This is a genomic window from Metapseudomonas cellulosilytica (assembly GCF_049334135.1).
In the GTDB taxonomy this organism is placed as follows: domain Bacteria; phylum Pseudomonadota; class Gammaproteobacteria; order Pseudomonadales; family Pseudomonadaceae; genus Metapseudomonas.
In genome coordinates this window covers 1-112,609 of sequence record NZ_JBHZGN010000020.1, presented here as the reverse complement: position 1 = coordinate 112,609, position 112,609 = coordinate 1, and the positions used below count along the sequence as shown (strand labels likewise).

Annotated in this window: 100 protein-coding genes (1 of these 100 cut by a window edge); 68 read left to right on the top strand and 32 right to left on the bottom strand. The window is 65.2% G+C overall.

Annotated features, from left to right (window positions below):
• Positions 1–348, bottom strand: partial view of a nicotinamide riboside transporter PnuC gene (gene pnuC / locus ACFW0H_RS22475; RefSeq protein WP_422916061.1) — the 5' portion only. It extends 219 nt beyond the left edge of the window; 348 of the gene's 567 nt are visible here — the first part of the coding sequence; the start codon lies at positions 346–348; the stop codon falls past the left edge of the window.
• A 272-nt stretch (positions 349–620) separates the two neighbouring features.
• Here pnuC and ACFW0H_RS22470 point away from each other — a divergent pair, with 272 nt between their 5' ends.
• Complete coding sequence (locus tag ACFW0H_RS22470) at positions 621–1,451, top strand: undecaprenyl-diphosphate phosphatase (protein ID WP_422916060.1); 831 nt, start codon at positions 621–623, stop codon at positions 1,449–1,451.
• Between the two features lie 49 nt (positions 1,452–1,500).
• Here the strand turns inward: ACFW0H_RS22470 and ACFW0H_RS22465 are convergent, their stop codons facing one another.
• Positions 1,501–2,850 carry a heavy metal sensor histidine kinase gene (locus ACFW0H_RS22465; protein WP_422916059.1) on the bottom strand — a complete coding sequence of 450 codons (1,350 nt, stop codon included), beginning with the start codon at positions 2,848–2,850 and terminating at the stop codon, positions 1,501–1,503.
• The gene (locus tag ACFW0H_RS22460; RefSeq protein WP_422916058.1) at positions 2,850–3,530 is read right to left on the bottom strand and encodes a heavy metal response regulator transcription factor; all 681 of its coding nucleotides are present in this window, start codon (positions 3,528–3,530) and stop codon (positions 2,850–2,852) included. The genes ACFW0H_RS22465 and ACFW0H_RS22460 overlap by 1 nt, the downstream gene beginning before the upstream one ends.
• Positions 3,531–3,694: 164 nt before the next feature.
• Here ACFW0H_RS22460 and queF point away from each other — a divergent pair, with 164 nt between their 5' ends.
• Positions 3,695–4,525 (top strand): NADPH-dependent 7-cyano-7-deazaguanine reductase QueF, encoded by an 831-nt coding sequence (gene queF, locus ACFW0H_RS22455; protein ID WP_422916057.1) that lies wholly within the window; start codon positions 3,695–3,697, stop codon positions 4,523–4,525.
• Positions 4,526–4,566: 41 nt separating this feature from the next.
• On the opposite strand, the gene ACFW0H_RS22450 is transcribed toward queF, so the two are convergent.
• The 3 genes from ACFW0H_RS22450 to ACFW0H_RS22440 form a co-directional block, all read right to left on the bottom strand.
• A complete protein-coding gene (locus ACFW0H_RS22450; protein ID WP_422916056.1) occupies positions 4,567–4,830 on the bottom strand; it encodes a DUF4404 family protein in 264 nt (87 codons plus the stop codon).
• 132 nt (positions 4,831–4,962) lie between these two features.
• Positions 4,963–5,703: an HAD family phosphatase gene (locus ACFW0H_RS22445; RefSeq protein ID WP_422916055.1), complete on the bottom strand. Its 741-nt coding sequence runs from the start codon at positions 5,701–5,703 to the stop codon at positions 4,963–4,965.
• A gap of 55 nt (positions 5,704–5,758) precedes the next feature.
• A complete protein-coding gene (locus tag ACFW0H_RS22440; RefSeq protein ID WP_422916054.1) occupies positions 5,759–6,178 on the bottom strand; it encodes an acyl-CoA thioesterase in 420 nt (139 codons plus the stop codon).
• Positions 6,179–6,280: 102 nt separating this feature from the next.
• Here ACFW0H_RS22440 and ACFW0H_RS22435 point away from each other — a divergent pair, with 102 nt between their 5' ends.
• The 3 genes from ACFW0H_RS22435 (at position 6,281) to rssC (ending at position 9,008) form a co-directional block, all read left to right on the top strand.
• Positions 6,281–6,982 carry an MlaA family lipoprotein gene (locus ACFW0H_RS22435; protein ID WP_422916053.1) on the top strand — a complete coding sequence of 234 codons (702 nt, stop codon included), beginning with the start codon at positions 6,281–6,283 and terminating at the stop codon, positions 6,980–6,982.
• Between the two features lie 362 nt (positions 6,983–7,344).
• The gene (rssB, locus tag ACFW0H_RS22430; RefSeq protein ID WP_422916052.1) at positions 7,345–8,529 is read left to right on the top strand and encodes a two-component system response regulator RssB; all 1,185 of its coding nucleotides are present in this window, start codon (positions 7,345–7,347) and stop codon (positions 8,527–8,529) included.
• A complete protein-coding gene (gene rssC, locus ACFW0H_RS22425) occupies positions 8,526–9,008 on the top strand; it encodes an anti-sigma factor antagonist RssC (RefSeq protein ID WP_377695673.1) in 483 nt (160 codons plus the stop codon). Before rssB ends, rssC begins: the two co-directional genes overlap by 4 nt.
• Positions 9,009–9,070: 62 nt before the next feature.
• On the opposite strand, the gene tal is transcribed toward rssC, so the two are convergent.
• Positions 9,071–9,997: a transaldolase gene (gene tal / locus ACFW0H_RS22420; RefSeq protein ID WP_422916051.1), complete on the bottom strand. Its 927-nt coding sequence runs from the start codon at positions 9,995–9,997 to the stop codon at positions 9,071–9,073.
• 286 nt (positions 9,998–10,283) lie between these two features.
• Here tal and ACFW0H_RS22415 point away from each other — a divergent pair, with 286 nt between their 5' ends.
• On the top strand, positions 10,284–10,670 hold the full coding sequence (locus tag ACFW0H_RS22415; protein WP_422916050.1) for a hypothetical protein: 387 nt from the start codon (positions 10,284–10,286) through the stop codon (positions 10,668–10,670).
• Here ACFW0H_RS22415 and dusA read toward each other — a convergent pair.
• Positions 10,640–11,650 carry a tRNA dihydrouridine(20/20a) synthase DusA gene (dusA, locus tag ACFW0H_RS22410; RefSeq protein WP_422916049.1) on the bottom strand — a complete coding sequence of 337 codons (1,011 nt, stop codon included), beginning with the start codon at positions 11,648–11,650 and terminating at the stop codon, positions 10,640–10,642. The two genes, ACFW0H_RS22415 and dusA, sit on opposite strands and share 31 nt — an antisense overlap.
• 132 nt (positions 11,651–11,782) lie before the next feature.
• Here dusA and ACFW0H_RS22405 point away from each other — a divergent pair, with 132 nt between their 5' ends.
• Positions 11,783–12,391, top strand: coding sequence for a flavin reductase family protein (locus ACFW0H_RS22405; protein WP_422916048.1), 609 nt, complete (start codon positions 11,783–11,785; stop codon positions 12,389–12,391).
• Between the two features lie 19 nt (positions 12,392–12,410).
• On the opposite strand, the gene ACFW0H_RS22400 is transcribed toward ACFW0H_RS22405, so the two are convergent.
• Complete coding sequence (locus tag ACFW0H_RS22400; RefSeq protein ID WP_422916047.1) at positions 12,411–15,089, bottom strand: cation-transporting P-type ATPase; 2,679 nt, start codon at positions 15,087–15,089, stop codon at positions 12,411–12,413.
• A 259-nt stretch (positions 15,090–15,348) separates the two neighbouring features.
• On the opposite strand from ACFW0H_RS22400, the gene ACFW0H_RS30180 reads away from it, so the two are divergent.
• The 6 genes from ACFW0H_RS30180 (at position 15,349) to ACFW0H_RS22365 (ending at position 24,021) form a co-directional block, all read left to right on the top strand.
• On the top strand, positions 15,349–17,313 hold the full coding sequence (locus tag ACFW0H_RS30180) for a methyl-accepting chemotaxis protein (RefSeq protein ID WP_459077328.1): 1,965 nt from the start codon (positions 15,349–15,351) through the stop codon (positions 17,311–17,313).
• A gap of 80 nt (positions 17,314–17,393) precedes the next feature.
• Entirely contained in the window at positions 17,394–18,014 is a 621-nt protein-coding gene (locus tag ACFW0H_RS22385; RefSeq protein ID WP_422916046.1) for a glutathione S-transferase family protein, read from the top strand.
• Between the two features lie 114 nt (positions 18,015–18,128).
• Complete coding sequence (locus tag ACFW0H_RS22380) at positions 18,129–19,061, top strand: ABC transporter ATP-binding protein (protein WP_422916045.1); 933 nt, start codon at positions 18,129–18,131, stop codon at positions 19,059–19,061.
• Positions 19,058–19,837 (top strand): ABC transporter permease, encoded by a 780-nt coding sequence (locus ACFW0H_RS22375; protein WP_422916044.1) that lies wholly within the window; start codon positions 19,058–19,060, stop codon positions 19,835–19,837. Before ACFW0H_RS22380 ends, ACFW0H_RS22375 begins: the two co-directional genes overlap by 4 nt.
• 111 nt (positions 19,838–19,948) lie before the next feature.
• Positions 19,949–20,965, top strand: coding sequence for an efflux RND transporter periplasmic adaptor subunit (locus ACFW0H_RS22370; RefSeq protein WP_422916043.1), 1,017 nt, complete (start codon positions 19,949–19,951; stop codon positions 20,963–20,965).
• On the top strand, positions 20,962–24,021 hold the full coding sequence (locus ACFW0H_RS22365; protein WP_422916042.1) for an efflux RND transporter permease subunit: 3,060 nt from the start codon (positions 20,962–20,964) through the stop codon (positions 24,019–24,021). Before ACFW0H_RS22370 ends, ACFW0H_RS22365 begins: the two co-directional genes overlap by 4 nt.
• Positions 24,022–24,055: 34 nt before the next feature.
• On the opposite strand, the gene ACFW0H_RS22360 is transcribed toward ACFW0H_RS22365, so the two are convergent.
• Genes ACFW0H_RS22360 through mfd form a run of 3 tightly spaced genes read right to left on the bottom strand, consistent with a single transcriptional unit; the run spans position 24,056 to position 30,698 of the window.
• The gene (locus ACFW0H_RS22360) at positions 24,056–26,689 is read right to left on the bottom strand and encodes a DEAD/DEAH box helicase (RefSeq protein ID WP_422916041.1); all 2,634 of its coding nucleotides are present in this window, start codon (positions 26,687–26,689) and stop codon (positions 24,056–24,058) included.
• Between the two features lie 6 nt (positions 26,690–26,695).
• A complete protein-coding gene (locus ACFW0H_RS22355) occupies positions 26,696–27,217 on the bottom strand; it encodes a CsiV family protein (protein ID WP_422916040.1) in 522 nt (173 codons plus the stop codon).
• A gap of 34 nt (positions 27,218–27,251) precedes the next feature.
• Positions 27,252–30,698 carry a transcription-repair coupling factor gene (gene mfd / locus ACFW0H_RS22350; RefSeq protein WP_422916039.1) on the bottom strand — a complete coding sequence of 1,149 codons (3,447 nt, stop codon included), beginning with the start codon at positions 30,696–30,698 and terminating at the stop codon, positions 27,252–27,254.
• Positions 30,699–30,832: 134 nt separating this feature from the next.
• On the opposite strand from mfd, the gene ACFW0H_RS22345 reads away from it, so the two are divergent.
• The 4 genes from ACFW0H_RS22345 (at position 30,833) to sthA (ending at position 36,692) form a co-directional block, all read left to right on the top strand.
• Positions 30,833–32,299, top strand: a complete 1,467-nt coding sequence (locus ACFW0H_RS22345; RefSeq protein WP_422916038.1) for a glyceraldehyde-3-phosphate dehydrogenase — start codon at positions 30,833–30,835, stop codon at positions 32,297–32,299.
• A 237-nt stretch (positions 32,300–32,536) separates the two neighbouring features.
• Entirely contained in the window at positions 32,537–33,934 is a 1,398-nt protein-coding gene (locus ACFW0H_RS22340; protein ID WP_422916037.1) for an amino acid permease, read from the top strand.
• A 109-nt stretch (positions 33,935–34,043) separates the two neighbouring features.
• Positions 34,044–35,042: an FAD:protein FMN transferase gene (locus ACFW0H_RS22335; protein ID WP_422916036.1), complete on the top strand. Its 999-nt coding sequence runs from the start codon at positions 34,044–34,046 to the stop codon at positions 35,040–35,042.
• Positions 35,043–35,297: 255 nt separating this feature from the next.
• Positions 35,298–36,692, top strand: coding sequence for a Si-specific NAD(P)(+) transhydrogenase (sthA, locus tag ACFW0H_RS22330; protein WP_422916035.1), 1,395 nt, complete (start codon positions 35,298–35,300; stop codon positions 36,690–36,692).
• A 245-nt stretch (positions 36,693–36,937) separates the two neighbouring features.
• Here sthA and ACFW0H_RS22325 read toward each other — a convergent pair whose 3' ends face one another.
• The 3 genes from ACFW0H_RS22325 to ACFW0H_RS22315 are packed head-to-tail and all read right to left on the bottom strand — an operon-like array spanning position 36,938 to position 38,545.
• The gene (locus ACFW0H_RS22325) at positions 36,938–37,657 is read right to left on the bottom strand and encodes a glycerophosphodiester phosphodiesterase (RefSeq protein WP_422916034.1); all 720 of its coding nucleotides are present in this window, start codon (positions 37,655–37,657) and stop codon (positions 36,938–36,940) included.
• On the bottom strand, positions 37,654–37,950 hold the full coding sequence (locus ACFW0H_RS22320; protein ID WP_422916033.1) for a phosphodiesterase: 297 nt from the start codon (positions 37,948–37,950) through the stop codon (positions 37,654–37,656). The genes ACFW0H_RS22325 and ACFW0H_RS22320 overlap by 4 nt, the downstream gene beginning before the upstream one ends.
• A gap of 10 nt (positions 37,951–37,960) precedes the next feature.
• On the bottom strand, positions 37,961–38,545 hold the full coding sequence (locus ACFW0H_RS22315; RefSeq protein ID WP_422916032.1) for a PilZ domain-containing protein: 585 nt from the start codon (positions 38,543–38,545) through the stop codon (positions 37,961–37,963).
• 169 nt (positions 38,546–38,714) lie between these two features.
• Here ACFW0H_RS22315 and ACFW0H_RS22310 point away from each other — a divergent pair, with 169 nt between their 5' ends.
• From ACFW0H_RS22310 to ACFW0H_RS22300, 3 genes are read left to right on the top strand one after another with little or no spacing between them, the layout of a single operon-like run.
• Positions 38,715–39,965, top strand: coding sequence for a lipoprotein-releasing ABC transporter permease subunit (locus tag ACFW0H_RS22310; protein ID WP_422916031.1), 1,251 nt, complete (start codon positions 38,715–38,717; stop codon positions 39,963–39,965).
• Positions 39,958–40,641 (top strand): lipoprotein-releasing ABC transporter ATP-binding protein LolD, encoded by a 684-nt coding sequence (lolD, locus tag ACFW0H_RS22305; protein ID WP_422916030.1) that lies wholly within the window; start codon positions 39,958–39,960, stop codon positions 40,639–40,641. Before ACFW0H_RS22310 ends, lolD begins: the two co-directional genes overlap by 8 nt.
• 1 nt (position 40,642) lies before the next feature.
• Positions 40,643–41,887 (top strand): lipoprotein-releasing ABC transporter permease subunit, encoded by a 1,245-nt coding sequence (locus tag ACFW0H_RS22300; protein WP_422916029.1) that lies wholly within the window; start codon positions 40,643–40,645, stop codon positions 41,885–41,887.
• Positions 41,888–42,177: 290 nt separating this feature from the next.
• On the opposite strand, the gene ACFW0H_RS22295 is transcribed toward ACFW0H_RS22300, so the two are convergent.
• Positions 42,178–42,705, bottom strand: a complete 528-nt coding sequence (locus ACFW0H_RS22295; protein WP_422916028.1) for a DUF2062 domain-containing protein — start codon at positions 42,703–42,705, stop codon at positions 42,178–42,180.
• A gap of 159 nt (positions 42,706–42,864) precedes the next feature.
• Between ACFW0H_RS22295 and ACFW0H_RS22290 the strand changes: the two genes are divergently transcribed.
• From ACFW0H_RS22290 to murB, 8 genes are all read left to right on the top strand, one after another.
• Entirely contained in the window at positions 42,865–45,090 is a 2,226-nt protein-coding gene (locus ACFW0H_RS22290) for a DNA internalization-related competence protein ComEC/Rec2 (RefSeq protein WP_422916076.1), read from the top strand.
• Positions 45,091–45,162: 72 nt separating this feature from the next.
• Positions 45,163–45,798 carry a MotA/TolQ/ExbB proton channel family protein gene (locus ACFW0H_RS22285; RefSeq protein WP_422916027.1) on the top strand — a complete coding sequence of 212 codons (636 nt, stop codon included), beginning with the start codon at positions 45,163–45,165 and terminating at the stop codon, positions 45,796–45,798.
• The gene (locus ACFW0H_RS22280; protein WP_422916026.1) at positions 45,795–46,241 is read left to right on the top strand and encodes an ExbD/TolR family protein; all 447 of its coding nucleotides are present in this window, start codon (positions 45,795–45,797) and stop codon (positions 46,239–46,241) included. The genes ACFW0H_RS22285 and ACFW0H_RS22280 overlap by 4 nt, the downstream gene beginning before the upstream one ends.
• Positions 46,241–47,245 carry a tetraacyldisaccharide 4'-kinase gene (gene lpxK, locus ACFW0H_RS22275; RefSeq protein WP_422916025.1) on the top strand — a complete coding sequence of 335 codons (1,005 nt, stop codon included), beginning with the start codon at positions 46,241–46,243 and terminating at the stop codon, positions 47,243–47,245. Before ACFW0H_RS22280 ends, lpxK begins: the two co-directional genes overlap by 1 nt.
• Before the next feature lie 39 nt (positions 47,246–47,284).
• Positions 47,285–47,470, top strand: a complete 186-nt coding sequence (locus ACFW0H_RS22270; RefSeq protein WP_377695700.1) for a Trm112 family protein — start codon at positions 47,285–47,287, stop codon at positions 47,468–47,470.
• The gene (gene kdsB, locus ACFW0H_RS22265; RefSeq protein ID WP_422916024.1) at positions 47,467–48,231 is read left to right on the top strand and encodes a 3-deoxy-manno-octulosonate cytidylyltransferase; all 765 of its coding nucleotides are present in this window, start codon (positions 47,467–47,469) and stop codon (positions 48,229–48,231) included. The genes ACFW0H_RS22270 and kdsB overlap by 4 nt, the downstream gene beginning before the upstream one ends.
• Positions 48,231–48,695: a low molecular weight protein-tyrosine-phosphatase gene (locus tag ACFW0H_RS22260; RefSeq protein ID WP_422916023.1), complete on the top strand. Its 465-nt coding sequence runs from the start codon at positions 48,231–48,233 to the stop codon at positions 48,693–48,695. Before kdsB ends, ACFW0H_RS22260 begins: the two co-directional genes overlap by 1 nt.
• Complete coding sequence (gene murB / locus ACFW0H_RS22255) at positions 48,692–49,711, top strand: UDP-N-acetylmuramate dehydrogenase (protein WP_422916022.1); 1,020 nt, start codon at positions 48,692–48,694, stop codon at positions 49,709–49,711. Before ACFW0H_RS22260 ends, murB begins: the two co-directional genes overlap by 4 nt.
• Before the next feature lie 570 nt (positions 49,712–50,281).
• Here the strand turns inward: murB and ppnP are convergent.
• Positions 50,282–50,563, bottom strand: a complete 282-nt coding sequence (gene ppnP / locus ACFW0H_RS22250) for a pyrimidine/purine nucleoside phosphorylase (protein WP_422916021.1) — start codon at positions 50,561–50,563, stop codon at positions 50,282–50,284.
• 371 nt (positions 50,564–50,934) lie between these two features.
• On the opposite strand from ppnP, the gene ACFW0H_RS22245 reads away from it, so the two are divergent.
• The 3 genes from ACFW0H_RS22245 to ACFW0H_RS22235 all read left to right on the top strand — a co-directional run bounded on the left by ACFW0H_RS22245 (position 50,935) and on the right by ACFW0H_RS22235 (position 53,559).
• On the top strand, positions 50,935–51,729 hold the full coding sequence (locus ACFW0H_RS22245) for a transporter substrate-binding domain-containing protein (protein WP_422916020.1): 795 nt from the start codon (positions 50,935–50,937) through the stop codon (positions 51,727–51,729).
• A gap of 200 nt (positions 51,730–51,929) precedes the next feature.
• Positions 51,930–52,832 (top strand): amino acid ABC transporter permease, encoded by a 903-nt coding sequence (locus ACFW0H_RS22240; protein WP_422916075.1) that lies wholly within the window; start codon positions 51,930–51,932, stop codon positions 52,830–52,832.
• Entirely contained in the window at positions 52,825–53,559 is a 735-nt protein-coding gene (locus ACFW0H_RS22235) for an amino acid ABC transporter ATP-binding protein (protein WP_422916019.1), read from the top strand. Before ACFW0H_RS22240 ends, ACFW0H_RS22235 begins: the two co-directional genes overlap by 8 nt.
• 159 nt (positions 53,560–53,718) lie before the next feature.
• Here the strand turns inward: ACFW0H_RS22235 and ACFW0H_RS22230 are convergent, their stop codons facing one another.
• The gene (locus ACFW0H_RS22230) at positions 53,719–54,258 is read right to left on the bottom strand and encodes a 3'-5' exonuclease (protein WP_422916018.1); all 540 of its coding nucleotides are present in this window, start codon (positions 54,256–54,258) and stop codon (positions 53,719–53,721) included.
• 118 nt (positions 54,259–54,376) lie between these two features.
• On the opposite strand from ACFW0H_RS22230, the gene ACFW0H_RS22225 reads away from it, so the two are divergent.
• On the top strand, positions 54,377–55,249 hold the full coding sequence (locus tag ACFW0H_RS22225) for an NAD(P)-dependent oxidoreductase (protein ID WP_422916017.1): 873 nt from the start codon (positions 54,377–54,379) through the stop codon (positions 55,247–55,249).
• 125 nt (positions 55,250–55,374) lie between these two features.
• Here the strand turns inward: ACFW0H_RS22225 and ACFW0H_RS22220 are convergent, their stop codons facing one another.
• Positions 55,375–55,716, bottom strand: a complete 342-nt coding sequence (locus ACFW0H_RS22220; protein WP_422916016.1) for a DMT family protein — start codon at positions 55,714–55,716, stop codon at positions 55,375–55,377.
• A gap of 73 nt (positions 55,717–55,789) precedes the next feature.
• Here ACFW0H_RS22220 and ACFW0H_RS22215 point away from each other — a divergent pair, with 73 nt between their 5' ends.
• Genes ACFW0H_RS22215 through ACFW0H_RS22205 form a run of 3 tightly spaced genes read left to right on the top strand, consistent with a single transcriptional unit; the run spans position 55,790 to position 57,598 of the window.
• A complete protein-coding gene (locus tag ACFW0H_RS22215) occupies positions 55,790–56,647 on the top strand; it encodes a hypothetical protein (protein WP_422916015.1) in 858 nt (285 codons plus the stop codon).
• A gap of 45 nt (positions 56,648–56,692) precedes the next feature.
• Complete coding sequence (locus ACFW0H_RS22210) at positions 56,693–56,950, top strand: YkgJ family cysteine cluster protein (protein WP_422916014.1); 258 nt, start codon at positions 56,693–56,695, stop codon at positions 56,948–56,950.
• Between the two features lie 45 nt (positions 56,951–56,995).
• A complete protein-coding gene (locus ACFW0H_RS22205) occupies positions 56,996–57,598 on the top strand; it encodes an START domain-containing protein (protein WP_422916013.1) in 603 nt (200 codons plus the stop codon).
• Positions 57,599–57,664: 66 nt separating this feature from the next.
• Here ACFW0H_RS22205 and gltA read toward each other — a convergent pair whose 3' ends face one another.
• Positions 57,665–58,951: a citrate synthase gene (gene gltA / locus ACFW0H_RS22200; RefSeq protein ID WP_422916012.1), complete on the bottom strand. Its 1,287-nt coding sequence runs from the start codon at positions 58,949–58,951 to the stop codon at positions 57,665–57,667.
• A 362-nt stretch (positions 58,952–59,313) separates the two neighbouring features.
• Between gltA and sdhC the strand changes: the two genes are divergently transcribed.
• The 12 genes from sdhC to ACFW0H_RS22140 all read left to right on the top strand — a co-directional run bounded on the left by sdhC (position 59,314) and on the right by ACFW0H_RS22140 (position 73,689).
• Positions 59,314–59,688 carry a succinate dehydrogenase, cytochrome b556 subunit gene (gene sdhC, locus ACFW0H_RS22195; RefSeq protein ID WP_377695712.1) on the top strand — a complete coding sequence of 125 codons (375 nt, stop codon included), beginning with the start codon at positions 59,314–59,316 and terminating at the stop codon, positions 59,686–59,688.
• Complete coding sequence (sdhD, locus tag ACFW0H_RS22190; RefSeq protein ID WP_422916011.1) at positions 59,682–60,050, top strand: succinate dehydrogenase, hydrophobic membrane anchor protein; 369 nt, start codon at positions 59,682–59,684, stop codon at positions 60,048–60,050. Before sdhC ends, sdhD begins: the two co-directional genes overlap by 7 nt.
• A 3-nt stretch (positions 60,051–60,053) precedes the next feature.
• The gene (gene sdhA / locus ACFW0H_RS22185) at positions 60,054–61,826 is read left to right on the top strand and encodes a succinate dehydrogenase flavoprotein subunit (RefSeq protein ID WP_422916010.1); all 1,773 of its coding nucleotides are present in this window, start codon (positions 60,054–60,056) and stop codon (positions 61,824–61,826) included.
• A gap of 11 nt (positions 61,827–61,837) precedes the next feature.
• The gene (locus tag ACFW0H_RS22180; RefSeq protein ID WP_422916009.1) at positions 61,838–62,554 is read left to right on the top strand and encodes a succinate dehydrogenase iron-sulfur subunit; all 717 of its coding nucleotides are present in this window, start codon (positions 61,838–61,840) and stop codon (positions 62,552–62,554) included.
• Between the two features lie 245 nt (positions 62,555–62,799).
• On the top strand, positions 62,800–65,631 hold the full coding sequence (locus ACFW0H_RS22175; protein ID WP_422916008.1) for a 2-oxoglutarate dehydrogenase E1 component: 2,832 nt from the start codon (positions 62,800–62,802) through the stop codon (positions 65,629–65,631).
• Between the two features lie 43 nt (positions 65,632–65,674).
• On the top strand, positions 65,675–66,907 hold the full coding sequence (gene odhB, locus ACFW0H_RS22170) for a 2-oxoglutarate dehydrogenase complex dihydrolipoyllysine-residue succinyltransferase (protein ID WP_422916007.1): 1,233 nt from the start codon (positions 65,675–65,677) through the stop codon (positions 66,905–66,907).
• Positions 66,908–66,976: 69 nt separating this feature from the next.
• On the top strand, positions 66,977–68,413 hold the full coding sequence (gene lpdA / locus ACFW0H_RS22165; RefSeq protein ID WP_422916006.1) for a dihydrolipoyl dehydrogenase: 1,437 nt from the start codon (positions 66,977–66,979) through the stop codon (positions 68,411–68,413).
• A gap of 199 nt (positions 68,414–68,612) precedes the next feature.
• Complete coding sequence (gene sucC, locus ACFW0H_RS22160; protein WP_422916005.1) at positions 68,613–69,779, top strand: ADP-forming succinate--CoA ligase subunit beta; 1,167 nt, start codon at positions 68,613–68,615, stop codon at positions 69,777–69,779.
• Complete coding sequence (gene sucD / locus ACFW0H_RS22155; protein ID WP_028629428.1) at positions 69,779–70,666, top strand: succinate--CoA ligase subunit alpha; 888 nt, start codon at positions 69,779–69,781, stop codon at positions 70,664–70,666. The genes sucC and sucD overlap by 1 nt, the downstream gene beginning before the upstream one ends.
• 309 nt (positions 70,667–70,975) lie before the next feature.
• On the top strand, positions 70,976–72,289 hold the full coding sequence (gene brnQ / locus ACFW0H_RS22150) for a branched-chain amino acid transport system II carrier protein (RefSeq protein ID WP_422916004.1): 1,314 nt from the start codon (positions 70,976–70,978) through the stop codon (positions 72,287–72,289).
• A gap of 279 nt (positions 72,290–72,568) precedes the next feature.
• A complete protein-coding gene (locus ACFW0H_RS22145; RefSeq protein ID WP_422916003.1) occupies positions 72,569–73,303 on the top strand; it encodes a DUF599 domain-containing protein in 735 nt (244 codons plus the stop codon).
• Positions 73,300–73,689, top strand: a complete 390-nt coding sequence (locus ACFW0H_RS22140) for an MAPEG family protein (RefSeq protein WP_422916002.1) — start codon at positions 73,300–73,302, stop codon at positions 73,687–73,689. The genes ACFW0H_RS22145 and ACFW0H_RS22140 overlap by 4 nt, the downstream gene beginning before the upstream one ends.
• A gap of 62 nt (positions 73,690–73,751) precedes the next feature.
• On the opposite strand, the gene ACFW0H_RS22135 is transcribed toward ACFW0H_RS22140, so the two are convergent.
• Positions 73,752–73,967 carry a hypothetical protein gene (locus ACFW0H_RS22135; protein ID WP_422916074.1) on the bottom strand — a complete coding sequence of 72 codons (216 nt, stop codon included), beginning with the start codon at positions 73,965–73,967 and terminating at the stop codon, positions 73,752–73,754.
• Positions 73,968–74,160: 193 nt separating this feature from the next.
• On the opposite strand from ACFW0H_RS22135, the gene ACFW0H_RS22130 reads away from it, so the two are divergent.
• The 5 genes from ACFW0H_RS22130 (at position 74,161) to ACFW0H_RS22110 (ending at position 79,330) form a co-directional block, all read left to right on the top strand.
• Positions 74,161–74,616: a PaaI family thioesterase gene (locus ACFW0H_RS22130; RefSeq protein ID WP_422916001.1), complete on the top strand. Its 456-nt coding sequence runs from the start codon at positions 74,161–74,163 to the stop codon at positions 74,614–74,616.
• Positions 74,613–75,056, top strand: a complete 444-nt coding sequence (locus ACFW0H_RS22125) for a PaaI family thioesterase (RefSeq protein WP_422916000.1) — start codon at positions 74,613–74,615, stop codon at positions 75,054–75,056. Before ACFW0H_RS22130 ends, ACFW0H_RS22125 begins: the two co-directional genes overlap by 4 nt.
• Positions 75,057–75,099: 43 nt before the next feature.
• Positions 75,100–76,353, top strand: coding sequence for an MFS transporter (locus ACFW0H_RS22120; RefSeq protein WP_422915999.1), 1,254 nt, complete (start codon positions 75,100–75,102; stop codon positions 76,351–76,353).
• A gap of 123 nt (positions 76,354–76,476) precedes the next feature.
• On the top strand, positions 76,477–78,375 hold the full coding sequence (gene htpG / locus ACFW0H_RS22115; RefSeq protein ID WP_422915998.1) for a molecular chaperone HtpG: 1,899 nt from the start codon (positions 76,477–76,479) through the stop codon (positions 78,373–78,375).
• Between the two features lie 166 nt (positions 78,376–78,541).
• Positions 78,542–79,330, top strand: a complete 789-nt coding sequence (locus ACFW0H_RS22110; protein ID WP_422915997.1) for a dienelactone hydrolase family protein — start codon at positions 78,542–78,544, stop codon at positions 79,328–79,330.
• A 256-nt stretch (positions 79,331–79,586) separates the two neighbouring features.
• On the opposite strand, the gene ACFW0H_RS22105 is transcribed toward ACFW0H_RS22110, so the two are convergent.
• Positions 79,587–80,447 carry a pirin family protein gene (locus tag ACFW0H_RS22105; RefSeq protein WP_422915996.1) on the bottom strand — a complete coding sequence of 287 codons (861 nt, stop codon included), beginning with the start codon at positions 80,445–80,447 and terminating at the stop codon, positions 79,587–79,589.
• Between the two features lie 20 nt (positions 80,448–80,467).
• Positions 80,468–80,887, bottom strand: a complete 420-nt coding sequence (locus ACFW0H_RS22100; RefSeq protein WP_422915995.1) for an OsmC family protein — start codon at positions 80,885–80,887, stop codon at positions 80,468–80,470.
• 311 nt (positions 80,888–81,198) lie between these two features.
• Here ACFW0H_RS22100 and ACFW0H_RS22095 point away from each other — a divergent pair, with 311 nt between their 5' ends.
• The 4 genes from ACFW0H_RS22095 (at position 81,199) to mddA (ending at position 86,361) form a co-directional block, all read left to right on the top strand.
• The gene (locus tag ACFW0H_RS22095; RefSeq protein ID WP_422915994.1) at positions 81,199–81,663 is read left to right on the top strand and encodes a DUF3859 domain-containing protein; all 465 of its coding nucleotides are present in this window, start codon (positions 81,199–81,201) and stop codon (positions 81,661–81,663) included.
• A gap of 65 nt (positions 81,664–81,728) precedes the next feature.
• Complete coding sequence (locus tag ACFW0H_RS22090; protein ID WP_422915993.1) at positions 81,729–82,448, top strand: response regulator; 720 nt, start codon at positions 81,729–81,731, stop codon at positions 82,446–82,448.
• A gap of 224 nt (positions 82,449–82,672) precedes the next feature.
• On the top strand, positions 82,673–85,495 hold the full coding sequence (locus ACFW0H_RS22085) for a PAS domain-containing hybrid sensor histidine kinase/response regulator (RefSeq protein WP_422915992.1): 2,823 nt from the start codon (positions 82,673–82,675) through the stop codon (positions 85,493–85,495).
• Between the two features lie 95 nt (positions 85,496–85,590).
• Entirely contained in the window at positions 85,591–86,361 is a 771-nt protein-coding gene (gene mddA, locus ACFW0H_RS22080) for a methanethiol S-methyltransferase (RefSeq protein WP_422915991.1), read from the top strand.
• 170 nt (positions 86,362–86,531) lie between these two features.
• On the opposite strand, the gene ACFW0H_RS22075 is transcribed toward mddA, so the two are convergent.
• The 4 genes from ACFW0H_RS22075 to ACFW0H_RS22060 all read right to left on the bottom strand — a co-directional run bounded on the left by ACFW0H_RS22075 (position 86,532) and on the right by ACFW0H_RS22060 (position 92,252).
• Positions 86,532–88,157, bottom strand: a complete 1,626-nt coding sequence (locus tag ACFW0H_RS22075) for a methyl-accepting chemotaxis protein (protein WP_422915990.1) — start codon at positions 88,155–88,157, stop codon at positions 86,532–86,534.
• Between the two features lie 186 nt (positions 88,158–88,343).
• Complete coding sequence (fabB, locus tag ACFW0H_RS22070; protein ID WP_422915989.1) at positions 88,344–89,561, bottom strand: beta-ketoacyl-ACP synthase I; 1,218 nt, start codon at positions 89,559–89,561, stop codon at positions 88,344–88,346.
• An 11-nt stretch (positions 89,562–89,572) separates the two neighbouring features.
• Positions 89,573–90,088: a 3-hydroxyacyl-[acyl-carrier-protein] dehydratase FabA gene (fabA, locus tag ACFW0H_RS22065; RefSeq protein WP_044875231.1), complete on the bottom strand. Its 516-nt coding sequence runs from the start codon at positions 90,086–90,088 to the stop codon at positions 89,573–89,575.
• 256 nt (positions 90,089–90,344) lie between these two features.
• A complete protein-coding gene (locus ACFW0H_RS22060) occupies positions 90,345–92,252 on the bottom strand; it encodes an ATP-binding protein (protein ID WP_422915988.1) in 1,908 nt (635 codons plus the stop codon).
• Between the two features lie 370 nt (positions 92,253–92,622).
• Here ACFW0H_RS22060 and ACFW0H_RS22055 point away from each other — a divergent pair, with 370 nt between their 5' ends.
• The 5 genes from ACFW0H_RS22055 (at position 92,623) to ACFW0H_RS22035 (ending at position 96,746) form a co-directional block, all read left to right on the top strand.
• Positions 92,623–93,645 (top strand): NAD(P)H-dependent glycerol-3-phosphate dehydrogenase, encoded by a 1,023-nt coding sequence (locus tag ACFW0H_RS22055; protein WP_422915987.1) that lies wholly within the window; start codon positions 92,623–92,625, stop codon positions 93,643–93,645.
• Between the two features lie 27 nt (positions 93,646–93,672).
• Positions 93,673–94,020, top strand: a complete 348-nt coding sequence (locus tag ACFW0H_RS22050) for a DUF4389 domain-containing protein (RefSeq protein WP_422915986.1) — start codon at positions 93,673–93,675, stop codon at positions 94,018–94,020.
• Positions 94,017–94,481 (top strand): phosphohistidine phosphatase SixA, encoded by a 465-nt coding sequence (gene sixA / locus ACFW0H_RS22045; RefSeq protein ID WP_422915985.1) that lies wholly within the window; start codon positions 94,017–94,019, stop codon positions 94,479–94,481. The genes ACFW0H_RS22050 and sixA overlap by 4 nt, the downstream gene beginning before the upstream one ends.
• 104 nt (positions 94,482–94,585) lie before the next feature.
• On the top strand, positions 94,586–96,253 hold the full coding sequence (locus ACFW0H_RS22040; RefSeq protein WP_422915984.1) for an AMP-binding protein: 1,668 nt from the start codon (positions 94,586–94,588) through the stop codon (positions 96,251–96,253).
• A 49-nt stretch (positions 96,254–96,302) separates the two neighbouring features.
• Complete coding sequence (locus ACFW0H_RS22035; protein WP_422915983.1) at positions 96,303–96,746, top strand: hotdog fold thioesterase; 444 nt, start codon at positions 96,303–96,305, stop codon at positions 96,744–96,746.
• 107 nt (positions 96,747–96,853) lie between these two features.
• On the opposite strand, the gene ACFW0H_RS22030 is transcribed toward ACFW0H_RS22035, so the two are convergent.
• The 5 genes from ACFW0H_RS22030 to ACFW0H_RS22010 form a co-directional block, all read right to left on the bottom strand.
• Positions 96,854–97,780: a GGDEF domain-containing protein gene (locus ACFW0H_RS22030; protein ID WP_422915982.1), complete on the bottom strand. Its 927-nt coding sequence runs from the start codon at positions 97,778–97,780 to the stop codon at positions 96,854–96,856.
• A gap of 240 nt (positions 97,781–98,020) precedes the next feature.
• On the bottom strand, positions 98,021–98,761 hold the full coding sequence (locus tag ACFW0H_RS22025; RefSeq protein ID WP_422915981.1) for a YciK family oxidoreductase: 741 nt from the start codon (positions 98,759–98,761) through the stop codon (positions 98,021–98,023).
• A 96-nt stretch (positions 98,762–98,857) separates the two neighbouring features.
• Positions 98,858–99,529 (bottom strand): N-acetylmuramic acid 6-phosphate phosphatase MupP, encoded by a 672-nt coding sequence (mupP, locus tag ACFW0H_RS22020; protein WP_459077327.1) that lies wholly within the window; start codon positions 99,527–99,529, stop codon positions 98,858–98,860.
• Positions 99,530–99,534: 5 nt separating this feature from the next.
• Positions 99,535–100,233, bottom strand: a complete 699-nt coding sequence (gene ubiG, locus ACFW0H_RS22015; RefSeq protein WP_422915979.1) for a bifunctional 2-polyprenyl-6-hydroxyphenol methylase/3-demethylubiquinol 3-O-methyltransferase UbiG — start codon at positions 100,231–100,233, stop codon at positions 99,535–99,537.
• Between the two features lie 21 nt (positions 100,234–100,254).
• Positions 100,255–101,580 (bottom strand): TRZ/ATZ family hydrolase, encoded by a 1,326-nt coding sequence (locus tag ACFW0H_RS22010; protein ID WP_422915978.1) that lies wholly within the window; start codon positions 101,578–101,580, stop codon positions 100,255–100,257.
• 112 nt (positions 101,581–101,692) lie between these two features.
• Between ACFW0H_RS22010 and mtnA the strand changes: the two genes are divergently transcribed.
• The 7 genes from mtnA to cmk all read left to right on the top strand — a co-directional run bounded on the left by mtnA (position 101,693) and on the right by cmk (position 112,321).
• A complete protein-coding gene (mtnA, locus tag ACFW0H_RS22005) occupies positions 101,693–102,769 on the top strand; it encodes an S-methyl-5-thioribose-1-phosphate isomerase (RefSeq protein WP_422915977.1) in 1,077 nt (358 codons plus the stop codon).
• 383 nt (positions 102,770–103,152) lie between these two features.
• Positions 103,153–105,927: a DNA gyrase subunit A gene (gene gyrA, locus ACFW0H_RS22000; RefSeq protein WP_422915976.1), complete on the top strand. Its 2,775-nt coding sequence runs from the start codon at positions 103,153–103,155 to the stop codon at positions 105,925–105,927.
• A gap of 97 nt (positions 105,928–106,024) precedes the next feature.
• Positions 106,025–107,110 carry a 3-phosphoserine/phosphohydroxythreonine transaminase gene (gene serC, locus ACFW0H_RS21995; protein ID WP_422915975.1) on the top strand — a complete coding sequence of 362 codons (1,086 nt, stop codon included), beginning with the start codon at positions 106,025–106,027 and terminating at the stop codon, positions 107,108–107,110.
• Entirely contained in the window at positions 107,110–108,204 is a 1,095-nt protein-coding gene (pheA, locus tag ACFW0H_RS21990) for a prephenate dehydratase (RefSeq protein WP_422915974.1), read from the top strand. Before serC ends, pheA begins: the two co-directional genes overlap by 1 nt.
• Before the next feature lie 85 nt (positions 108,205–108,289).
• Positions 108,290–109,402, top strand: a complete 1,113-nt coding sequence (gene hisC / locus ACFW0H_RS21985; RefSeq protein WP_422915973.1) for a histidinol-phosphate transaminase — start codon at positions 108,290–108,292, stop codon at positions 109,400–109,402.
• Positions 109,403–109,406: 4 nt separating this feature from the next.
• Entirely contained in the window at positions 109,407–111,638 is a 2,232-nt protein-coding gene (locus tag ACFW0H_RS21980; RefSeq protein ID WP_422916073.1) for a bifunctional prephenate dehydrogenase/3-phosphoshikimate 1-carboxyvinyltransferase, read from the top strand.
• Positions 111,635–112,321, top strand: a complete 687-nt coding sequence (cmk, locus tag ACFW0H_RS21975; protein WP_422915972.1) for a (d)CMP kinase — start codon at positions 111,635–111,637, stop codon at positions 112,319–112,321. The genes ACFW0H_RS21980 and cmk overlap by 4 nt, the downstream gene beginning before the upstream one ends.
• The last annotated feature ends 288 nt before the right edge of the window (positions 112,322–112,609 follow it).

Below are 112,609 nucleotides of genomic sequence, written 5' to 3'. Positions count from 1 at the left end.
CCACCAGGGTGCTGCGGCATCCGTCCAGGTCGCCATGCCATAGCCCAGGGCCAGGCTGCCGGCGGCGCCGGCCAGCAGGCCCTGGCCCAGTGCTCCCACGCCCAGGCGGCTGACCTGGCGCCCGTCATGCAAAAGTCCGCCCCGGGTCCATTGCCACCAGCCGTACAGTTGCAGGACGGCGTAGACCAATTGCAGGAGCATGTCGGAGTACAGCTTCACCTCGAAGAAGATCCAGCTGTACATCAGCACCATCACCAGCCCGATCGGCCAGCACCAGGGGTTCTGCCTGACGGTGAGCCATACGGCCAGTACACCGAGGGCTGCGGCGGCGAGTTCGAGAAGAGACACCTTGCCAATCTCATGGAAGAAAACCGCCGATTGTAACGGCTCGTCCGGGTTTCGGCTGGGGGCTGTCATGGCCGTCGCCTATTGGCCGCGATTTCGGGTCGGCTCTCTGTTAGCATTCCGGCGCTCCGGGGCGGCGCTGAAGGCGCGTTCGTCCCCGGAACCTGCTCGCTGGCATCCGGTCTCATCGCCGTTCGGCACCCGGGTGGGGGCCAGCTACCTGCACATTCGTACACAAAGGCAGCCTGAAGGGCGTGCCTCGGGGGAGAGTTTCGATGGATTTGTGGACGGCCATGCAGGCCATCATTCTGGGGGTTGTCGAAGGCTTGACGGAGTTCCTGCCGATCTCCAGCACCGGTCACCAGATCGTGGTCGCGGACCTGCTGGGTTTCACCGGCGAACGGGCGATCGCCTTCAACGTCATCATTCAGCTGGCCGCCATTCTGGCGGTGGTATGGGAGTACCGGCGGAAGATCTTCGACGTCGTGGTCGGCCTGCCCACTCAGCGCAGCGCCCAGCGTTTCACCATGAACCTGCTGGTGGCCTTCTTTCCGGCGGTGATCCTCGGCGTGGCCTTCGCTGATGTGATCCACCATTACTTGTTCAATCCCATCACGGTGGCCAGCGCCCTGGTGGTGGGCGGTGTAGTGATGCTCTGGGCCGAGCAGCGCCAGCACAAGGTACAGGCCGAGAGCGTCGATGAGATGACCTGGAAGCACGCCCTCAAGGTCGGCTGCGCCCAGTGCCTGGCACTGGTGCCGGGCACCTCGCGCTCGGGCGCCACCATCATCGGTGGTCTGCTGTTCGGCTTGTCGCGCAAGGCGGCTACCGAGTTCTCCTTCTTCCTCGCCATGCCCACCATGGTCGGCGCGGCGGTCTACTCGGGCTACAAGTACCGCGACCTGTTCCAGCCCGGCGACCTGCCGGTGTTCGCCGTTGGCTTCGTGGTGTCCTTCATCTTCGCGATGATCGCCGTGCGCAGCCTGCTGAAGTTCATCGGCAGCCACAGCTACGCGGCCTTCGCCTGGTACCGCATCGGCTTCGGCCTGCTGATCCTGGCGACCTGGCAGTTCGGCATGATCGACTGGTCGACCGCCCAGAGCTGATCGGCCCCGATCGACGGGAAGGCGCGCCACTCGGCGCGCCTTCTGCGTTTCAGGGGGCGGGAAATTCGAGGATGAAGCGCGTCCAGCCGCTGGCGGACTCGCAGCGAATCTCGCCGCCATGGGCGCGGACGATGGAGCGGGTGATGGCCAGCCCCAGGCCGACGTGCTCGCGGCCTTCGCGGCGCGCCGGGTCGGCGCGGAAAAAGCGATCGAACAGCCGCGGTAGGAACTCCGCCGGAATTTCCGGCCCGTTGTTGGCCACGGTAAGGCGCAGGCCGCGGGCATCGCTGGCCAGGTCCAGTTCGATGCGGCCGCCTTCGGGGGTGAAGCGCAGGGCATTGTCCAGCAGGTTGGAGAGGGCACGGCGGAGCATGCCGCGATCGGCGCTTAAGCTGGCCTCGCCACTGCGGTGCAGGGTGATCTGCCGGTCTTCGGCCAGGGGGCTGAAGTAGTCCAGCAGGGCGTCCAGTTCGCCGGCGAGGTCGAGGGCCTCGCGGCGGGTGGCCAACAGGCCGTGTTCGGCTTTGGCCAGAAACAGCATGTCGCCAACCATTTGCGCCAGGCGCTGGAGTTCTTCCAGGTTGGAGTGCAAGGCCTCGCGGTAGTCGTCCACGGCGCGTTCCTGGCTGAGGATCACCTGGGTCTGGGTCAGCAGGTTGGTCAGCGGCGTGCGCAGCTCATGGGCAATGTCGGTGGAGAAGGCCGAAAGCCGCTGGAAGGCGTCATCCAGCCGCCCCAGCATGGCGTTGAAGGTGCGCACCAGCTCTACCAGTTCCTGGGGTACCTGGTCGTCCGCCAGGCGAGTGGTGAGGGAGCTGGCGGATACCCCGGCGGCCACTTCGGCCATCCGGTGCAGCGGGCGCAGGCCGCTGCGTGCGGCCCAGGCGCCGAGCAGGGCCGTGGCCAGCGCCGAAAGCCCCACGGTGAGCCAGATCAGCCGCTGCATGCGCTCGAGGAAATGCTGGTGATGGGTAATGTCCAGCGCCAGGGAGATGCGCGGAGATTCCGGGTCCCGGGGCCTGAGTGGCGCGCCATAGACCCGGTAATCGGTGCCGTCCTGCTGCCAGTCGTGCAAACCGTCGCGCCCGGGGGCTCGCAGCCCGTCGGCGCTGTTGAACCAGTAGCGGCCGTCGTGGCCTTCCAGGCGCATGGAGAGGTCCGGGTGCAGCCGCAATTCGGCCTGCAGGGCATCCAGCCGGGGCGCCAGGGCGGCGGGGCTGTCCACTTCCGCTACCAGGCTGCGGAAGGCCTCGAACCGGAGTTCCAGCAATTGCTGGTCGAGTTCGACGAAGTGGGCCTCGGCGGCGCGGTTGAAGAGCAGCCCGGCGATCAGCGAGACGCTGGCCGTGCAGGCGGCGAACAGCAGGCCGAGGCGGGTGGTGAGGGAGAGTCCGCGCATCAGCCTTCCCGCGCCTCCAGCACATAGCCCATGCCGCGCACGGTGTGGATCAGCTTGGTGGGGAAGTCGTCGTCCAGCTTGGCCCGCAGGCGGCGGACGGCGACTTCGATGACGTTGGTCTCGCTGTCGAAGTGCATGTCCCAGACCTGCGCGGCGATCAGGGTCTTGGGCAGTACCTCGCCCTGGCGACGCAGGAAGAACTCCAGCAGGGCGAACTCCTTGGTGGTGAGGTCGATGCGTCGGCCGCTGCGCTCCACCCGGCGGCTGAGGAGGTCCAGGTGCAGGTCGGCCAGTTCCAGGCTGGTTTCCTGGGGTGGGGCGGCGCCACGGCGCAGCAGGGTGCGTACCCGGGCGAGGAGCTCGGCAAAGGCGAAAGGCTTGACCAGATAGTCGTCGGCACCCAGTTCCAGGCCGTGGACGCGCTCCTCCACGGCGTCCCGCGCGGTGAGGAACAGCACCGGCACCTGCAGGCCCGCTTGGCGCAGGCTGCGCAGGACCTGCCAACCGTCGAGCCCGGGGAGCATCACATCGAGGATGATCAGGTCATAGGCGCCGGACAGGGCCAGTTCACGGCCGCGCAGCCCATCGGTGGCGAGGTCCGTGGCCAGGCCGGCCTCGGCCATGCCCTGGCGCAGGTACTGGCCGGTCTTGGGTTCGTCTTCGACTATGAGCAGCTTCATGGCGGGTCCATCGTTGCGGGGCCTGCTTTATACCCTGCCGGCAGGGGTGGCAGGGCAAGCTGACAAAGTTGTAATGGGCGGCGCCGTTGGTAGCGCCGATTTTTCAGCCGCGGCGCAACTGTATACAATTGCGCCATTTCCGTATTTTCAGGTTCGTTCCCTCCATGCAACATCCCGCCGAACATTCGCCGTTGGGCAAGTCCAGCGAGTACGTCAGCACTTACAGCCCGGAGCTGCTGTTCCCCATTTCCCGCGTGACCAAGTGGCAGGAGCTGGGCCTGACGGCCGCGACCCTGCCGTACCAGGGCGTCGACTACTGGAACTGCTTCGAGCTGTCCTGGCTGACCCCGTCCGGAAAGCCGGTGGTGGCCATCGGTGAGTTCGCCATCCCCGCCGATTCGCCGAACATCATCGAGTCCAAGTCCTTCAAGCTGTACCTGAACTCCCTGAACCAGTCCGTCTATACCGCTGCCGCCGAGCTGGAGCAGGTGCTGGCGCGTGACCTCGGCGCCGCGGCGGGGGCCCCGGTCAAGGTGCGGGTGCGCAGCCTGGCTGAGGTCGAGGCGGAGGGCGTGGCGAGCCTGCCCGGCATCTGCATCGACGAACTGGATGTCGCCATCGACAACTACGCGCACCCGCGACCCGAGCTTCTGCGTGCCGATGCCACCCAGCAGGTCGACGAGGTCCTGCACAGCCACCTGCTGAAGTCCAACTGCCCGGTGACCGGCCAGCCGGACTGGGGCAGCGTGGTGGTGGAATACCGGGGGGCGAAGCTGGACCACGCCAGCTTCCTGGCCTATCTGGTGAGCTTTCGCCAGCATGCGGACTTCCATGAGCAGTGCGTGGAACGCATCTTCCTCGACCTCAAGCGCCTGCTCGAGCCCAAGCGCCTGACCGTCTACGCGCGCTACGTGCGCCGCGGCGGGCTGGACATCAACCCCTACCGCAGCACCCACGCTGTCCAGGCGGACAACCGCCGCCTGGCGCGGCAGTAACGAAAACCCCGACGCGCTGTCGGGGTTTGCCTTCCGGCGGGCTAGATGCCCATGTTCGCCAGGCTCTGCATGATGTTGCGCAGGGTGCCGGCGAGGGTGGGGTGGCGGGTTTCGAAGCGTTCGACGGCGAGATTGACCCCGTCCACCAGTGACGCGTCCGGCTCCATGGCGGCGTCGCGGGCCAGGCGCAGTTCGATTTCCTGCATCAACTCGATCAGCGATGCGCGTTCCTCCGCATCCAGTGGCGGTTCCTCGGCCAACTGGTCGCGCAGTTGTTGCAGTTGCTGCTGCAGGCGTTCAGGCATGTCTTTCTCCCTTTGCAAATGTCTCAGGAGTGGACCCTGCCGGCAAGGCAAAGGTCCCTCATGCCTTAGAGATTAATCCAGGCGGCCAAGGCCTGCCTGATCAGGATCAAGCCTGTAACAAAAGCTCGGGGTTCAGGGCTTTTCGCCCTTGTCGCGGCGGTAGGCGAGGTCGGCCAGGCATGGCGCGAGCTCGCCCAGGTGATCGATCACCGAGTGGGCGCCCAGGCGGTACAGCTTCAGCGTGGCAGCGGCGCGCAGGCGATCGCGCTCGACGCTGCCGAGGGCCTCCCAGTCCGCCGGCGCCAGGCCGCAGAGCGGGCCGCTGGCGGCCAGCCCGATGGTCCAGAGCCCGGCATTCAGACCGGCTTGCAACAGGCGCGGGCTGGCGCAGATCAGGACGCAGCCTTGCAGCTGCGAGACACCCAGCCCGGCCAAGGCCTGCCAGCAGCTGTCCGGGGCCGGCCAGGGGCGTGCGCCATTGTTCTCGCTGGCACGCAGCCAGGTGGGCAGGGAAGTGGCCAGACGCCAGCTGGCGGCGGCGGGCAATTCGTCGAGCCAGGCGCAGGGCACCCGGGCGCCATCCACCAGGCTGGCCAGGCGGTCGAGGTCGGCCACGGCTTCGGCATGCTCGCCGGCGGCGTCCAGCAGTTGTTGCTGGAAGGCCTGCAGCTGTTCATCGCTGGCCGGGATGCCCAGGGCGTGGTCGAGGGCATCGCGCGGGGAGAGGGTGGCGGCTTCGGCCATGCGCGATACCGGGCAATCCGGCAGCAGGCGGCCCAGGGCCAGGGGTAGGGTGCGGGCGCCGAAGTCCACCAGGCAGCCGGATAGGCCGAAGAGGATGGCGGTGAAGGCGGGAGGTTGGCTCTGGGGCATCTGCGTCGTCCTGACGAGGTCTGGCGCAGGCTAACCGCCCCTTGTGACAGCGAGGTTACTGCGGCTTGCCGGCGCCCATGGCCCGGCGCAGGTCGTCAGGCACCGGTACCGACCTGTCGGTGCCGTGATCGATCCAGACCAGCTTGCAGTGGCCTTCGCCGTAGAGGGTTGCGGGGTCTTCCAGGGTGCTCAGGCGGTGCTCGACCACCAGGCTGCTGTTGCCCACGGCGCCGGCGTAGAGCTCGATGACCACCGTTGCCGGGTGCACCACGGGCTTGAGGTAGGTGTGCAGGGTCTGCAGCACCACCGGGCCCAGTGGCACGTTGTTCATGGCGATGCCGAGCTTCTCGAACCAGGCCACTCGCGCCTCTTCGAGATACTGGATGTAGAGGGTGTTGTTGACGTGTCCGTAGCTGTCCATGTCCCCCCAGCGCACGGGGATGTGGGCAATATGCAGCAAGGTTTTTTCTGGCATTCGGGCTATCCGCTATGCTGCCCAAGTAGGGCGAAGGCCTTATACTGCGCGCCTTTGTCGGGCGGCGGCCCGCCACGTTACTTTTCTCAAGGAGAGTCTGCAATGCAATTGATCGGTGCTCAGTGGCTCGATCGCCTGGGTCGTGTCCTGGTCTGCGCCAGCCTGGCGGTGCTTCCGATTGCCGCCAACGCTGCGGAAGAGGACCCATGGGAGGGGTTCAACCGGGCGATGTTCCGCTTCAACGACACCCTCGATACCTATGCGCTGAAACCGGTCGCCAAGGGCTACCAGGCCGTGACCCCGCAGTTTCTCGAGGATGGCGTGCATAACGTCTTCAGCAACATCGGTGACGTGCGCAACCTGGCCAACGATCTGTTCCAGGCCAAGTTCCATAACGCGGGGGTCGATACGGGACGCCTGATTTTCAATACCAGCTTCGGCCTGCTGGGCTTCTTCGACGTCGCCACCCCGATGGGGCTGCAGCGTAACGATGAGGACTTCGGCCAGACCCTGGGCTATTGGGGCCTGGGCAGCGGCCCGTACCTGGTATTGCCATTCCTCGGCCCGAGCACCGTACGTGATGCCGGCGGCAAGATCCCGGACAGCTTCGCCGGCCCTTATCCCTACATCGACCATGTGCCGACCCGCAACGTGACGCGCGCCGTGGATGTGGTGGATACCCGTGCCAGCCTGTTGTCGGCGGAAAAGCTGATCACTGGCGACAAGTACATCTTCATCCGCAACGCCTACCTGCAGAACCGCGAGTTCAAGGTGAAGGACGGCGAGGTCGAAGACGACTTCTGAGCCCTGGCGGCATGAAAGAAGGCGACCTTGGGGTCGCCTTTTTCGTTTCCAGCTGTTGCTCCGGTCGTTGCCGAGAATGGCCTTGCCCGGTACTGGCGGGTGGCGGAAAACGTGCGTCTCGCCAGAGCGGCGACCATCCGGCGGCGAGTCTTGGTCCTGGGTTCTGGTGCTGGCCCGGTCAGCCTCTTATAACTTCCAGCGATTAAAGGCGCCAAGGCAGAGTTCGGCGCGCGGCGCAAGCTTGAATCGCCCTGCGGATGGGAGTACCGTCTGCGCCGTAACGCGAACCCCCGTACTCGTGCTCGGGCCTTAGGTCGGGTGCTACAACAACCCATCCCTGGCGCCGTTTGCCTGGATACTCCATGCACAATCCCAGTGCCAAGCTGCTGATAATTGATGACGACGAGGTAGTGCGCGCGAGCCTCGCGGCCTATCTGGAAGACAGTGGATTCAGCGTTCGACAGGCCAGCAACGGCCTGCAGGGGCTGCAGGTTTTCGAGCAGGAACACCCGGATCTGGTGATCTGTGACCTGCGCATGCCCCAGGTCGACGGCCTGGAGCTGATCCGCCGCATTTCCGAACTGGAAGCAGAAACCCCCGTGATCGTGGTCTCCGGCGCCGGCGTGATGAGCGACGCGGTGGAAGCCTTGCGCCTGGGCGCGGCGGACTACCTGATCAAGCCCCTGGAGGACCTGGCCGTTCTCGAGCACTCGGTGCGGCGCGCCCTCGACCGCGCAGCCCTGCGCCTGGAGAACCGCCGCTATCGGGAAAAGCTGGAGGCGGCCAACCGCGAGTTGCAGGCCAGCCTGCACCTGCTGCAGGAAGACCAGAATGCCGGGCGCCAGGTGCAGATGAACATGCTGCCGGTGACGCCCTGGGAAGTGGATGGCCTGCATTTCGCCCACCAGATCATCCCGTCGCTGTATCTCTCGGGGGATTTTGTCGACTACTTCCGCGTCGACGAGCGCCGAGTGGCCTTCTACCTGGCGGATGTTTCGGGTCACGGCGCCTCTTCGGCCTTCGTAACGGTGCTGCTCAAGTTCATGACCACGCGCCTGCTCTACGAGTCCCGGCGCAATGGCATGTTGCCCGAGTTCAAGCCCTCCGAGGTGCTCGGGCACATCAACCGCGGCCTGATCAACACGAAGCTGGGCAAGCACGTGACCATGCTGGGTGGCGTGATCGACGAGGAAAGCGGCAAGCTGACCTACAGCATTGGCGGGCATCTGCCCTTGCCGGTGCTCTACAGCGAGGGCAAGGCATCCTACCTGGCCGGCAAGGGCCTGCCGGTGGGGCTGTTCGAAGAGGCGAGCTATGATGATCGGGTGATCGATCTGCCGCCGTCCTTCAGCCTGACCTTGCTCTCCGACGGGATCCTGGACCTTTTGCCCGGAGATACCCTCAAAGATAAGGAAGCCTCGCTGCCAGAGATGGTGTGTGAGGCAGGTGGCAGTCTGGATGGCTTGCGACAAGTATTTGGACTGGCCAGTCTGGGCGAGATGCCGGATGATATCGCCTTGCTGGTGTTGAGCAGGAACCTTGCATGAGTACCGGTAAAATCCAGTTTGCCGAGCAGGAAGGGACATTCGTCCTGAAGTTCGTCGGAGAAATCCGCCTCACTCTGTGTTCGGCCCTGGATGCGACCATCGAAAAGATCTTCTCGGCGCTGAATTTTTCGGCGATCGTCATCGATCTTACGGAAACCCAGAGTATCGACAGCACCACCCTCGGCCTGCTGGCCAAGCTTTCGATCCTCTCGCGGCAGAAAGTGGGCCTGTTGCCCACGGTAGTGACCACCCACCCCGATATCACCCGGCTGCTGCAGTCGATGGGATTCGACCAGGTGTTCAATATCGTCGGCACGCCGATCCCGTGCCCGGAATGCCTGGAAGACCTGCCGCCGCAGGACCAGACGGAAGAGGTGGTCCGCACCAAGGTGCTTGAGGCCCACCGCATCCTCATGGGCCTCAACGAGTCGAACCGAGAAGCCTTCCACGATCTGGTCAGCGCCCTCGAGCGCAGCTGACCTTTCGTTCTTCTCCCAACAAAAAACGCGCGCGGCCCTCTCGGGCGGCGCGCGTTTGCATTTCAGCGGCGGGAGGCGAGCAGGGCTTCCAGCTTCTCCTGGTCGCGGGCGAACAGGCGGATGCCTTCTGCCAGCTTCTCGGTGCCCATGGCGTCTTCGTTCAGCTGCCAGCGGAAAGCCACTTCGTCCAGCACCACGCGGGCTTCAGCCTCGCTGCCCGGGGCCAGGTTGCGTTCCAGGGAGCCCTGGTCGTCCGCCAGCTTCTGCAGCAGTTCGGGGCTGATGGTCAGGCGGTCACAGCCGGCGAGCGCTTCGATCTGTCCCAGGTTGCGGAAGCTCGCGCCCATCACCACGGTCCGGTAGCCATTCGCCTTGTAGTAGCGGTAGATGCGCGCGACGGATTGTACGCCCGGGTCCTCGCTGCCCTGGTAGTCGCGGCCTTCGGCCTTTTTGTACCAGTCGTAGATGCGGCCGACGAAGGGGGAAATCAGGAACACACCGGCATCGGCGCAGGCCGCTGCCTGGGCAAAGTTGAACAGCAGGGTCAGGTTGGTCTGGACGCCCGCGCGTTCCAGCTGCTCGGCGGCACGGATGCCTTCCCAGGTCGAGGCGATCTTGATCAGCACGCGGTCGCGGCCGATGCCGGCCTCCTCGTAGAGGCCGATCAGGCGTTCGGCGCGGCGCAGGGTGGCATCGGTATCGAAGGATAGGCGCGCATCCACCTCGGTGGAGATGCGCCCCGGAATCACTTTGAGGATTTCCTGCCCCACGGCCACCCCGAAGCGATCGCAGGCCAGGCCCAGGTCAGTGCCTGCGCCGGCCACGGCACTGTCCAGCAACTCGGCATAGCGCGGCATGGCGGCGGCTTTCAGCAGCAGGGAGGGGTTGGTGGTGGCGTCGACCGGCTTCAGTCGGGCGATCGCGTCGAGGTCGCCGGTGTCGGCGACCACGGTGGTGTATTGCTTGAGTTGGTCCAGCTTGGAGGTCATGGCGAAACCTTTTCGTGGCGGATGAACTGACCTTACCCGAGCCGCCGTGGCTGCTCAACGGGGGCGTAAGGGGTTTTTTACAGGCCATCGGCCTGCCCAAGTAAACAGACCCGGCAATGGGGTATCCCGGTTCCGCGGCAAAAAGAATTTCACGGAGTCATTGCGGTTTTTCCGCCCTCGTTCGTCTACTCCTATGAGAGCCCGGAAAAATTCGGGAAACAGGCCGGCAGGAGATCCGGCCGGAGGCCATGCTTCACATAGGCCATTGATCAACAAGGAGACCTCGATGCGCACACATGCCGTGACCCGGTCCAAGCGGGTCGTCCCGCAGCCCATCAGCCTCAAGGTCAAGCCGAGCGCCGCGCAACTGGACCAGCGCCAGTTGCGGCAGATGCTGCAGCAGGCCGGCCTCAAGACCAGCCTGCCGCGCCTGAAGGTGCTGGAAATCCTCTGTCTGGCGTCGCTGGAAGGCGATGACATCGCCAGCCGCGTCCTCCACGAACGCCTGGTGGAAGCCGGCGAGCCGCTGTCGCTGGCCAGCGTGCGCCAGGTGCTGGGGCGGATGGTGGAAAGCGGGCTGGTGGTCGCCCAGGGCGGCAGCCGCTATTGCCTGGCGCCGGTGTGGGAGGCGTCTCTCGTCGCTCAGCGGCCGCGCAGCAACTCGACGGCCTGATCCAGCAGCGCCAGCGGGTCGGTGGTCTTGTGCACATCGACCGACAGCAGTTGGCGGAAGCGCCGGGCGCCGGGGAAACCCTGGGCCAGGCCGAGGACGTGGCGAGTGATGTGGTGCATCACGCCGCCTTCCTGGATGTGGCGTTCGATGTAGGGGCGCATGGCCTGCAGGGCGGCGGCGCGACTGATCTGCGTGCTGGCGCCGTCGAACAGGGCGGCGTCCACTTCGGCCAGCAGGTAGGGATTGTGGTAGGCCTCACGGCCCAGCATCACACCGTCGAAGGTCTGCAGGTGCTCGCGGCATTCTTCGAGGGTCTTGATACCGCCGTTGAGGATGATTTCCAGGTCCGGGAAATCCTGCTTCAGCTGTGCCGCCACCTCGTAGCGCAGGGGCGGGATCTCACGGTTCTCCTTGGGCGACAGGCCTTCCAGGATGGCGATGCGCGCGTGCACGGTGAAACTGCGGCAGCCGGCGTCACGCACCTGGCCAACGAAGTCGCAGAGCTCCGCATAGCTGTCCCGGCCATTGATGCCGATGCGGTGCTTCACCGTCACCGGAATGGCCACCGTATCCAGCATCGCCTTGACGCAATCGGCCACCAGGGCCGGATGGCCCATCAGGCAGGCGCCGATCATGTTGTTCTGCACCCGGTCGCTGGGGCAGCCGACGTTCAGGTTGACCTCGTCGTAACCCGCTTCCTGCGCCATCCGCGCGCAGGCCGCCAGGTCCGCCGGAACGCTGCCGCCCAGTTGCAGCGCCAGTGGGTGCTCCGCCTCGTCATGGCGCAGGAAGCGCTCACTGTCGCCATGCAGCAACGCGCCGGTGGTCACCATCTCGGTGTAGAGCAGGGCATGCCTGGACAGTTGACGGAGGAAGTAGCGGCAGTGCCTGTCGGTCCAGTCCATCATCGGCGCCACGGAGAAGCGGCGGGATAGGGCAGGCAGGGTGGCGGGCGTGAGCGGGGCGAGCGGCTGGTTCATCTGCAGTGACGGCTTTGTTGCGGCGCCAGGGGCGTTGGAGGGCGCGTAGTTTATCAGGAAGCGGGATTCCCCGCCCCGTCTGCCCCTCGCCGAGGCATAATCGGCGCTTTCTTCCCGCTGGAGCCTCCCCTGATGCAGCTCGATTTCACCCAGCTGGCCCCGCTGGATGCCTACCGCTGGCTGGCCTCCACCGTTACGCCGCGCCCCATCGCCTGGGTCTCCACCCTGTCGAAGGACGGGGTCAGCAACCTGGCGCCCTTCAGCTTTTTCCAGGTGATCAGCGACGATCCGGCGACCCTGATGGTGAACATCACCACCCGTGGCGACGGCCAGCTCAAGGACACGCTGCGCAACGTGCAGGACACCGGTGAACTGGTGATCCACCTGGTCTCCTTCGGCCAGGCCGAGGCGATGAACGCCAGCGCGGCCTGGCTGCCCCATGGCGTGAGCGAGTTCGAGAAGTGCGGCATCGCCGCCGAGCCGTCGCTGCGGGTGCGGCCGCCGCGGGTGCAGGGCGCGCCGGTGGCCTTCGAATGCCGGCTGGCGGAGGTGCAGCCCTATCCACGCACCACCCCCAACTGCCACCTGGTGTTCGCCGAAGTGTTGCTGGCCCATGTCGACGACGCGGTGCTCACCGAGGCGGGCCGGGTCGATCCCCAGCGCCTGGACCTGGTAGGGCGTCTGGGCGGCAGTGCCTACGCCCGTACTCGCGAAACCTTCAGCATGGCGCGGCCGACCTGAGCCGAACCCGCGCGCCGGGTCACCGGCGCGCTTTGCCAGCGAGGCGAGTGCGCACTTTCTTGTCGACCTCCACGGCCGCGCAGGTCAGCAGCGCCGTGCCCAGGCACCAGCTCCAGCCTGCCGCGCCCAATCCGCTGGTGCCGAACAGCGATTGCATGGGCGGCGCGTAGGTGAACCCCAGCTGCAGCAGCACTATCAGCAGCACCATGCCCCAGACCATGGGGTTGTCCATGAGGCCGAAGCGTGCCGGGCCGTTCAGGCGCCGGCTGCTGAACAGGTAGCCGATTTCACCGAATACCAGGGCGTTCACCGCCAGGGTGCGGCTGGTCTCCATGCTCCAGCCCAGTTGCTGGGAGTGGATGAACAGCCCCAGGCTGGCCAGGGTCAGCAGCACCGACACCAGCAGGATCAGCCAGAGCAGCTCGGCGGATAGCAGCGGCGCCCTGGGATCCCGTGGCGGTCGTTCCATGAGGTCGTCCTCGGCCGGCTCGAAGGCCAGCGCCAGGGCCAGGGTGACCGCGGTGATCATGTTCACCCAGAGGATCTGCAGCGGCGTGATGGGCAGGGTGAGCCCCAGCAGGATGGCGGTCAGCAGGACGAAAGCCTGGGCGCCGTTGGTGGGCAGGATGAAGAGGATGGACTTCTTCAGGTTGTCATAGACGGTGCGGCCTTCTTCCACTGCGTGGGCGATGGTGGCGAAGTTGTCGTCGGCCAGCACCATTTGCGCCGCTTCCTTGGCTGCTTCGGTGCCCTTGATGCCCATGGCGATGCCGATGTCGGCGCGCTTGAGGGCCGGGGAGTCGTTGACCCCGTCGCCGGTCATGGCCACGCGTTCGCCGATAGCCTGCAGGCGCTCCACCAGGCGCAGCTTGTGGCTCGGGCTGGTGCGGGCGAAGACGCTGGTTTCCTTGAGCAGGGCGTCCAGTTCGGCGTCGGTCAGGTCGTCCAGGTCGGCGCCGGTCAGCGGGTTGCCGGCCGGCAGGCCCAGACGCTCGGCGATGGCGGCGGCGGTGGCCGCGTGGTCGCCGGTGATCATCTTCACGTGGATGCCGGCACTGTGGCATTCCTCGATGGCGCGGATGGCTTCCTCTCGCGGCGGGTCAAGCATGCCCACCAGGCCGAGGAGCACGAAGCCGCCGTCCAGGTCGGCGTGGTCCAGTTCGTGCTGGCCGCTGCCGGCCGCGCGGCGAGCCAGGCCGATCATGCGCAGGCCGGCGGCTGCACCCTCATCCAGGACTTCGTCCCAGATGCGCGGGTCCAGCGGTTCGTCGGCACCGTCGCGGCACTGCTGGTCGCAGACTTCCAGCAATCGTTCCGGCGCGCCGACTAGGTAGATCACGCCGCTGCCGTCGGCGTCGCGATGCAGGCTGGCGAGGTAGCGGCGCTCGGAGCTGAAGGGAATGGCATCTACCCGGGGCAAGCGCGCGGCTTCTTCCTCCGAATCCAGCTGCAGCTTGCCCGCCAGGGTGAGCAGGGCGGCCTCGGTGGGGTCGCCGGTGATGCTCCACTGGCTGTCGACTTCGCAGAGGCTGGCGCTGTTGGCCAGCAGGCCGGCGCGGGCCAGCTCGAAGAGGTCGTGAGCCAGGTCGCCGGTGGGCCGTATTGCGCCCTGCGGCGCGTAACCCACGCCGTCCACCTCGAAATGGCGGGCAGCGGTATAGACGCGTTGCACGGTCATTTCATTGCGGGTCAGGGTGCCGGTCTTGTCGGAGCAGACCACGGTTACCGCTCCCAGGCTTTCCACCGCCGGCAAACGGCGGATGATCGACTGGCGGTGGGCCATGCGCTGCACGCCGAGGGCCAGGATGATGGTCAGCACGGCCGGCAGGCCTTCGGGGATGGCGGCCACCGCAAGGCCCACCGCGGCCATCAGCATGTCGCTGGCGCTGTAACCGCGCAGCAGGATGCCGAAGGCGAAGGTGGCAACCGCCAGCACCAGGATGATCAGGGTGAGCTGGCGGGCGAAACGGGCCATGTCCGCCAGCAGTGGGGTCTGCAGCTGTTCCACCGAGCCCAGCAGGTGACTGATGCGCCCCAGCTCGGTTTCGCCCGCGGTGGCGACCACCAGGCCGAGACCGCTGCCGGCGCTCACCAGGGTACCCGAGTAGGCCATGCTGTGGCGGTCGCCCAGGCTGGCGTCGCGGGTTACGGGCTGGCTGGTCTTGTCGGAGGGGACGGATTCGCCGGTCAGCGCCGCTTCCTCGATGCGCAGGTCACGGGTTTCCAGCAGGCGCAGGTCCGCCGGCACACGGTCGCCGGCATCCAGCAGCACCAGGTCGCCGGGTACCAGGTCCTCGGCCGGTACCTGGCGCACCTCGCCACCCCGTTTGACCCGGCTGTCCAGGGTGAGCAGCTTCTGGATGGCGCGCATGGCCTGCTCGGCCTTGCCTTCCTGGATGAAGCCCACCACGGCGTTGATCAGCACGACGCCGAATATCACGGCACTGTCCAGCCATTCCCCCAGGGCCAGGGTGACCAGGGTGGAGGCCAGCAGCACGTAGATCAGCAGGTTGTGGAACTGCAGCAAGAAGCGCTTCAGCGGCCCGGGCCCCGCCCGTTCCGGCAGACGGTTGGGGCCATGGCTGGCCAGGCGTCGTTCGGCCTCGTCCAGGTCAAGCCCGGCCGGCCCGCTGTCCAGCTGCTGCAAGCTGGCTTCGGCGCTCTGGGCGTGCCATTGGATGGGGGATGGGGCGTTCATGGCGTCCTCCGTGGCGATTCGTAGATCAAGCCTAGTTCCTTCAGACCAATCTCTTATTGGCTTGGATCAGTTCCAATTTTCTTGTGGGTAGAAAGAAAACGATCCAAAAGCGACCTCCGGTTAGCCAAAAACAGCATGACCTTTGACCGGGTGGGAATGTGGCTTGTCGCCAGTATTGCGCTGCTCCTATGTTCGGCCTTCGGGGAAGCGGATGGCTGATCGCGTCCATGCGGTAGTTGCCTTGTGGGGAGGTAGGAGCATGTGGACTGTCTTGCAACTCAGGCTGGCCAGCCTGAATACCGCCACCAAACTGGTGCTGGGTTTCGGCATCGTGCTGGCGCTGACCCTGGCGGTGGCCGCCACCGGTTTCACCGCCTTGCGCGCGGTGGGCGAACGGGCCCAGCGGATGGAGGAGATGCGCGCCATCAGCAGCGAAGTGCTGGCGATCCGGCAAACGGAAAAGGACTATGCCCTCAGCGCCGACGCCAAGCTGGCCGACCAGCTGCGCCAGCAGGCCGGGGCCATAGTCGAGCGCAGCGGCGCGCTGGCCGCGCAGTTGTCTGGCCCGGGGCGCGACGCCCTGGGCGAAGTCACCCAGGCGATGGCCGAGTACCGTGGCGCATTCGACCGCTATGTGGAGCTCACCGACAACCAGCGCCTGGCCCTGGAAGCGGCCAACTGGCTGGTGGTCAGCGCCTCCAACAGCCTCGACGTGCTGCAGAGCGGCCTGAACGAGGATGGCCTCGACCTGCTGAAGGGCTCCCAGGGTGCCCAGGGCGCTGAACTGGTGGCGCAGGGCGGGCAGATCGGCCGCGTCTACCAGTTGCTCCTGCAGGCATTGAACCAGGCACGCCAGCGCCTGGAGCAGAGCCGCGGCAGCGCCGAAACCAGCGTGCCGAAGATCCAGGAGGCCCTGGACGCCCAGAAGCTCGCCGCCGAACTGCGTGATGCGATGCAGGATCCCGGCTACGCTGCCGTGCTCACCGAAGTGATCGGCAATGTCGACTCCTTCAACGAACGCCTCAAGGAATACACCGTCCTCCTGGAGCAGCAGCGCCAGGAGTACACCCACCTGGCCGCCCAGGCCGACCGTGTGGTGCAGGCCGTGGAGCGCGCCTGCGAGTTGCAGAAGGCCGACATGCGCGCCCAGCAGGATTCCAGCTCGCTGCTGATCCTGCTGGCGGCGGCCCTGGCGCTGCTGATCGGCCTCGCCGCCACGGTGCTGATCAGCCTGCTGATCGTCCGGCCGCTGCATCGGGTCATCGGCCTGGCGCGGCAGATCGCCGAAGGGGACCTCAGCGCCAGCATCGAGGTGCGGCGTCGCGACGAGATCGGCCAGTTGATGGAGGCGATGCAGGGCATGTCCGGCAATCTGCGGGACATGGTCGGTCGACTGCAGGGCGGGGTGGCGCAGATTTCCGCGTCGGCCCAGGCGCTGTCCAGCGTCACCGAGCAGACCCGCGTTGGCGTCAATGGCCAGAAAGAGGAAACCGACCAGGTGGCCACCGCCATGAGCCAGATGGCCGCCACCGTCCAGGAGGTGGCACGCAATGCCGAGGCCGCCGCCAGCTCCACCGAGGCCGCCGACAACCGCGTCAGCACTGGCAGCCAGGTGGTGCGCCAGACCCTGGAGCGGGTCAACCAGCTGGCCCGCGCCATGGACGAGACCACCACCAGCATCCAGCGCCTCAGCCAGGACACCCAGAGCATCGGCACCGTGCTCGACGTGATCAAGAATGTCGCCGAGCAGACCAATCTGCTGGCGCTCAATGCCGCCATCGAGGCGGCGCGAGCCGGCGAGCAGGGGCGGGGCTTCGCGGTGGTGGCCGATGAGGTGCGGGCGCTGGCGCGGCGTACCCAACAGTCCACCGCCGAAATCGAACGGCTGATCGCCACCCTGCGCGATGGCGTGCGCGATTCCGTGACGCACATGCAGCAGAGCGGCAGCCTGGTGGACCTGACGGTGCAGGACGCCAACCTGACCGAGGAGGCCCTGGCCGGTATCGCCGAGGCCGTGACCCTGATCCACCAGATGAACCAGCAGATCGCCGCGGCGGCCGAACAGCAGAGCGCGGTGGCCGAGGAGATCAACCGCAGCGTCACCAGCATCCGCGATATCGCCGATCAATCGGCCCTGGCCATGGATGAGACCGCGTCTTCGAGCGTGCAGCTGGCGCGTCTGGGGCAGGAGCTGCAGGGAATGGCGGGGAGCTTCCGCCTCTGAAATCTGGAGGATTCGGCATTCCGTCCCCTGTAACGGGGCCCTAGAATGGTGCCCCTGTCCAATCGGCCTGGAGTGTCGCGATGCTGAAGATCTGGGGGCGAATCAATTCCACCAACGTGCGCAAGGTGCTCTGGGCGGCCGAGGAAGCCGGCGTCGCCTACGAGCGGCTGGATGCCGGCGGCGCCTACGGCCTGGTCAATGAGGCGGCCTATCGCGCGCTCAACCCCAACGGCCTGATTCCCATGATCGAGGACGACGGCCTGGTGCTCTGGGAATCCAACGCCATCGTCCGCTACCTGGCCGCGCGCTATGCCGCCGGCAGCCTCTATCCCGAGTCCCCGGTGGCGCGCGCCGAGGGCGACAAATGGATGGACTGGGCCACCTCCAGCCTGGCCACGCCTTTCCGCGACCTGTTCTGGGGCACGCTGCGCACGCCGCCGGCCGAGCGCAACCAGGCGCTGATCGACGCGGCGCTGACCCGCTGCGGCGAACTGCTGGCCATTCCCGATCGCGCCCTGGCAGAGCGGCCCTACCTCTCCGGCGAAGCCCTCGCCATGGGCGACATTCCCCTGGGCTGCTTCGCCTACGCCTGGTTCGAGATGCCGATCCTGCGCCCGGAGCTGCCCCATCTCGAAGCCTGGTATGAGCGCCTCACGGCGCGGCCGGCTTATCGCAAGGCGGTAATGACGGCGCTGACCTGATCCGGCTCGCCGATCCGCCCCCTGGAACCTAGGCTGATGAGCAGCGATCCGCGGTTGAATTTGCTGGCATTAAGCCTTATCTAGCCCCTTTCCCTTGAAGCAGACGAATCGATCATGAGTTCCGCCCTGTCCATCCGGCAGTTGACCAAGACCTACGGCAATGGCTTCCAGGCCCTCAAGGGCATCGATCTGGAAGTGGCAGAAGGTGATTTCTTCGCCTTGCTCGGCCCCAACGGCGCGGGCAAGTCCACCACCATCGGCATCCTGTCGACTCTGGTGAACAAGACCAGTGGCAGCGTCAATGTCTTCGGCAACGACCTGGACACCTCGCCCTATGCGTTGAAACGCTGCCTCGGCGTGGTGCCCCAGGAGTTCAATTTCAACCAGTTCGAGAAGGTCTTCGACATCGTCGTGACCCAGGCGGGCTACTACGGCATCCCGGCGAAGATCGCCCGCGAGCGCGCCGAGCAGTACCTGACCCAGCTGGGGTTGTGGGAGAAACGAAATTCGGCCTCCCGCGAGCTTTCCGGCGGCATGAAGCGCCGTCTGATGATCGCCCGCGCGCTGATCCACCAGCCGCGCCTGTTGATCCTCGACGAACCCACGGCGGGCGTGGACATCGAGCTGCGCCGCTCCATGTGGAGCTTTCTCACCGAGCTCAACGAGCAGGGCATCACCATCATCCTGACGACGCACTATCTCGAGGAGGCCGAGCAGCTCTGCCGCAACATCGGCATCATCGACCACGGCCGCATCGTCGAGAACACCAGCATGAAGGAGCTCCTGAAGAAGCTGCACAAGGAAACCTTCCTGCTGGACCTCAAGGAGCCCCTGGAAGTGCTGCCGCAGCTCAACGGCTACCCCGCCGAGCTGGTGGATGCCCACACCCTTGAAGTGCAGGTGGAGAAGTCCCAGGGCCTGACCGAGCTGTTCCGCCAGCTGGCTGCCCTGAACATCGACGTGCTGAGCATGCGCAACAAGTCCAATCGCCTCGAGGAGCTGTTCGTGTCCCTGGTGGAGAAAAACCTGGCGAAGGTGGCCGTATGAGTTCGGAACTGCGCGCCAACCTGGTCGCTCTGGAAACCATCGTCACCCGCGAAGTGCGCCGCTTCATGCGCATCTGGCCGCAGACGCTGCTGCCCCCGGCCATCACCATGGCCCTGTACTTCGTCATCTTCGGTAACCTGATCGGCCGGCAGATCGGCGACATGGGCGGCTTCAGCTACATGGACTACATAGTCCCCGGCCTGATCATGATGTCGGTCATCACCAACTCCTACAGCAACGTGGTGTCGAGCTTCTTCGGCAGCAAGTTCCAGCGTTCGGTGGAAGAGCTGCTGGTATCACCCGTGTCGGCCCACATCATCCTCCTCGGCTATGTCGCAGGCGGCGTGCTGCGCGGCCTGGCGGTGGGGGTGATCGTCACCTTCCTCTCGCTGTTCTTCACCAAGCTGCAGGTGCATCACGTCGGAGTGACGGCGCTGGTGGTGCTGCTGACCGCCACCATCTTCTCCCTGGGCGGCTTCATCAACGCCGTCTATGCGCGCAACTTCGACGACATCTCGATCATCCCGACCTTCGTGCTGACCCCGCTGACCTACCTGGGCGGCGTGTTCTACTCGATCAATCTGCTGCCGCCGTTCTGGCAGGCGGTGTCCCTCGGCAACCCGATCCTGCACATGGTCAACGCCTTCCGTTACGGCATCCTCGGGGTTTCCGACATCAACATCGGTATCGCCATCGCCCTGATGCTGCTGACCATGGCGATCCTGTACGTCGCCTGCATCCGGCTGCTGGTGAGCGGGCGCGGCATGCGTCAATAAGGCGAAACATAGCGACATAGAGTGGCATTATCTGCTGGATGCCACTGATCGAAGCCTGCCGATACAGTCGGCAGGCTTCTTTTCCCTTCCGCATCGTCGTAGAGGCTTCAGATGAAGGTCCGTCGCAGTGTCTGGCTGTTGTTCGGGGCGCTTGCCTCGTTGTCCGCCGTGGCCCAGGAGGCGCCGCTGGTGGAAGTGGCCGAACCGCAACGGGCGCTGGTGCGCGACGAGCTGGTGACCTTCGGCTCGCTGCGTTCGGACGAGTCGGTGATGATCCGCCCGGAAGTGGAGGGCCGGGTGGCCGCACTGCATTTCCAGGAGGGCCAACTGGTCAAGGGGGGCGAGCTGCTGGTCAGCCTGGATGACGACATTGCCCGCGCCGAGCTGGCCCAGGCCCGCGCCAATCTGGACCTCGCGGAAAAAAGCTACCAGCGCGCGAAGATGCTGTTCGCCCGTGGCGCCAGCAACGCCCAGGCCCAGGATGAATCCCTGTCTCAGGAACAGGCCGCCCGCGCCAGCCTGGCCCTGGCCCAGGCTCGACTCGACAAGACCCAGATCCGCGCGCCCTACGACGGCACCCTCGGCCTGCGCCAGGTGAGCGTCGGCGACTACCTGGACGCCGGCCAGGACGTGGTCAACCTGGAAGTGCTGGACCCGCTCAAGGTCGATTTCCGCATTCCGCAGAAGGCGGTCAGCCAGGTAGGCATCGGCCAGCCGATCGAGATCAGCCTGGACGCCTATCCCGGCGAGCGCTTCCGCGGCGCGATCATCGCCCTCAACCCGCGCCTGGATGAGGTCGGCCGCAGCCAGGCCATCCGCGCCCAGGTGCCCAACCAGGATCACCGTCTCAAGCCCGGCCAGTTCGTCAAGGTGTCGGTGATCCTCGCCGAGCGCCCGGAAGCCCTGCTGATCCCCGAGGAGGCGGTGATGCCCATCGGGCAGCAGTTGTTCGTCAACCTGGTGGTGGACGGCAAGGTGGAGCGGCGGCAGATCAAGATCGGCCAGCGCCTGCGCGGCAAGGCCGAGGTACGCGAAGGCCTGCAGGGCAATGAGCAGGTCATCACCGCGGGCTGGCAGAAGGTCAGCCCGGAAATGGAGGTTCGCACCGTAGCGCGAGGTGGGGCATGACGCTCTCGGATGTGTGCATCCGCAGGCCGGTGTTCGCCACCGTCCTGTCGCTGATCCTGGTCCTGCTCGGGCTCATGGCCTACCAGCGGCTGGCGGTGCGGGAATACCCCAACATCGACGTGCCGATCGTCACGGTCAACGTCATCTACCCCGGCGCCAGCCCGGAGATCATGGAGTCCCAGGTGGCCCAGCCCATCGAGGACGTGCTCTCCGGCATCGAGGGCCTGGATTTCGTCTCGTCCATCAGCCGCTCGGAGAACACCCAGATCACCGCGCAATTCCGTCTCGGCACCAACGCCGATGAGGCGGCCAACGACGTGCGCGACCGCCTGGGCCGGGTGCGCGGCCTGCTGCCGGACGAAATCAACGAGCCGATCGTGCAGAAGGTCGAGGCTGACGCCCAGCCGGTGATCTGGCTCGCCTTTTACAGCGATCGGCACTCGGCCATGGAAATCACCGACGTCCTGGAACGGATGGTGCGCGACCGCCTGCAGACCATCCCCGGGGTGTCGGAGGTGCAGGTTCGTGGCGCCCGGCGTTTCGCCATGCGCATCTGGCTGGACCCGGAAAAGCTCGCCGCCCACGACCTCACGGTGCAGGACGTGGAAGACGCCCTGCGCCGGCAGAACGTGGAGATTCCCGCCGGGCGCATCGAGTCGGTGCAGCGCGAGTTCAGCGTGCTGTCGGAAACCGACCTGCGTACCCCCGAGGAATTCAACGACCTCATCCTCAACGACCAGCGCGGCTACCTGCTGCGCCTGGCCGATGTCGGCCACGCCGAAATCGGCGCCGCCGACGTGCGCAGCCTGGTGCGCTTCAATGGCCGCTCGGCGGTGGCCCTGGGCCTGGTGCGCCAGGCCACGGCCAACCCGCTGGAGATCTCCGATGGGCTGAACGCCGCGCTTCCGGAGGTTCGCGCGCTGTTGCCGGACGGCATGAAGATGGACATCGCCAACGACAACTCGCTGTTCATCCGCGAGTCCATCGACAACGTCTACACCACCATCTGGGAGGCGGTGGGGCTGGTGATCCTGATCATCTTCATTTTCCTGCGCTCCCTGCGCGCCACCCTGATTCCCCTGGTGACCATCCCGGTATCGCTGATCGGCGCCTTCAGCCTGATGGTGCTGCTGGGGTTCTCCATCAACACCCTGACCCTGCTGGCCATGGTCCTCGCAATCGGGCTGGTGGTGGACGATGCCATCGTCGTGCTGGAGAACATCCACCGGCACATCGAGGAAGGAATGTCACCGCTGCAGGCCGCCTACAAGGGCAGCCGCGAGATCGCCTTCGCGGTGATCGCCATGACGCTGACGCTTGCCGCTGTCTACGCGCCCATCGGCTTCATGCAGGGCACCTCGGGCAAGCTCTTCACCGAATTTTCCTGGACGCTCGCCGGCGCCGTGCTGGTCTCCGGCTTCGTCGCCCTGACCCTGTCGCCCATGATGTGCGGGCAGCTGCTCAAACCCTACGCGGCGCAGCGGCACGGCAAGCTGTACAACCTGGTGGAGTCCTTCCTTCATGGCCTCACTTACAGCTACCGCCACCTGCTGGAGCGGGTGCTGAGGGCCTGGCTGCTGATCGTCACTGTGCTGGTGGCCATCCTCGCGCTCTGCCTGGTGCTGTTCTCCGGGCTGCGCAGCGAGCTGGCGCCCACCGAGGACACCGGCACCATTGTCGGCTCCATCAACGGGCCGGACGGCGCCACCATCGAGTACACCAGCCGCTACGCGAAGATGCTGGAAGAGGCCTACCAGTCGATCCCCGAGGCCAATCGCTACATGGTGGTGGTCGGCTTCCCCACGGTGGCCCAGGGCCTGTCCTTCCTCAAGCTGGAGGACTGGGACGCCCGCAAGCGCACCCAGTTCGAGATCCGTGACGAGCTGCTGCCCAAGCTGCGGGACATCCCGGGCGTGCGCGCCTTCCCCATCAACCGGCCGCCCCTGGGGCAGAGCGCGCGCAACCAGCCGGTGAACTTCGTGATCCGCTCCTCCCTCGAGTACAGCGAGTTGCAGAAGTACGTCGACCAGCTGATGGAGCGGGTGCGCGACTACCCCGGGCTGGAAAGCCTGGACAGCGACCTCAAGCTCAACGCGCCGCAGCTCAAGGTCACGGTCAACCGCGAGCAGGCGGTGGCAGTGGGCACCGATGCGGCCGCCATTGGCCGCAGCCTGGAGAGCCTGTTCGGCAGCCGCCAGGTCACCCGCTTCAAGCAGAGCGGCGAGCAATACGACGTGCTGGTGCAGTTGGCCAACGTCGACCGCAGCAACCCGGACGACCTCAACCGCGTCTACGTGCGCGGGCGCAACGACAGCATGGTGCAACTGGCCAACCTGATCGACGTCCGCGAGACCGTGGCGCCCCGCGAACTCAACCACTTCAACCAGCTGCGGGCGGTGACGGTGACCGCCAACGTCGGTTCCGGCTTCACCCTGGGCGAGGCCCTGGACCATCTGGAGGAGGCGGCCCGCGCGGTGTTTCCGCCCGATACGCAGTTCGACTACACCGGCACCTCGCGGGACTTCAAGGATTCCAGCGCCGGCGTGGCGCTGATCTTCGCCCTGGCCCTGGTGTTCATCTACCTGGTGCTGGCGGCGCAGTTCGAGAGCTTCGTCGACCCGCTGATCATCCTCTTCAGCGTGCCCCTGTCCATGGCTGGTGCGCTGCTGGCGCTGACCTTCTTCGGCGGCACCCTGAACATCTACTCCCAGGTGGGCATGGTCACCCTCATCGGCCTGATCACCAAGCACGGCATCCTCATCGTCGAATTTGCCAACCAGTTGCTGCGCCAGGGCTGGGATTTGCACGAGGCGGTGCTGGAAGCCTCGGTGAAGCGCCTGCGGCCGATCCTCATGACCACCGGCGCCATGGTGCTGGGCTCGGTGCCCCTGGCGATCGCCAGCGGCGCCGGCGGCGAAAGCCGGCAGCAGATCGGCATGGTGATTGTCGGCGGGCTGCTGGTGGGCACCTTCTTCACCCTCTTCGTGGTGCCGACCCTCTACCAGCAGCTACGCCGCTGGAAGCCGATCCACAAGCTGGAACCGGCGCCGGTGTGATCGACGCCGGCCGAGGGGGCTGGCGTACCCCGCTTCAGACGAAGCGGGGCAGGGGGGCGAAAAGGGCGTCGATGTCTTCTTCCTGCAATCGCCAGCCTTCCTTCTCGCGGCCGTCGAGGACACCCCGCGCCAGGGCGGCCTTCTGCGCCTGCAGTTGCTGGATCTTCTCTTCCACCGTCCCCCGGGAAATCATCCGGTAGACGAACACCGGCTTGTCCTGGCCGATGCGGTAGGCGCGGTCGGTGGCCTGCCGCTCCACGGCCGGGTTCCACCAGGGGTCGTAGTGGATCACGGTGTCGGCGGCGGTGAGGTTCAGGCCCGTGCCCCCGGCCTTGAGGCTGATGAGGAAGAGCGGCACCTCGCCGGCCTGGAAGCGCTGCACCGGGGTGCGCCGGTCGCGGGTATCGCCGGTGATCTGCACGTAGTCGATGGCGCGCTTGCGCAACTCGTCCTCGATCAGCGCGAGCATGCTGGTGAACTGGGAGAACAGCAGCACCTTGCGGCCTTCGGCGATCAGCTCCTCGAGCATCTCCATCAGGCTGTCCAGCTTGCCCGAGCTGCTGCCGCGGGGCGGGCGGACGCCGGTTTCCTCGATCAGCCGCGTATCACAGCAGACCTGGCGCAGTTTCAGCAGGGCCTCGAGGATCACGATCTGGCTGCGCGCCAGGCCCTTGCGGTCGATCTCGTCGCGTACCTTGTTGTCCATGGCCAGGCGCACCGTCTCGTAGAGATCGCGCTGGCGGTCGCTGAGCTCGACCCACTGGGTGATCTCGCTCTTGGCCGGCAGTTCGGTGGCCACCGCTTCCTTGCTGCGGCGCAGCAGGAACGGCTTGAGGCGGGCGTTGAGGTGGGCCAGGCGGGTGGCGTCGCCGTGCTTCTCGATGGGATTGCGGTAGTTGCGCAGGAAGCTCTGGCTGTCGCCCAGCCAGCCGGGCATCAGGAAATGGAACAGCGACCAGAGCTCGCCCAGGTGGTTCTCCAGCGGCGTGCCGGTCAGGCACAGGCGCTGCCGGGCCTCAAGCCCGCGTACCGCATGGGCGGCCTTGCTGGCGGGATTCTTGATGTACTGCGCCTCGTCGAGGATCAGCAGGTGCAGCGGCAGTGCTTCGAAGTGCGCCTGGTCGCGGGGGAGCAGAGCGTAGGTGGTCAGCAGCAGGTCATGCCCGGCCATTTGCTCGAAGGCCTTCTTCCGTCCCGGGCCGTGCAGGGCGAGGACGCGCAGGTCCGGCGCGAAGCGCGCCGCTTCGTCGAGCCAGTTGGGGATCAGGCTGGTCGGCATCACCACCAGTGCGGGACGGTCCAGGCGGCCGGCTTCCCTCTCCAGGAGCAGGTGGGCCAGGGTCTGCAGGGTCTTGCCCAGGCCCATGTCGTCACCGAGTATGCCGCCGGCGCCCACCTCCCGCAGGGTCTGCAGCCAGGCCAGGCCTTCCAGCTGGTAGTGACGCAGTTCCGCATTGAGTCCTTTTGGCGGGCGGATGGCGGACTGGCCGCTGTCGCGCAGCTTGCGCGCCAGTTCCCGCAGTTCGTCGCCGCCCTGCCAGTGCAGGTCCAGGCCCTCCAGCTGGCTCAGGCGTGCGGCGTCGGGGCGAGCCAGGCGCAGGCTCTGCGTCGGGTCCTGGTCACGCTGGTAGAGCTCGCCCAGGGTGGCCAGCACCGGTCTGAGGCGGGAGAAAGGCAGCATCACGTGCAGCGGGCGGCCATCGACGGCGCGGGTGGCGTCCAGTTGCAGCCGCAACTGCTCGTCATCCTTGCGCCGTTGCAGGTTCTGCGGGTCGAGCAATTCGGGATTGCGCTGGATCAGGCGCAGCAGCACCGGCAGCAGGCTGATGCGACGGCCTTCGACCACGATGCCCAGTTCCAGGTCGAACCATTCGCGACCGGGCGCCTCGTCCACCTCGGCATACCAGCCCTCGACCTGGCTGAGGTCGAACTGGAAGCCCGGACGGATATCGATCTGCCAGCCCTGTTCGCGCAGCGCCGGCAGCTGTTGCCGCATGAACTGCAGCCACTGCTCGTCGCCGGGCAGTTCGAACATCTCGGCACTGTTGGCGGGCAGCGCCAGGCTCTGCCGCAAGGCCTCCTTGAAGCCCAGCTGGCGCAGGGTGTCGCGCCAGGCCTGTTCGGCCTTGGGCTGGCGCGCGATGGACAGGCGTTCGCCGTTGGCCCGGTGGTGCAGGCGTTCGGGGCGCACCGGCTTGCCATGGGTATGCGCGCCGCCATAGTCGAACAGCAGGCCGGCGCGGTGCTGCTGGCTGCCCACCATGCGACCGCTGCGCAGGTCGTACTGGCTCTGGGCATGGCTACCGAGGATCAGGTGCGGCACCGGCTGCAGGTCATCCACCAGGCGCTCGTTGGGCGGTGGTGGCGGCACCCAGCCGCTGGCGGGCTGCGCCAGCAGAAAGAAAATGGCCGCGACGCAGTGCTTGCAGTTGAAGGAGACCGGGCAGCTGCAACGGCCCACCACGCCCAGGCCTTTGGGGGCCAGGCGGATGCGCTGTGTATAGACGTGGCCGGGGGAGCCTTCGCAGCTGGTTTCGATGGCCTTGTCGTCAAGGCTGAGCAGGCGAATGCGGTCTTCTCGGGCATATGCCTCGCCGCGGGCCAGCGCGCCCGGATCGAAGTCCAGGCGCCAGTCCAGTTGCCTCAGCTGGTCGAGCAGGACACTCATGGCGCCTTAGAGCGGGCTGACGCGGATCAGGATGCCCAGATTGCCGTGGTCGAGGAAGGTGAGTTCACCGTTCTTCAGGCGGGCGCCCTGACGCAGGCGCTCGCTGCTGCTGATCAGGCCGCTGCCATCGAACCGGTTGATCCAGAAGTCGGCCTGGGCGTCGATGCTGCGGTCCAGGGCCAGCGCCAGGGTGCCTTCCACCGGGAAGTGGCCAAGCTGCTGCTCGCCGGAGCTCAGCGAAACCTTGTTCGGGGTGGCGGAGAGATTCTGCGACCAGGCCTTGTGCAGCAGCACTTCGTAGCCGGCGTTGGGGTTGAGCTTGGCCGCTTCGCCATCCAGGGCGGTGCCGCGTTCGCTGCCGGCGATGGACTGGCTGCCGGCCGCCCAGTCGTCCGGAGCCGGCTGGCTGGCGGGGATCGGCTCGCCGCTCTGGCGGAAGATGATCATTTCCACCGAATACAGGCCGTCGGCGAAGGCCGCAGGGGCCAACAGGGCGAGCAGGAGGGCGAAGTTACGGATGGCACGCATGGGTTGTTCCTTATAGGGGCAATCAGACCGCAGACTACTGCGGGGTCAGGCGTTCGAACAGCGCTTCAAGGGTGTTGAAGCGTTCTTCCGGGCGTTCCATGGGCACCTGGAACTTGAACTGGGTGGCGCCTTCGAACTTATAGCGCTTGGGCTGGCCCTGGATCAGCTTGATCAGCACCAGCGGGTCGACGCAGGTGTCGGCGGCGAATTCGATGCGGCCACCTTGCGGGCCCGCGTCGACTTTCTTGATGCCGAGCTTCTCCGCCTGCAGCTTGAGCAGGGTCAGGCGCACCAGATGCTTGCTGGGCTCGGGCAGCAGGCCGAAGCGGTCGATCATCTCCACCTGCAGTTCCTTCAGGCCGTCCTCGTCGGCGGCCGAGGCGATGCGCTTGTAGAGAATCAGGCGCGCGTGCACATCCGGCAGGTAGTCCTCGGGAATCAGCGCGGGCACGCGCAGGTTGATCTCCGGCCCGCCGCCCAGCGGCTGTTCCAGGTTCGGCTGCTCGCCCTTGCGGATGGCCTTCACCGCCCGTTCGAGCATTTCCATATAGAGGGTGAAGCCGACGGCCTGGATCTGGCCGCTCTGGCCTTCGCCCAGCAGTTCGCCGGCGCCGCGGATTTCCAGGTCGTGGGTGGCCAGCACGAAGCCGGCGCCCAGGTCCTGGGCATTGGCAATGGCCTCCAGGCGCTTCTGCGCGTCGTCGGTCATCTGCTTGCGTGGCGGCGTCAGCAGGTAGGCGTAGGCCTGGTGGTGACTGCGTCCGACCCGGCCGCGCAGCTGGTGCAGCTGGGCCAGGCCGAACTTGTCGGCGCGCTCGATGACGATGGTGTTGGCGCTGGGCACGTCGATGCCGGTCTCGATGATGGTGGACGCCACCAGCACGTTGAAGCGCTTGTGGTAGAAGTCGCTCATCACCTGTTCGAGTTCGCGCTCGCGCATCTGTCCGTGGCCGACGGCGATGCGCGCCTCCGGCACCAGTTCGGCCAGCTCGGCGGCGCATTTCTCGATGGTCGCCACCTCGTTGTGCAGGTAGTAGACCTGGCCGCCGCGTAGCAGCTCGCGGAGCAGGGCTTCCTTGATCGCGGTCTTCTGCCGCTCTATGACGAAGGTCCGCACCGACAGGCGGCGTGCCGGCGGCGTGGCGATGATGGACAGGTCGCGCATGCCCGCCACGGCCATGTTCAGGGTGCGCGGGATCGGCGTGGCGGTGAGGGTGAGGATGTCCACCTCGCTGCGCAGGGACTTCAGTTGTTCCTTCTGGCGCACGCCGAAGCGGTGTTCTTCATCGATGATGGCCAGGCCCAGGTTCTTGAAGCGCACATCGTCCTGCAGCAGCTTGTGGGTGCCGATGATGATGTCGATCTTGCCTTCAGCCAGCTGCTGCGCCGCGCCTTCCACTTCCTTGGCCGACTTGAAGCGGCTCATCACTTCCACGCTCACCGGCCAGTCGGCGAAGCGGTCGCGGAAGCTGTTGTAGTGCTGCTGGGCGAGCAGGGTGGTGGGGACCAGCACGGCGACCTGCTTGCCGCTGTGCACCGCGACGAAGGCGGCGCGCATGGCGACTTCGGTCTTGCCGAAGCCGACGTCGCCGCAGACCAGGCGGTCCATGGGCTTGGGGGTCAGCATGTCGGCCACCACGGCTTCGATGGCGGCCTGCTGGTCGGGGGTCTCCTCGAAGGGGAAGCCGGCGGAGAAGGTGGCGTAATCGGCCTTGGGGTCCTTGAACGCATAGCCTTCGCGGGCGGCGCGGCGGGCATAGACGTCCAACAGTTCGGCGGCAACGTCGCGCACCTGCTCGGCGGCCTTGCGCTTGGCCTTCTGCCAGGTTTCCGAGCCCAGGCGGTGCAGCGGCGCCAGGGCGTCGTCGCTGCCGGTGTAGCGGGCGATCAGGTGCAGGCTGGCCACCGGCACGTAGAGCTTGGCTTCCTCGGCGTATTGCAGGGCGAGGAATTCGGCGGCCTGGCCGTCGATTTCCAGGGTGATCAGGCCCAGGTAGCGACCGACACCGTGGTCGATGTGCACCACGGGCGCGCCCTCGCGCAGCTCGGCGAGGTTCTTGATCACGTTGTCGCCGGCATCGCCACGGCGTTCGCGGCGGCGGCGCTGCATCACGCGTTGGCCGAACAAGGGGCTCTCGGCGATCAGCGCCAGCCCCGGGTCATCCAGCAGCAGGCCTTCGTCCAGGGGGGCGATGGTAATGGCCAGGCGCTCGGAGCTGGTGATGAACGCCGGCCAGCCCTCGACTTCCTGCGGGCGCAGCTTGAGGCGGGCGAGCATTTCCAGCAGCACCTCGCGGCGCCCGGCGGATTCGGCGCTGAACAGCACGCGGCCGGGGAACTCCTCGATGAAGCGGCGCAGGGCGGCCAGGGGTTCGGTGGCCTTGGCCTGGATCGCAAGGTCAGGCAGGGCGCGGGCGGAGAAACGTTCACGGCCGACGCCGGGCTCGATGTCTTCCTGGCTCAGCACCAGGCGCGGCGAGCCCTTGAGGCGGGCGAAGCAATCCTCCACCGGCAGGAACACCTCGACGGGCGGTACCAGGGGGCGTTCGGGATCGACGCGGCGCTCCTCATAGCGGTTGCGCACATCGGTCCAGAACTGCTCGGCGGCCTGCTCGATACCTGGCAGGGAAAACACCTGGGTGTCCGCCGGCAGGTAATCGAAGAGGGTGGCGCTCTGTTCGAAGAACAGCGGCAGGTAGTACTCGATGCCGGCCGGGGTGATGCCGCTGGCCAGGTCCTGATAGATGGGGCAGCGGCGGAAATCGACGTCGAAGCGTTCGCGGAAGCGGCCGCGGAAGTCGGTGACGGCCTTCTTGTCCAGGGGGAACTCGCGGGCCGGCAATAGGCGGATCGATTCCACCTTGTCCACCGAGCGCTGGGTTTCCGGGTCGAAGGTGCGCAGGGTTTCGATCTCGTCATCGAACAGGTCGATGCGGTAGGGCAGGTCGCTGCCCATCGGGAAGAGGTCGATCAATGCGCCGCGTACGGCGAACTCGCCGTGTTCGTAGACGGTATCCACGCAGCGGTAGCCCGCCGCCTCCAGGCGCAGGCGCATCTGCTCCACGTCCAGTTTCTGGCCGACATCCAGCACCAGGCTCGAACCCAGCAGGAAGCGGGTCGGCGCCAGGCGGTGCAAGGCGGTGGTGATGGGCACCACCAGCACGCCGCGCTTGACCCCGGGCAACCGGTAAAGGGTGTCGACGCGCTGGGAAATGATGTCCTGGTGCGGCGAGAACAGGTCGTAGGGCAGGGTTTCCCAGTCGGGAAAGTGCAGGACATCCAGGTCCGGGGCGAAGAAGCCCAGTTCCTGTTCCAGGCGCTCGGCGGTCTGGCTGTCGGCGGTGAGCAGCAGGGTGAAGCGCTTGCCGGCGCTGGCCGCTTCGGCAATCGCCAGGCTCAGGGCGGCACCGGGGAGGTTGCCCCATTGCTGCTTGCCAGCGGCGGAGGGCAGGGGCGGGAGGCGCAATACGGACGCGGGCAAGGGGGGCTCCGGTCAGAAAAATGATCGGCGGATTGTAACTATCCCGACTAGCGGATGTCAGTCTTCAGGCTGCTACTGATTGCCGACGCCTACGCGCGCCGTCATAATGTAGCCCCTTTTTTCATCCCCTACATATGTGGAAGGTACTGCCCGTGACTCAGAAGCCCGACCAGTGTCTCGGTGAATGGATCGATCGTGAAGCCCTCGCGGAAGCCATGATTCCGATGATCGGCCAGCTCTATCGCAACAACAACGTTGTGACTTCGATCTATGGCCGTGGCCTGATCAACCGCTCCGTGATTGCCATCCTCAAGGCCCACCGCTTCGCGCGCCACCGCCTTGCCGACGAGGCCGAGCTGTCGGTCCACGAGACCTTCCCCATCCTCAAGGTCATGAGCGAGCTCAAGCTGGGCGCCGCCTCCGTGGACCTGGGCAAGATGGTCGCCAAGTTCAAGGCCGAAGGTAATGGCCGCAGCATCGAGCAGTTCACCAAGGACGAACTGGCCGACGTGGTCGGCAAGCAGAACGGCGCCCCCCGTGAAGGCACCGACGTCGTCCTCTACGGCTTCGGCCGTATCGGTCGCCTGCTGGCGCGCATCCTGATCGAGAAGACCGGTGGTGGCGACGGCCTGCGCCTGCGCGCCATTGTCGTGCGCAAGGGCGCCGAGAACGACCTGGTCAAGCGTGCCAGCCTGCTGCGCCGCGACTCCGTACACGGCCCGTTCGACGGCACCATCGTCATCGACGAAGAACACAACACCCTGACCGCCAACGGCAACCTGATCCAGGTGATCTACTCCAACGATCCGGCCTCGATCGACTACACCGCCTACGGCATCAAGAACGCCCTGCTGGTGGACAACACCGGCAAGTGGCGCGACGCCGATGGCCTGGGCCAGCACCTGAAGTGCCCGGGTATCGATCGCGTGGTCCTGACCGCTCCGGGCAAGGGCGCGCTGAAGAACATCGTCCACGGCATCAACCATGGCGACATCACCGCTGACGACAAGATCGTCTCCGCGGCTTCCTGCACCACCAACGCCATCGTGCCGGTGCTGAAAGCGGTCAACGACCAGTTCGGCATCATCAACGGCCACGTCGAAACCGTTCACTCGTACACCAACGACCAGAACCTGATCGACAACTTCCACAAGGGCAGCCGCCGCGGCCGCAGCGCTCCGCTGAACATGGTGATCACCGAGACCGGTGCCGCCACCGCCGCCGCCAAGGCCCTGCCGGTGCTGAAAGGCAAGCTGACCGGCAACGCCATCCGCGTACCGACGCCGAACGTCTCCATGGCCATCCTCAACCTGAACCTGGAGAAGGCCACCACCCGCGAAGAGATCAACGAGTACCTGCGCAACGCTGCCATGCACTCGGACCTGCACAAGCAGATCGACTACGTCTCCTCCCAGGAAGTGGTGTCCTCGGACTTCGTCGGTTCCCGCCACGCTGGCGTGGTGGATGCCGAAGCCACCATCTGCAACGACAACCGCGTTGTCCTGTACGTCTGGTACGACAACGAGTTCGGTTACAGCTGCCAGGTGGTTCGTGTGATGGAAGATATGGCAGGGGTGAACCCGCCGGCTTTCCCGCACTAAGAGCCAGTTCACGCTCTGCTGCGCGTCGGAATAACTGCGTTGAAAATGGCTTCGGACTGCTCATTTACAGCTCGTAAACTCCGCGTCCTCAGCCATTTTCGCCTTGTTCTTCTCTAGCTCGCGAGATCGTGAACAGGCTCTACGCTGGTCAACCATGAAAAACGGGAGCTCTCGGGCTCCCGTTTTTCATTTTTGCGTCTGTAATCGGATAACAAGAATCGCTTGGGGATTTCCCAGATGGAAGGACATCACCTTCACCAAGGGCCGCTCAAAAGGGGCCTGAAAAACCGCCACATCCAGCTTATCGCGCTGGGCGGCGCCATTGGTACCGGCCTGTTCCTGGGCTCGGCCGGGGTGCTCAAGTCGGCGGGGCCATCGATGATTCTCGGCTACGCCATTGCCGGTTTCTTCGCTTTCCTGATCATGCGCCAGCTCGGCGAAATGATCGTCGAGGAGCCGGTTGCAGGTTCCTTCAGCCACTTCGCCCACAAGTACTGGGGCGGCTATGCCGGTTTCCTTTCCGGCTGGAACTACTGGGTGCTCTACGTGCTGGTGGGCATGGCCGAGCTGACGGCAGTGGGCAAGTACGTCCAGTTCTGGTGGCCCGAAGTACCCACCTGGGCTTCGGCCGCGGTCTTCTTTGTGCTGATCAACCTGATCAACCTGACCAACGTGAAGGCCTTTGGCGAAGCGGAGTTCTGGTTCGCGCTGATCAAGGTGGTGGCCATCATCGGCATGATCGTCCTCGGTCTCTACCTGCTGATCAGCGGCGAGGGCGGCCCGCAGGCGGCGGTCGACAACCTCTGGAGCCATGGTGGCTTCTTCCCCAATGGCCTTGAAGGCCTGGTGATGGTGCTGGCCATCATCATGTTCTCGTTCGGCGGCCTGGAGCTGGTGGGCATCACCGCCGCCGAGGCCAGCGAGCCGAAGAAGGTGATCCCCAAGGCGATCAATCAGGTGATCTACCGCATCCTGATCTTCTATATCGGCGCACTCAGTGTGCTGCTGATGCTCTACCCCTGGGACAAGCTGCTGGAAACCCTGGGCGCCGCGGGCGACCCCTACAGCGGCAGCCCCTTCGTGCAGATTTTCTCGCTGATCGGCAGCGACGTGGCGGCGCACATTCTCAACTTCGTGGTGCTGACAGCGGCCCTGTCGGTCTACAACAGCGGCGTTTATGCCAACAGCCGGATGCTATACGGCCTGGCGGAGCAGGGCGATGCGCCCAAGGCGCTGATGAAGGTCGACGATCGCGGCGTGCCGGTGCTCGCCATTGGTCTCTCCGCGCTGGTCACCATGCTCTGCGTGGTGGTCAACTACCTGGCGCCGCAGAAGGCCCTGGAGTTGCTGATGGCCCTGGTCGTGGCGGCCCTGGTGATCAACTGGGCGATGATCAGCCTGTCCCACCTGAAGTTCCGCAAGACTCTGCAAGCCCAGGGCATCCAGCCGTTCTTCAAGGCACTCTGGTATCCCCTCGGCAACTACCTCTGCCTGGCGTTCGTTGCGCTGATCCTGGGGGTGATGCTGATGATCCCGGGCATCAACGTGTCGGTCTACGCCATTCCGTTCTGGCTGGGGCTGATCGCCGTCTGCTACTTCTTCAAGCGCTCCGCCCAGCGGGCGACCGCACAGTAACGAGCAGGGGACAGAAAACGGGAGCCAGGTGCTCCCGTTTCCTTTTGTGGCAATGGCCTTCATCGCTTGCGAGGATTCCATGGGCAGTCTGTCGATTTCGAGTCCCGCCATGACCCGGCGGTGGGTGCTCGCGCTTCCGGCCTGCCTGCTGCTGGCCGGCTGCGACGACCGCCTGGAGCAGTTCGGCGGCCCCACCATGGGCAGCAGTTACTCGGTGAAGTACGTGCGCGGCGCCTCCGGTCCCGCGGTGGAACAGGCACGCGGCGAAGTGGAGGGCATCCTCGCCGAGGTCGACCTGCAGATGTCCACCTACCGCGCCGATTCCGTGGTGGAGCGCTTCAACGCGCTGCCGGCCGGCAGCTGCATGGCGTTGCCGGCGCAGATGCTGGAGTTGGTGCGCTTTGCTGGCGAGCTGTCCAGGGAAAGCGGCGGCGCATTCGATATCACCCTTGAACCGCTGCTGAATCTCTGGGGCTTCGGGCCGCAGTCCCGCGGCGACCAGGTGCCTGGCGGCGAAGCCATCGCCGCGGTGATGGCGGATGTGGGGCAGGGACACTTGCGTATGCGCGGACAGGAACTGTGCAAGGATGCGGCGGTGCAACTGGATTTCAACAGCATCGCCGCCGGCTATGCGGTGGATCGCGTCACGGCGCGCCTGGGCGAACTGGGTGTCACCAGCGCCCTGGTGGAGATCACCGGAGAGTTGAAAGCCTTCGGCCGCAAGCCCGATGGCACGCCTTGGCGCATCGCCATCGAAGCCCCGCGGGACGATCGCCAGGTGGCGCAGAAGATCATCCCGTTGGACGGACTGGGTGTCTCCACATCCGGCGACTATCGCAATTACTTTGAAAAGGGTGGCAAGCGATACTCCCACACCCTGGATCCGAAGACGGGGGCGCCCACTAGTCACGCACTCGCGGAGGTCACCGTGGTGGACGAATCGGCGCTGCGGGCGGACGGTCTGTCGACTCTGCTGCTGGTGCTGGGACCGGACAGGGGATTGGCTTACGCGGAAAGCCACGGCATCTCCGCCTTCTTCGTGACCCGTGCGGGAGACGGCTTCGTTACCCGGGAAAGCCGCCGTTTCCGCGAGTTGTTCGAGCGCTGAAGGTGTCGCCGGCAAGCCCTTGTTCTCATTGTTGCGAGCTGGGAAACAGAGCAGGGCTACCATGTAGTGGAATCAACACTCGCCTACGACGCGACCAAGCGCTAATGTGCAGCGCCAAGCGGCTTGGCTAAGCTGCACGCCAGTTCAAGATCCCGCGCGGGATCGCCGAGACAGGTTCCGAATTCCGCGGTGTCGTTAACCGCGGACCTAGCCGGGGGCGCCAGAGGGCGCCCCGGCCCGTTATAAGGAGTAAGCATGGCTGTCTACAACTACGACGTAGTGGTGCTGGGTTCCGGCCCGGCGGGTGAAGGTGCGGCGATGAACGCCGCCAAGGCCGGGCGCAAGGTGGCGGTGGTGGACAACCGTCCTCTGGTCGGCGGCAACTGCACCCACCTGGGCACCATCCCGTCCAAGGCCCTGCGCCACTCGGTACGGCAGATCATGCAGTACAACACCAACCCGCTGTTCCGCCAGATCGGCGAGCCGCGCTGGTTCTCCTTCCCCGATGTGTTGAAGAGCGCCGAGCGGGTGATCTCCAAGCAGGTCGCCTCGCGCACCGGCTTCTACGCGCGCAACCGCGTCGACGTGTTCTTCGGTACCGCCAGCTTCTCCGACGAGCAGACGGTGGAAGTGGTCTGCACCAGCGGTGTGGTGGAAAAACTGGTGGCCAAGCAGATCATCGTCGCCACCGGCTCGCGCCCCTATCGCCCGGCGGACGTCGACTTCCACCATCCGCGCATCTACGACAGCGACACCATCCTCAGCCTGACCCACACGCCGCGCCGCATCATCATCTACGGAGCCGGCGTCATTGGTTCCGAGTACGCCTCGATCTTCAGTGGCCTGGGCGTGCTGGTGGACCTGATCGACAACCGTGATCAGCTGCTCAGCTTCCTCGACGACGAAATCTCCGACGCCCTCAGCTACCACCTGCGCAACAACAACGTGCTGATTCGCCACAACGAGGAGTACGAGCGCATCGAGGGTCTGGAGAATGGGGTGATCCTGCACCTCAAGTCCGGCAAGAAGATCAAGGCCGACTGCCTGCTGTGGTGTAACGGCCGTACCGGCAACACCGACAAGCTGGGCCTGGAAAATATCGGCATCACGGTCAACAGCCGCGGCCAGATCAACGTCGACCAGTACTACCGCACCGAAGTCAGCAACATTTTCGCCGCCGGCGATGTGATCGGCTGGCCGAGCCTGGCCAGTGCGGCTGCTGACCAGGGCCGCTCCGCCGCTGGCAGTGCAGTGGAGAATGACAGCTGGCGCTTCGTCGATGACGTGCCGACCGGCATCTACACCATTCCGGAGATCAGCTCCATCGGTAAGACCGAGAAGGAACTGACCCAGGCGAAGATCCCCTACGAGGTGGGTAAGGCCTTCTTCAAGGGCATGGCCCGTGCGCAGATCTCCCACGAGCCGGTGGGCATGCTGAAGATCCTCTTCCACCGCGAAACCCTGGAAATCCTTGGCGTGCACTGCTTCGGCTACCAGGCCTCGGAGATCGTGCACATCGGCCAGGCAATCATGAACCAGAAGGGCGAGGCGAATACCATCAAGTACTTCGTCAACACCACCTTCAACTACCCGACCATGGCGGAAGCCTACCGGGTCGCCGCGTTCGATGGCCTCAACCGGCTTTTTTGAGCGGCACCGGCCGGGCGCCTGAACCGGCCGGGGAGGACCCTCTCGGTGATCCGCGCCTGTGGCGCTGGCCGAACCGGGAGAGCTTCTGATCAGGCAACGCGATGAAAAAACCGGCCCTTGCGGCCGGTTTTTCTTTGCCCTGCCGAGGACGATGGTGGAAAGAAAAGCGCTATCCACCCTACAAGGTGCTCGGAACTTCGTAGGGTGGAAATCCACAAAGTGGATTTCCACCTTCAGCGCCATGGTCAGCGCTGCAGGGTATTCGCCGCCAGGCCTGGGAAGTCGGTGATGATGCTGTCCACGCCGAAGTCGGCGAGCCGGCGCATCAGGGCCGGCTCGTTCACCGTCCACACCGACACGTGCAGTCCTTCCTTCTGTGCCCGCAGCAGGCGTTCCGGCGTGCACAGCGTCCAGTTCAGTGCCAGCAGGTTGCAGCCGTGGTGCTTGGCGACCTTCAGCGGATCGAGCCAGGCGTACTCCGCCACCAGGCCACGAGACAGCTTCGGCGTCAGCCGGTTCAGCGCACGCAGTACCTCCCGCGAGCTGGAGGTGACGGTGACCTTGTCCATCAGGCCATGGCGTTCGACCAGTTCCTGGATCGCCAGGACGGTACGTGCGGCGCGCACCCGCGATGCGCTCTTCACTTCCAGCTGCCAGTGCTCGAAATCGCAGTGTTCGAACAGGGTCGACAGGCGGGGAATGGGGCAGGGCTGGTGCCAGCCCGGGCCGCCCAGGCGTGCGTCATAGGTCACCAGTTCCTCGGCATCGTGCTCCACGACCTTGCCGCGCCGGCCGGTGGTGCGCTTCAGGCTGGGGTCGTGGATGACCATCAGCTCGCCGTCGCGGGACAGGTGCAGGTCCAGCTCGCAACGCTTCACGTCATGTGACAGGCATTGCCGGAAGCTGGCCAGGGTATTTTCCGGGCATTCGCCCTTTGCGCCTCGATGGCCGTAGATCAGGGTCACTTGTATTCCCTTGGTGCTCTGGGTTGGTGGTTGCGGACGCTGTCGACGACCCGTCCGCTTTCGAAATAAACCGAGAAATCGCGGTAGTCCCAGCGGCTGATGGGCGGCTTGCCCACCGCGGGATGTTCCTTGTCGGGGAGGCCGAAGCGCTCCAGCACGGCGCGCTGGCTATCGCCCCGGGCCGGCAATGCAAGGCCCTGGTCGCCTTGGGTGCCAACCGGGATAGAGAGGGTTTCAGCACCGATAGGCAGCGCGAGGAGGAGGCAGGCCAGCAGCAGGCCGGGGCGCATCATGCATGGGGTCTCAGCTGGTAGGGGAAGAACGTTCGCGGGCCAGGCGTCGCTGCTGGGCCTGCTTCTGCAGGATGTGCCGTGCCAGCAATTGGCGCTGGGCATCGGTCAGGGATTCGAATTCGGTGCCGATGTCGAACTGGCCGTCCTCGCGCAGCTGGTTGTGGACCACCACGGCATGCAGCGCGAGGCCAAGGGCCTGGGGCATCAGCACCATCCTGATCGCCAGCTGGCTGCCCGGCTCGATGGGGTGCGGGCTACCGAAGGCGATGCCGCCTTCGGACAGGGTCACCTGACGGGCCGGACCAATGTCGCGCAGCAGGCTCTGGGCCAGAGCCTGGCCGAGCAGGTCGATGCGCTTGTTGATGACCTTCAGGTAGCTGGCCAGGGTGCGATCACGTTCGTGGATGTGCCGCAACAGGTGCTGGGATTCGAAGTCCATCAGGTGCAGTTCGCTGAGCAGGCCGAACAGCCGGGAAGGGCTGTCGATGCTGCTTTCATCAGCTGTTTCGCCCTGTTTCAGCGGGTGAATTTCCAGTGCGATCGAGTCTTCGATGCGGTAGTATTCGCGGCGGTCATCCGCGTCTCGTGTCGACATGGCGAACCCATGGCAGCAGTGGTTGTCGAAGAGCTGTTCCGTATCTCGCGAGCCCGTTTGCAGCGCCGCATGGCTTTGCTGCAGATCATGAACGGAATTTGAGTGTAAACGCTGCTCGCCAAGCCTCGCCACAAGGACGTCCCTTCTTTCGCCAGCGAACTCCATTTCCATGTTCAGACCGCTGTCCCTGTACATAGGCGCCCGCTACACGCGCGCCAAGCGCCGCAGCTACTTCGTCTCCTTCATTTCCCTGACATCGATGATCGGCCTCGCCCTGGGCGTGCTGGTGATGATCCTGGTGCTGTCGGTCATGAATGGCTTCGACCATGAGATGCGTACCCGTGTCCTGGGCATGGTGCCTCACGCCACGGTGGAATCCGCAGTCCCCATCAACGACTGGCGCAAGCTGGCCCAAGGCGTGGCGCGCCATGCCCAGGTGCAGGCCGTGGCGCCCTATACCCAGGTCCAGGGCCTGCTGACCGCCGACGGCAAGGTGCAGAAGGTGCTGGTCAATGCGGTGGACCCGGTGGAAGAGGCCAAGGTCTCCATCATTGGCGCCTTCTTCCGCGAAGGCAGCCTGGCGGACCTCAAGGCCGGCGAGTTCGGCATCGTCATCGGCGACCGTGCGGCCAGCAAGCTCGGCGTCGGCCTGGGTGACAAGGTGACCTTCGTGCTGCCGGAGGTGGCCGTGACCCCGGCCGGCGTATTCCCGCGCATGAAGCGCTTCACCGTCGTCGGCATCTTCCATGTCGGCGCCGGCGAACTGGATGGCTACCTCGCCATCGGCAACCTGTCCGACGTCGCCCGCCTCAAGCGCTGGCAGCCAAACCAGGTGCAGGGCCTGCGCCTGAAGCTGAATGACCTGTTCCAGGCGCCCCAGGTGGCCTGGCAGATCGCCGGCGAGCTCAAGGGCGAGGATTTCTACGCCCGCGACTGGACCCGCACCCACGGCAACCTCTACCAGGCGATCAAGATGGAAAAGGCCATGATCGGCCTGCTGCTGCTGCTGATCGTGGCCGTGGCCGCCTTCAACATCATCTCCACTCTGGTGATGGTGGTGACCGACAAGCGTGGTGACATCGCCATCCTCCGTACCCTGGGCGCCACGCCGAAACAGATCATGGGCATCTTCATGGTCCAGGGCACGGTGATCGGCGTGGTCGGCACCCTGATCGGCGGCGTGCTGGGCATCCTCGCCGCGCTCAATGTGAGCGACGCCATCGCGCTGCTGGAGCGCGTCCTGGGGCACAAGTTCCTCAATGCCGATGTCTATTTCATCGACTACCTGCCGTCCCAGCTGATGGCCGAGGACGTGGTGCTGGTCTGTTCGGCCGCGCTGGTCCTGAGCTTCCTCGCCACCCTATATCCCGCCTGGCGTGCCTCGCGCACCCAGCCAGCAGAGGCTTTGCGCTATGAGTAACAAGGCAGTCCTGAGTTGCCGCAACCTGAGCAAGAGCTACGAGGAAGGTCCGCAGACCGTCGAAGTGCTGTCCAGCGTCGAGCTGGAGCTGCATCCGGGCGAGCGGGTGGCCATTGTCGGCAGCTCGGGCTCCGGCAAGAGCACCCTGCTGAACATGCTGGGCGGCCTGGACACCCCGAGCAAGGGCAGCGTCTGGCTGGCCGGGGAGGAATTGTCCGCCCTCAGCGAGACTGCCCGTGGCCTGCTGCGCAACCGCGCCCTGGGTTTCGTCTACCAGTTCCACCACTTGCTGCCCGAGTTCACCGCCCTGGAGAACGTCTGCATGCCGCTGCTGATCGGCCGCACCGCCATCGGCGAAGCGCGCCAGCGCGCCATCGCGCTGCTGGAGCGTGTGGGCCTGGGCCATCGGCTGTCGCACAAACCGGCGGAACTGTCCGGCGGCGAGCGCCAGCGCGTCGCCATCGCCCGTGCCCTGGTCAACAACCCGGCCCTGGTGCTGCTCGACGAGCCCACCGGCAACCTCGACCAGCACACCGCCCACGGCATCCAGGAACTGATGCTGGAGCTCAGCGGCTCCTTGCGCACCGCCTTCCTGGTGGTGACCCACGACCCGCAGCTGGCTGGCCAGATGGACCGCGTGCTGCGCCTGGAAGAAGGCCGACTGGTGGCTGCCTGAGATGTTCAGACCTCTCCCGATCTTCATCGGCACGCGCTATACCCGCGCCAAGCGCCGCAACCACTACATTTCCTTCATCTCGCTGACCTCGATGATCGGCCTGGCCCTGGGTGTGCTGGCCATGATCGTGGTGCTCTCGGTGATGAACGGCTTCCAGAAGGAAATGCGCTCGCGCATCCTCGGCATGGTGTCCCATGCCACCTTGAGCGCGGAGCAGCCCCTGGATGACTGGCGCCGGGTAGCCGATGCCGCCATGAAGCATCCGGAGGTGGTGGGCGCGGTGCCCTTTGCCGAGCTGGAAGGGATGCTGTCCCACCGGGGCATGATGCAGCCGGTGCAGATCAATGGCATCGACCCGACGGAAGAGACCAGGGTTTCCATCATCGGCAAGCACATGGTGCAGGGCGATCTGGCTGCCCTGAAGCCGGGCGAGTCCGGCATCGTCATCGGCGAGATCACCGCGCGGCGCTTCCGCCTCAATGTCGGTGACAAGCTGACCCTGATCGTTCCCGAGGTGAGCAGTGCGCCGGGCGGCATCACCCCGCGCATGCAGCGCCTGAATGTGGTGGGTGTGTTCAAGGTGGGTGCCGAACTGGACAGCTCCCTGGCGCTGATCAACATTGCCGACGCCTCCGCGATCCAGCGCCTGAAAGAAGGCCAGGTGCAGAGCGTGCGAATCGCCCTGAAGGACCTTTACCAGGCGCCGGAGGTGTCGCGAGAGATCGCCGCCGAACTCGGCCAGGGCTATCGCGCCGAGGACTGGACCCACACCCAGGGCAGTCTGTTCAGTGCGATGAAGATGGAGAAGACCATGATCGGCCTGCTGCTGCTGCTGATCGTCGCGGTCGCCGCCTTCAACATCATCGCCACTCTCATAATGGTGGTCGCCGACAAGCGCGCGGACATCGCCATCCTCCGTACCCTGGGCGCCACACCACGGCAGATCATGGCCGTGTTCATGGTCCAGGGCAGCGTGATCGGCACCATCGGCACCCTGCTGGGCACCGTGCTGGGCGTCATCACGGCGCTCAACGTCAGCCAGTGGATTGCCGCCCTGGAGCGCGCCAGCGGCCGGCAGATCTTCAGCTCCGACGTCTATTTCGTCAGCTACCTGCCGTCCGAGCTGCAGGTGGGCGATGTGCTGCTGATCTGCTTCGCGGCGCTGTTGCTGAGCTTCCTCGCCACGCTCTATCCGGCGTGGCGCGCGGCCCAGACCCAGCCCGCCGAAGCACTGCGCTACGAGTGAGGGGTAGGGCTCCAATGAAAAACGCCGCATCGAATGCGGCGTTTTTTCATTTGAACTTGGGGAATCGTGAGGACGGTCATGGGTAACCTGGAGCGACGGAGCTGATCAGGTAGGGTGCGCCGTGCGCACCAAGGGTTGAGCGAGGCGCAGGGGCTGATCCCGCGATCGGTGCGCATGGCGCACCCTACGGTGGGGCAAGTGCCGGAATTGTGCCGCAGGTGCGTAGGTAGGCCCCGCCCCCTTATAGGGGGCAAAAGCAAGTCCAGGTTCTTCGGACGTGGATGTTCACTTCAGCGGCTGGCTTCCCGCCGCGCCTTCTGGCGCTTGCGCCAGCTGTGGCCGACCCACCAGCGCCAGTAGAGCATGGTCAGCATGTAGGCCAGGGCGCCCACCAGCACGCCGCAGACCAGCGAGCCTAGGAGAAAGGGCTGCCAGAGGGTGGAAAGTTCCTGGGTGATCCATTCCCAGGTCAGTTCGTCGGGTAGGGGCCGTGGAGAAATCTGCAAGATCCACGCGCCCATCTTGTAGGTGCAGTAGAACACCGGCGGCATGGTGATCGGGTTGGTCAGCCAGACCAGGCCGACCGAGATCGGCAGGTTGGCGCGGACCATAATGGCGAGGGCGGCGGCCAGCAGCATCTGCATGGGAATGGGCACGAAGGCGGCGAACAGGCCCATGGCCATTGCGCGGGCGACCGAATGGCGATTGAGGTGCCAGAGGTTCGGGTCATGGATCAGTTTGCCGAGAAAACGCAGGGACTTGTGTTCCCTGATGGTGTCCGGATTCGGCATGTAGCGTTTGAAGATGCGACGCGGCATGGACTGTCTCTGGCGGACGATAGCGCCGGGTATTATGCACACATGAAAATGACATCGCCGGGTCACTTTGTGTCGGCGGATTAACGGGAGGTGTCGGCCAGGACGGCCGATCGGGCGCGGAACAGCGACCCGCTCCCAGGGACGGGGATCGGAATGCCCATGCTATCTGGCTTGTCCGCACTGGCGGCGGGCCTTCTTCTATTACGCTGGATGCCGGCCTTGCCACCGGTCTGGTGGCTGACTGTCCAGCTGATTCTCGGGTTCCTGCTGCTCACAGGGCGCACCTGGCGCCTGGGCCTTTTCCTGATCGGCCTCGGCTGGGCCTGCCTGAGCGCCCAGTGGGCGCTGGACGACCGGCTGGACCCGGAGCTGGACGGCCAGGTCCGCTGGCTGGAGGGCAGGGTAGTGGGGCTGCCGGCCTCGGCCGGTGGCGTGATCCGCTTCGAGCTGGAGGACCTTGCCGCCCGGCGTGGACCGCTGCCGACGCGCCTGCGCCTGTCGTGGCGCGACGGCCCGCCGATCCTCGCCGGCGAGCGCTGGCGCCTCGCGGTCAGGCTCAAGCAGCCGCAGGGCCTGGTCAATCCGGCCACCTTCGATTACGAGGCCTGGCTGCTGGCGCGGCGGATAGGCGCGACCGGGTCGGTGAAGGCCGGGGAGCGCCTGCAGCCGGCCACGGGGTTTGCCGCCTGGCGCGACGGCCTGCGCCAGCGCTTATTGCAGGTGGAGGCCCATGGCCGCGCGGGAGGGCTCGCCGCACTGGTGCTGGGAGACGGTTCCGGGCTGCAGGAGCGGGACTGGCGTCTGTTGCAGGACACCGGCACCACCCACCTGATGGTGATCTCCGGCCAGCACATCACGCTGTTCGCCGGCGTGCTCTACGGCCTGGTGGCCGCCCTGGCGCGTTTCGGCTTCTGGCCACGGCGCCTGCCCTGGCTGCCCTGTGCCTGCGCCCTGGCGTTCGCCGGTGGCCTGGGCTACGGGATGCTGGCGGGGTTCGATGTGCCGGTGCGGCGTGCCTGCGTGATGATTGCCGTGGTGCTGCTCTGGCGCCTGCGCTTTCGCCATCTCGGCTTCTTCCTGCCCTTGCTCGTCGCGCTCTGCGCCGTGTCGCTGGCCGAGCCGCTGGTGGTGTTGCAGCCGGGCTTCTGGCTGTCATTCGGTGCGGTCGGGCTGCTGATCCTGACCTTTGCCGGTCGCCTGGGCGCCTGGCGCTGGTGGTGGACCTGGTGGCGCGCCCAGTGGGTGATGGGACTGGGATTGATGCCGTTGCTGTTGGCGCTGGCCTTGCCGATCAGCCTAAGCGGCCCCCTGGCCAACCTGCTGGCGGTGCCTTGGGTCAGCCTGGTCGTGCTGCCGCTCGGCCTGCTGGGTACCTTGTCGCTTCCGGTTCCCCTGGTGGGCGAAACCCTGCTCTGGCTGGGTGGTGGCGCCTTGGAGCTACTGTTCCAGGTGCTGGACTGGGCGGCGGCCCGCTTGCCGGCCTGGATACCTGCGCAAGTGCCTCCCTGGGCCTGGTTGCTGGGTGCCCTGGGAACCTTGCTGGTCATCGCACCGGCCGGCCTGCCGCTGCGCGCCCTCGGCCTGGCATTGTTGCTGCCGATGCTGTTCCCGCCGTTGGAGCGCCCCTCGCCCGGCCAGGCGGAAGTCCGCGTGCTGGATGTGGGGCAGGGGCTGGCGGTGCTGGTCCGCACGCGTGAGCATGCGCTGCTCTACGACGCCGGGCCGCGCCAGGGCGACTTCGATATCGGTGCACGGGTGGTGGTGCCGGTCCTGCGCGGCCTGGGGGTGACGCGGCTGGACTTGATGCTGATCAGCCATGCCCACGCCGATCACGCCGGCGGCGCCCTGGCGGTCAGTCAGGGGCTGGCCGTCGACCGGGTAATCAGTGGCGAATCCGACAGCCTGCCGGGCGCACTGGGCGCGGCACCCTGCGCGGCTGGGGATGCCTGGACCTGGGATGGGGTGAAGTTCCTCATCTGGCACCGACCCTGGACCGGCGACAGCAACGAGAGCTCCTGTGTGCTGGCCGTCGAGGCCAATGGGGAACGTATCCTGCTCAGCGGCGACCTGGGCTCCCGTGGCGAAGCGGCCTGGATCGCCAGTGGCCAGCCGCTGGCGGCACGCTGGCTGGTCGCGGGTCACCATGGCAGCCGCACCTCCACCAGCGGCTTCTTCCTCCGTGCCGTGGCGCCGCAGAAGGTATTGATATCGCGCGGCCACCAGAATGCTTTCGGGCATCCCCACCCGTTGGTCGTTTCACGTGTTCGCGCGTTGCCGGCGGAGATTCACGATACGGCCCTGGAGGGGGCCTTGCTGGTGCGTCTCGGCGCCCATGGGGAGGTTGAAAAAGAACGGGAAAACTCCGTGTTCTGGAGGGAAAAATGAGAACCGGGCCGGTCGGCGAGCGCCCGACCCTGTGCTAGAGTGGCGCCACTTTTTTGAAGGGGATTTCCTACCGTGTGGGAGTTGGTCAAAGCCGGTGGCTGGATGATGCTGCCGATCATTCTGTGTTCCATCGCCGCCACTGCGATCATTGCCGAACGCCTCTGGACCCTGCGCATCAGCCGGGTTTCGCCACCGCACCTGCTGGGTCAGGTCTGGCGTCAGATCAAGGACAAGCAGCTGAGCAGCCAGAAGCTCAAGGAGCTGCGTGCTTCGTCGCCCCTGGGCGAGGTGCTTGCCGCCGGCCTGGCCAACTCCAAGCATGGCCGCGAGATCATGAAGGAATGCATCGAGGAGGCCGCCAGCCGGGTCATCCACGAACTGGAGCGTTACCTCAATGCCCTGGGCACCATCGCTGCCATGGCGCCGTTGCTGGGCCTGCTGGGCACCGTGTTCGGCATGATCGACATCTTCGGCGGCTTCATGGAAAACGGCATGGCCAACGCGCCGATCCTGGCCGGCGGTATTGCCAAGGCCCTGGTCACCACTGCCGCTGGCCTGATCGTGGCCATTCCGGCGGTGTTCTTCCATCGCTACCTGCTGCGTCGCGTCGACGAGTTGGTGGTGGCCATGGAGCAGGAGGCGATCAAACTGGTGGAAGTGGTCCAGGGTGATCGTGAAGTCGACTTCGTAGAGGAAGGCAAAGCGTGAAGTTCCGCCGCCGGGCGGGCAATGTCGCCCGCGAAGAGGTGTTCCTCAACCTCACCTCGTTGATCGACGTGATCTTCGTGCTGCTGCTGTTCTTCGTGGTGACCACCACTTTCAGCAAGCCCAACCAGCTGAAGATCGAGCTGCCCGAGGCCGTGAGCGGCACCCCGCCCGAGGAAACCCAGCTCAAGACCCTGGAGCTCGCCATCGCTGCCGATGGCCAGTATTCGCTCAATGGCCAGAACCTGGTGAAAAGCGACCTGGCGACCCTGATCACCGCCATGGGCCGCGAGTCGGAAGGCGATAACAGCCTGCCGCTGGTCATCACCGCCGATGCCCGCACCACCCACCAGTCGGTGGTCACCGCCATGGATGCTGCCGGCAAGCTGGGCTTCAGCCATCTGCGCATGACGACCGTCGAGGCCGACGCGGCCAAGCAACCCTGATGGCCTTTTCCGACCGCCTGCTGGACGCCTGGTACCGGGGCCACCCGGCCCTCGGCCTGCTGGCGCCGCTGGAGTGGCTCTACCGGCGGGTCGCCGAGCGCAAGCGCGCGGCCTTCCTGGCGGGGCAGGGCAACAGCTTCCGCCCGCCGGTTCCCCTGATCGTGGTCGGCAATATCACCGTCGGCGGCACCGGCAAGACACCCATGATCCTCTGGCTGATCGAGCACTGCCGTGCGCGTGGATTGCGCGTGGGCGTGGTCAGCCGCGGCTATGGCGCCAAGCCACCACAACTGCCCTGGCGCGTGCGCGCGGAGCAGGGGGCGGAGCAGGCCGGTGACGAGCCGCTGCTGATCGTGCAGCGCAGCGGCGTGCCGCTGATGATCGACCCGGACCGTTCCCGCGCGGTGCAGGCCCTGCTGGCACAGGAGCAGCTGGACCTGATCCTCAGCGACGATGGCCTGCAGCATTACCGCATGGCGCGTGACCTGGAACTGGTGCTGATCGACGCTGCCCGCGGCCTGGGCAATCGCCGCTGCCTGCCGGCCGGCCCGCTGCGCGAGCCGCCGGAGCGCCTGGACGAGGTGGATGCGGTGTTACGCAATGGCGCTGAGTCCGATTCCGCCGAAGGCTTCGCGTTCACCCTGCGACCGAGCGTGCTGGTCAATCTGCAGAGCGGCGAGCGCGTTGGCTTGCACCGCTTCCCGGCGGGTCAGGAGGTCCATGCGGTGGCCGGCATCGGCAACCCCCAGCGTTTCTTCAGAACCCTGGAGGCGCTAAACTGGCGGCCGATTCCGCACCCCTTCGCCGATCACGCGGTCTATGGCCGGGAGGCCCTCAGCTTCACGCCGCCGCTGCCCGTGGTCATGACCGAGAAGGACGCGGTGAAGTGCCGGGCCTTCGCGGCCGCTGACTGGTGGTACCTGGCGGTGGACGCCGTGCCGTCGTCGGCCTTCGTCACCTGGTTCGACGGGCAGCTGGCCCGCCTGCTGCCTGACCACTTCTAACCTAACGTGGCCTCCGGGCCGACGTCCCAAGGATTTCCCATGGACCCGAAACTCCTCGATATTCTCGCCTGTCCCCTGTGCAAGGGCCCGCTGAAACTGGCCGATGACAAGAGCGAACTGATCTGCCGGGCCGATGCCCTGGCCTTCCCGGTGCGCGACGGCATCCCGGTGATGCTCGAAGGCGAGGCCCGTACCCTGAATGTCGACGAGCGTCTGGACAAATGACCCAGGCCTTCACCGTCGTCATTCCCGCCCGCTTCGCCTCCACCCGCCTGCCGGGCAAGCCGCTGCAGGACATCGCCGGCAAGCCGATGATCCAGCACGTCTGGGAGCAGGCGCGCCGCAGCTCCGCCGAGCGTGTGGTGGTGGCCACTGACGATGCGCGCATTGTCGAAGCCTGCCAGGCTTTCGGCGCGGAGGTGCTGCTGACTCGCGCCGACCATAATTCCGGTACCGACCGGCTGGCCGAGGTGGCCAGCCAGTTGGGCCTGGCCAGCGACGCCATCGTGGTCAACGTGCAGGGCGATGAGCCGCTGATCCCGCCGGCCATCATCGACCAGGTGGCGGCGAATCTTGCGGCTCACCCGGAAGCCGGCATCGCCACCCTGGCCGAGCCGATCGGCGACGTCCAGGCGCTGTTCAACCCCAACGTGGTGAAAGTGTCCGCCGACCGGAGCGGCCTGGCCCTGACCTTCAGCCGCGCGCCGTTGCCCTGGGCCCGCGATGCCTTTGCCGCCAGCCGCGATCAACTGCCGGTGGACGTGCCCTATCGCCGCCATATCGGCATCTATGCCTACCGCGCCGGCTTTCTCCATGATTTCGTCGCCTGGGGACCGTGCTGGCTGGAGAACACCGAGTGCCTGGAGCAGCTGCGGGCGCTCTGGCATGGGGTACGCATCCATGTGGCCGACGCCCAGGAAGCGCCTCCCGCCGGTGTCGATACCCCGGAAGATCTCGAGCGCGTCCGGCGCCTGCTGGGGGCCTGATGCGCGTTCTTTTCGTTTGTCTCGGCAATATCTGCCGTTCGCCGACTGCTGAAGGTGTGCTGCGGCACAAGCTGCGTGAAGCGGGCCTGGACGGGCAGGTGCAGGTGGATTCCGCCGGCACCGGTGACTGGCACGTGGGCAAGGCCCCGGATGCCCGCACCCGCGTGGCCGCCCAGCGCCGTGGCTATGACCTTTCGCAACTGCGGGCGCGCCAGGTGGCCGTCGACGACTTTGGTCACTTCGATCTGATTCTGGCGATGGACGAGAGCAATCTGGCCAACCTGCGTCGGCTGCGTCCCTCCGCGGCTGCCTCGGAACTGGACCTGTTCCTGCGCCGCTACCAGTTGGCCCTGGATGAAGTGCCCGACCCGTATTACGGCGGCGAAGAGGGTTTCGAGGCGGTGCTCGACCTGGTGGAGCAGGCCTGCGACGCGCTGATCCTGGAAATAAAGGGGCGCCTGTGAGTCTGGTCCTGCAGGAAAACCTGTCCCTCAAGCCCTACAACACCTTCGGCGTGGACGTGAAGGCGCGGCTGTTCGCCGAAGCCCATGATGATGTCCAGGTGCGCGAGGCGCTTGCCCTGGCCGCCGATCGCAGCCTGCCGCTGCTGGTGATAGGCGGTGGCAGCAACCTGCTGCTGACCCGCGATGTAGAGGCCCTGGTGCTGCGCATGGCCAGCCGCGGTATTCGCCTGCTGGCCGACGATGGCGAGAAGGTCGTGCTCGAGGCCGAAGCGGGCGAGCCCTGGCATCCCTTGGTGCTCTGGACCCTGGAGCAGGGACTGGGCGGCCTGGAAAACCTCAGCCTGATCCCCGGCACCGTGGGTGCCGCGCCCATGCAGAACATCGGTGCCTATGGTGTCGAGCTCAAGGACGTGTTCGCGGGACTTACCGCGCTCGACCGGCAAACCGGCGAGCTGCGCGAGTTCGGCCTGGAGGACTGCCAGTTCGCCTATCGCGACAGCTTGTTCAAGCGCGAAGCCGGTCGCTGGCTGATCCTGCGGGTGCGCTTCAATCTCAGCCGCGCCGCGCAGCTGCATCTGGACTATGGCCCAGTGCGTCAGCGTCTGCGCGACGAAGGTATCGAGACGCCTACGCCAAAGGACGTCAGCCGCGCCGTCTGCGCCATTCGCAGCGAGAAGCTGCCGGACCCGATGGAGCTGGGCAATGCCGGCAGCTTCTTCAAGAATCCGCTCGTCAGTGGCGAGCAGGCCGAACGGCTGAAGGCCGCGCACCCCGACCTGGTGGCTTACCCGCAGGGCGACGGCCTGGTGAAACTGGCGGCGGGCTGGCTGATCGAGCGCGCCGGCTGGAAGGGTTTCCGTGATGGCGATGCGGGTGTGCATCGGCTGCAGGCCCTGGTGTTGGTGAACTACGGCGCCGCCACCGGCAGCCAGCTCCATGCGCTGGCCCAGCGCATTCGTGCGGATATCGTGGCGAAGTTCGGGGTGGAGCTGGAGATGGAGCCGAATCTGATCTGAGGCTTCGGCGGAAATGAAGAACCGGCCGCTTGGCCGGTTTTTTCATGGTCAGGAATGCCGGATTGGCAATCTGGCGTAAGGGAGGGGCGTTCAGCTCGTTGCCGAGCGGGCTTCGGGTCTCTGTTTCGCCCTCCCGGGCGAGTCCCTTTTTCAAACGACGGATGGCCGCCCCCAAAAAAGGAACCAAAAGGCTTGCCCCTGCATCCGGCCCGGCTTCGCCGGGTGCCCGCGCTCCATCGTTGCGCCGGGGGGCCCGGCGTGAGGGGCCATCCCTGGCCCCGCACGCCTCTCGCGGCATCCATGCCGCTCGTCCCCCTCTGCAACGATTCCGCTCGGCCTCCTGAAGGGGCGAAGTCGCCGCCCCACCGCTTTTACTCGGTGGCTTCAGGATCGCTGTGCACTCGCCGACGCGGGTCACCCCTCTACCTCTGGGAGAGGGGCCGGGGGTGAGGGAAGCGCCCAGCTGCGCGGTGCCACTCAAGGGCACTCATACAAATCTGCCAATCCTCTATCCAGCAAACGACCACAAAAAAGCCCCGCATCGCGGGGCTTTTTCACAACCATCGAACCTCAGCGGTATTCGCAGAGGTAAGCGGTGTCCTGAGCCACCTTCAGCTGGAACTTGCTGTTGGCCGGAACGGTGAACTTGCTACCGGCGGCGAAGGTGTCCCAGCTGTCGCTGCCCGGCAGTTTCACGGTCAGGGCGCCGGCGATGACGTGCATCACTTCCAGCTGGCTGGTGCCGAATTCGTATTCGCCAGCGGCCATCACGCCGATGGTGGCCGGGCCTTCGGTCATGCCGAAGGCGATGGATTTGACGGTGCCGTCGAAGTACTCGTTGACCTTGAACATGCTGGGCTCCTGGATGGGGTTTGAAAGGGGTCGACAGTATGCCCAAGGCCGATGCCATCGTCACCCTCGATCCTGCCCTGGAAGGACTCTGCGCGGCCTGGTGAACGCTCGGCTTGTCCGGAACCGGCCTACAACGATTTCCGACCGCTCATGCACAACGGGAATAAATTTCCCATCAGAAGTAACGGGGAGTAACAAGCCGATCCACGAGGCGCGGACCTGTGTTTTTGAAACTTCCCTGACTTCATTGCGGCACGGCGATTTCCGCCTCGGCTGCTGGGTTGGCTTATGTTTTGCTTACATGTATATACAGGATCGTGCAATTAAGTACCTGTACGTTCCTAAGCCTCCCTCAACAAGAAGAGATAACCATGAGAAAGATCCTGTCGTTGCTTGTACTTTCGGGCTGCATGCTCACCGGGCTCTCGGCCCATGCCGGTGCCATCGATGATGCTGTCAAGCGCGGCACGTTGCGGGTCGGCATGGACCCGACCTACATGCCCTTCGAGATGACCAACAAGCGCGGCGAGATCATCGGCTTCGAAGTCGACCTGTTGAAGGCCATGGCCAAGTCCATGGGCGTCAAGCTGGAGCTGGTGTCCACCAGCTACGACGGCATCATCCCGGCGCTGCTGACCGACAAGTTCGACATGATCGGTTCCGGCATGACCCTGACCCAGGAGCGCAACCTGCGCATCAACTTCTCCGAGCCCTTCATCGTGGTCGGCCAGACCCTGCTGGTCCGCAAGGAGCTGCAAGGCGAGATCAAGTCCTACAAGGACCTGAACGATGCCAAGTACCGCATCACCTCGAAGATCGGTACCACCGGCGAAATGGTCGCCAAGAAGCTGATCGCCAAGGCCCAGTACCACGGCTTCGACAACGAGCAGGAAGCAGTGATGGACGTGGTCAACGGCAAGGCCGATGCCTTCATTTACGACGCACCCTACAACGTGGTGGCGGTGAACAAGGCCGGCGCCGGCAAGCTGGCGTTCCTGGAAGAGCCCTTCACCTACGAGCCCCTGGCCTTCGGCCTGAAGAAAGCCGATTACGACAGCCTCAACTGGATCAACAACTACCTGCGCCAGGCCAAGGAAGACGGCAGCTACGCGCGCATCCATGCCAAGTGGTTCAAGAGCACGGACTGGCTCAAGGAAATGGAATAAGCGACACGTCGATCGACTGGGTCGGGTGACCGGCCCGCCCAGTCGATTGCGCCCTTGAAGCCTGAGGCCGAGAACTCACCATGAATACGCAAAAAAAACTTCAACTGCCGTGGCAAGCGCTGGGCAAAAGCTCCGCGCGGGCAGGTTCAAAACGAGCCGGCCAGTTGCCCTGGAACCTGCTGACAGGTTTGATCCTGTTCATGCTGGCCTACGCGCTCTGGTATTCCACCTCGCTGATTTCCTATGAGTGGCGCTGGAACCGCGTGCCACAGTACTTCGCCTACCAGGCGGAAGAAGGCCAGCGCGCCGCCGACTACGGCACCGTCAGTGCCATCGTCGACGCCGGAAGCAACGCCCGTGTGACCCTGACCGCCGAGGGCGGCAAGGAGCAGGTGTTGGAAGTGGCCAGGGACAGCCTGCAGGTCAGCCAGGGCGATGAGGTTTCCGAAGGCGACCAGATCGGTGTGACCCGTCACTGGACTGCCGGCCCGCTGCTCTGGGGCCTCTGGACCACCCTGTGGATTTCCGCGCTGTCCGGCGCCCTGGGCCTGGTGATCGGCCTGTTCACCGGCCTTTGCCGGCTGTCGCACAACCCCACCCTGCGCGACCTGTCCACCGTCTATGTCGAACTGGTGCGTGGCACGCCGCTGCTGGTGCAGATCTTCATCTTCTACTTCTTCATCGGCACGGTGCTGAACCTCTCCCGCGAGTTCGCCGGGGTGGCGGCGCTGGCGCTGTTCACCGGTGCCTATGTGGGCGAGATCGTCCGCGCCGGCGTGCAGTCCATTGCCCGTGGCCAGAATGAAGCGGCCCGCTCCCTGGGCCTGACCGGCGGCCAGTCCATGCGCCACGTGATCCTGCCCCAGGCCTTCAAGCGCGTGTTGCCGCCCCTGGCCGGGCAGTTCATCAGCCTGGTGAAAGACACCTCACTGGTCTCGGTGATCGCCATCACCGAGCTGACCAAGAGCGGCCGCGAAGCGATCACCACCTCGTTCTCCACCTTCGAGATCTGGTTCTGCGTAGCGGCGCTGTACCTGCTCATCAACCTGCCGCTGTCGCAAATCGCCAACAGTCTGGAGCGGAGGCTCGGGAAAAGTGATTGAAGTCCGTGATTTGGTTAAGACCTTCAACGCCCGTGGTCAATTGGTACGCGCGGTAGACAATGTCGGCACCTCTGTGGCCAAGGGTGAAGTGCTGGTGGTACTGGGGCCGTCCGGCTCGGGCAAGTCCACCTTCCTGCGCTGCCTGAACGGCCTGGAAGAGCTGGATTCCGGCTCGATCGTCATCGACGGTGTCGACCTCGCCGACCCGAAGACCGATGTGAACGCCTACCGCCGCGAGGTGGGCATGGTGTTCCAGCATTTCAACCTGTTCCCGCACATGACCGTGCTGGAAAACCTCTGCCTGGCGCAGAAGGTGGTGCGCAAGCGCGGCAAGGCCGAGCGCGAGGCCAAGGCCCAGGCGCTGCTGACCAAGGTCGGCATCGCGCAGAAGGCCAACGAGTACCCCTCGCGCCTGTCCGGCGGCCAGCAGCAGCGCGTGGCCATCGCCCGCGCCCTGTGCATGGAGCCCAAGGTGATGCTGTTCGACGAGCCCACCTCGGCGCTGGACCCGGAAATGGTCGGCGAGGTGCTGGACGTGATGAAACAGCTGGCCCAGGAAGGCATGACCATGGTCTGCGTGACCCACGAAATGGGCTTCGCCCGCGAAGTGGCCGACCGCGTGCTGTTCTTCGACCATGGCAAGCTGCTGGAAGACGCCCCGCCCGCGCAGTTCTTTGCTCAGCCCCGGGACCCGCGGGCGCAAGCCTTCCTCGGTCAGGTGCTTTGACGTAGGAATAGCCTTGCAGGGTGGGCATGGCTTAGCCAGGTCCACCCTGGGGGCAGGCCGAGCCCCACTGGTGCATGGCGCAACCCAATCCATCCACGTTCCGGTTCGGACTCATTGGCCGAGGGCCGCGTGGCCAGCGATGCAAAGGGTCTGCAGGCCCTAGGGCAAGGCCAGCGGCAATAACCGGGCAGTATTGCGAGCATCTTCCAAGGCGCGATGTTGCTGGCCCTGGAAATGCAGGCCGGCAAGTTGCAGCGCCGCATGTAGCCCCACGGCGCGCTTGAGCTGGCGCGCCTCGGCAAAGCGCTGCTTGAGGTTCAGGTGGGGGACGGCGGCCAGCAGGCTGTCCAGGCCGTGGAGCTGCCATTCCTGCTCCAACTGGCGACGGTCGTAGTCGCCCCAGCTGGCCCAGCCCACCAGGCGTGGTCTGTGGTGGCCCAACCAGCGCTCGAAGGCCTGCCAGACCTGGGGCAGGCTCGCGGCGCTGTCCACGTCGGCCTGGCTGATATGCGTAAGCTGGCGGCAGAAACCGGTCAGGCAGGGGCGTCGCGCCGGGCGCACGAAACGCTGGAAGTGATCCACCTCATGGCCGTCGGCGCGGACCAGGCTGGCGCCGATTTCGATGATTTCCATTTCTTCCAATGGCCAGCCACCCTCTTCGGTAGTGGCTTCCAGGTCGATGACCAGCCAGTGCGGCATGCTGTTCTCCTTGGCAGCGTGACCCAGTCGGGCCAGCCTGGAGCGAGTATGGAGGGGCTTTAGCGAGGCGGCAAACTGCGTGTTAGGCTTTCCAGCAGGTCGACGAAGGAGAATAACAATGGCTGAAGTAGCGTTCATCGGGTTGGGGGTGATGGGCTTCAACATGGCCGGGCACCTGGCCTGCGAAGGTCATTCGGTGCGGGTCTACAACCGTTCGCCGGCAAAGGCCGAGCTCTGGTGCGACGAGTTCGGTGGCGACGCGTTTGCCACGCCGCGCCAAGCGGCTGAAGGGGCGGAATTCGTGATGGTCTGCGTCGGCAATGACGACGATCTGCGTGCCGTTCTGCTGGGCCCGGATGGCGCCTTCGCCGGCATGGCGCCCGGTTCGATCCTGGTGGACCACACCACGGCGTCGGCGGAAGTGGCGCGGGAGATGGCCGTCCTGGCCGCCGAACGCGAGCTGGGTTTTCTCGATGCGCCGGTTTCCGGCGGTCAGGCCGGTGCCGAAGCGGGCATGCTGTCGGTGATGGTGGGGGGCGATCAGGCGTTCTACGACCGGGCCGCACCGGTGATCGACAGCTACGCCAAGATGATTCGCCGCATGGGCCCGGTGGGCAGCGGCCAACTGACCAAGATGGTCAACCAGATCTGCGTCGGCGGCTTGTTGCAGGGGCTGGCCGAGGCGCTGCATTTCGCCCAGTGCGCCGGGCTGGATGCCCAGGGCGCCATGGAGGTGATCAGCAAGGGCGCGGCCCAGTCCTGGCAGCTGGAACATCGCCACCAGAGCATGCTGGAGGGTTCCTTCGATTTCGGCTTCGCCGTGGACTGGATGCGCAAGGACTTGTCCATCGTGCTGGACGAGGCCGCGCGCAACGGTGCGCAGCTGCCGGTAACCGCGCTGGTCGACCAGTTCTACGCCGAGGTCCAGGCCATAGGCGGCGGACGCTGGGATACCTCGAGCCTGATCGCACGGCTGAAGAAGCCCGCGTAAACGGAAGGCTAGGCCGCCGAGCAAAGGCCAGGCTAGGAAGAAATCGGCGAAGACGCGGAGTTAACGACTGTTAATGAGCAGTCTGAGCCGATTTCTGACGACGCATGGCCGAAGCGCAGGCGAGCCTAGCTGCGGAAAATGAAGTAGACGGCTCCCAGCAGGCACAACCCCGCCCACAGATAGTCCAGCTTCAGCGGTTGCTGCATGTACATCACGCTGAAGGGAACGAAGATGGCGAGGGTGATCACTTCCTGCATGATCTTCAGCTGGCTGACCGAGAGTTCGGTGTAACCAATGCGGTTGGCCGGCACCATGATCATGTACTCGAACAGGGCGATACCCCAGCTGATCAGCGCCGCAATCACCCAGTGCTTGGTGTTGAGCGTCTTGAGGTGGCCATACCAGGCGAAGGTCATGAATACGTTGGAAAGGCTGAGCAAGGCCAGGGTTTGCAGCCAGACGGGCATGGTCGGGGGGGGCTCTTGGTTTGGAGGAGCGCGGAGCCTAATGGGTGTCGCTATGCAAGGGAAGGGGAGAACCATGGCCGTCTGGCGGGGACTGGGATTCCTGGTGCTGGTGTTGCTCGGTGTGGCCATCGCGACGTTGCGTGGTGTCGAGCACTGGCGCAAGCAACCGGTGGTCGCGCAGCTGCGCCTGCCGCCCGCATTCGCGGTGACGCGGGATTTCGATTTCGGCCGCTACCGCCTGGCCTGGCGTGGCCAGGGGTTCAGGGTGCATCCGCAGGGGCGGCCGGAAAAGGTGCTCTGGGCAGCGGAGGGTGGATTTCTGGCCGCCGGCAGGGGGCGTGCCGAAGTCGAGCGGCGCCAGCGGAGCGGGGCGCTGCGCGACAGTCGCGAGCTGCTCTGCCAGGAGCAAAGTCTGGAGTCCTTCGAACGCCTGGGGGGGCGGCTGTTGCTCAAGGGGCACTTGCGTTGCGCCGACGGCAGCCTGAGTGGCTATGTGCTGGCGTTGGAGGACGACGGCGAGCGAGGGGTGGTGCTCTCCGTGTCCCTGGAGTCGCCGCGGCTCAACCGCCTTTACCTGGCCTGGCGTCGGGAACCGGATGAGCGGATCTTCGGTTTCGGCGAGGTTTCCGGTGTCCACGACATGTCCGGTCGCCTGCTGGCGGTTCCGCCGCCTGGCAGCCTGGGGGCGGAGCAGGGCGGTCTCAGTGGCGTCGCGTCCCAGGCTTTCTACGTCACTTCCCGGGTGCGTGCGTTCCGCAGCCAGTCCGGGGCCTATCAGTTATTCGACCTGCGCGATCCGCGGCGAGTGGGGTTGGAAGTCCACGAGGGGCGGCTCTTGGCGAATATCTACCTGGGCGATAGCGTGGAGGAATTGCGTGCGCGCCAGGCTTCGGTGGTCGGGGCGATGCCAATGGTGCCTCTCGCCAAGTAAAATGTGCCTTCCTGCCGTCGTCCCTGCCGTTCGAGGTCCTTCACCATGCATTGCCGTCCAGGCTGTGGTGCCTGCTGCATAGCGCCGTCCATCAGTTCACCCCTGCCGGGCATGCCTGGGGGCAAGCCCGCGGGGGAGCGTTGCCTGCATCTTTCCGTGGAGAACCTCTGCCAGTTGTTCGGCGACCCGCGGCGGCCGGCGGTGTGCGGCGACTTCCAAGCCGATCCCGAGGTCTGTGGCGAGACCCGGGAAGACGCCATTCGCCTGCTCGGCTGGCTGGAGCAGGCGACCTCGGCAGCCTGAACCCTGTGACGGCGTTGGTCGGTACTGTCTGAACAAGGAGAGATCATGAGAATCAAGGTCGTGGCGCTTTGCGCCCTGGGTCTGTTGGCGACGTCGTTCGCCCATGCCGAGGAGTGGAAGCTGGCCAAGGACGAAGATGGCATCAAGGTATTCCTGAGTGACGTGCCGGGCTCCAGGTACAAGGCTTATCGCGGCGTCACCACCATGAAGACCGATGTCGCCACCTTGCGCGCCCTGCAGGAGGATGTCGTCGGTTCCTGCGCCTGGATCCACGAGTGCAAGGATCAGAAGCTGGTGAAGCTCGACGGACCTCAGAGCTGGACCTACACCCGCTTCAACACGCCCTGGCCGGTGACACCACGGGACTCGGTGATCCATGTCACCTCGCAAGTGGGGGCGGACGGCAGCGTGACGCGCGTTCTAGAAGGCGTGCCCAACTATCTGCCCGAGGCCGATGGCTATGTGCGGGTGACCCAGGTGGATGGATTCTGGAAGCTGGTGCCGAAGGGGAGCGGGGAAGTCGAAGTCACCTACCAGGTGCATACCGAGCCGGGTGGCAGCGTGCCGTCCTGGCTGGCGAACAGTTTCGTCGTCGATGCGCCCTTCAATACCCTGAAAGCGATGCGCCAGCGGGCGGAAAAACACTGAAGGGTTAGACCGAGTTGAAATAAAAAAGGCTGCCGATCGGCAGCCTTTTTCATTGAGCGGTCAGCCTCAGTTGCGGCCTTCCAGCGGGACGAAGTCACGCTTTTCGTGGCCGGTGTACAGCTGGCGCGGACGGCCGATCTTGTACGGGCCGGAGAGCATTTCCTTCCAGTGGGAGATCCAGCCGACGGTACGCGCGAGGGCGAAGATCACGGTGAACATGCTGGTCGGGATGCCGATGGCCTTGAGGATGATGCCCGAGTAGAAGTCCACGTTCGGGTAGAGGTTGCGCTCCTTGAAGTAAGGATCGTTGCGCGCGATCTCTTCCAGCTTCATGGCCAGTTCGAGTTGCGGGTCGTTGATGCCCAGCTCGGCCAGAACCTCGTCGCAGGTCTGCTTCATGACCTTGGCGCGCGGGTCGAAGTTCTTGTAGACGCGGTGGCCGAAGCCCATCAGCTTGAACGGATCGTTCTTGTCCTTGGCCTTGGCCACGAACTTGTCGATGTTAGAAACGTCGCCGATCTCGTCCAGCATGGTCAGCACGGCTTCGTTGGCACCGCCGTGGGCCGGACCCCAGAGGGCCGCGATGCCGGCAGCGATACAGGCGAAGGGGTTGGCGCCGGAGGAGCCGGCCAGGCGCACGGTGGAGGTGGAGGCGTTCTGCTCGTGGTCCGCATGCAGGATGAAGATGCGATCCATGGCCTTGGCCAGCACCGGGCTGATCGGTTTGATCTCGGCCGGGGTGTTGAACATCATGTGCAGGAAGTTTTCCGCGTAGTTCAGGTCGTTACGCGGGTACATCATGGGCTGGCCCATGGAGTACTTGTAGGCCATGGCCGCGATGGTCGGCATCTTGGCGACCAGGCGCATCGCCGAGACTTCGCGGTGCTGCGGGTTATTGATGTCCAGGGAGTCGTGGTAGAAGGCGGAGAGGGCACCGACCACGCCGCACATGATGGCCATCGGGTGGGCATCGCGGCGGAAGCCGTTGAAGAAGCTCTTCAACTGCTCGTGAACCATGGTGTGGTTCTTGATGGTGCCAACGAACTTGGCCTTCTCTTCCGCGTTCGGCAGTTCGCCGTTCAGCAGCAGGTAGCAGGTTTCCAGGTAGTCGGATTTCTCTGCCAGTTGCTCGATCGGATAGCCACGGTGCAGCAGTACGCCCTTGTCGCCGTCGATGTAGGTGATCTTCGACTCGCAAGAGGCGGTCGACATAAAGCCAGGATCAAAGGTGAAGCAGCCCGTGGAGGTCAGGCCCCGCACATCGACTACATCGGGTCCCATGGAACCGGACAGAACGGGCAGCTCTACGGGGGCTGCGCCCTCGATGATCAACTGCGCTTTTTTGTCAGCCATAGCGGCCTCCTAGTTATGCTTGAAATCATCAGACAGCCCCCCACGCAGGGCCCGGGACACTATAGAGCTATAAATTCGAAAGTCAATTTGAAGAAACCCATGCGCCAGCGGGGTTTGCGCGGGTTTTTCGGCGGAAAATGGGGGGCTATTTACGCCTTTTATATAGGCAGCGCAATCCACCGTTAGGGGCAGGGGTTCGCATTGTCATTAGTCAGCTAACTGTCTATACTCAGCGCCCGATCGCCAAGGGCTTCGAGCCCGGATTCTGGTGGTCGGCACTCCCTTTGGTGAGGGGTACCTGATCAGTGCACTTCCCGACAACTTGCCCTGTTTGTTAGGGGCCTCAGTGTGAAAAAAAAGCCGTGAATAGCCAACGACCTGTAAACCTAGATCTCAGGACCATCAAACTCCCCATCACTGCTTACACGTCCATCCTGCATCGAATCTCCGGCGTCATCCTCTTCTTCGGCATTGCCGTGCTGCTGTTCGCGCTCGACAAATCGCTGAGCTCCGAGGAAGGCTTCGAGCAGGTCAAGGCGTACCTGACCAGTCCGCTGGCCAAGCTGGTGATTTGGGGCCTCCTGTCCGCACTGCTTTACCACCTGGTTGCCGGCGTGCGCCACCTGGTAATGGATGCGGGCGTCGGCGAGACGCTCGAGGGCGGCAAGCTGGGCTCGAAAATTGTCATCGCAGTTTCTGCGGTGCTGATCGTGCTTCTGGGGGTGTGGGTATGGTAACCAACGTCACGAACTTCTCGCGTTCGGGCCTCTACGACTGGATGGCCCAGCGTGTTTCTGCGGTCGTTCTCGCGGCTTATTTCCTTTTCCTGCTGGGCTACCTGCTGTTCAATCCGGGTCTGACCTTCGCCGAATGGCACGGTCTGTTCTCCCACACCGCGATGCGCATCTTCAGCCTGCTGGCCCTGGTCGCCCTGAGCGTTCACGCCTGGGTCGGCATGTGGACCATCTCCACCGACTACCTGACCCCCATGGCGTTGGGCAAGTCGGCGACTGTGGTGCGTTTCCTGTTCCAGGCGGTATGCGGCATGGCGATGTTCGCGTTCTTCGTCTGGGGCGTACAGATTCTCTGGGGTGTGTGATCCATGGCTAGCATTCGTACTCTTTCCTTCGACGCCATCATCGTAGGTGGCGGTGGCGCTGGCATGCGTGCCGCGCTGCAACTGGCCCAGGGTGGCCACAAGACCGCTGTGGTGACCAAGGTCTTCCCGACCCGTTCCCACACTGTTTCTGCCCAGGGCGGCATCACCTGCGCCATCGCTTCGGCCGACCCGAACGACGATTGGCGCTGGCACATGTACGACACCGTCAAGGGCTCCGACTACATCGGTGACCAGGACGCCATCGAATACATGTGCTCCGTTGGTCCGGAAGCGGTGTTCGAGCTCGAACACATGGGCCTGCCGTTCTCCCGTACCGAGCAGGGCCGCATCTACCAGCGTCCGTTCGGTGGCCAGTCCAAGGACTTCGGCAAGGGTGGCCAGGCTGCCCGTACCTGTGCCGCGGCCGACCGTACCGGTCACGCCCTGCTGCACACCCTGTACCAGGCCAACCTGAAGAGCGGCACCTCGTTCCTCAACGAGTGGTACGCCGTTGATCTGGTGAAGAACCAGGACGGCGCCATCGTCGGCATCATCGCCATCTGCATCGAGACCGGCGAGACCGTCTACATCCGCTCCAAGGCCGTGGTTCTGGCCACTGGCGGTGCCGGCCGTATCTACGCCTCCACCACCAACGCCCTGATCAACACCGGCGACGGCGTGGGCATGGCCCTGCGTGCCGGCGTACCGGTGCAGGACATCGAAATGTGGCAATTCCACCCGACCGGCATCGCCGGCGCCGGCGTGCTGGTGACCGAAGGTTGCCGTGGCGAGGGTGGTTACCTGATCAACGCCCATGGCGAGCGCTTCATGGAGCGTTACGCTCCGAACGCCAAGGACCTGGCCGGCCGCGACGTGGTCGCCCGCTCCATGGTCAAGGAAGTGATCGCCGGCAACGGCGTGGGCCCGAACAAGGACCACGTACTGCTGAAGCTCGACCACCTGGGCGAGGAAGTTCTGCACAGCCGCCTGCCCGGCATCTGCGAACTGTCCAAGACCTTCGCGCACGTCGACCCGGTCGTCGCGCCGATCCCGGTTATCCCGACCTGCCACTACATGATGGGCGGCGTTGCCACCAACATCCATGGCCAGGCCATCACCCAGGACGCCAACGGCAACGACACCATCGTCGAAGGCCTGTTCGCCGTGGGCGAAGTGGCTTGCGTATCGGTGCACGGCGCCAACCGTCTGGGCGGCAACTCGCTGCTCGACCTGGTCGTATTCGGCCGCGCCGCCGGTCTGCACCTGGAGAAGGCGCTCAAGGAAGGTATCGAGGCGCGTGGCGCCAGCGACACCGACATCGAGCAGTCCCTCAAGCGTCTGGCCGGCGTCAACGAGCGCAGCAGCGGCGAAGAAGTCGCCCCGCTGAAGCGCGAGCTGCAAAGCTGCATGCAGAACTACTTCGGTGTATTCCGTACCGGCGAATACATGCAGAAGGGTATCGCCCAGCTCGCCGAGCTGCGTGAGCGCATCGCCAACGTGAAGATCAACGACAAGTCCCAGGCCTTCAACACCGCGCGCATCGAAGCGCTGGAGCTGCAGAACCTGCTGGAAGTCGCCGAAGCCACCGCTATCGCCGCGGAAGTCCGTAAAGAGTCCCGTGGCGCCCACGCCCGCGAAGACTTCGAAGACCGCGACGACGAGAACTGGCTGTGCCACACCCTGTACTTCCCGGGTGAGAAGCGCGTTGCCAAGCGCGCCGTCAACTTCGCGCCGAAGACCGTTCCGGCGTTCGAACCCAAAATACGTACTTATTAAGGGTGGCCGACATGTCCAACACTCTCACTGTCAGCGTCTATCGCTACAACCCGGAGCGCGACAGCGCTCCGACCATGCAGGACTTCCAGATCGACACCGATGGCAAGGACGTGATGGTCCTCGACGTACTGGCGCTGATCAAGGAGCAGGACGAGGGTTTCTCCTACCGTCGCTCCTGCCGTGAAGGCGTCTGCGGTTCCGACGGCATGAACATCAACGGCAAGAACGGCCTGGCGTGCATCACGCCGCTGTCCGCTGCCGGTCTGAAGGGCGGCAAGCTGGTGATTCGCCCGCTGCCGGGTCTGCCGGTCATCCGTGACCTGGTCGTCGATATGAGCATCTTCTACAAGCAGTACGAGAAGGTGAAACCCTTCCTGCAGAACGATACTCCGGCCCCGGCCATCGAGCGTCTGCAGTCCCCGGAAGAGCGCGAGAAGCTCGATGGTCTGTACGAGTGCATCCTGTGCGCCTGCTGCTCGACCTCCTGCCCGTCCTTCTGGTGGAACCCGGACAAGTTCCTTGGTCCCGCTGCGCTGCTGCAGGCCTACCGCTTCCTGGCCGACAGCCGTGACACCAAGACCGAAGAGCGCCTGGCCGCGCTGGACGACCCGTTCAGTGTGTTCCGCTGCCGCGGCATCATGAACTGCGTGAACGTGTGCCCGAAGGGTCTGAACCCGACCAAGGCTATCGGTCACGTACGCAACATGCTGCTGCAAAGCGGTACCTGATTCGATTGCGGTACCCGTAACACCTGCGGCGCCGGCTTTGTCGGTGCCGCAGTACAACCAGGAACGCAGCTCACAAAGTCGTGTTCCTTATTTGAAAAATATATAGATGACCAGCAGGGGCGACCGGGCTGGTGCCCGGACTATCTGCGGGATCCTTGGTGGCTTTGCCGAAGTCGCTGTGCCAGGACTTCTTAGCCCTAGTGGTTTCCATGCCGATGGTGTCCCCTTATCGAGGGTGACAAAGCATGCAAGAAAGCGAAATGCAGCGCATGTGGAACAGTGCCCACCTATCCGGTGGTAACGCTGCCTATGTGGAGGAGCTCTATGAGCTCTACCTGCACGATCCCAACGCTGTGCCCGAAGAGTGGCGCACTTACTTCCAGAAGCTGCCGACCGACGGCAATCTTGCCACCGACGTTTCGCACTCCACCGTCCGCGATCATTTTGTCCTGCTCGCCAAGAACCAGCGCCGCGCCCAGCCTGTATCCGCTGGCGCCGTAAGCAGTGAACACGAGAAGAAGCAGGTTGAAGTCCTGCGCCTGATCCAGGCTTTCCGCATGCGCGGCCACCAGGCCTCCAAGCTCGATCCGCTTGGTCTGTGGCAGCGTCCGGCTCCTGCCGATCTGTCGATCCGCCATTACGGCCTGACCGACGCCGATCTCGACACCACCTTCCGCACGGGTGAGCTCTACATCGGCAAGGAAGAGGCTACTCTGCGCGAGATTCAGCAGACCCTCAACGAGACGTATTGCCGCACCATCGGTGCCGAGTTCACCCACATCGTCGATTCCGAGCAACGCAAGTGGTTCCAGCAGCGCCTGGAAAGCGTGCGCGGCCGTCCGGTGTTCTCGCCGGAAGTGCAGAGCCACCTGCTCGAGCGCCTGACCGCCGCCGAGGGCCTGGAAAAATACCTGGGCACCAAATACCCGGGCACCAAGCGTTTCGGCCTGGAAGGTGGTGAGAGCCTGATCCCGCTGCTGGACGAGATCATCCAGCGCTCCGGCTCCTATGGCCTGAAGGAAATCGTCATCGGCATGGCCCACCGTGGCCGCCTGAACGTCCTGGTCAACACCTTCGGCAAGAACCCGCGCGACCTGTTCGACGAGTTCGAAGGCAAGAAGACCGAGGGCCTGTCCTCCGGTGACGTGAAGTACCACCAGGGCTTCTCCTCCAACGTCATGACCCCCGGTGGCGAAGTGCACCTGGCCCTGGCGTTCAACCCGTCCCACCTGGAAATCGTTTCCCCGGTGGTCGAGGGTTCCGTGCGCGCCCGTCAGGACCGCCGCCAGGACAAGACCGGTGACAAGGTACTGCCGATCTCCATCCACGGCGACGCGGCCTTCGCCGGCCAGGGCGTGGTCATGGAAACCTTCCAGATGTCGCAGACCCGCGGCTATCGCACTGGCGGCACCATCCACCTGGTGATCAACAACCAGGTTGGCTTCACCACCAGCCGCCCGGAAGACTCGCGTTCCACCGAGTACTGCACCGACGTCGCCAAGATGATCCAGGCGCCGATCCTGCACGTGAACGGTGACGATCCGGAAGCCGTGCTGTTCGTGACCCAGCTGGCTGTCGACTACCGCATGCAGTTCAAGCGTGACGTGGTGATCGACCTGGTCTGCTACCGCCGTCGCGGCCACAACGAGGCCGACGAGCCGAGCGGCACCCAGCCGCTGATGTACCAGCAGATCTCCAAGCAGCGCACCACCCGCGAGCTGTATGCCGACGCCCTGACCCAGTCCGGCGCCCTCGACAGCGCCAACGTCCAGGCCAAGATCGACGAATACCGCACCGCGCTGGACAACGGCCAGCATGTGGTCAAGAGCCTGGTCAAGGAGCCCAACAAGGAGCTGTTCGTTGACTGGCGCCCCTACCTGGGCCATGCCTGGACCGCGCGCCACGACACCAGCTTCGAATTGAAGACCCTGCAGGAACTCTCCGCCAAGCTGCTGGAAATCCCGGAAGGCTTCGTGGTACAGCGCCAGGTCGCGAAGATCCTCGAAGACCGCCAGAAGATGGGCGCCGGCGCCATGCCGATCAACTGGGGCTACGCCGAAACCATGGCGTACGCGACCCTGCTGTTCGAAGGCCACCCGGTTCGCATCACCGGCCAGGACGTGGGCCGCGGCACCTTCTCGCACCGCCATGCGGCGCTGCACAACCAGAAGGACGCCGGCACCTACCTGCCGCTGCAGCATCTGTTCGCCGACCAGCCGAAGTTCGACCTGTACGACTCCTACCTCTCGGAAGAGGCCGTACTGGCCTTCGAATACGGCTATTCCACCACCATGCCGAACGCGCTGGTGATCTGGGAAGCCCAGTTCGGTGACTTCGCCAACGGTGCCCAGGTGGTGGTCGACCAGTTCATCACCAGTGGCGAGCACAAGTGGGGTCGCCTGTGCGGCCTGACCATGCTGCTGCCGCACGGCTACGAAGGTCAGGGCCCGGAGCACTCCTCCGCGCGTCTGGAGCGCTACCTGCAGCTGTGCGCCGAGCACAACATCCAGGTCTGCGTGCCGACCACCCCGGCCCAGGTCTACCACATGCTGCGCCGCCAGGTGATCCGCCCGCTGCGCAAGCCGATGGTGGCCCTGACGCCGAAGTCCCTGCTGCGCCACAAGCTGGCCATCTCGACCCTGGAAGATCTGGCCGAAGGCTCCTTCCAGACCGTCATCGACGAGATCGATGCGATCGATCCGAAGAAGGTGGACCGCCTGGTCCTGTGCAGCGGCAAGGTCTACTACGACCTGCTGGAGAAGCGTCGCGCCGAAGGCCGCGAAGACATCGCCATCGTGCGTATCGAGCAGCTGTATCCGTTCCCCGAGGACGACCTGGCCGAGGTGCTTGCCCCGTACAAGAACCTCAAGCACATCGTCTGGTGCCAGGAAGAGCCGATGAACCAGGGTGCCTGGTACTGCAGCCAGCATCACATGCGTCGTGTCGCGGCAGCCCACAAGAAGGGCCTGTTCCTCGAGTACGCCGGTCGTGAAGGTTCGGCGGCGCCAGCTTGCGGCTACGCCTCCATGCACGCCGAGCAGCAGGAAAAACTGCTGCAAGACGCCTTTACTGTTTAACGCCTTCGCGCAACGAAACCGAATTAGATAGGAACCCTGAACAATGGCTATCGAGATCAAAGCCCCCACTTTCCCGGAATCGGTTGCCGACGGCACCGTGGCTACCTGGCACAAGAAGCCGGGCGATGCGGTCAAGCGCGACGAGCTGATCGTCGACATCGAGACCGACAAAGTGGTTATGGAAGTCCTGGCGGAAGCCGACGGCGTCCTGGCTGAAATCGTCAAGAACGAGGGCGACACCGTTCTCAGCGGCGAACTGCTCGGCAAGCTGAACGCCGGCGCTGCGGCTGCTGCCGCTCCTGCCGCGGCCGCCCCGGCTGCTGCTCCGGCCGCCCAGGCTGCCGCCCCGGCCGCTGCCGGCGACGACGCCATCCTCTCTCCGGCCGCCCGCAAGCTGGCCGAAGAGAACGGCATCGACCCGAACAGCATCGCCGGCACCGGCAAGGGCGGTCGTGTGACCAAGGAAGACGTGGTTGCCGCCGTTGAAGCCAAGAAGTCGGCCCCGGCTGCCGCTCCTGCCGCCGCCAAGCCGGCCGCTCCGGCTGGCGAAGCGCCGATCTTCGGTGCCGGCGACCGCATCGAGAAGCGCGTGCCGATGACCCGCCTGCGCGCCAAGGTTGCCGAGCGTCTGGTCGAAGCCCAGTCCACCATGGCCATGCTGACCACCTACAACGAAGTCAACATGAAGCCGGTCATGGACCTGCGCGCCAAGTACAAGGACCTGTTCGAGAAGCGCCACAACGGCGTGCGCCTGGGCTTCATGTCCTTCTTCGTCAAGGCCGCCACCGAGGCCCTGAAGCGCTTCCCGGGCGTCAACGCCTCGATCGACGGCAGCGACATCGTCTACCACGGCTACCAGGATATCGGCGTTGCCGTATCCAGCGACCGTGGCCTGGTGGTACCGGTGCTGCGCAACGCCGAGTTCATGAGCCTGGCGGAAATCGAAGGCGGCATCGCCGACTTCGGCAAGAAGGCCAAGGCCGGCAAGCTGACCATCGAAGAGATGACCGGTGGCACCTTCACCATCTCCAACGGTGGCGTGTTCGGTTCTCTGCTCTCCAGTCCCATCGTCAACCCGCCGCAGACCGCCATCCTCGGTATGCACAAGATCCAGGAACGCCCGATGGCCGTTAACGGCCAGGTGGTGATCCTGCCGATGATGTACCTGGCGCTGTCCTACGACCACCGCCTGATCGATGGCAAGGAAGCTGTAAGCTTCCTGGTCACCATCAAGGACCTGCTGGAAGACCCGGCTCGTCTGCTGCTCGACATCTGATCGGCAGTCTCTCTTAACGGCGGCCCCCCTTACAGGGGCCGTCCGGTTTCATACGAGAAGGAATGAGTTATGACCCAGAAATTCGACGTGGTAGTGATTGGTGCGGGCCCCGGCGGCTACGTTGCCGCCATCAAGGCCGCTCAGCTCGGCCTGAAGACCGCCTGCATCGAGAAGTACCAGGACAAGGAAGGCAAGACCGCTCTGGGCGGCACCTGCCTGAACGTCGGCTGCATTCCGTCGAAGGCGCTGCTGGACAGCTCCTACAAGTACCATGAGGCCCACGAGGGCTTCAAAATACACGGTATCGAGGCCAAGGGCGTCAGCATCGACGTACCGGCGATGGTGGGTCGCAAGAACACCATCGTGAAGAACCTGACCGGCGGCGTCGCCACCCTGTTCAAGGCCAACGGCGTGACCCTGCTGGAAGGCCACGGCAAGCTGCTGGCCAACAAGCAGGTCGAAGTCACCGGTTCCGACGGCAAGGTACAGGTCGTTGAAGCCGTGAATGTGATCCTCGCTTCCGGTTCCAAGCCGGTAGACATCCCGCCGGCTCCGGTCGACCAGGACGTGATCGTCGACTCCACCGGCGCCCTGGACTTCCAGGCCGTGCCGAAGAAGCTGGGCGTGATCGGTGCCGGCGTGATCGGCCTCGAACTGGGCTCCGTCTGGGCCCGCCTGGGTGCCGAAGTGACTGTGCTGGAAGCCCTGGACAAGTTCCTCCCGGCTGCCGACGACCAGGTTTCCAAGGAAGCCCTGAAGATCCTCACCAAGCAGGGCCTGAAGATTCGCCTGGGCGCCCGCGTGACCGGCTCCGAAGTGAAGAAGAAGCAGGTAACCGTCAGCTTCACCGATGCCAACGGTGAGCAGAAGGAAACCTTCGACAAGCTGATCGTGGCTGTGGGCCGTCGCCCGGTGACCACCGACCTGCTGGCCGCCGATAGCGGCGTGACCCTGGATGAGCGCGGCTTCATCTTCGTCGACGACTACTGTGCGACCAGCGTTCCGGGCGTCTATGCCATCGGTGACGTGGTACGTGGCGCCATGCTGGCCCACAAGGCCTCGGAAGAGGGCATCATGGTCGCCGAGCGCATCGCCGGTCACAAAGCCCAGATGAACTATGACCTGATCCCGTCGGTCATCTATACCCACCCGGAAATCGCGTGGGTCGGCAAGACCGAGCAGGCGCTGAAGGCCGAAGGCGTTGAAGTCAACGTCGGCACCTTCCCGTTCGCCGCCAGCGGCCGCGCCATGGCTGCCAACGACACCGCCGGTTTCGTCAAGGTGGTCGCCGATGCCAAGACCGACCGCGTCCTGGGCGTCCATGTGATCGGCCCGAGCGCCGCCGAGCTGGTACAGCAGGGTGCCATCGGCATGGAATTCGGCACCAGCGCCGAAGACCTGGGCATGATGGTCTTCTCGCACCCGACTCTGTCCGAAGCGCTGCACGAAGCGGCCCTCGCTGTGAATGGCCACGCCATCCACATCGCCAATCGCAAGAAGCGCTGAGCAACATCCCCTGCCCGGGTCGCGCAAGCGGCCTGTTCAGGACGAAGAACCACGGCGGGCTGCCCGTCTTGAGCACCGATCAACCGATTGGCGCCCAACGCGGAAAGCCCGCCGGACTGCCTTCAAGCAGTCACAGGTGGCGCGGCACCACGAATGCAGCGCCGAATGCGCAATACCTAAACGAAGACGGTAGACAAGCATGAATCTCCACGAGTATCAGGGTAAGCAGCTGTTCGCTGAATACGGCCTGCCCGTATCCAAGGGCTTTGCCGTAGACACCCCCGAAGACGCCGCAGAAGCCTGCGAAAAGATCGGTGGCAGCGAATGGGTTGTCAAAGCCCAGGTCCACGCTGGCGGCCGCGGTAAAGCGGGCGGCGTGAAGCTGGTCAAGAGCAAGGAAGATGCCAAGGCCTTCGCCGCCAACTGGCTGGGCAAGCGCCTGGTGACCTATCAGACTGACGCCAATGGTCAGCCGGTCAGCAAAATCCTGGTCGAATCCTGCACCGACATCGCCAAGGAACTGTACCTGGGCGCCGTGGTAGATCGTTCCAGCCGCCGTATCGTGTTCATGGCCTCCACCGAAGGTGGCGTGGACATCGAGAAGGTCGCCCACGACACTCCCGAGAAAATCCTCAAGGCCACCGTTGATCCGCTGGTCGGCGCTCAGCCCTACCAGGGCCGTGAGCTGGCATTCCAGCTGGGCCTGGAAGGCGACCAGATCAAGCAGTTCACCCACATCTTCGTGAACCTGGCCAAGCTGTTCCAGGACTACGACCTGGCCCTGCTGGAAGTGAACCCGCTGGTGATCAAGGCCGACGGCAACCTGCACTGCCTGGACGCCAAGATCAACATCGACAGCAACGCCATGTACCGTCAGCCCAAGCTGCGCGCCATGCACGACCCGTCCCAGGACGACGCTCGTGAAGCCCATGCGCAGAAGTGGGAACTGAACTACGTGGCCCTGGAAGGCAACATTGGCTGCATGGTCAACGGTGCCGGCCTGGCCATGGGTACCATGGACATCGTCAACCTCCACGGCGGCAAGCCGGCCAACTTCCTCGACGTTGGCGGCGGTGCGACCAAGGAGCGCGTGACCGAAGCGTTCAAGATCATCCTGTCCGACAGCAACGTCGCTGCCGTTCTGGTGAACATCTTCGGCGGCATCGTTCGCTGCGACATGATTGCCGAAGGCATCATCGGCGCCGTGAAGGAAGTTGGCGTGAAAATCCCGGTGGTCGTCCGTCTGGAAGGCAACAATGCTGACCTCGGCGCCAAGGTACTGGCCGAGAGCGGTCTGAACATCATCGCGGCGACCAGCCTGACCGACGCTGCACAGCAAGTCGTCAAGGCCGCGGAGGGCAAGTAATGAGCGTCCTGATCAACAAAGACACCAAAGTCATCTGCCAAGGCTTCACCGGTAGCCAGGGTACTTTCCACTCCGAACAAGCCATCGCCTACGGCACCAAGATGGTTGGCGGCGTGACCCCCGGCAAGGGCGGCACCACCCACCTGGGCCTGCCGGTGTTCAACACTGTCAAGGAAGCCGTTGAAGCCACCGGCGCCGAAGCTTCGGTGATCTACGTTCCGGCTCCCTTCTGCAAGGACTCCATCCTGGAAGCGGCCAACGGCGGCATCAAGCTGATCGTCTGCATCACCGAGGGCATCCCGACCCTCGACATGCTGGACGCCAAAGTGAAATGCGACGAGCTGGGCGTACGCCTGATCGGCCCGAACTGCCCGGGCGTGATCACTCCCGGCGAGTGCAAGATCGGCATCATGCCCGGCCACATCCACCTGCCGGGCAAGGTAGGCATCGTGTCGCGTTCCGGCACCCTGACCTATGAAGCCGTGAAGCAGACCACCGACGCCGGCTTCGGCCAGTCCACCTGCGTGGGCATCGGCGGTGACCCGATCCCGGGCTCCAACTTCATCGACATCCTGAAGCTGTTCCAGGAAGACCCGCAGACCGAAGCCATCGTCATGATCGGCGAAATCGGCGGTTCCGCTGAAGAAGAAGCTGCTGCCTTCATCAAGGCCAACGTGACCAAGCCGGTGGTGTCCTACATCGCTGGCGTGACCGCACCGCCCGGCAAGCGCATGGGCCACGCGGGTGCCATCATCTCCGGTGGCAAGGGCACTGCGGACGAGAAGTTCGCTGCCCTGCAGGACGCTGGTGTGAAAACCGTGCGTTCCCTGGCTGACATCGGCAAGGCCCTGGCCGAGCTGACCGGCTGGGAAGTCAAGAACGCCTAAGGCGCCTTGATTCCCCTGCAAAGGCCACCCCTTGGGGTGGCCTTTGTGTTTCGGGTACAACCTGCTTCATCGGTTGTGCAACCGCCTGTCGGCCAAGCGACAAAAATGGTTGCTACTCCGACAGCCTGATCCACGTCAGGTGCTTCCCCCGGTAAAATCGGTAGCCTTGCAACTACCCCGCTCGCCATGCCCCAAAAGGGCGAAGGTCGGGCACTAGCGATCAATCCCAAACGGATGGATGACGTTTCCCCCGACCCAATCGGGAAACCCCTTCGGTAAACCCTGTTTCAGCGATGTGGTAATTCCCCAATGAAATCCTTGAAAGGCCAGGACATCCTGGCGCTCGGCTTCATGACGTTCGCGTTGTTCGTCGGAGCCGGCAATATCATTTTCCCTCCCATTGTCGGCCTGCAGTCCGGCCCCCATGTCTGGATGGCCGCCCTGGGCTTCCTGATCACCGCGGTGGGCCTGCCGGTGGTTACCGTCATCGCCCTGGCCAAGGTCGGTGGCGCCATGGACTCCCTCAGCAGCCCCATCGGCAAGACGGCTGGCGTGCTGCTCGCGGCGGTCTGCTACCTTTCGGTCGGTCCGCTGTTCGCCACCCCCCGTACGGCCACCGTGTCCTTCGAAGTCGGCCTGGCGCCCCTGACCGGCGATACCCCGCTGGCCCTGTTCGCCTACAGCCTGGTTTACTTCCTGGTGGTGCTGGCGGTTTCCCTCTACCCGGGCCGCCTGCTGGATACCGTCGGCCGCGTGCTGGCGCCGATGAAGATCGTCGCCCTGGCGATTCTCGGCATCGCCGCCTTCATGCTGCCGCTGGGCGAGATCGGTAACGCCACCCCGGCTTACCAGGCCGCGCCGTTCTCCCAGGGCTTCATCAATGGCTACCTGACCATGGATACCTTGGGGGCCCTGGTGTTCGGCATCGTCATCGTCAACGCCATCCGCTCCCGTGGTGTCGAGTCGCCGCGCCTGATCACCCGCTACGCCATCATTGCCGGCCTGATCGCCGGTGTCGGCCTGGCGCTGGTCTATATCAGCCTGTTCCGCCTCGGCGCCAACAGCCATGACATCGCCGGTGAGGCCAGCAATGGCGCCGCAGTGCTGCATGCCTACGTCCAGCACACCTTCGGCAACCTGGGCAGTGCGTTCCTCGCGGCGCTGATTTCCCTGGCCTGCCTGGTCACCGCCGTCGGCCTGACCTGCGCCTGTGCCGAGTACTTCAGCCGCCTGCTGCCGCTGTCCTATCGCAGCCTGGTGATCATCCTCGCCGCGTTCAGCCTGGTGGTGTCCAACCTCGGCCTGACCAAGCTGATCCAGGTGTCGGTGCCGGTACTCACCGCTATCTATCCGCCGTGCATCGTGCTGGTGGCGCTGAGCTTCTGCTGGAGCCTCTGGCATTCACCGGGCCGCGTGGTGGCGCCGGTCATGCTGGTGTCCCTGCTGTTCGGCCTGGTGGACGCCCTGAAGGGCGCCGGACTGGCCGGCTGGATGCCGCAGTGGCTGTCCCATCTGCCGCTCTCGGAGCAGGGCCTGGCCTGGCTGCTGCCGGCCGTCGCCGCCCTGGCCGTGGCCAGCCTCTGCGACCGCCTGCTGGGCAAACCGGTGGAAGTGACGGCCTGAGGTCGGAGTCCCGCCAAAATAAGGCCGCCTTCGGGCGGCCTTTTTCATTGGGCTGCAAGGTGATGCCAATCTCGGGCGCTTTTGTAGGGTGGACCACGCTTCACCGGTCCACCGTCGGCGTGCCGCTGGGCCGCGGATGGTGGAAAGGAAGAGCGCTTTCCACCCTACAGGGCTGCCGGCGTGAGTGCCCCGGATTTCACCTGGCCCACATCCGCGCCTGAACACAGCGCCGGTAAGTGCCTCCCGCTATAATTCGCGTCGTTCTTACAAGGAATTCGCATGTCCACCATTCTGCGCAACTGGCCACACCTGCTGGCCATCCTCTGGTTCGTCGGCTGCTGGTTGGGCTATACCCGCTACGCCATCTGGAAGGGTAGGGACACCGCCTGCCTGGCTTCGGTCCTGCATCTCTACCGGGAGGACTGGATGCGCCGCCTGCTGCTGCGCGACAACCGCATCGCCGACGCCAGCGTGATCGGAAACCTGGAGCGCAATGCCTCCTTCTTCGCCTCCAGCACCCTGATCATCCTGGCCGGTATCCTTACCGTCCTCGGTTCCACCGATCGTGCCGTCTCGGTGCTGGAGGACCTGCCGTTCGTGCAGGCCGCCAGCACGGGCGTTTCCGAGGTGAAGCTGCTGGGTCTGGCGGTGGTCTTCGTCTACGCCTTCTTCACCTTCAGCTGGTGCATGCGCCAGTACAACTTCGCCGCCATCCTGGTGGGCTCGGCGCCGATGATCGGTGAAAAGCACGTCAGCGAGCAGGAGCGCAAGGACTTCGCCGAGCGCACCGCGCGGGTGATCTCGCTGGCGGCCAACCAGTTCAACTTCGGCTTGCGCAGTTACTATTTCGGCCTGGCCATGCTGGCCTGGTTCATCAACCCCTGGTTCTTCATGCTCGTGACCGCAGGCGTCGTGCTGGTGCTGTATCGCCGCGAATTCCATTCCGATGTGCTGGATGTGATGGTCTACACCCCGACCCAGGCGCTGGAAGCGCCCAAGGAGAAAGTCGAATGAGTATTCCGTTCTGGTGCCTGTTCATTGCGGCCCTGCTCATCTACCTGGCCAAGGCCCCCGTGGCCAAGGCCATGAGCGAGGAGGGCAGGGGTTACGACAACCGCAATCCGCGGGCGCAGCAGGCGCGGCTGGCCGGCTTCGGCGCACGGGCGGTGGCGGCGCACCAGAACAGTATCGAGATCTTTCCGTTGTTCGCCGCGGGCGTGCTGATGGCGCACGTCACCCAGACCCAGGGCCTTTTCGTCGACCTGCTGGCGATCGTCTTCATCGTCTCGCGGGTCGTCTACCTGTTCCTCTACTGGAACGACAAGGCCACCTTGCGCAGCCTGGTCTGGGTCATCGGCCTGGTCTGCTGCCTGCTGCTGATGCTCAGCCCGGCACTCTGACTGCCCCCCGGAAAAGACAAGGCCCGCAGATTGCGGGCCTTGTTGTTCCAGCTGACGGGAGCTTACTGGCTCTTCTCCTCGGTCGGTGCGGTCTCCGGAGCAGCCGGAGCGGGCTGGGTCGGAGCCGGGGCGGCTTCAGGGGCCGGAGCCGGAGCCGGAGCGCTCGGCTGGGATTCGGTTGCCGGTGCAGCCGGGGCTTGGGCCTCTTCCTTCTTGTCGCAGGCAGCGAGACCAAGGCTGGCGGCCAGCAGCAGGGCGAGAGACAGGGTTTTCTTCATCATTGAGCCTCCATGTGTGGCTTTCCTCATCGTTAGCCGTTGGAGTTTGTGACCGCTTTCTAAGTTCCACATTAATTGCAAAAAGCCTTACCTGGAATTGCAAAAAGCCTTACCTGAGCGCTCCGCCACGGCGCAGCGGCGTCCGGCAGGGTATTATTCTGCACTTTGCCCTCCATCCGCCCAGGTCGCAGTCATGACGGACACTACCCTTATTGAACGGGCGCAGCGCTTTCTTGCCGCGCTGCGCCATTGCCAGGTGCTCGGCCTCAGTGTGCACGACGCCACTCCCGGCGGCCTGACCCTGCGCCTGCCCTACAGCGCGGAGATCATCGGCAACCCGGAAACCGGCGTGATCCACGGCGGTGCCATCACCACGCTGATGGACACCACCTGTGGCATTTCCACCATCTGCGTGCTGCCTGAATTCGAGATTTGCCCGACCCTCGACCTGCGCATCGACTACATGCACCCGGCCGAGCCGCACAAGGACGTGTTCGGCTTCGCCGAATGCTACCGGGTGACCCCCAATGTCATCTTCACCCGCGGCTACGCCTACCAGGACGACCCGGAGCAGCCCATCGCCCATGTGGTGGGCACCTTCATGCGCATGGGCAAGCCCGGCCAGCTCAAGCAGGGAGGTGTGGCATGAGCCTCGACCTCAACGCCCTGGTGCGCGAAGCCCACGAGAAAAACGACTACAGCTCGCTGGTGTGCCTGATCCCCTACGCCAGGCTGATCGGCATGGAATGCCTGCGCCTGGGGGACGACATGGTCTTCCGCTTGCCGGCGAACAAGGACAACATCGGCAATCCGACCCTGCCGGCCATCCACGGCGGTGTGATCGCCGGCTTCATGGAGCACGCGGCGATGCTCCATCTGCTGATGTTCATGGGCGCGCCCCATATGCCCAAAATCATCGACTTCTCGATAGATTACCTGCGCGCCGGACATTATCGTGACACCTACGTCCAGTGCCAGGTCTGGCGTCAGGGCCGCCGTGTCGCCAACGTCGCCATCACCGCCTGGCAGACCACCCAGACCGAGCCCATCGCCACTGCCCGCGCCCACTTCAAGGTAGACGAACCCTGATGCGCCACGCCTGGCGCCTCCGGTCGCTCACAAGGAAAGTTCGATGGTTGCGTTACTGATTCTCGGCGGCCTGTTGCTGATCGTCGTCGGCCTGGTCTGGCTGCTGATGCTCGCCTTCGGCACCAGCCTGCTGTGGGGCTTCGGCAGCTTGTTGCCACCGGTCACCCTGGCTTATGTGCTGTACCACTGGCGCAACGCGCGCAAGGCCGTGGTGCTGGGCGCCATGGGCTTCATTCCGCTGGTGGTGGGGCTGACCATGCTGGCCGCCCAGGACCCGGAGCGCCTGCAGGCGATTCTCAGCCTGCGCTGGCTGGGTGAGGAGCAGAAAGTCGCGTCCGAACTGGACATCCGTCTCAAGGGGGAGCTCAACGGCCAGCGTTTCTCGCCGTTGCAGGCCGAACTGGTGGACGGCATCCTCAGCCTGCGCGAGGGGCAGGACTTCTACGCCCGTCGCGAGCTGATCATCCGCATCGGTAATCAACCCGAAGGCGCCCTGCGCCTGGATGTGCTGCCCCAGGACCCCGGCCCGCAACCGGAAATCGAGATCAGCTGGCTGTTGCCGGAGCAGGAGTTGCCCGAGGCGAGGCGCATTCCCCGTGGCTACACCCTGCACCTGGACCTCCAGCCGGTGGCGCCGAACCGCCTGGCCGGCGATTTCCACCTGGTGCTGCCGCCCAGGTTCGCGACCACCTTGTCCGGTCACCTGGAGCTTTACACCGACCACTTGCGTTACCGCGATGACCAGGTCGACACCACCTACGATTCGCGCGACACGCTGGCCTATGTGATTCGCGACTACCTGCAGCGTCGCTTCGCCACCCGCGACGTGGTGCTGGCCGCGCTGCCCACCTTCAGCTTGCCGGCACGAGAGCTCGAGTTCGAGGTGGAGGCCCGCGTAGGAGGCCAGGTTCAGCGTCTGCCGCTGCAACTGGTGAAGAGCGACCTGCGCGGTTGGAGTGTCCAGCGCGACAGCTTTCCGCCTCTGCCCCCGCCTGTAGCTGCTCCCGAAGTGCCGCGCGAGGCGAGCCAGCAGGCCCCGTCCGTCGCGGAGCAGTCCACGCGGCCAACTGATCGGCGTGAGGGCTTTTCCCTGCAGCACCTGCTGGGCAACCCTGGTCAGTATCAGGAGCTCGGCATGCGGGTGTACACCGTGCACGGCACTACCGCCGAAGGCCGCTTCGCTGGCCTGGATGGCGAAGGGCGCATCCAGATCCGCCGCAACCTGGGCGGGGCAGGGGCCGCGAGCTTCAGCCTGCCGGTGGACGAGATCGAGCGGGTTGAGTTGCTTGAACCCTGAAGCCGATTCCGTACGCGCCTTGCCACGAATTCTCTAAGCACTTGAAATCCTTGTCGAAGGCCCCATCTGGATGACATCCGCCGCCGTTCGCGGCCCAAACCATCCACGTGGAGTTAGAAGACCATGAGTGTGGAAACTCAAAAAGAAACCCTGGGCTTCCAGACCGAGGTGAAGCAGCTGCTTCACCTGATGATCCATTCCCTGTATTCCAACAAGGAAATCTTCCTCCGCGAGCTGATTTCCAACGCCTCCGACGCCGTCGACAAGCTGCGTTTCGAAGCGCTGGAGACGCCCGCACTGCTGGAAGGCGGCGCTGAGCTGAAGATTCGCGTCAGCTTCGACAAGGACGCCCGCACCATCACCATCGAGGACAACGGCATCGGCATGAGCCGTGACGAGGTGATCGCGCACCTTGGCACCATCGCCAAGTCCGGCACCGCCGACTTCCTGAAGAACCTCTCCGGCGACCAGCGGAAGGATTCCCACCTGATCGGCCAGTTCGGCGTGGGCTTCTACTCCGCGTTCATCGTGGCCGACAAGGTGGACGTGTTCACCCGCCGTGCCGGCCTGCCGGCAGCCGAGGGCGTGCACTGGACGTCCAAAGGCGAGGGTGAGTTCGATGTCGCCACTATCGACAAGGCCGAGCGCGGTACTCGCATCGTCCTGCACCTGAAGAGCGGCGAAGAGGAGTTCGCCGACGGCTGGCGCCTGCGCAACGTCATCAAGAAGTACTCCGACCATATCGCGCTGCCCATCGAGCTGCCGAAGGAACATCACGGCGAGGAAGCACCCGTCGAGCCGGAGTGGGAGACCGTCAACCGCGCCAGCGCGCTCTGGACCCGTCCGCGCACCGAGGTCAAGGACGAGGAATACCAAGAGTTCTACAAGCACGTCGCCCATGACTTCGAAAACCCGCTGACCTGGAGCCACAACAAGGTCGAGGGCAAGCTGGAGTACAACTCGCTGCTCTACGTGCCGGCCCGCGCGCCGTTCGACCTCTATCACCGCGAGGCCCCGCGTGGCCTGAAGTTGTATGTGCAGCGCGTGTTCATCATGGACCAGGCCGACCAGTTCCTGCCGCTCTACCTGCGCTTCATCAAGGGTGTGGTGGACTCCAATGACCTGTCGCTGAACGTTTCCCGCGAAATCCTGCAGAAAGATCCGGTGATCGACTCCATGAGGTCGGCCCTGACCAAGCGCGTGCTGGACATGCTGGAGAAGCTTGCGAAGAACGAGCCCGAGCAATACAAGGGCTTCTGGAAGAACTTCGGCCAGGTGCTGAAGGAAGGCCCCGCCGAAGACTTCGCCAACAAGGAGAAGATCGCCGGGCTGTTGCGCTTCGCCTCCACCGGCGACGAATCCGGTGAGCAGAGCGTCTCCCTGGCCGACTACATCGGCCGCATGAAGGACGGCCAGGACAAGATCTACTACCTCACCGGCGAGAGCCATTCGCAGGTGAAGAACAGCCCGCATCTGGAAGTCTTCCGCAAGAAAGGCATCGAAGTGCTGCTGCTCACTGACCGCATCGACGAGTGGCTGATGAGCTACCTGTCCGATTTCGACAGCAAGGGCTTCGTCGACGTCGCCCGTGGCGATCTCGACCTGGGCAAGCTGGACTCGGAAGAGGACAAGAAGGCCCAGGAAGAAGTGGCCAAGGCCAAGGAAGGGCTGATCGAGCGCCTGAAGAAGGCGCTGGACGAGCAGGTCGCCGAAGTACGGGTCTCCCATCGCCTGACCGACTCTCCGGCGATCCTCGCCATCGGCGAACAGGACCTCGGCCTGCAGATGCGCCAGATCCTCGAAGCCAGCGGCCAGAAGGTGCCGGACTCCAAGCCGATCTTCGAGATCAACCCGGCGCACCCGCTGATCGAGAAGCTCGACCACGAGCAGGATGAGGACCGCTTCGGCGAACTGTCCCACATCCTCTTCGACCAGGCCGCCCTGGCCGCGGGCGACAGCCTGAAGGACCCGGCCGCCTATGTGCGCCGCCTGAACAAGCTGCTGGTGGAACTCTCCGCCTGACAGCCGGCTGCTACAAAAAAGGCCCGCGATTGCGGGCCTTTTTCATTGGGGCTGCGGATTTTGCGGGGGTTTTGGCATTGAAACCCCATGCAATGAACGGAATGGAAAGTCGACGCCACCGGGAGGTCTAACGTCAGTCATCCCCCTCCGGCACAGGAGAGCATCCATGAACAGATTGCTGCTTCCTTCGCTGCTGCTTGCCCTCGCCAGCCCGGCCTGGGCGGCCATGGTCAGCCAGACCGTGCCTTATGACATCGATGGCAAGGCCTTCGAGGGCGCCCTGGTGTACGACGATTCGGTGAAGACTCCGCGCCCCGGCCTGCTCATGGTGCCGAACTGGCTCGGCGTCTCGCCAGCCGCCGTCGAGCAGGCCAAGGAGATCGCCGGCCAGCGCTATGTGATCTTCATCGGCGACCTGTACGGCAAGGGCATCCGTCCGACCAACCCGACCGAGGCCCGGGCCGCCGCCACCGCCCTGCGCGCCGACCGGCCGCTGATGCGCAAGCGTGGCCAGGCCGCGGTGGAGGTGCTGAAGGCACAGGGCGACAAGGTGCCGATGGACCTGGCCAGACTGGGCGCCATCGGCTTCTGCTTCGGCGGCGGAGGTGTGCTGGAGCTGGCACGCTCGGGGGCGCCGCTTAAAGGCTTTGTGTCCTTCCATGGCAACCTGGATACGCCCAACCCGGCCGATGCCCGCAACATCCGTGCGCCGGTCCTGGTGTTGCATGGGTCCGATGACCCGGCCGTGCCGAAAGCCCAGGTGGATGCCTTTACCGCCGAGATGACCGCCGCCAAGGCCGACTGGCAACTGGTGAACTATGGTGGTGCGGTGCATTCATTCACCGAGCGTGGCGCCAACGTGCCAGGGCGCAACGAATACAATCCCAAGGTTGCCGCACGGGCCTACCAGGCCATGAACGATCTGTTCGATGAAGTCTTCGCCGGAGCGAGGTAATACATGACGCAAATTCAGTCCCGGGCCCTCGGCTATACCGCCGATGCCCTGGCCTTCGCGGCGATGTACGCCCTGCTGGACGAAGTATTTGCCTGATCCCCGCACCCTGTAGGGTGGACAGCGCTTTTCTGTCCACCGTTCGGCCTTGAGGTGTGGGCGGATGGTGGAAATCGTTCCGCGATTTCCACCCTTGGGCTGTGGGAGCGATTTCAATCGCGAACGAATTCGCTCCCACACAGGGCCTGCCCTGGCTGACTCAGCGCGGCAACTCGATGCGGCTGGTCTCCCCCTCTACCACCGGCCAGTCGCCTGCCGCCCAGCGGCTGCGGGCTTGTTCGATCAGCTCCGGGCTGCTGGATACGAAGTTCCAGTTCATCCGCCTCGGGCCGTCCAGGGGCGAGCCGCCGATCATCACCACCTGGCTGCCGCTGCAGGCTGATAGCACGTACTCCACGCCCTCCGGCAGTACCAGCAGGCTACGCGGCTCGATTGGCTGGTCGTCCAGCAACGCCTCGCCGTCCACCAGGTAGAGCGCTCGCTGCGGGTGTTCGCAGGGAATGGTCAGGGTGGCGCCTGCTTCCAGCTGCAGGTCGGCGTAGAGGGTAGGGGAGAGCACCGGCACCGGCGACTCCAGGCAGAAGCCGCTACCGGCGATCAGGCGGATGCGCACGCCGAGGGACTCCTGCCGGGGCAGGCTGGCCGCCGGGTAATGGCTGTAGCTGGGCTCGCAGTCCTCGAGCTCCTTTGGCAAGGCCAGCCAGACTTGCAGACCATGGGCGCGGGAGCCGCTGGCCATCAGGTCCGCCGGGGTGCGTTCGACATGGGCGACACCTCGGCCCGCGGTCATCCAGCTGACATCGCCCGGCTTCACCCGCTGGTCCGAGCCCAGGCTGTCCTTGTGCTGCAACTCGCCTTCGAACAGGTAGGTCAGGGTGGACAGGCCGATATGGGGATGCTGGCGCACGTCCATGCCGGTGCCGGGGGCATAGTCGGCCTCCAGCATGTGGTCGAAGAACACGAAAGGCCCGACGCTGCGGCACTGGGCCGAGGGCAGGGGGCGGAGGATGGGTTGCCCGGCGACCTCTTCGGCGCGCGGGCGGATGGTGAGGACATTCATGCTGAGACTTCCTGCGCGGGTTACTGGCTGAAGTTGCCTTCGGCCAGACGTGTTTCGATGCTCGTTTCCACCTGGGTCATCAGCTTGTGCACCGGGCACTTGTCGGCAATGCGCAGCAAGGTGGCGCGTTGCTCGTCGGTCAGGGCCCCGCGCAGGGTCAGCTTCACGTCCAGGCGGTAGTGTCCCTTGCGCTCCTCGCTGTCGTCGCGGGTCACTTCGACGTCTACACCGGTCAGCGGGATGCCGTTCTTCTGGGCGTAAAAGGTGACCGTCAGGGCCTTGCAGCTGCCCAGTGCGGCATCGTAGTAGTCATGGGGCTCAGGGTCCGCGCCTGCACCGCCCAGGTCGGTCGGCAGATCGGTGAACAGAGGCGCCTTGTCGGAGAGTTCGATGCGCTGGCGGGTGCCGTGGGCGGAATCACGGGTGAGACGGATGGTCATGGAAGGCCTCCTGGCCGGTGAGCGGATAAGGACCCAGCAAGGCTAGCGCAAAGGGCGGCGACCGGTCAGCCGCTGAACGCTGCTGGGCGGATGCAGGTTCATGGTCGCCAGCACAGCCGGGAGGACCCGCCTTATACCGACTGTGCACCCGCCTCGCCGCCTTGGCGGAAGCGGTGGCGTGCAAGGTGGCGCGGGACATTTTCCTCGCCGTACTGCCGCGGAGAATTTGGCAGGCTGCGGCGAATCAAGTTTGTCATCAGCCTGTCACGGCCATGTCATAGCCTCGCGCCACCGCAATCAAGGAGCGCGACATGATCCCCTTTCGAATGACAGCACTCATGGTCCTGGGCCTGGCTTCCGGCGTGGCCGTGGCCGATGTGCGGGTGGACGGGCCGGTGGAGTACGGCATCTTCGAATCCCAGTACAAAGACTACCAGCCGGGTGAGCGCGTGCTGACCCGCAGCAACCAGACCATCGAGCAGACCGACGAAATTCCGGCCAAGCTGGGCACCAAGTTCGGCATGCGCTACACCCTGGCCGGCAAGCAGGAAAAGGACACCCCGCTGACCCTGCTCTACCTCACCCCGGGCGTCGTCACCCCGGACGGCAAGCGCCACGACAAGTTCGTGGTGGAGCAGCAGATGGCCGCCGGCGCGCCGACGGACGTAATGGCCTTCGAGTTCACCGAGCACTACGAAGTGGTGCCGGGCGAGTGGCATTTCATGGTCTTCCAGGGCGATCGCCTGCTGGCCGACCAGCGCTTTACCGTCCGCTGATCCCGCGCACTTCTCCATCGCGGGCTATATTCGCTGGGTCTGAAGCAGGCGCGAGGCGCGGGCCCATGGCCGAACAGATCAGCATCCTGGTGGTGGACGACGACGAGGCCATCCGCGAGCTGCTGCTGGATTACCTCGGCGGCCAGGGCTATCAGGTCCATGCCGTGGGCGACAGCGGCCAACTGCGCGCACGGCTGACCGAGGCGCTGCCCGACCTGGTGCTGCTGGATGTGGGCCTGCCCGGCGAGGATGGCCTGAGCCTGGCGCGCTACCTCCGTGAACACCACGATCTGCCGGTGATCATGGTCTCCGGCGCGGGCACGCCGCTGGACCGCATCGTCGGTCTGGAAGTGGGGGCCGACGACTACCTGGCCAAACCCTTCGATCCGCGCGAGCTGTTGGCACGGGTCAAGACCGTGCTGCGGCGCTATCGCCGTGCTCCGGCGGCGGCCGCGCAAGTGGTTGCGGAAAGTGCAAGCCCCTGGCTGCAGCTGGGCCTCTGCCGCCTCGACCTGCAGAGCCGCCAGTTGTTCGATGCGACGGGCGCGGAAATTCCCCTTACCGCCATGGAGTTCGACCTGCTCCAGGCCTTCGCCCAGCGGCCCAACCGGCCGCTGTCCCGCGATCAGTTGCTGAATCTCACCCAGCACCGCGACTGGAATCCATTCGACCGATCCATCGACATCCGCATCGCCCGGCTGCGCCGCAAGCTGGAGCAGGATCCGGACAAGCCGCAGATCATCCGTACCGTTCGCGGCGTCGGTTACATGTTCGTGCCGGGCTAAGTAGGGGCGAATTCATTCGCCAAGCAGGCCGGAGGTCTGCCCTGCCTGCTATCAGGGGGCAGCTGCGCCGCCCTTGGCGAATGAATTCGCCCCCACATGGGTAATCCCGCCCAAGCCGATACGGCGCGTTTGTTTCAATTGTTTCAATGGCTGCCGGACCCCTCCGGCCACCACCTGGCGCTCTTATACTCAGCCTGTCCACCCAGCCCCCGGAGGGCCGCCCGGTGAGCCAGCCACTGTCCAGCCGCTTCGAAATCAGTGCCGAAGAGCATCACCTGCGGCAGATCGTCGACAACAGCAGTGCGGTGATCTACGTGAAGGACCTCGACGGCCGCCTGGTACTGGTCAACCGGGCCTTCGAGCGGCTGTTCAAGGTGCGCGCCGAACGGGTGCTTGGACATACCGACCACGAGTTCTTCCCCAAGGAGATCGCCGACGTACTGCGGGCCAACGACCTGCGCGTGATCCAGCTCGGCCATGAGCTGGAGTTCGAGGAGCAGGTGCCCATGGGCGGCGGCATGCGTACCTACCTGTCGAACAAGTTCCCGCTCTTCGATGGCGAGGGGCGGGTCAGCGCCATTTGCGGCATATCCACCGACATCAGCTCGCGCAAGGGCCTGGAAGAGGTGCTGCGCTTCGTCGCCCTCGGGGTTTCGGCCGCCACCGGCAACGAGGTGTTCGAGGCCATCGCGCGCTACATGGTGCGTTCGCTGAACGCCGACTTCGCCTTCGTCAGCCGCATCAGCGACCAGGGGCCGCAATGCCTGACCACGTTGGCGCTCTATTACGATGGCAAGCTGCACCAGAACGCCACGTACGAGTTGAAGGGCACGCCCTGCGCCGAAGTATTCGGTCGCAGCTTCCACTTCGTGCCCCGTGACCTGCGCTGTTCCTATCCCGGTGATGAGGTGCTGGCCGCCTTCGGGGTCGACAGTTATGCCGGCTACCCGCTGTTCGCCAGCGACGGCCGGCCCCTGGGGCTGATCGCTGCCGGGCGGCTCGGACCCATGAGCGACCGCGACAAGGTGGAGTCCGTGCTGCGTATCTTCTCGGTGCGGGCGGCGGCGGAAATCGAGCGGCTGGAGGCGGAAGCCAGCTACAGGGCGATCTTCGACACCTCGGAAGACGCCATCTTCGTCCACGACATCGACACTGGCGCCCTGGTAGACGTCAATCCCAAGGCCTGTCGGGCCTATGGCTACAGCTACGAGGAAATGCTCAAGCTGGACATCGACGCCTTCAGCGCCGGCTACGCGCCCTATACAGGACGGGAGGCCGCCGCTCATCTGGCGCGCGCCGCGACCGGCCAGGTGCAGCGCTTCGAGTGGCATCGGCGCAACCGGGACGGCAGCCTGCATTGGGACGAAGTGCTGCTCAAACGCGTGGCCATCGGCGGGATCGACCGCATTCTCGGCATCACCCGCGAGATCACCCAGCGCAAGGAGGCCGAGCAGGCCCTGCGCGCCAGCGAGATGCAGTACCGCGCCATCACCAACACCGCCCTGGACTGCTTCATCAGCATGGACGAGACAGGAAAGGTGCTGGCCTTCAACCCGGCGGCGGAGCAGTGCTTCGGCATCAGTCGCGAGCAGGCGCTGGGGCATTCGCTGCTGAAGCTGATCATCCCGCCGCGCTTTCGCGACGCCTACGAGCATGCCCTGGAACATTACCTGCAGACCGGTCATGGGGCCTTCCTCGGCAAGCGCATGGAGGTAGTGGCCCAACGTGCCGACGGCCGTGAGTTCAACGCCGAACTGGCCCTGACCCAGGTGCCCGGCGACGAGGGGCCGCGCTTCATCTGCTACCTGCGGGATATCACCGAGCGCACCCAGGCCGAAGAGGAGCGCGCGCGCCTGGAGCAGCAACTGCGCCAGGCTCAACGCATGGAGGCCATAGGTCACCTGACCGGGGGCATCGCCCACGATTTCAACAATCTGCTGACCAGCATGCTGGGCTATACGGTGATGGCCCAGGAGTTGGCGGAGCAGGGGGGCGACGAGCGCCTGGGCAAATACCTGGGGCGGGTGCAGCGCTCGGCGGAGAAGGCCCGCGACCTGATCCAGCAGATGCTCACCTTCAGCCGCGGCAGCCGCGGCAAGCCGCAGGTGGTGGCACTGGACCAGTTGCTGGGAGATTTCATTCGCCTGGTGGAGTCTACCTTGCCGGCGACGGTGGAGCTGGACGTGCAGCTGGACCACGAACTGCCGCGGGTGCTGGCCGACCCGGTGCAGTTGGAGCAGGTACTGATGAACCTGTGCATCAACGCCCGCGACGCCATGGGCAGCAATGGCCAGTTGCGCGTCAGCCTGGGCCAGCAGGAGCTGGAGGGCGTCTGCGCGTCCTGCCAGCAGCGGATCAAGGGAAACTTCGTCGCCCTGACCGTCAGTGACAGCGGGCCGGGGATCGACCCGGCGTTACGGGCGCAGATCTTCGAGCCGTTCTTCTCCACCAAGGCCAGCGGGCAGGGCAGCGGCATGGGGTTGTCCATGGTGCACGGCATCGTCCACGAGTACGGCGGCCACATCCAGCTGGACAGTGCGCCAGGGTGCGGTGCCACCTTTCGCGTGCTGATGCCCGCCCATGGCCTGACGGTGAGCGCGGAAACCGGCGGCGTGCTGACTGATGAGCGCCAGCCGCAGCGTTCGGCCCTGGATGGGCGGGTGGCGGTAGTGGATGACGACGCTACTGTCGCCGAATTCATGGGCGAGCTGCTGGAAGGCTGGGGTCTTACGCCGGGCATCTTCTGCGATGCCGAGCAGGCCAGCCAGCAGCTCTGCGCTGACCCCTATGCCTGGGACTTCGTCATTCTCGACCAGAGCATGCCGCGCCTCTCCGGCCTGCAGCTGGCGCGGCGCCTGCTGGCGTCCCGCGCGGACCTGCCCATCGTGCTCTACACCGGCTTCAGCGATTCGCTGGTGGAGAGCGATGTGCAGCAGCAGGGGGTCAAGGCCCTGCTGACCAAACCCTTGAACCAGCAGCGCCTGCACCAGTTGCTGCAGGCCTGGCTGGGCGAGCCGGGACGCGGATACAAAGCGGAAACAAACTGAGCGCTGCCAGCCATAGGGCTGATACAGGCCGGGGCCAAGCTGGAGTCCAAGGCGGAGCGATGCCGCCGACCAGAACCCCCGGGCAGGAGCGCATCATGTTCACCTACTTCAAGCGCGTATCGATCTTTCTCTACGGCCTGATCAGCTACCTGATCTTCTTCGCCACCTTCGTCTATTCCATCGGCTTCGTCGCCAACCTGCCGTTCGCGCCGCGGACCCTGGATGGCGAGCCGCGCCTGCCGTTCTGGACCGCCCTCGGGATCGATGTGGCGCTGCTGGGCCTGTTCTCCGTCCAGCACAGCCTGATGGCCCGCCCGGCCTTCAAAGCCTGGTGGACCCAGTGGATACCGCCGGCGGCCGAACGCAGCACCTACGTGCTGTTCTCCAGCCTGGCGCTGATCCTGCTGTACAGCTACTGGCAGCCCCTGGGGGGCGAGATCTGGAGCATCGAGAACCGCTCCGGCCGGCTGGTGCTGGGCGCCACCTTCGGTTTTGGCTGGGCCCTGGTGTTCTATGCCACGCTGCTGATCAACCACTTCGACCTGTTCGGCCTGCGCCAGGTCTGGCTGAACCTGCTGGGCAAGCCCTACACCGGCTTGGCGTTCAAGACCCCGGGCGCGTACAAGCTGGTGCGTCACCCGCTGTATCTGGGCTGGTTCCTGTGCTTCTGGGCAACCCCGACCATGAGTGCGGCGCACCTGCTGTTTGCCGTGCTGACCAGCCTCTACATCCTTGCCGCCATCCAGCTGGAAGAGCGCGACCTGCTGCGGGAACACCCCGAATACGCCGAGTACCAGCGCCAGGTGCCCATGCTGCTGCCGCGCATCACAGGCAGCAAGACGGAGGGCGGCCGCGAAGCGGCCTGAGGGTTTGAGGAGCGAAGAAGAAGGGCGCCGTGCAGGCGCCCTTTTTCGTTTGGAGCGCTATCCGTAGGTTGGCGCCGAGCCTGCGAGGCCCAACGATACCCAGGACGGCTCCTTGTTGGGCCTCGTTCCTCGGCCCAACCTACGACAGGTCCGCGGTCTGTTTTGCGAGTTCAAACCACGAAGCGCGCGATCATTCCGTTCAGCTCGCTGGCCAGGCGCGACAGCTCATGGGTGGCGGCGGAGGTCTGGCTGGCGCCCGCCGAGGTCTGCACCGAAATGTCGCGGATGTTCACGAGGTTGCGGTCCACTTCCCGCGCCACTTGGGCCTGTTGTTCCGCTGCGGTGGCGATGACCAGGGTGCGCTCGTTGATCTCCCCGGCCTGCCGCGCGATTTCGTGCAGGGCTTGCCCGGCTCCCTCGGCCATCTGGAGCATCTGCCGGGCGTGCTGGTTGCTCTCGTTCATGGCGTCGACTGCCGTGCCGGAGCCGACCTGAATCCTGGCGATCATCTGCTCGATCTCCTGAGTCGACTCCTGGGTGCGATGGGCCAGGGCGCGTACTTCGTCCGCTACCACGGCGAATCCGCGGCCCTGCTCGCCGGCTCGGGCCGCCTCGATGGCTGCGTTCAGGGCCAACAGGTTGGTCTGCTCGGCGATGGCGCGGATCACGTCGAGCACCTTGGCGATGCCTTGGGCCTGCTCGGCGAGGTCCGCAACCAATTGGGTGCTGTCGGCGACTTCCCGGCTCATGTCACGAATGGCCTGGACAGTTTCCTCGACCTTCAGGCGTCCGGCTTGCGCGACATCCTCGGAGGCGATGGCGGCTTCCGAGGTGGAGGCGGCGTTGCGTGCCACTTCCTCGACAGCCGCGCTCATCTCGTTCACTGCGGTCGCGGCCATCTCGATCTCGTCGTGCTGGCGGTGCAGCGAATGGTTGCCTTCCTCGGTCACCGCGTTCAGCTGTTCAGCGGCGGAAGCCAACTGGGTGGCGGAGTGGCCGATCTGCTCGATGGTGTCGTGCAGGTGCTGCTGCATGGCTTGCAGGGCCTGCATCAGGCGGGCGGGCTCGTCGCGCCCGGTGGTGTCCAACTGGCCGGTGAGGTCGCCGCCGGCCACCTGCTCGGCAGCGCGCATGGCTTCGCGGATGGGGGTCACGATGCTGCGGGTCAGCATCCAGGCGACGGTGACGCTGGCCAGTACTGCGAACAGCATCACCAGCACCACGGAGCGGGTGGCGTCGTTGACGACTTCGTCGCCCAGCCGGCTGGAGATCTGTGCCTGCCGCTGGTCCAGATCGATCAGTGCAGCGAGGTCGCTCGAGAGGCTCTCGTAACGCTCGTTCTGCTCGCCGCGAATCAATGCGTAGGCGCGCTCGGTGTCATTTTGCCGCGACAGCTGCAGCAGGGCCTTGTGGCTGTCCATATAGTCGCGGCTCGCGGTGACGATCGCCTCGAACAGGCGCTTCTCCTCCGGGTGCTCCAGCAGTGGGCGGTACGCCTGCTCGACCTTCGCCAGCTCGGCGAGCAGCTCCTCCATGCGCTGCTCCTGGGCGTCCATGCCGGCATCGTCCCGGGCAAGCACGTGGTTCATTTCGCTGAGGCGGAACTCGGCCATGAGCAGGCCCATCTGGCCGGAAGCCTGGACGCTGGGGAGCCAGATTTCGCTGATCCGGGTGGAGGCCTGGTTGATGGCGGCCATGCGGTTGTGGGCGAAGCCACCAAGGCCGACCAGCATCAGGGTGATGATGGCGAAACCGAGGGCCGCGCGGTAGGCGATGGGCAGTTGGCGAAGGAACATGCGTCTACTCCGATCCGGGACTGGTGGGGTGTTGCTGGTCCCTTTAGCGGAGCCTGGCGGCGGTTCTTGATAGCGGGATGGACGGTTCGGAAAGGCCCTACGGACTTTCAGGAAGGAAGGTGTCAGGCCCAGAAACGACAACGCCCGTATCCGGGGATACGGGCGTCGCGGGTGCTACGGAGCGGATCAGCCCTGGTAGCGCTTCAGTACCAGGGTGGCGTTGGTGCCGCCGAAGCCGAAGCTGTTGGACATGACGGTGTCGACCTTGGCGTTTTCGCGGGTCTCGCGCAGGATCGGCAGGTCGGCCACTTCCGGGTCCAGCTCGTCGATGTTCGCCGAGCCGGCCATGAAGTTGCCTTCCATCATCAGCAGGCAGTAGATGGCTTCCTGTACGCCGGCGGCGCCCAGGGAGTGGCCGGACAGGCTCTTGGTGGAGCTGATGGCCGGGGCCTTGTCACCGAACACGGCGCGTACGCCACGGATTTCCGCCACGTCGCCCACCGGGGTGGAGGTGCCGTGGGTGTTCAGGTAGTCGATCGGGGTGTCGACGGTGGACAGGGCCTGCTGCATGCAGCGGATGGCGCCTTCGCCGCTCGGGGCGACCATGTCGTAGCCATCGGAGGTGGCGCCGTAGCCGACGATCTCGGCGTAGATCTTGGCACCGCGCTTGAGCGCATGCTCCAGCTCCTCGACTACCACCATGCCGCCGCCGCCGGCGATGACGAAGCCGTCACGCTTGGCGTCGTAGGCGCGGGAGGCCTTCTCGGGGGTGTCGTTGTACTGGGTGGACAGGGCGCCCATGGCGTCGAACAGGCAGCTCTGGCTCCAATGCTCTTCTTCACCACCGCCGGCGAAGACCATGTCCTGCTTGCCCAACTGGATCTGCTCCATGGCCTGGCCGATGCAGTGTGCGCTGGTGGCGCAGGCGGAGGAGATGGAGAAGTTCACGCCCTTGATCTGGAAGGGGGTGGCCAGGCAGGCGGAAACGGTGCTGCCCATGGTGCGGGTTACGCGGTATGGGCCAATGCGCTTGACGCCCTTCTCGCGCAGGGTGTCGATGGCTTCCATCTGGTTGACGGTGGAAGCGCCGCCGGAGCCGGCGATCAGGCCCACGCGCGGGTTGGAGATCTGCTCGGTGGTCAGGCCGGCGTCTTCGATGGCCTGCTGCATCGCCAGGTAGGCATAGGCGGCGGCATCGCCCATGAAGCGGAAGAGCTTGCGGTCGATCAGCTCTTCGAGGTTCAGGTTGACGGAGCCGGACACCTGGCTGCGCAGACCCATCTCGGCATAGGAGGGGTTGTGGCGGATACCGGCCTTGCCGGCGCGCAGGTTGGCGGAAACGGTGGCTTTGTCATTACCCAGGCAGGATACGATGCCCAGGCCAGTGATCACGACGCGACGCATGCGGATGTCCTTCAGAAGCTGTCGGTAGAGGTGAACAGGCCGACGCGCAGGCCTTCGGCGCTGTAGATCTCGCGGCCGTCGACGGCAACGGTGCCATCGGCGATGCCGAGGATCAGCGAACGATTAATAGTGCGCTTGATATGGATGGTGTAGGTGATCTTTTTCGCAGACGGCAGGACCTGGCCGAAGAACTTGACTTCGCCGGAGCCGAGGGCGCGGCCACGGCCGGGGTTGCCCTGCCAGCCGAGGAAGAAACCGACCAACTGCCACATGGCGTCGAGGCCGAGGCAGCCTGGCATGACCGGGTCGCCTTCGAAGTGGCAGGCGAAGAACCACAGGTCAGGATTGATATCGAGCTCGGCGACTATCTCGCCTTTGCCGTACTTCCCGCCGGTCTCGCTGATATGCACGATGCGGTCGATCATCAGCATGTTGGGGGCGGGCAGTTGCGCATTACCAGGGCCGAACAGCTCGCCGCGACTGCAGCGCAGCAGGTCTTCCCGGGTATAGGCGTTTTGTTTTGTCATGCGAGCTCCTCAATGGTCCCCGTGTGGCACAGGGCTTTGCATTCATCCTTCTGCCGTGGCCACAGGGGCGTCAGGCGGCAGACTAGTCATAGACTGTTGCGTTGCGGTGAAAGTCACAGAGCGACGAGCACAGTCGTTCACCCAAGTGGCATTGGCCAGCCGCGCGAAGCGCGCCGAAGGGCGCCCGCTCGCAAAGTGTCGTGCACTTTAACATCCCCGGGCCCTCGACGAATGTCTGGAAACGGCAGCAAGGGGGTCAGTCCGACGGCTTGTTCATCCAGCGCTGCATCACCCGCAGCAGGTCGGCGCGCTTGAACGGCTTGGCCAGGTAGTCGTTCATGCCCGCGGCCAGGCAGGCTTCGCGGTCGCCCTGCAGGGCGTTGGCGGTGAGGGCGATGATCGGCAAGGTGGCGCCATCATTCATCTGGCGAATTTGCCGGGTCGCTTCGTAGCCATCCAGCACCGGCAGGCGACAGTCCATGAGGATCGCCGCGTAGCGATGGCGCGACGCCTGGTGCACCGCCTGGGCACCGTCGCCCACCAGGCTGACCTGGTAGCCGAGGCTGCGCAGCATCGCTTCGATCACGGTCTGGTTGACCGGATTGTCCTCGACCAGGAGCACCTGCTGGCCGCCGCCCGCATTCGGGCTGTGTTCCTCGTCGTTGACCACGTCCGAAGCCCGGGTGCGGAACGGCAGGGGGATTTCCAGGGTGAACACCGAGCCGGAATCCTCATGGCTCTCCGCCTGCAAGGTGCCGCCCATGCGCTCGGCCAGGGTGCGGGCGATGGGCAGGCCGAGGCCGGTTCCGCCGTAGCGACGGGAAATCGAATGATCGGCCTGCTGGAAGGCGTCGAACATGTGCTCGAGTCGATCCGGCGGGATGCCGATGCCGCTGTCGTGCACCGAACAGGTGAGCCAGAGCACTTCACTGTCCAGGGCCTGCCAGCGGGTTTTCACCCTGATGCCGCCTTCTTCGGTGAATTTCAGGGCATTGCCTACCAGGTTGACCAGGATCTGCCGCAGGCGCGTCGGGTCGCCCTGCACCTCCACGCGCTCCAGGCCGCCCTGGGTATCCAGGCTCAGTGCCAGGCCGCGTTGCTGGGCGCTGTGCTGGAACACCTGCACCGAACTCTGGATCAGGTCCAACAGGCTGAAGGGAATGCGTTCCAGTTCCAGGGCGCCGCGCTCGATACGGGAAAAGTCGAGGATGTCGTTGATCACCTTCAAGAGGTGCTCGGTGGATTCCGTGGCCAGGGCCGCGTACTCCGTCTGCTCCTCATTCAACTCGGTGGTTTCCAGCAATTGCAGCATGCCCAGCACGCCATTCATGGGGGTGCGCAGTTCGTGGCTCATCATCGCCAGGAAGTCGGACTTGGCCCGGTTCGCCGTCTCGGCCTCCTCGCGGGCCTTGATCAACTGGTCCATCGCCTGCTGCTGTTCGTGGCTGGCCTGCTCGAGGCCGCCGGCGAGGTCGTTGATGTGGCGGCCGAGGTCGCCCAGTTCGATGTCGTCCACTACGGGCAGGCTGGCGTTGTAGTTCCCGGCCTGGATGGCCTTGACCGCCTCGCCCATGGCGCTGATGGGCTGCGACAGGCGGGTCGCCAGGCGACGGGCCAGGAGGAAGGTGAGGAGCAGGGCGACCAGGGCCAGCACCGTGGCCTTGAGGAGAATCTCCTGCTGGCGGTTGCTGAAGGCGTCATTGGACATGCCGACCACCACGCGGCCCAGATAGTTGCCCTCGTCGCTTCGACCGCTCCCCTCGGTCCGGGTGCGGCGTGCCTGCAGGTGCATCTGCTGCTGGACGATGGGGGCGTGGAACACCTCCACCTGGGCGCCGCTCTTCTCCAGGCTTTCCTCCTGCTCCAGGTAGACCAGGATGTTGTCGGCGCGATCGCGTACTTCGAGAAAACGCACGTGGGGCGTGCCCAGGCTCGCCTGGAGCAGGCCCTCCAGGACCTCCAGGTTGCCGGTCACCACGCCGTACTCCGCGGCCGGGGCGAGCTGGCTGGCGATCAACTGGCCGGTATGGTTCAGCTCCTGGCGCAGGTCCTGCAGGCGCGCGAAGGTGAAGAAGCCGGTGAGCAGCAGGGTGAGCAGCAGCGCCGGACCGAGGCTGATCAGTTGGGTGCGGGTATGGATATCCCAGCGGTGCCCCAAGGTCATGGGCGCGACTCCCCTTCGGCGGCCGTCGCGGCCGGGCAGGTAAGATCGTGGCTCGGCTCGGGCCGCAATGCCTGGAAACGGGGGGAGGGGCGGCGCATCATCCTTCGGCCTCGGTACGGGGGCGTCCTTGGGGACCAGTCTATGCTGGAACTCTAGTCCCGTTATGCCCCGGTGCTGGGGGAAATTCGAGATATTGGGCTTGCCGACGGGAGAGGGTGCTTCCGCGGCGCCGGCATCGATCGAACTTGCGGCATCTTAACCGAGGCCGGTCGCTTTGCCAGCGCAAAGGCTCTGGATTGAGACTGACCGGCCGGCGGCGGCGCCGTATAATGCGCGAATTCGCCATACCTTTGGCCTACATGGACCCGTTATGACTGAACAGCAACCCGTAGCGGTGCTCGGTGGCGGCAGCTTCGGCACTGCCATCGCCAACCTGCTGGCCGAGAATGGCCAGCGAGTGCGCCAGTGGATGCGCGACCCGGAGCAGGCCGAGGCGATCCGTACCCAGCGCGAAAACCCGCGCTACCTCAAGGGCGTGAAGATCCACCCCGGCGTGGAGCCGGACAACGACCTGGCCGCCGTCCTCACTGATTGCGAGCTGGTCTTCGTCGCCGTGCCGTCCAGCGCATTGCGCACGGTGCTGGAGCCGGTGGCGGGCCAACTGGCCGGCAAACTCCTGATCAGCACCACCAAGGGCATCGAGGCGCAGACCTTCAAGCTGATGAGTCAGATCCTCGAGGAAGTGGCTCCGGACGCCCGCATCGGGGTGATTTCCGGCCCCAACCTCGCCAAAGAGATCGCCGACCACGCCCTGACGGCCACGGTGGTGGCCAGCGAGGACGCTGACCTCTGCCAGCGTGTGCAGGCGGCCCTGCACGGACGCACGTTCCGTGTCTACGCCAGCCAGGACCGCTTCGGCGTCGAGCTGGGCGGCGCGCTGAAGAACGTCTACGCCATCATGTCCGGCATGGCCGCCGCGCTCGGCATGGGCGAGAACACCAAGAGCATGCTGATCACCCGCGCACTCGCCGAGATGACCCGCTTCGCCGTCAAGCTTGGCGCCAACCCCATGACCTTCCTGGGGCTGGCCGGCGTCGGCGACCTGATCGTCACCTGCTCCTCGCCCAAGAGCCGCAACTACCAGGTGGGTTTCGCCTTGGGCGAGGGGCTCAGCCTGGAGGACGCAGTGGCGCGCCTGGGCGAGGTGGCGGAAGGGGTCAACACCCTCAAGGTGCTGAAGGCCCGCGCCGAGGAGCTGCAGGTCTACATGCCGCTGGTCGCGGGTTTGCATGCCATTCTTTTCGAGGGGCGTACGCTGGCCCAGGTGATCGAAGCGCTGATGCGCGGCGAGCCCAAGACAGACGTAGACTTCATACCAACCACCGGCTTCTGAGCCACGCTTTCGGATAAGGAGACCCCCATGAGTGAAGCGCGTGAAGACCTGCAGCGTGAGCACATCCTGCTGCGCGTCCTGTGGATGCTGATTTTCGTCATCGTCTGGCAACTGGCCGAGATCGTCCTCGGCGCCGTGGTCCTGCTGCAACTGGGCTACCGCGCCTTCTATGGCGCGCCCAATGCGGGCCTGCTGGCCTTCGGCGACAGCCTGAGCCAGTACCTGGCGCAGATCGGCCGCTTCGGTACCTTCAATACCGAAGAAAAGCCCTGGCCCTTCGCCGACTGGCCCGAGGCCCGCTCCCCCGAGGGCGAGGCCCCTCACCAGGTGCCGCCGGCCGCCCATCCGGTGCGCGACGAAGAACCCAAGCTATGAGGCTCTGGCTGCTGCGTCACGGCGAGGCCGAGCCGCGTGCCCGCACCGACGCGGAGCGCGAGCTGACTCGCCACGGCCGCAAGGAAGTGCTGCACAGCGCCGCCCAGCTCGCCGGGCGGCCGCTGGGCGCGATACTCGCCAGCCCCTACGTGCGGGCGCAGCAGAGCGCAGAGCTGGTGCGTGATGCCCTGGGTTTCAGCGGTGCTGTCGGCACCGCGCCCTGGCTGACACCCGACAGCGACCCGCGCGAGGCCTTGAATTACCTTGCCGAGCGCAGCGAGCAGGAACTCCTGCTGGTGACCCACAACCCCTTCGTCAGCGAGCTTGCCGGCCTCCTGATCCATGGCCATCGCCAGGAGCCGGTGCCCATGAGCACGGCCAGCCTGGCCGAGCTGGAGGGCGACCTGCTGATCCCCGGACTGATGTCCCTGCGCGCCGTGCATCACGTTCGCCATCACTGACGAAACGCAACATTTCTTAACTTGCGCCTCCTCCGGGTGCGTGGAATAGTCGACCGAGCAAGTGCTTGGTTGTCCCCCACAAAAAGAATAAAGGAGGAGGCCCTGTGGCTGATGCAGTCCGTTTGCCGCTTGAAATGTTCTTCGAACGCGAAGCCCGTCACCCGAACAAGCGCTTCCTGGTCCAGCCGCTCGGCAGCGGGAGGATCGAGGAGCTGACCTGGGCCGACGTGGGCGAGCAGGCCCGCAGGGCCGCCAGCTGGTTGCGGGGGCACGACCTGCCACAAGGCAGCCGCATCGCCATCATCTCCAAGAACTGCGCCCACTGGATCATCGCCGACCTCGCCATCTGGATGGCCGGCCACGTTTCCGTCCCGCTCTATCCCAATCTCACCGCCGAATCCGTCCGCCAGGTCCTGGAGCATTCCGAGTCGGCGCTGGCCTTCATCGGCAAGCTCGACGACTGGCCGGCGATGGCCGATGGCATTCCCTCTGGCGTGCCGACCATCGCCTTGCCGATTCACCCCGCCGGTTCGTTCGACTTTGCCTGGGCCGACCTGCAGGCCGCCAACCCGATACAGGACAGCCCCCGGGGCGCTCCCGACCAGCTCGCCACCATCATCTACACCTCCGGCACCACCGGCACGCCCAAGGGCGTGATGCACAACTTCAGCAATTTCGCCTTCGCCGCCAGCCACGGCGTGCAACTGTTCCAGACCGGCGAGGAAGACCGCCTGCTGTCCTACCTGCCGCTGTGCCACGTGGCCGAGCGCATGTTCGTCGAGATGGGCTCCCTCTATGCCGGGCAGACGGTGTTCTTTGCCGAGAGCCTGGAAACCTTCCTCGAGGACCTGCGCCGTGCGCGGCCTACCGCCATCTTCGGCGTGCCGCGGATCTGGACGAAGTTCCAGATGGGGGTCTACGCGAAGATGCCGGCGCAGAAGCTCGACCGCCTGCTCCGGCTGCCCATCATCGGTCGCATGGTCGGGCGCAAGGTACTCGCCGGCCTCGGCCTGGATGCGGTGCGCAATGCCCTGTGCGGCGCCGCGCCTGTACCCGGGGCGCTGCTGGACTGGTACAAGCGCCTTGGCCTGGAAGTGCTGGAGGTGTACGGCATGACCGAGAACTGCGGTTACTCCCACCTGTGCCGCAAGGGCGAGCTGAAGCCCGGCTGGATTGGCCGCAACAGCCCGGGCGTCGAGGTGCGCATCAGCGCGGAGGGCGAAGTGCAGGTGCGCAGCGGCGCCACCATGCAGGGCTACTACAAGGACCCGGTCAAGACCGCCGAGGTCATCACCTGCGACGGCTACCTGCGTACCGGCGACAAGGGCGAGCAGGATGTCGACGGCAACCTGCGCCTGACCGGGCGAATCAAGGAGATCTTCAAGACCAGCAAGGGCAAGTACGTGGCCCCGGCGCCCATCGAGAATCGCCTGGCGGTGCATTCGCGCATCGAGCAGGTCTGCGTGGTGGGTGATGGCCTGCCGCAGCCGATGGCGCTCTGTGTGCTGTCCGAAGTGGGGCGGCAGGAAGCGGCCAACAGCGCGCGCACGGCACTGGAAGACAGCCTGCGCAGCCTGCTGGACGAGGTCAATGGTGCCCTGGACAAGCACGAGCGCCTGCAGGGCCTGGTGCTGGTCAAGGACGTCTGGGCGGTGGACAACGGCTTTCTCACGCCCACCCTGAAGATCAAGCGCAATAGGGTGGAAGACGCCTATGGCAAGCGTTTCCCCGAGTGGCTCGAACGCCAGGAAGCGGTGCTCTGGCACGAATGAACCAACCCGGCCGGGACGCGCCGTCCCGGCCATCAGCCAGGAGTGATCCATGGCCCTGTGGCAACGAACCCCCGATCTCGCGCACCTCAACGAATCCCTGAAGAACACTATCGGCGAAGGCCTGGACATCCGTTTCGAAGCCTTCGACGACGAATCCCTGACCGCCAGCATGGTGGTGGACCATCGCACCCACCAGCCCTACGGTCTGCTCCACGGCGGGGCCTCGGTGGTGCTGGCGGAAACCCTGGGTTCCACCGCCAGCTATCAGTGCATCGACACCAGCCGTTTCTATTGCGTCGGCCTGGAGGTCAACGCCAACCACCTGCGTGGCCTGCGCAGCGGACGGGTAACTGCCGTGGCGCGGTGCGTGCACCTGGGGCGTACCACGCACGTCTGGGATATCCGCCTGAGTGGCGAGGACGGCAAGCCCAGCTGCATCTCACGGCTCACCATGGCCATAGTGCCCCTCGGTGCCGAGCCGCCCCGGAGCTGATGCTTCAGCCTGGCATTGGCGCCCGGGCCGGCCTGTTCGTGTGCTGCTGATGGGGGCCTCAGTGGTCGCGGGCTCAAGGCCTGCATGCTCGCCGTCGAGGCAGGACGTCACCCCGCCATCGACAGCCGATTGCGGCCTTCGCGCTTGGCGACGTAGAGCGCCTTGTCGGCGCGGCGCAGGAGACTGTCTACCGATTCCGCCGGCAGCAGGGTGGCGCAGCCGAGGCTGATGGACAGGTCCAGTGCGCGCCCTTGGACCAGGTATTGCAGTTCGAGGATGCCCAGGCGCAGGCGCTCGCCCACCAGTGCGGCTGCCTCGCGGCAGGTGCCGGACAGCAGGACGAGGAACTCTTCGCCACCGAAGCGGAACACCATGTCGACGTTGCGCAGCCGCGCCTTGAGCGTGGTGGCGACCGCCTTCAGGACTTCGTCGCCGGTGCTGTGCCCATACTGGTCGTTGATCTGCTTGAAGTGATCGATATCCAGCATCAGCACCGACAGCGGCTGCAGGTTGCGTCGTGCCAGGTCCACCTCGCGCTGCAGGGTCTGTTCCATCGCGATGCGGTTGCCGGTATCGGTCAATGGGTCGCGCAGGGCGCTCTGGATGGCGGCGCGATAGAGCAGGGCGTTGCGCAGCGGGAAGAGCAGGCTGGCCAGCAGGGACTCCAACTGATTCAGTTCCTGGTCGTCGAAGCGCTGATTGCGGCGGAAGGTCAGCTCGCCCAGGTATTCGCCTTCATGGGTCAGGCGGTAGCCGGCGGAGTGGCTGGAACGGCTGCCGTATTCAAGGCGCAGGTCGCTGCTCTGGTGCAGGTAGGCCAGGGCATCGAGGGGAACCAGACGTTGCACCTCGTTGAAGAACAGACTGACGATGCGCTCCACATCCAGGCTGGTTTGCAGTTGCAACGTCAGATGGCGGCGAAGTTCGACCAGGCTGATGGGACGCAGCTTGGCCTGGCGAGTGCCGGTGTAGCCGAGGCGCTGCAGCTTGGCGGCGTCGAAATCGATGGTGTTGGTCTGGGTGGGAGGAACCATTGAGTTGAACCTCTGACGCAAAATGCGACGACACCAGGCATAGAGCTAATTTCGTGCCAGGAGTCCGCCTTCCTGTAAAACTTCTGTTTTTTCAATAGGTTGCGTTGCCTTTGCCAGGCTGCGCGGCAAGCCCTTGCCGGCCTGATGGCAAATTAGTGGCAATGTGACGCCGTTCACAGGGAGGTGCCGCCGTATTTCTGGCGGAGGCTGCGGCGGCCGGGCGACCGCCGCGGAGGGAGGTCATTGCGCGTCGAAAGCCTGGCCGTTAACACCGGCGCTGTCCGGCCCCATGAGATAGAGGTAGACAGGCATGATCTCGGCGGGTTCCGGATTATTTTCAGGGTTTTCGCCTGGGTAGGCCTGGGCGCGCATGCTGGTGCGGGTGGCGCCGGGGTTGACGCTGTTGGCGCGCACGCTGGCGATGCCATCGACCTCGTCGGCCAGGACCTGCATCAGGCCCTCGGTGGCGAACTTGGAAACCGCGTAGGCGCCCCAATAGGCGCGGCCCTTGCGGCCGACGCCGCTGGAGGTGAAGACCACCGAGGCGTCATTGGAGAGTTTCAGTAGCGGCAGCAGGGTGCTGGTCAGCATGAACACGGCATTCACGTTGACCTGCATGACGCGCATGAAGTTGTCACCGGAAAGCTGCTCGATGGGCGTGCGCGGGCCAAGGATGGAGGCGTTGTGCAGCAGGCCGTCGATGCGGCCGAATTCGGCTTCCAGGGTTGCCGCCAGTTCGTCGTACTGGTGCGGCTGGGCGGTTTCCAGGTTGAAGGGGATCACCGCGGGTTGCGGATGGCCGGCGGCCTCGATCTCGTCATAGACGGCATTCAGGCTGGCTTCGGTCTTGCCCAGCAGGAGCACGGTGGCACCGTGGGCGGCGAAGGTCTTGGCGGCGGCCGCGCCGATGCCACGGCCGGCGCCGGTGATCAGGATGACCCGATCCTTGAGCAGGTCGGGGCGGGCGGAATACTGGAACATGGGAACTCCTTCGGAGAGCTGCAAGCGGCAAGCATCAAGCAGCAAGTAAAAGCATCTGGGAGCGCGCCGGGCAGCTTGCGGCTTGCCGCTGCTGCGTCAGCAACTGCACAGCGCGCGGTCGAGCACGGCGCGCAGTTCGAGTGGGTGGTCGACCACCACGTCGGCGCCCCAGTGCGCCGGGTTGTCGCTGGGATGGATATAGCCGTAGCTGACGGCGGCGGTGCGGGTGCCGGCGGCGCGGCCGGACTCGATATCGCGCAGGTCGTCACCGACGAAGAGCACGCTGGCCGGGTCCAGGTTCAGCTTGCTGCAGGCCAGCAGCAGCATTTCCGGGTCCGGCTTGCTGTTCTTCACGTGATCGGGGCAGATCAGCACGGCGGAGCGCCCAGCGAGGCCAAGCTGCTCCATGATGGGTTCGGCGTAGCGCACCGGCTTGTTGGTCACCACGCCCCAGATCAGCTTGGCCTGCTCGATGTCCGCCAGCAGTTCGTCGATGCCGTCGAAGGGGCGGGTGAGCACGGCGCAGTGATTCTGGTAGCGCTCCAGGAACTCCAGGCGCAGGGGCTCGAACTCCGGAGCTTCCGGGTCCATCTCGAAGGCGGTGGCGACCATGGCGCGGGCGCCGCCGGACACCACGTCGCGGATCGCCTTCTCATCCCGGGGCGGCAGGCCACGCTCGGCGAGCATGGCCTGGCAGATGGCGATGAAGTCCGGCGCCGAGTCGAGCAGGGTGCCGTCCATATCGAAAAGTACCGCTTGAAGACGCATGCCGGTCACTCCTCGCGCAGGGTCTGGATCATGTAATTGACGTCGACGTCGGCTTCCAGCTTGTAGTGCTTGGTCAGCGGGTTGTAGGTCAGGCCGATGATGTCCTTCACGGAAAGGCCGGCGGCACGGCTCCAGGCGCCGAGTTCGGACGGGCGGATGAATTTCTTGAAATCATGGGTGCCGCGGGGCAACAGCTTCATGATGTATTCCGCGCCGACGATGGCGAAGAGGTAAGCCTTGGGGTTGCGGTTGATGGTGGAGAAGAACACCTGGCCGCCCGGCTTGACCAGGGTGTGGCAGGCGCGGATCACCGAGGCAGGGTCGGGCACGTGCTCGAGCATCTCCATGCAGGTGACCACGTCGAACTGGCCGGGCATCTCGGCGGCCAGGGCTTCGGCGGTGATGCGCCGGTACTCCACCGGCACGCCCGATTCAAGCTGGTGCAACTGGGCTACCGCCAGTGGCGCCTCGCCCATGTCGATGCCGGTAACGGTGGCGCCGCGCTGGGCCATGGATTCGCTGAGGATGCCGCCGCCGCAGCCGACGTCCAGCACCTTCTTGCCGGCCAGCCTGGCGCGCTCGTCAATCCAGTTGACCCGCAACGGGTTGATGTCGTGCAGGGGCTTGAACTCGCTCTCGCGGTCCCACCAGCGGTGGGCGAGGGCCTCGAACTTGGCGATTTCGACGTGATCGACGTTGGTCATGGGATGTCCTCGAAACAGAATTCAGTGGCCGGCGATGCGCTCGCCCCAGGCGCGGGCGGTGGCGCCCAGGCGCTCTTCGTCCAGGCGGGTCAGGCGGCCGTCGTCCAGCAGTTGCTTGCCGTCGACCCAGAGGTGCCGCACCGCGTCGCGCCCGGTGGCATAGATAAGCTGTGAAACCGGGTCGTATACCGGTTGCTGGGCCAGCCCGGAGAGGTCGAAGGCTACCAGGTCGGCGGCCTTGCCCAGTTCCAGTGAGCCGGTGTCCTGGTCGATCCCCAGGGCGCGGGCGCCGTTCAGGGTGGCCATGCGCAGGGCTCGGTGGGCGTCCAGGGCGCTTGCCGAGCCGGCGACCGCCTTGGCCAGGAGGGCGGCGGTACGGGTTTCGCCGAGCAGGTCCAGGTCATTGTTGCTGGCTGCGCCGTCGGTGCCAATGGCGACATTCACGCCGGCCTGCCAGAGGCGTTCCACCGGGCAGAAACCGCTGGCCAGCTTGAGATTGGATTCCGGGCAGTGGATCACGCTGCTGTTGCTTTCCACCAGCATGGTCAGGTCGGCCTCGTCCAGCTGGGTCATGTGCACGGCCTGGAAGCGCGGGCCCAGCAGGCCCAGGCGGGCGAGCCGCGCCACCGGGCGCTCGCCGCGCTGTTCGAGGCTCTGCTGGACCTCGAAGGCGGTTTCCTGGACGTGCATGTGGATCCCTGCGTCCAGTTCTTCGGCCAGCACACGGATGCTTTCCAGTTTGTCGTCGCTGACGCTGTAGGGGGCGTGGGGACCGAAGGCGACCTTGATTCGCGGGTGGTGCTTGAGGTCACTGAACAGTTCGACGCCGCGGCGGATGGCTTCGGCGGCATCGACCGCGCCGGGAATGGGGAAGTCCAGCACCGGAATGGCCAGCTGCGCCTTGATGCCGGCGGCATGGATGGCGGCGCTGGACTGGTCCGGAAAGAAGTACATGTCGGAGAAGCAGCTGATGCCGCCTTTGATCTGCTCGGCCACGGCCAGTTCGGTGCCGTCCCGGACGAATGTTTCATCGACCCACTTGGCTTCGGCGGGCCAGATGTGTTCCTGTAGCCAGGTCATCAGCGGCAGGTCGTCGGCCAGGCCGCGGAACAGCGTCATGGCGGCGTGCCCATGGGCATTGATCAGGCCCGGTGCCAGTAGCATGCCGGGCAGTTCGCGGCGCTCATGGGCCTCATGGCGCAGCGCGATCTCCCGCGGTGCCAGCAGGGCGATGCGGCCGTCACGGATCCCCAGCGCGTGATCCCGCAGCACCACGCCGGCGGGTTCCACCGGGACTATCCAGGACGGGAGCAGGAGCAGATCGAGCGGAGCGTTGGAACTGGGCATGGGGGCGCATCCCGGGCGCAAAATGAAGTGGCGGCAGTATACCCGAGCCAGAAGGGCTCCGGCTCGCTATAATCTGCGGTTTTTCCGCGAGTTACGGGTGGCGAGGTGGTCGATGCGTGAACAATTGTTAGCGGCCGAGAAGGTCAAGGCCATCGACTGGCGGGACGGCGTGCTCCATTTGCTTGACCAGCGCCTGCTGCCTGCCGAGGAAATCTGGCTGTCCTATGAGTCCGCCGAGGGCGTTGCCCAGGCCATTCGCCAGATGGTGGTGCGCGGAGCACCGGCCATCGGCATCAGCGCCGCTTATGGCGTGGTGCTGGGTGCCCGGGCGCGCATCGCCGCCGGTGGCGACTGGCGCGCGGCCCTGGAGGCCGACTTCAAGGTGCTTTCCGAGTCCCGGCCTACGGCGGTCAACCTGTTCTGGGCGCTGAACCGCATGCGCGAACGGCTGGAACGCGTGCGCGACGGCGAAACCCCGCTGCAGGCGCTGGAGGCGGAGGCCATCTCCATCCACGAGAGCGACCGCGAGGCCAATCTGACCATGGCCCAGTTGGGCATGGAGCTGATCCGCAAGCACCAGGGCAGTCCCCAGGCGCTTTTGACCCACTGCAACACCGGTGCCTTGGCCACCGGCGGTTTCGGTACCGCCCTTGGGGTGATCCGTGCCGCGCATCTGGATGGCCTGGTGGAGCGGGTCTACGCCGACGAAACCCGGCCCTGGCTGCAGGGCGCCCGCCTGACCGCCTGGGAACTGGCCAACGAGGGTGTGCCGGTGAGCCTCAACGCCGATGCCGCCGCCGCCCACCTGATGAAGACCGCCGGCATCACCTGGGTCATCGTCGGCGCCGACCGCATTACCGCCAATGGCGACGTGGCGAACAAGATCGGCACGTACCAGCTCGCGGTCAACGCCATGCACCACGGTGTGCGCTTCATGGTGGTGGCGCCCAGTTCCACCATCGACATGTCCCTGGAGAGCGGTGACGACATCCCGATCGAGGAGCGTGATGGCTCCGAACTGCTGGACCTGGGTGGGCGTCGCGTCGCGGCGGAAGTCCATGCGGTGAATCCGGTGTTCGACGTGACTCCGGCTGACCTGATCGATGCCATCGTGACCGAGAAGGGCGTGGTCGAGCGTCCCGACGCCGCCAAGATGGCCCAATTGATGTGTCGCAAACGCCTGCACTGAGCCTGCAAGCTGCGTGAACACTGCTGCGCTCGGTGATGCTGCGTTGAAAGCAGCCTCAAAATGCTCATTTACCACTCGTAAACTGCGCTTTTGCGTCTGCTTTCGCCTTGCCTGACCTTCGCTCGCGACGTGTTCACTTTGCTTGCTGGTGCGGCATTTCACCCTGCCGGCGGACCGCCCGGCGGGGTAGGTGCAAGGCGGTGACTGTGGTAAGCTCCGGCAGTTATTGCCGCCCCTCCATCGAGGCGGCGAAATTGCACAGATCCTTGGCTTAACTCGTTGATTTGTCGTGAGTCGCTGCCGCATTCGGCCGCAGTGACGAGCTTCGCGCCGCTCAGGACGAGTGGGGCGGAGTTTCATCAGAAAAAGGAACCAGGCTTCTCATGGGCGAACTGGCCAAAGAAATCCTCCCGGTCAATATCGAAGACGAGCTGAAACAGTCCTACCTCGACTACGCGATGAGCGTGATCGTCGGGCGTGCCTTGCCGGACGCGCGCGACGGCCTGAAGCCGGTGCACCGTCGCGTCCTCTACGCGATGAGCGAACTGGGCAACGACTGGAACAAACCCTACAAGAAGTCCGCCCGTGTGGTCGGTGACGTGATCGGTAAGTACCACCCGCACGGCGACACCGCGGTATACGACACCATCGTCCGCATGGCCCAGCCTTTCTCGCTGCGCTACCTGCTGGTGGATGGCCAGGGCAACTTCGGTTCGGTGGACGGCGACAACGCTGCGGCCATGCGATACACCGAAGTGCGCATGTCCAAACTGGCCCACGAGTTGCTGGCCGACCTGGAAAAGGAAACCGTGGACTGGGTGCCCAACTACGACGGCACCGAACAGATTCCCGCGGTCATGCCGACCAAGATCCCCAACCTGCTGGTCAACGGTTCCAGCGGTATCGCCGTGGGCATGGCCACCAACATCCCGCCGCACAACCTGAGCGAGGTCATCGACGGCTGCCTGGCGCTGATGGACAACTCCGAGCTCTCGGTCGATGAACTGATGAAGTACATCCCGGGTCCGGACTTCCCCACCGCGGGCATCATCAACGGCCGCGCCGGCATCATCGAGGCCTACCGCACCGGCCGTGGCCGCATCTATATACGTGCCCGCGCCGAAATCGAGGACATGGAGAAGGGCGGCGGCCGCCAGCAGATCGTGGTCACCGAGCTGCCCTACCAGCTGAACAAGGCGCGCCTGATCGAGAAGATCGCCGAGCTGGTCAAGGAGAAGAAGCTCGAAGGCATCACCGAACTGCGCGACGAGTCCGACAAGGACGGTATGCGCGTGGTGATCGAACTGCGCCGTGGCGAAGTGGGCGAGGTCGTCCTGAACAACCTCTATGCCCAGACCCAGATGCAGAGCGTGTTCGGCATCAACGTGGTGGCACTGGTCGATGGCCAGCCGCGCACGCTGAACCTGAAGGACATGCTCGAGGTGTTCATCCGTCACCGCCGCGAAGTGGTGACCCGCCGGACCGTCTACGAGCTGCGCAAGGCCCGTGAGCGCGGCCACATCCTCGAAGGCCAGGCTGTCGCGCTGTCCAACATCGACCCGGTGATCGAGCTGATCAAGTCCTCGCCGACCCCGGCCGATGCCAAGGAACGCCTGATCGCCACCCCTTGGGAATCCAGCGCGGTGGAAGCCATGGTCGAGCGCGCCGGCGCCGACGCCTGCCGCCCGGAAGACCTGGACTCGCAGTACGGCCTGCGTGACGGCAAGTACTACCTGTCCCCGGAGCAGGCCCAGGCCATCCTGGAACTGCGCCTGCACCGCCTGACCGGCCTGGAGCACGAGAAGCTGCTGGCCGAGTACCAGGAAATCCTCACCCTGATCGGTGAGCTGATCCGCATCCTCACCAGCCCCGAGCGCCTGATGGAAGTCATCCGCGAAGAGCTGGAGAAGGTGAAGGCCGAGTTCGGCGATGCCCGCCGCACCGAGATCGTCGCGTCCCAGGTGGACCTGACCATCGCCGACCTGATCACCGAAGAAGAGCGCGTCGTCACCATCTCCCACGGCGGCTACGCCAAGTCCCAGCCGCTGGCCGCCTACCAGGCCCAGCGCCGTGGCGGCAAAGGCAAGTCGGCCACCGGGGTGAAGGACGAGGACTACATCGAACACCTGCTGGTCGCCAACAGCCATGCCACCCTCCTGCTGTTCTCCAGCAAGGGCAAGGTCTACTGGCTGCGCACCTTCGAGATTCCGGAAGCCTCCCGCACCGCGCGGGGCCGTCCGCTGGTCAACCTGCTGCCGCTGGACGAGGGCGAACGCATCACCGCGATGCTGCAGATCGACCTGGAAGCCCTGCAGCAGAGCGCCGGTGCTGACGAAGACCTGGAAGAGAACGAAGGCCTGGTGATCGAGGGCGAAGTGGTCGAAGCCGAAGGTGGCGACGACGAGAGCGCCGACCTCGACGACGAGCAGGACGAGCCCACCGGCGCCTACATCTTCATGGCCACCGCCTTCGGTACCGTGAAGAAGACCCCGCTGGTGCAGTTCAGCAAGCCCCGTACCAGCGGCCTGATCGCCCTGAAACTGGAAGAGGGCGACACCCTGATCGCCGCGGCCATCACCGACGGCGCCAAGGAAGTCATGCTCTTCTCCGATGGCGGCAAGGTCATCCGCTTCAAGGAAAAACACGTGCGCACCATGGGCCGTACCGCCCGCGGCGTGCGCGGCATGCGCCTGCCGGAAGGCCAGAGCCTGATCTCCATGCTGATTCCGGAAGCAGGCGCGCAGATCCTCTCCGCCTCCGAACGTGGCTACGGCAAGCGCACCCCGCTGGACGACTACCCGCGTCGCGGCCGCGGCGGGCAGGGCGTGATCGCCATGGTCACCAACGAGCGCAACGGCAAGCTGGTGGGCGCCGTACAGGTGCAGGACGGTGAGGAAATCATGCTGATTTCCGACCAGGGCACCCTGGTGCGTACCCGCGTTGACGAGGTCTCCAGCTCCAGCCGCAACACCCAGGGCGTGACCCTGATCAAGCTGGCCAAGGACGAGACCCTGGTCGGCCTGGAGCGCGTGCAGGAGCCGTCCGGCGATGACGAGGACGAAGAGCTGGAAGGCTTTGATCCGACCGTCGACGCCGTGGCCGATGCCGAGGCGGACGACGTTCAGCAAGACGACGCCCAGCCGGCTGGCGACGAGTAACAGTTGTGAACCGGGCGGGCCGTCGCCGGCCTGTCCATTCGGTAGATGACAATCGGCGGGGGCACTGGTGTCCCCGCGCTACCCAGTGAGAGTGGATGTGAGCAAGCGAGCCTTTAACTTCTGCGCCGGCCCGGCCGCGCTTCCGGAAGCTGTTCTGCAACGCGCCCAGGCGGAACTCCTCGATTGGCAGGGCAAAGGCCTGTCCGTCATGGAAATGAGCCACCGCAGCGATGACTACGTTGCCATCGCCGAGAAGGCCGAGCAGGACCTGCGCGACTTGATGTCCATCCCCTCCAACTACAAGGTGCTGTTCCTCCAGGGCGGCGCCAGCCAGCAATTCGCCGAGATTCCGCTGAACCTGCTGCCGGAGAACGGCGTCGCCGACTATGTCGAAACCGGCATCTGGTCGAAGAAGAGCCTGGAAGAGGCCAGCCGCTTCGGTCGCGTGAACGTCGCCGCCAGCGCCAAGGGCTACGACTACTTCGCCATCCCCGGCCAGAACGAGTGGCAGCTGTCCAAGGACGCCGCCTACCTGCACTACGCCTCCAACGAAACCATCGGCGGCCTGCAGTTCGACTGGATTCCGGAAGTGGGCGACGTGCCCCTGGTGGTGGACATGTCCTCGGACATCCTCTCCCGCTCGCTGGACGTTTCCCGCTTCGGTCTGATCTACGCCGGCGCGCAAAAGAACATCGGCCCGAGTGGCCTGGTGGTGGTCATCGTCCGCGAAGACCTGCTCGGCCGCGCCCGCGCCAGCTGCCCGACCATGCTCAATTACAAGGTCGCCGCCGATAACGGCTCCATGTACAACACCCCGGCCACCTTCTCCTGGTACCTCTCGGGCCTCGTGTTCGAGTGGCTGAAGGAGCAGGGCGGCGTCGAGGCCATGGAACAGCGCAACAAGGCGAAGAAGGAACTGCTCTACGGCTTCATCGACCAGAGCGACTTCTACACCAACCCGATTTCCCACAACGCCCGCTCCTGGATGAACGTTCCGTTCCGCCTGGCCGACGAGCGCCTGGACAAGGACTTCCTCGTCGGCGCCGACGCCCGTGGCCTGCTGAACCTCAAGGGCCATCGCTCGGTCGGTGGCATGCGTGCCTCTATCTACAACGCCGTCGGCCTCGACGCGGTTGAAGCCCTGGTGGCCTACATGGCGGAGTTCGAGAAGGAGCGCGGCTGATGTCCGAGCAGGAACTCAAGGCGCTGCGCCTGCGCATCGACAGCCTCGACGAGAAGATCCTCGAACTGATCAGCGAGCGTGCCCGCTGCGCCCAGGATGTGGCGCGGGTGAAGATGGCCTCCCTGCCCGAGGGCGAGACGCCGGTCTTCTACCGCCCCGAGCGCGAAGCCTGGGTGCTCAAGCACATCATGGATCGCAACAAGGGCCCGCTGGACAACGAAGAGATGGCGCGGCTGTTCCGCGAAATCATGTCCTCCTGCCTGGCCCTGGAGCAGCCGCTCAAGGTCGCGTACCTCGGCCCGGAAGGCACCTTCACCCAGGCCGCGGCGCTCAAGCATTTCGGCCATGCGGTGATCAGTTCGCCAATGGCTGCCATCGACGAAGTGTTCCGCGAAGTGGCCGCCGGCGCGGTGAACTTCGGCGTGGTGCCGGTGGAGAACTCCACCGAGGGTGCGGTGAACCACACCCTGGACAGCTTCCTCGAGCACGACATGGTGATCTGTGGCGAGGTGGAGCTGCGCATTCACCACCACCTGCTGGTGGGCGAGACCACCAAGACCGACAACATCACCCGCATCTACTCCCACGCACAGTCCCTGGCCCAGTGCCGCAAGTGGCTGGACGCCCACTACCCGAATGTCGAGCGCGTGGCGGTATCCAGCAACGCCGACGCGGCGAAAAGGGTGAAGAGCGAGTGGAACTCGGCGGCCATCGCCGGTGACATGGCGGCCGGCCTCTATGGCCTGACCAAGCTCTGCGAAAAGATCGAGGACCGCCCGGACAACTCCACGCGCTTCCTCATCATCGGCAACCAGGAAGTGCCGCCCACCGGCGACGACAAGACCTCCATCATCGTCTCCATGCGCAACAAGCCGGGCGCCCTGCACGAACTCCTGGTTCCGTTCCACAACAACGGCATCGACCTGACCCGCATCGAGACCCGCCCGTCCCGCAGCGGCAAGTGGACCTACGTGTTCTTCATCGACTTCGTCGGCCACCACCGCGACCCGCTGATCAAGGACGTGCTGGAGAAGATCAACCAGGAAGCCGTTGCCCTGAAGGTGCTGGGTTCCTACCCCAAAGCGGTGCTCTAATCAGTAGCGGCAAGCTGCAAGCCTCAAGCTGCAAGCGGAGCGGCGTGTGGCTTGACTTGCGGCTTGTAACTTGAGGCTTGTAGCTATGTCGTGTGACTTCCTCGCCCTTGCCCAGCCGGGCGTGCAGAAACTTTCGCCCTACGTTCCCGGCAAGCCGGTGGATGAACTGGCCCGCGAGCTGGACCTCGATCCGGCCGGCATCGTCAAACTGGCCAGCAATGAGAACCCCCTCGGCCCGAGCCCCAAGGCCCTGGAGGCCATCCGCAATGAGCTGGCCGAGCTGACCCGCTACCCCGACGGCAACGGATTCGAGCTCAAGCGCCGCCTGGCCGAGCGCTGCGGCGTGACCCCGGCCCAGGTGACCCTGGGCAATGGGTCGAACGACATTCTCGACCTGGTGGCCCGCGCCTACCTGGCCCCCGGACTCAACGCCGTGTTCAGCGAGCACGCCTTCGCCGTCTATCCCATCGCCACCCAGGCCGTGGGCGCCACCGGCAAGGTGGTTCCGGCCAAGGACTGGGGTCATGACCTGCCGGCCATGCTGGCGGCCGTCGACACCAATACCCGTGTGGTCTTCATTGCCAACCCGAACAACCCCACTGGCACCTGGTTCGGTCCGGCGGCGCTGGAAGACTTCCTCGCCAAGGTGCCGGAAAACGTCCTGGTAGTGCTGGACGAGGCCTACATCGAATACGCCGAGGGCGATGAGTTGCCCGACGGCCTTAACTATCTGGGCCGTTATCCGAACCTGCTGGTGTCCCGCACCTTCTCCAAGGCCTATGGCCTGGCCGCGCTACGGGTGGGCTACGGCCTGTCCAGCGCCCAGGTGGCCGACGTGCTGAACCGCGTGCGCCAGCCCTTCAACGTCAACAGCCTGGCCCTGACCGCCGCCTGCGCCGCGCTGGATGACGCCGACTACCTGGCCGAGAGCCGCCGCGTCAACGATGCCGGCATGCTCCAGCTGGAAGAAGGCTTCCGCACCCTGGGGCTGTCCTGGATTCCCTCCAAGGGCAACTTCATCGCCGTCGACTTCGGCCGCGACGCGGCGCCGATCAACCAGGCCATGCTGCGCGAAGGGGTGATCCTGCGTCCGGTGGCCGGCTACGGCATGCCGACCTTCCTGCGCGTCTCCATCGGCCTGCCGGAAGAGAACGCCCGCTGCCTGGAAGCCCTGGCCAAGGTGCTCGGCCGTGGCTGATGTCATGACCGTGCAACAGGGCGCCCCTATCTTCGGGCGCCTGGTGGTGATCGGTCTCGGCCTGATCGGCGGCTCCTTCGCCAAGGGGCTGCGTGAAAAGGGCCTGTTCACCGAAGTGGTGGGTGTCGACAAGGACCAGGAGTCCTGCCGCATCGCCGTCGAAACCGGCGTGGTCGACCGTTGCGAGAGTGACCTCGCCGCGGCTTGCCACGGTGCGGACGTGATCCAGCTGGCGGTACCCATCCTGGCCATGGAAAAGCTCCTCGGGGACCTGGCGAAGCTCGACCTGGGCGACGCCGTGCTGACCGATGTCGGCAGCGCCAAGGGCAACGTGGTACGCGCGGCGCACCGGGTCTTCGACGGCATGCCGGCGCGCTTCGTCCCCGGTCACCCGATCGCCGGCTCGGAGAAGAGCGGGGTAGAGGCGGCCAACGCCAGCCTGTTCCGCCGCCACAAGGTGATCCTCACGCCGGTGGAGAACACCGATTCCGCCGCCCTGCAGTGTGTCGACCAGCTCTGGCGCGCCCTGGGTGCGGACGTTGAACATATGGAAGTCGAGCACCACGACGAGGTGCTCGCAGCGACCAGCCACCTGCCGCACCTGCTGGCATTCGGGCTGGTCGACTCGCTGGCCAAGCGCAGCGAGAATCTGGAGATATTCCGTTACGCCGCCGGCGGTTTCCGCGACTTCACGCGGATCGCCGGCAGCGACCCGGTGATGTGGCACGACATCTTCCTCGCCAACCGCGACGCCGTGCTGCGCATCCTGGACGCATTTCGCGCCGACCTCGACGCCCTGCGCGGCGCGGTCGACGCTGGGGACGGGCATGAATTGTTGGGCGTGTTCACCCGCGCCCGCTTCGCCCGCGAGCATTTCAGTAAAATTCTGGCCCGCAGGGCCTATGTGGACGCCATGCACAACAACGACCTGATTTACCTGGCGCAGCCGGGTGGCCAACTCGCCGGACGTGTTCGCGTACCGGGCGACAAGTCCATTTCTCACCGTTCCATCATGCTCGGCTCCCTGGCCATCGGGACCACCGAAGTCGAAGGCTTCCTCGAGGGCGAAGACGCCCTGGCGACCCTGCAGGCCTTCCGCGACATGGGCGTGGTCATCGAAGGGCCGCACCATGGCCGCGTGACCATCCACGGCGTCGGCCTGCACGGCCTGAAGCCGCCGCCCGGCCCGCTCTACCTCGGCAACTCCGGCACCTCCATGCGCCTGCTCAGCGGCCTGCTGGCGGCTCAGCCGTTCGACACCACCCTGACCGGCGACGCCTCGCTGTCCAAGCGCCCGATGAACCGCGTGGCCAAGCCCCTGCGCGAGATGGGCGCGGTGATCGAGACCGGCGCCGAAGGCCGTCCGCCACTGACCATCCGTGGCGGCCAGCGCCTGACCGGCATGAGCTACGAAATGCCCATGGCCAGCGCCCAGGTGAAATCCTGCCTGCTGCTCGCCGGCCTCTACGCCGCCGGCGAAACCGCCGTCAGCGAGCCGGCACCGACCCGTGACCACACCGAGCGCATGCTCCAGGGCTTCGGTTACCCGGTGAAGGTGGACGGCAACACTGCCACCGTCGAGAGCGGCCACAAGCTCAGCGCTTCCCGCATCGAAGTGCCGGCGGACATCTCCTCGGCCGCCTTCTTCCTGGTGGCTGCGAGCATCGCCGAAGGCTCCGAACTGGTGCTGGAACACGTAGGCATCAACCCCACCCGTACCGGCGTGATCGACATCCTCAAGCTGATGGGCGGCGACATCACCCTGGAGAACCAGCGTGAAGTCGGCGGTGAGCCGGTGGCCGACATCCGCGTGCGCGCGGCCAAGCTGAAGGGCATCGACATTCCCGAAGACCTGGTGCCGCTGGCCATCGACGAGTTCCCCGTGCTCTTCGTCGCCGCCGCCTGCGCCGAAGGCCGCACTGTGCTGCGCGGCGCCGAGGAACTGCGGGTGAAGGAATCCGACCGCATCCAGGTAATGGCCGACGGCCTGATCGCCCTGGGCGTAAAAGCCGAGCCGACCCCGGACGGCATCGTCATCGAAGGCGGCCCCATGGGCGGCGGCGAAGTCTGGAGTCACGGCGACCACCGTATCGCCATGTCTTTCAGCGTGGCCTCGCTGCGCGCCAGCGCACCGATCCGCATCCATGACTGCGCCAACGTCGCCACCTCCTTCCCGAACTTCCTCGGGCTGGCGGCCCAGGCCGGCATCCGTGTGGCGGAAGAGGGCAAGGCATGAACGCCAATGTGCCCGTGATCGCCATCGACGGTCCCAGCGGTTCCGGCAAGGGCACGGTCGCCGGCCTTCTGGCCAAGCGCCTGGGCTGGCGTCTGCTGGACTCCGGTGCGCTGTACCGCCTGCTGGCCTTCGCTGCGCGTAACCATGGCGTCGACCTGACCAACGAGGAATCCCTCAAGGTCCTCGCGGCGCATCTGGACGTGCAGTTCAATGCCATCGCCGGTGGTGGGCAGCGCATTATCCTGGAAGGCGAAGACGTCACCGACGTGATCCGTTCCGAACAGGTGGGCGCCGGCGCCTCCCAGGTCGCGGCGCTGCCAGCCGTGCGCGACGCCCTGCTACAACGCCAGCGGGCCTTCCTCGAAGCCCCCGGCCTGGTGGCCGACGGCCGCGACATGGGCACCGTGGTGTTCCCTCAGGCGCAGCTGAAGATCTTCCTCACCGCCAGTGCTGAAGAGCGCGCCCGTCGCCGTTACTTGCAGCTCAAGGGCAAGGGCATGGAAGCCGACATGGTGTCCCTGCTGACGGAGATCCAGGAGCGTGACGAACGTGACAGCCAGCGCTCGGTGGCTCCGCTCAAGCCGGCCCCGGACGCGATGATCCTGGACTCCACCAGCCTCAGCATCGACGAGGTGCAGGCGAAGATCCTCCAGGCCTTCGCCGCCCTTGGTCTGGATGACTGAGCCCGGGTCGAAACAAGAAAGCCGCAGTGCCTGAGTCGGCATGAACGCAAAAGCCCCGCCAATGCGGGGCTTTTTGTTTGGATGCATGGGGGCGGGATCGTAGGGTGGATAACGCTTTTCTATCCACCAACACGGCCTGGCCCGGCTCCGATGGTGGATAGAAAAGCGTTATCCACCCTTGTATCTCGACTAGCGTCCTTTCAAAGAGCGATAGTCCCCGACTGATCATCGGGGGAGGGTCAGGAAGCCGTATCCACCCTTAGGCCTCGAGCTTGCGACGTAGATAGT

Bases quoted from the DNA above. Each gene is read 5' to 3' on its own strand.
- ACFW0H_RS22470 (WP_422916060.1), top strand. From the start codon at position 621: ATGGATTTGTGGACGGCCATGCAGGCCATCATTCTGGGGGTTGTCGAA.
- ACFW0H_RS22465 (WP_422916059.1), bottom strand. From the start codon at position 2,850: ATGCGCGGACTCTCCCTCACCACCCGCCTCGGCCTGCTGTTCGCCGCC.
- ACFW0H_RS22460 (WP_422916058.1), bottom strand. From the start codon at position 3,530: ATGAAGCTGCTCATAGTCGAAGACGAACCCAAGACCGGCCAGTACCTG.
- queF (WP_422916057.1), top strand. From the start codon at position 3,695: ATGCAACATCCCGCCGAACATTCGCCGTTGGGCAAGTCCAGCGAGTAC.
- ACFW0H_RS22450 (WP_422916056.1), bottom strand. From the start codon at position 4,830: ATGCCTGAACGCCTGCAGCAGCAACTGCAACAACTGCGCGACCAGTTG.
- ACFW0H_RS22445 (WP_422916055.1), bottom strand. From the start codon at position 5,703: ATGCCCCAGAGCCAACCTCCCGCCTTCACCGCCATCCTCTTCGGCCTA.
- ACFW0H_RS22440 (WP_422916054.1), bottom strand. From the start codon at position 6,178: ATGCCAGAAAAAACCTTGCTGCATATTGCCCACATCCCCGTGCGCTGG.
- ACFW0H_RS22435 (WP_422916053.1), top strand. From the start codon at position 6,281: ATGCAATTGATCGGTGCTCAGTGGCTCGATCGCCTGGGTCGTGTCCTG.
- rssB (WP_422916052.1), top strand. From the start codon at position 7,345: ATGCACAATCCCAGTGCCAAGCTGCTGATAATTGATGACGACGAGGTA.
- rssC (WP_377695673.1), top strand. From the start codon at position 8,526: ATGAGTACCGGTAAAATCCAGTTTGCCGAGCAGGAAGGGACATTCGTC.
- tal (WP_422916051.1), bottom strand. From the start codon at position 9,997: ATGACCTCCAAGCTGGACCAACTCAAGCAATACACCACCGTGGTCGCC.
- ACFW0H_RS22415 (WP_422916050.1), top strand. From the start codon at position 10,284: ATGCGCACACATGCCGTGACCCGGTCCAAGCGGGTCGTCCCGCAGCCC.
- dusA (WP_422916049.1), bottom strand. From the start codon at position 11,650: ATGAACCAGCCGCTCGCCCCGCTCACGCCCGCCACCCTGCCTGCCCTA.
- ACFW0H_RS22405 (WP_422916048.1), top strand. From the start codon at position 11,783: ATGCAGCTCGATTTCACCCAGCTGGCCCCGCTGGATGCCTACCGCTGG.
- ACFW0H_RS22400 (WP_422916047.1), bottom strand. From the start codon at position 15,089: ATGAACGCCCCATCCCCCATCCAATGGCACGCCCAGAGCGCCGAAGCC.
- ACFW0H_RS30180 (WP_459077328.1), top strand. From the start codon at position 15,349: ATGTGGACTGTCTTGCAACTCAGGCTGGCCAGCCTGAATACCGCCACC.
- ACFW0H_RS22385 (WP_422916046.1), top strand. From the start codon at position 17,394: ATGCTGAAGATCTGGGGGCGAATCAATTCCACCAACGTGCGCAAGGTG.
- ACFW0H_RS22380 (WP_422916045.1), top strand. From the start codon at position 18,129: ATGAGTTCCGCCCTGTCCATCCGGCAGTTGACCAAGACCTACGGCAAT.
- ACFW0H_RS22375 (WP_422916044.1), top strand. From the start codon at position 19,058: ATGAGTTCGGAACTGCGCGCCAACCTGGTCGCTCTGGAAACCATCGTC.
- ACFW0H_RS22370 (WP_422916043.1), top strand. From the start codon at position 19,949: ATGAAGGTCCGTCGCAGTGTCTGGCTGTTGTTCGGGGCGCTTGCCTCG.
- ACFW0H_RS22365 (WP_422916042.1), top strand. From the start codon at position 20,962: ATGACGCTCTCGGATGTGTGCATCCGCAGGCCGGTGTTCGCCACCGTC.
- ACFW0H_RS22360 (WP_422916041.1), bottom strand. From the start codon at position 26,689: ATGAGTGTCCTGCTCGACCAGCTGAGGCAACTGGACTGGCGCCTGGAC.
- ACFW0H_RS22355 (WP_422916040.1), bottom strand. From the start codon at position 27,217: ATGCGTGCCATCCGTAACTTCGCCCTCCTGCTCGCCCTGTTGGCCCCT.
- ACFW0H_RS22345 (WP_422916038.1), top strand. From the start codon at position 30,833: ATGTGGAAGGTACTGCCCGTGACTCAGAAGCCCGACCAGTGTCTCGGT.
- ACFW0H_RS22340 (WP_422916037.1), top strand. From the start codon at position 32,537: ATGGAAGGACATCACCTTCACCAAGGGCCGCTCAAAAGGGGCCTGAAA.
- ACFW0H_RS22335 (WP_422916036.1), top strand. From the start codon at position 34,044: ATGACCCGGCGGTGGGTGCTCGCGCTTCCGGCCTGCCTGCTGCTGGCC.
- sthA (WP_422916035.1), top strand. From the start codon at position 35,298: ATGGCTGTCTACAACTACGACGTAGTGGTGCTGGGTTCCGGCCCGGCG.
- ACFW0H_RS22320 (WP_422916033.1), bottom strand. From the start codon at position 37,950: ATGATGCGCCCCGGCCTGCTGCTGGCCTGCCTCCTCCTCGCGCTGCCT.
- ACFW0H_RS22315 (WP_422916032.1), bottom strand. From the start codon at position 38,545: ATGTCGACACGAGACGCGGATGACCGCCGCGAATACTACCGCATCGAA.
- ACFW0H_RS22310 (WP_422916031.1), top strand. From the start codon at position 38,715: ATGTTCAGACCGCTGTCCCTGTACATAGGCGCCCGCTACACGCGCGCC.
- lolD (WP_422916030.1), top strand. From the start codon at position 39,958: ATGAGTAACAAGGCAGTCCTGAGTTGCCGCAACCTGAGCAAGAGCTAC.
- ACFW0H_RS22300 (WP_422916029.1), top strand. From the start codon at position 40,643: ATGTTCAGACCTCTCCCGATCTTCATCGGCACGCGCTATACCCGCGCC.
- ACFW0H_RS22295 (WP_422916028.1), bottom strand. From the start codon at position 42,705: ATGCCGCGTCGCATCTTCAAACGCTACATGCCGAATCCGGACACCATC.
- ACFW0H_RS22290 (WP_422916076.1), top strand. From the start codon at position 42,865: ATGCTATCTGGCTTGTCCGCACTGGCGGCGGGCCTTCTTCTATTACGC.
- lpxK (WP_422916025.1), top strand. From the start codon at position 46,241: ATGGCCTTTTCCGACCGCCTGCTGGACGCCTGGTACCGGGGCCACCCG.
- ACFW0H_RS22270 (WP_377695700.1), top strand. From the start codon at position 47,285: ATGGACCCGAAACTCCTCGATATTCTCGCCTGTCCCCTGTGCAAGGGC.
- kdsB (WP_422916024.1), top strand. From the start codon at position 47,467: ATGACCCAGGCCTTCACCGTCGTCATTCCCGCCCGCTTCGCCTCCACC.
- ACFW0H_RS22260 (WP_422916023.1), top strand. From the start codon at position 48,231: ATGCGCGTTCTTTTCGTTTGTCTCGGCAATATCTGCCGTTCGCCGACT.
- ppnP (WP_422916021.1), bottom strand. From the start codon at position 50,563: ATGTTCAAGGTCAACGAGTACTTCGACGGCACCGTCAAATCCATCGCC.
- ACFW0H_RS22245 (WP_422916020.1), top strand. From the start codon at position 50,935: ATGAGAAAGATCCTGTCGTTGCTTGTACTTTCGGGCTGCATGCTCACC.
- ACFW0H_RS22240 (WP_422916075.1), top strand. From the start codon at position 51,930: ATGCTGGCCTACGCGCTCTGGTATTCCACCTCGCTGATTTCCTATGAG.
- ACFW0H_RS22230 (WP_422916018.1), bottom strand. From the start codon at position 54,258: ATGCCGCACTGGCTGGTCATCGACCTGGAAGCCACTACCGAAGAGGGT.
- ACFW0H_RS22225 (WP_422916017.1), top strand. From the start codon at position 54,377: ATGGCTGAAGTAGCGTTCATCGGGTTGGGGGTGATGGGCTTCAACATG.
- ACFW0H_RS22220 (WP_422916016.1), bottom strand. From the start codon at position 55,716: ATGCCCGTCTGGCTGCAAACCCTGGCCTTGCTCAGCCTTTCCAACGTA.
- ACFW0H_RS22215 (WP_422916015.1), top strand. From the start codon at position 55,790: ATGGCCGTCTGGCGGGGACTGGGATTCCTGGTGCTGGTGTTGCTCGGT.
- ACFW0H_RS22210 (WP_422916014.1), top strand. From the start codon at position 56,693: ATGCATTGCCGTCCAGGCTGTGGTGCCTGCTGCATAGCGCCGTCCATC.
- ACFW0H_RS22205 (WP_422916013.1), top strand. From the start codon at position 56,996: ATGAGAATCAAGGTCGTGGCGCTTTGCGCCCTGGGTCTGTTGGCGACG.
- gltA (WP_422916012.1), bottom strand. From the start codon at position 58,951: ATGGCTGACAAAAAAGCGCAGTTGATCATCGAGGGCGCAGCCCCCGTA.
- sdhD (WP_422916011.1), top strand. From the start codon at position 59,682: ATGGTAACCAACGTCACGAACTTCTCGCGTTCGGGCCTCTACGACTGG.
- sdhA (WP_422916010.1), top strand. From the start codon at position 60,054: ATGGCTAGCATTCGTACTCTTTCCTTCGACGCCATCATCGTAGGTGGC.
- ACFW0H_RS22180 (WP_422916009.1), top strand. From the start codon at position 61,838: ATGTCCAACACTCTCACTGTCAGCGTCTATCGCTACAACCCGGAGCGC.
- ACFW0H_RS22175 (WP_422916008.1), top strand. From the start codon at position 62,800: ATGCAAGAAAGCGAAATGCAGCGCATGTGGAACAGTGCCCACCTATCC.
- odhB (WP_422916007.1), top strand. From the start codon at position 65,675: ATGGCTATCGAGATCAAAGCCCCCACTTTCCCGGAATCGGTTGCCGAC.
- lpdA (WP_422916006.1), top strand. From the start codon at position 66,977: ATGACCCAGAAATTCGACGTGGTAGTGATTGGTGCGGGCCCCGGCGGC.
- sucC (WP_422916005.1), top strand. From the start codon at position 68,613: ATGAATCTCCACGAGTATCAGGGTAAGCAGCTGTTCGCTGAATACGGC.
- sucD (WP_028629428.1), top strand. From the start codon at position 69,779: ATGAGCGTCCTGATCAACAAAGACACCAAAGTCATCTGCCAAGGCTTC.
- brnQ (WP_422916004.1), top strand. From the start codon at position 70,976: ATGAAATCCTTGAAAGGCCAGGACATCCTGGCGCTCGGCTTCATGACG.
- ACFW0H_RS22145 (WP_422916003.1), top strand. From the start codon at position 72,569: ATGTCCACCATTCTGCGCAACTGGCCACACCTGCTGGCCATCCTCTGG.
- ACFW0H_RS22140 (WP_422916002.1), top strand. From the start codon at position 73,300: ATGAGTATTCCGTTCTGGTGCCTGTTCATTGCGGCCCTGCTCATCTAC.
- ACFW0H_RS22135 (WP_422916074.1), bottom strand. From the start codon at position 73,967: ATGAAGAAAACCCTGTCTCTCGCCCTGCTGCTGGCCGCCAGCCTTGGT.
- ACFW0H_RS22130 (WP_422916001.1), top strand. From the start codon at position 74,161: ATGACGGACACTACCCTTATTGAACGGGCGCAGCGCTTTCTTGCCGCG.
- ACFW0H_RS22125 (WP_422916000.1), top strand. From the start codon at position 74,613: ATGAGCCTCGACCTCAACGCCCTGGTGCGCGAAGCCCACGAGAAAAAC.
- ACFW0H_RS22120 (WP_422915999.1), top strand. From the start codon at position 75,100: ATGGTTGCGTTACTGATTCTCGGCGGCCTGTTGCTGATCGTCGTCGGC.
- htpG (WP_422915998.1), top strand. From the start codon at position 76,477: ATGAGTGTGGAAACTCAAAAAGAAACCCTGGGCTTCCAGACCGAGGTG.
- ACFW0H_RS22110 (WP_422915997.1), top strand. From the start codon at position 78,542: ATGAACAGATTGCTGCTTCCTTCGCTGCTGCTTGCCCTCGCCAGCCCG.
- ACFW0H_RS22105 (WP_422915996.1), bottom strand. From the start codon at position 80,447: ATGAATGTCCTCACCATCCGCCCGCGCGCCGAAGAGGTCGCCGGGCAA.
- ACFW0H_RS22100 (WP_422915995.1), bottom strand. From the start codon at position 80,887: ATGACCATCCGTCTCACCCGTGATTCCGCCCACGGCACCCGCCAGCGC.
- ACFW0H_RS22095 (WP_422915994.1), top strand. From the start codon at position 81,199: ATGATCCCCTTTCGAATGACAGCACTCATGGTCCTGGGCCTGGCTTCC.
- ACFW0H_RS22090 (WP_422915993.1), top strand. From the start codon at position 81,729: ATGGCCGAACAGATCAGCATCCTGGTGGTGGACGACGACGAGGCCATC.
- mddA (WP_422915991.1), top strand. From the start codon at position 85,591: ATGTTCACCTACTTCAAGCGCGTATCGATCTTTCTCTACGGCCTGATC.
- ACFW0H_RS22075 (WP_422915990.1), bottom strand. From the start codon at position 88,157: ATGTTCCTTCGCCAACTGCCCATCGCCTACCGCGCGGCCCTCGGTTTC.
- fabB (WP_422915989.1), bottom strand. From the start codon at position 89,561: ATGCGTCGCGTCGTGATCACTGGCCTGGGCATCGTATCCTGCCTGGGT.
- fabA (WP_044875231.1), bottom strand. From the start codon at position 90,088: ATGACAAAACAAAACGCCTATACCCGGGAAGACCTGCTGCGCTGCAGT.
- ACFW0H_RS22060 (WP_422915988.1), bottom strand. From the start codon at position 92,252: ATGACCTTGGGGCACCGCTGGGATATCCATACCCGCACCCAACTGATC.
- ACFW0H_RS22055 (WP_422915987.1), top strand. From the start codon at position 92,623: ATGACTGAACAGCAACCCGTAGCGGTGCTCGGTGGCGGCAGCTTCGGC.
- ACFW0H_RS22050 (WP_422915986.1), top strand. From the start codon at position 93,673: ATGAGTGAAGCGCGTGAAGACCTGCAGCGTGAGCACATCCTGCTGCGC.
- sixA (WP_422915985.1), top strand. From the start codon at position 94,017: ATGAGGCTCTGGCTGCTGCGTCACGGCGAGGCCGAGCCGCGTGCCCGC.
- ACFW0H_RS22035 (WP_422915983.1), top strand. From the start codon at position 96,303: ATGGCCCTGTGGCAACGAACCCCCGATCTCGCGCACCTCAACGAATCC.
- ACFW0H_RS22030 (WP_422915982.1), bottom strand. From the start codon at position 97,780: ATGGTTCCTCCCACCCAGACCAACACCATCGATTTCGACGCCGCCAAG.
- ACFW0H_RS22025 (WP_422915981.1), bottom strand. From the start codon at position 98,761: ATGTTCCAGTATTCCGCCCGCCCCGACCTGCTCAAGGATCGGGTCATC.
- mupP (WP_459077327.1), bottom strand. From the start codon at position 99,529: ATGCGTCTTCAAGCGGTACTTTTCGATATGGACGGCACCCTGCTCGAC.
- ubiG (WP_422915979.1), bottom strand. From the start codon at position 100,233: ATGACCAACGTCGATCACGTCGAAATCGCCAAGTTCGAGGCCCTCGCC.
- ACFW0H_RS22010 (WP_422915978.1), bottom strand. From the start codon at position 101,580: ATGCCCAGTTCCAACGCTCCGCTCGATCTGCTCCTGCTCCCGTCCTGG.
- mtnA (WP_422915977.1), top strand. From the start codon at position 101,693: ATGCGTGAACAATTGTTAGCGGCCGAGAAGGTCAAGGCCATCGACTGG.
- gyrA (WP_422915976.1), top strand. From the start codon at position 103,153: ATGGGCGAACTGGCCAAAGAAATCCTCCCGGTCAATATCGAAGACGAG.
- pheA (WP_422915974.1), top strand. From the start codon at position 107,110: ATGTCCGAGCAGGAACTCAAGGCGCTGCGCCTGCGCATCGACAGCCTC.
- hisC (WP_422915973.1), top strand. From the start codon at position 108,290: ATGTCGTGTGACTTCCTCGCCCTTGCCCAGCCGGGCGTGCAGAAACTT.
- ACFW0H_RS21980 (WP_422916073.1), top strand. From the start codon at position 109,407: ATGACCGTGCAACAGGGCGCCCCTATCTTCGGGCGCCTGGTGGTGATC.
- cmk (WP_422915972.1), top strand. From the start codon at position 111,635: ATGAACGCCAATGTGCCCGTGATCGCCATCGACGGTCCCAGCGGTTCC.